At 48.9% G+C, this 115,343-nt stretch carries 110 protein-coding genes, 1 other RNA gene and 1 riboswitch; of the genes, 34 read left to right on the top strand and 77 right to left on the bottom strand.

Annotated elements, in window-relative coordinates; translation table 11 throughout:
- Positions 1-10: 10 nt before the first annotated feature.
- Genes ispG through rlmN form a run of 4 tightly spaced genes read right to left on the bottom strand, consistent with a single transcriptional unit; the run spans position 11 to position 4,104 of the window.
- Positions 11-1,123: a flavodoxin-dependent (E)-4-hydroxy-3-methylbut-2-enyl-diphosphate synthase gene (gene ispG, locus L9G74_RS03115; protein WP_238894823.1), complete on the bottom strand. Its 1,113-nt coding sequence runs from the start codon at positions 1,121-1,123 to the stop codon at positions 11-13.
- Positions 1,124-1,177: 54 nt separating this feature from the next.
- Positions 1,178-2,167: a RodZ domain-containing protein gene (locus L9G74_RS03110; protein WP_238894822.1), complete on the bottom strand. Its 990-nt coding sequence runs from the start codon at positions 2,165-2,167 to the stop codon at positions 1,178-1,180.
- On the bottom strand, positions 2,167-2,952 hold the full coding sequence (gene pilW, locus L9G74_RS03105; RefSeq protein WP_238894821.1) for a type IV pilus biogenesis/stability protein PilW: 786 nt from the start codon (positions 2,950-2,952) through the stop codon (positions 2,167-2,169). Before pilW ends, L9G74_RS03110 begins: the two co-directional genes overlap by 1 nt.
- Before the next feature lie 30 nt (positions 2,953-2,982).
- The gene (gene rlmN / locus L9G74_RS03100; protein WP_238894820.1) at positions 2,983-4,104 is read right to left on the bottom strand and encodes a dual-specificity RNA methyltransferase RlmN; all 1,122 of its coding nucleotides are present in this window, start codon (positions 4,102-4,104) and stop codon (positions 2,983-2,985) included.
- A 223-nt stretch (positions 4,105-4,327) separates the two neighbouring features.
- Here rlmN and L9G74_RS03095 point away from each other — a divergent pair, with 223 nt between their 5' ends.
- On the top strand, positions 4,328-5,401 hold the full coding sequence (locus L9G74_RS03095) for a CNNM domain-containing protein (protein ID WP_238894819.1): 1,074 nt from the start codon (positions 4,328-4,330) through the stop codon (positions 5,399-5,401).
- 83 nt (positions 5,402-5,484) lie between these two features.
- Positions 5,485-7,215 (top strand): bifunctional metallophosphatase/5'-nucleotidase, encoded by a 1,731-nt coding sequence (locus L9G74_RS03090; protein WP_238894818.1) that lies wholly within the window; start codon positions 5,485-5,487, stop codon positions 7,213-7,215.
- Between the two features lie 104 nt (positions 7,216-7,319).
- Here the strand turns inward: L9G74_RS03090 and L9G74_RS03085 are convergent, their stop codons facing one another.
- From L9G74_RS03085 to L9G74_RS03040, 10 genes are all read right to left on the bottom strand, one after another.
- A complete protein-coding gene (locus L9G74_RS03085; RefSeq protein ID WP_238894817.1) occupies positions 7,320-7,859 on the bottom strand; it encodes a hydrolase in 540 nt (179 codons plus the stop codon).
- Positions 7,860-8,064: 205 nt separating this feature from the next.
- Positions 8,065-8,544, bottom strand: coding sequence for a hypothetical protein (locus L9G74_RS03080; protein ID WP_238894816.1), 480 nt, complete (start codon positions 8,542-8,544; stop codon positions 8,065-8,067).
- A 590-nt stretch (positions 8,545-9,134) separates the two neighbouring features.
- Positions 9,135-9,452: a hypothetical protein gene (locus L9G74_RS03075; RefSeq protein WP_238894815.1), complete on the bottom strand. Its 318-nt coding sequence runs from the start codon at positions 9,450-9,452 to the stop codon at positions 9,135-9,137.
- A 187-nt stretch (positions 9,453-9,639) separates the two neighbouring features.
- Positions 9,640-10,020 (bottom strand): hypothetical protein, encoded by a 381-nt coding sequence (locus tag L9G74_RS03070; RefSeq protein WP_238894814.1) that lies wholly within the window; start codon positions 10,018-10,020, stop codon positions 9,640-9,642.
- A gap of 73 nt (positions 10,021-10,093) precedes the next feature.
- A complete protein-coding gene (locus tag L9G74_RS03065) occupies positions 10,094-10,555 on the bottom strand; it encodes a hypothetical protein (RefSeq protein WP_238894813.1) in 462 nt (153 codons plus the stop codon).
- Between the two features lie 242 nt (positions 10,556-10,797).
- The gene (locus L9G74_RS03060) at positions 10,798-11,262 is read right to left on the bottom strand and encodes a hypothetical protein (protein ID WP_238894812.1); all 465 of its coding nucleotides are present in this window, start codon (positions 11,260-11,262) and stop codon (positions 10,798-10,800) included.
- 85 nt (positions 11,263-11,347) lie between these two features.
- Positions 11,348-11,965: a hypothetical protein gene (locus tag L9G74_RS03055; protein WP_238894811.1), complete on the bottom strand. Its 618-nt coding sequence runs from the start codon at positions 11,963-11,965 to the stop codon at positions 11,348-11,350.
- Positions 11,966-12,076: 111 nt separating this feature from the next.
- Positions 12,077-12,463: a hypothetical protein gene (locus L9G74_RS03050; RefSeq protein WP_238894810.1), complete on the bottom strand. Its 387-nt coding sequence runs from the start codon at positions 12,461-12,463 to the stop codon at positions 12,077-12,079.
- An 80-nt stretch (positions 12,464-12,543) separates the two neighbouring features.
- Positions 12,544-12,930, bottom strand: a complete 387-nt coding sequence (locus tag L9G74_RS03045; RefSeq protein ID WP_238894809.1) for a hypothetical protein — start codon at positions 12,928-12,930, stop codon at positions 12,544-12,546.
- Positions 12,931-13,241: 311 nt separating this feature from the next.
- Positions 13,242-14,171 (bottom strand): LysR family transcriptional regulator, encoded by a 930-nt coding sequence (locus L9G74_RS03040; RefSeq protein WP_238894808.1) that lies wholly within the window; start codon positions 14,169-14,171, stop codon positions 13,242-13,244.
- A gap of 148 nt (positions 14,172-14,319) precedes the next feature.
- Here L9G74_RS03040 and L9G74_RS03035 point away from each other — a divergent pair, with 148 nt between their 5' ends.
- Together L9G74_RS03035 and L9G74_RS03030 are read left to right on the top strand one after the other, a co-directional pair.
- On the top strand, positions 14,320-14,760 hold the full coding sequence (locus tag L9G74_RS03035; RefSeq protein ID WP_238894807.1) for a DoxX family protein: 441 nt from the start codon (positions 14,320-14,322) through the stop codon (positions 14,758-14,760).
- Positions 14,761-14,771: 11 nt separating this feature from the next.
- Positions 14,772-15,461, top strand: coding sequence for a pirin family protein (locus L9G74_RS03030; RefSeq protein ID WP_238894806.1), 690 nt, complete (start codon positions 14,772-14,774; stop codon positions 15,459-15,461).
- Between the two features lie 45 nt (positions 15,462-15,506).
- Here the strand turns inward: L9G74_RS03030 and L9G74_RS03025 are convergent, their stop codons facing one another.
- The 6 genes from L9G74_RS03025 to L9G74_RS03000 form a co-directional block, all read right to left on the bottom strand.
- Positions 15,507-16,034 carry a GNAT family N-acetyltransferase gene (locus tag L9G74_RS03025; protein WP_238894805.1) on the bottom strand — a complete coding sequence of 176 codons (528 nt, stop codon included), beginning with the start codon at positions 16,032-16,034 and terminating at the stop codon, positions 15,507-15,509.
- Between the two features lie 174 nt (positions 16,035-16,208).
- Positions 16,209-17,504: a c-type cytochrome gene (locus tag L9G74_RS03020; protein ID WP_238894804.1), complete on the bottom strand. Its 1,296-nt coding sequence runs from the start codon at positions 17,502-17,504 to the stop codon at positions 16,209-16,211.
- Between the two features lie 10 nt (positions 17,505-17,514).
- Positions 17,515-19,287, bottom strand: coding sequence for a GMC family oxidoreductase (locus L9G74_RS03015; RefSeq protein ID WP_238894803.1), 1,773 nt, complete (start codon positions 19,285-19,287; stop codon positions 17,515-17,517).
- A gap of 3 nt (positions 19,288-19,290) precedes the next feature.
- Positions 19,291-19,992, bottom strand: coding sequence for a gluconate 2-dehydrogenase subunit 3 family protein (locus L9G74_RS03010; protein WP_238894802.1), 702 nt, complete (start codon positions 19,990-19,992; stop codon positions 19,291-19,293).
- Positions 19,993-20,590: 598 nt separating this feature from the next.
- Positions 20,591-20,890, bottom strand: coding sequence for an NrfJ (locus L9G74_RS03005; RefSeq protein ID WP_238894801.1), 300 nt, complete (start codon positions 20,888-20,890; stop codon positions 20,591-20,593).
- A 72-nt stretch (positions 20,891-20,962) separates the two neighbouring features.
- A complete protein-coding gene (locus tag L9G74_RS03000; protein ID WP_238894800.1) occupies positions 20,963-21,187 on the bottom strand; it encodes a DUF3820 family protein in 225 nt (74 codons plus the stop codon).
- Positions 21,188-21,804: 617 nt separating this feature from the next.
- Here L9G74_RS03000 and L9G74_RS02995 point away from each other — a divergent pair.
- The 3 genes from L9G74_RS02995 (at position 21,805) to L9G74_RS02985 (ending at position 23,545) form a co-directional block, all read left to right on the top strand.
- A complete protein-coding gene (locus tag L9G74_RS02995; RefSeq protein ID WP_238894799.1) occupies positions 21,805-22,548 on the top strand; it encodes an AAA family ATPase in 744 nt (247 codons plus the stop codon).
- Positions 22,508-22,873 carry a ribbon-helix-helix domain-containing protein gene (locus L9G74_RS02990; RefSeq protein ID WP_238894798.1) on the top strand — a complete coding sequence of 122 codons (366 nt, stop codon included), beginning with the start codon at positions 22,508-22,510 and terminating at the stop codon, positions 22,871-22,873. Before L9G74_RS02995 ends, L9G74_RS02990 begins: the two co-directional genes overlap by 41 nt.
- Before the next feature lie 147 nt (positions 22,874-23,020).
- Positions 23,021-23,545 (top strand): nuclear transport factor 2 family protein, encoded by a 525-nt coding sequence (locus tag L9G74_RS02985; protein WP_238894797.1) that lies wholly within the window; start codon positions 23,021-23,023, stop codon positions 23,543-23,545.
- Between the two features lie 76 nt (positions 23,546-23,621).
- On the opposite strand, the gene L9G74_RS02980 is transcribed toward L9G74_RS02985, so the two are convergent.
- The 4 genes from L9G74_RS02980 to L9G74_RS02965 form a co-directional block, all read right to left on the bottom strand.
- Positions 23,622-25,091 carry an HDOD domain-containing protein gene (locus tag L9G74_RS02980; RefSeq protein WP_238894796.1) on the bottom strand — a complete coding sequence of 490 codons (1,470 nt, stop codon included), beginning with the start codon at positions 25,089-25,091 and terminating at the stop codon, positions 23,622-23,624.
- Positions 25,092-25,348: 257 nt separating this feature from the next.
- The gene (gene aceA / locus L9G74_RS02975) at positions 25,349-26,671 is read right to left on the bottom strand and encodes an isocitrate lyase (protein ID WP_238894795.1); all 1,323 of its coding nucleotides are present in this window, start codon (positions 26,669-26,671) and stop codon (positions 25,349-25,351) included.
- A gap of 68 nt (positions 26,672-26,739) precedes the next feature.
- Positions 26,740-28,365, bottom strand: coding sequence for a malate synthase A (gene aceB / locus L9G74_RS02970; protein ID WP_238894794.1), 1,626 nt, complete (start codon positions 28,363-28,365; stop codon positions 26,740-26,742).
- A gap of 928 nt (positions 28,366-29,293) precedes the next feature.
- Positions 29,294-31,069, bottom strand: coding sequence for a monovalent cation:proton antiporter-2 (CPA2) family protein (locus L9G74_RS02965; protein WP_238894793.1), 1,776 nt, complete (start codon positions 31,067-31,069; stop codon positions 29,294-29,296).
- A gap of 488 nt (positions 31,070-31,557) precedes the next feature.
- Between L9G74_RS02965 and L9G74_RS02960 the strand changes: the two genes are divergently transcribed.
- Positions 31,558-32,082, top strand: coding sequence for an outer membrane protein assembly factor BamE (locus L9G74_RS02960; RefSeq protein WP_238895162.1), 525 nt, complete (start codon positions 31,558-31,560; stop codon positions 32,080-32,082).
- A 58-nt stretch (positions 32,083-32,140) separates the two neighbouring features.
- Here L9G74_RS02960 and L9G74_RS02955 read toward each other — a convergent pair whose 3' ends face one another.
- Both L9G74_RS02955 and L9G74_RS02950 read right to left on the bottom strand, forming a co-directional pair.
- Positions 32,141-32,455 (bottom strand): RnfH family protein, encoded by a 315-nt coding sequence (locus tag L9G74_RS02955; RefSeq protein ID WP_238895161.1) that lies wholly within the window; start codon positions 32,453-32,455, stop codon positions 32,141-32,143.
- Between the two features lie 7 nt (positions 32,456-32,462).
- Complete coding sequence (locus L9G74_RS02950) at positions 32,463-32,897, bottom strand: SRPBCC family protein (protein ID WP_238894792.1); 435 nt, start codon at positions 32,895-32,897, stop codon at positions 32,463-32,465.
- Between the two features lie 184 nt (positions 32,898-33,081).
- Here L9G74_RS02950 and smpB point away from each other — a divergent pair, with 184 nt between their 5' ends.
- From smpB to L9G74_RS02925, 5 genes are all read left to right on the top strand, one after another.
- Positions 33,082-33,564 (top strand): SsrA-binding protein SmpB, encoded by a 483-nt coding sequence (gene smpB / locus L9G74_RS02945; protein ID WP_238894791.1) that lies wholly within the window; start codon positions 33,082-33,084, stop codon positions 33,562-33,564.
- Positions 33,565-33,668: 104 nt separating this feature from the next.
- Positions 33,669-34,023, top strand: a transfer-messenger RNA (tmRNA) gene (ssrA, locus tag L9G74_RS02940).
- 598 nt (positions 34,024-34,621) lie between these two features.
- Positions 34,622-35,173 (top strand): sugar O-acetyltransferase, encoded by a 552-nt coding sequence (locus tag L9G74_RS02935; protein WP_238894790.1) that lies wholly within the window; start codon positions 34,622-34,624, stop codon positions 35,171-35,173.
- 551 nt (positions 35,174-35,724) lie between these two features.
- The gene (locus L9G74_RS02930; RefSeq protein WP_238894789.1) at positions 35,725-37,698 is read left to right on the top strand and encodes an alpha-L-arabinofuranosidase family protein; all 1,974 of its coding nucleotides are present in this window, start codon (positions 35,725-35,727) and stop codon (positions 37,696-37,698) included.
- A gap of 664 nt (positions 37,699-38,362) precedes the next feature.
- On the top strand, positions 38,363-38,887 hold the full coding sequence (locus L9G74_RS02925) for a nucleoside 2-deoxyribosyltransferase domain-containing protein (RefSeq protein ID WP_238894788.1): 525 nt from the start codon (positions 38,363-38,365) through the stop codon (positions 38,885-38,887).
- Between the two features lie 236 nt (positions 38,888-39,123).
- Here the strand turns inward: L9G74_RS02925 and L9G74_RS02920 are convergent, their stop codons facing one another.
- The 38 genes from L9G74_RS02920 to flgB form a co-directional block, all read right to left on the bottom strand.
- Positions 39,124-40,248, bottom strand: a complete 1,125-nt coding sequence (locus L9G74_RS02920; protein WP_238894787.1) for a DUF4124 domain-containing protein — start codon at positions 40,246-40,248, stop codon at positions 39,124-39,126.
- Between the two features lie 416 nt (positions 40,249-40,664).
- On the bottom strand, positions 40,665-41,081 hold the full coding sequence (locus L9G74_RS02915) for a hypothetical protein (RefSeq protein ID WP_238894786.1): 417 nt from the start codon (positions 41,079-41,081) through the stop codon (positions 40,665-40,667).
- Positions 41,065-42,396 (bottom strand): FliI/YscN family ATPase, encoded by a 1,332-nt coding sequence (locus L9G74_RS02910; protein WP_238894785.1) that lies wholly within the window; start codon positions 42,394-42,396, stop codon positions 41,065-41,067. The genes L9G74_RS02915 and L9G74_RS02910 overlap by 17 nt, the downstream gene beginning before the upstream one ends.
- The gene (locus L9G74_RS02905) at positions 42,386-43,015 is read right to left on the bottom strand and encodes a FliH/SctL family protein (protein WP_238894784.1); all 630 of its coding nucleotides are present in this window, start codon (positions 43,013-43,015) and stop codon (positions 42,386-42,388) included. Before L9G74_RS02905 ends, L9G74_RS02910 begins: the two co-directional genes overlap by 11 nt.
- 3 nt (positions 43,016-43,018) lie before the next feature.
- On the bottom strand, positions 43,019-44,041 hold the full coding sequence (locus tag L9G74_RS02900; RefSeq protein ID WP_238894783.1) for a FliG C-terminal domain-containing protein: 1,023 nt from the start codon (positions 44,039-44,041) through the stop codon (positions 43,019-43,021).
- On the bottom strand, positions 44,022-45,818 hold the full coding sequence (gene fliF / locus L9G74_RS02895) for a flagellar basal-body MS-ring/collar protein FliF (protein ID WP_238894782.1): 1,797 nt from the start codon (positions 45,816-45,818) through the stop codon (positions 44,022-44,024). The genes L9G74_RS02900 and fliF overlap by 20 nt, the downstream gene beginning before the upstream one ends.
- Before the next feature lie 9 nt (positions 45,819-45,827).
- Positions 45,828-46,139, bottom strand: a complete 312-nt coding sequence (gene fliE, locus L9G74_RS22275) for a flagellar hook-basal body complex protein FliE (protein ID WP_275297232.1) — start codon at positions 46,137-46,139, stop codon at positions 45,828-45,830.
- Positions 46,140-46,152: 13 nt separating this feature from the next.
- On the bottom strand, positions 46,153-47,271 hold the full coding sequence (locus L9G74_RS02885; RefSeq protein WP_326521501.1) for a sigma-54 dependent transcriptional regulator: 1,119 nt from the start codon (positions 47,269-47,271) through the stop codon (positions 46,153-46,155).
- Positions 47,272-47,467: 196 nt separating this feature from the next.
- Positions 47,468-48,337 (bottom strand): OmpA family protein, encoded by an 870-nt coding sequence (locus L9G74_RS02880; protein WP_238894781.1) that lies wholly within the window; start codon positions 48,335-48,337, stop codon positions 47,468-47,470.
- Positions 48,338-48,434: 97 nt separating this feature from the next.
- Positions 48,435-48,524: riboswitch (cyclic di-GMP riboswitch) on the bottom strand.
- Between the two features lie 144 nt (positions 48,525-48,668).
- Entirely contained in the window at positions 48,669-50,738 is a 2,070-nt protein-coding gene (locus L9G74_RS02875; protein WP_238894780.1) for a flagellar biosynthesis protein FlhA, read from the bottom strand.
- Positions 50,739-50,755: 17 nt separating this feature from the next.
- Entirely contained in the window at positions 50,756-51,886 is a 1,131-nt protein-coding gene (flhB, locus tag L9G74_RS02870) for a flagellar biosynthesis protein FlhB (RefSeq protein WP_238894779.1), read from the bottom strand.
- A complete protein-coding gene (gene fliR, locus L9G74_RS02865) occupies positions 51,886-52,671 on the bottom strand; it encodes a flagellar biosynthetic protein FliR (RefSeq protein ID WP_238894778.1) in 786 nt (261 codons plus the stop codon). The genes flhB and fliR overlap by 1 nt, the downstream gene beginning before the upstream one ends.
- The gene (locus L9G74_RS02860; protein ID WP_238894777.1) at positions 52,668-52,937 is read right to left on the bottom strand and encodes a flagellar biosynthetic protein FliQ; all 270 of its coding nucleotides are present in this window, start codon (positions 52,935-52,937) and stop codon (positions 52,668-52,670) included. The genes fliR and L9G74_RS02860 overlap by 4 nt, the downstream gene beginning before the upstream one ends.
- Positions 52,934-53,653, bottom strand: coding sequence for a flagellar type III secretion system pore protein FliP (gene fliP / locus L9G74_RS02855; RefSeq protein ID WP_238895159.1), 720 nt, complete (start codon positions 53,651-53,653; stop codon positions 52,934-52,936). Before fliP ends, L9G74_RS02860 begins: the two co-directional genes overlap by 4 nt.
- A gap of 19 nt (positions 53,654-53,672) precedes the next feature.
- Positions 53,673-54,023: a FliM/FliN family flagellar motor switch protein gene (locus tag L9G74_RS02850; RefSeq protein WP_238894776.1), complete on the bottom strand. Its 351-nt coding sequence runs from the start codon at positions 54,021-54,023 to the stop codon at positions 53,673-53,675.
- A gap of 12 nt (positions 54,024-54,035) precedes the next feature.
- Positions 54,036-54,902 carry a FliM/FliN family flagellar motor switch protein gene (locus L9G74_RS02845; RefSeq protein ID WP_238894775.1) on the bottom strand — a complete coding sequence of 289 codons (867 nt, stop codon included), beginning with the start codon at positions 54,900-54,902 and terminating at the stop codon, positions 54,036-54,038.
- Positions 54,895-55,323, bottom strand: a complete 429-nt coding sequence (locus tag L9G74_RS02840) for a PilZ domain-containing protein (protein WP_238894774.1) — start codon at positions 55,321-55,323, stop codon at positions 54,895-54,897. Before L9G74_RS02840 ends, L9G74_RS02845 begins: the two co-directional genes overlap by 8 nt.
- Positions 55,324-55,325: 2 nt before the next feature.
- Positions 55,326-56,324: a flagellar motor protein MotB gene (locus L9G74_RS02835; RefSeq protein WP_238894773.1), complete on the bottom strand. Its 999-nt coding sequence runs from the start codon at positions 56,322-56,324 to the stop codon at positions 55,326-55,328.
- The gene (gene motA, locus L9G74_RS02830) at positions 56,324-57,181 is read right to left on the bottom strand and encodes a flagellar motor stator protein MotA (RefSeq protein ID WP_238894772.1); all 858 of its coding nucleotides are present in this window, start codon (positions 57,179-57,181) and stop codon (positions 56,324-56,326) included. The genes L9G74_RS02835 and motA overlap by 1 nt, the downstream gene beginning before the upstream one ends.
- A 14-nt stretch (positions 57,182-57,195) precedes the next feature.
- Positions 57,196-57,909 (bottom strand): RNA polymerase sigma factor FliA, encoded by a 714-nt coding sequence (gene fliA, locus L9G74_RS02825; protein WP_238894771.1) that lies wholly within the window; start codon positions 57,907-57,909, stop codon positions 57,196-57,198.
- A gap of 12 nt (positions 57,910-57,921) precedes the next feature.
- Positions 57,922-58,371: a flagellar basal body-associated FliL family protein gene (locus tag L9G74_RS02820; protein ID WP_238894770.1), complete on the bottom strand. Its 450-nt coding sequence runs from the start codon at positions 58,369-58,371 to the stop codon at positions 57,922-57,924.
- 23 nt (positions 58,372-58,394) lie between these two features.
- Entirely contained in the window at positions 58,395-59,777 is a 1,383-nt protein-coding gene (locus L9G74_RS02815) for a flagellar hook-length control protein FliK (protein ID WP_238894769.1), read from the bottom strand.
- Entirely contained in the window at positions 59,777-60,097 is a 321-nt protein-coding gene (locus tag L9G74_RS02810; RefSeq protein ID WP_238894768.1) for a hypothetical protein, read from the bottom strand. The genes L9G74_RS02815 and L9G74_RS02810 overlap by 1 nt, the downstream gene beginning before the upstream one ends.
- A gap of 258 nt (positions 60,098-60,355) precedes the next feature.
- The gene (gene fliS / locus L9G74_RS02805; RefSeq protein WP_238894767.1) at positions 60,356-60,739 is read right to left on the bottom strand and encodes a flagellar export chaperone FliS; all 384 of its coding nucleotides are present in this window, start codon (positions 60,737-60,739) and stop codon (positions 60,356-60,358) included.
- A gap of 27 nt (positions 60,740-60,766) precedes the next feature.
- On the bottom strand, positions 60,767-62,074 hold the full coding sequence (fliD, locus tag L9G74_RS02800) for a flagellar filament capping protein FliD (RefSeq protein WP_238894766.1): 1,308 nt from the start codon (positions 62,072-62,074) through the stop codon (positions 60,767-60,769).
- Positions 62,075-62,188: 114 nt separating this feature from the next.
- On the bottom strand, positions 62,189-63,070 hold the full coding sequence (locus L9G74_RS02795) for a flagellin N-terminal helical domain-containing protein (protein WP_238894765.1): 882 nt from the start codon (positions 63,068-63,070) through the stop codon (positions 62,189-62,191).
- Positions 63,071-63,456: 386 nt separating this feature from the next.
- Positions 63,457-64,491 carry a hypothetical protein gene (locus tag L9G74_RS02790; protein ID WP_238894764.1) on the bottom strand — a complete coding sequence of 345 codons (1,035 nt, stop codon included), beginning with the start codon at positions 64,489-64,491 and terminating at the stop codon, positions 63,457-63,459.
- A 24-nt stretch (positions 64,492-64,515) separates the two neighbouring features.
- Positions 64,516-65,415, bottom strand: coding sequence for a flagellar hook-associated protein FlgL (gene flgL, locus L9G74_RS02785; RefSeq protein WP_238894763.1), 900 nt, complete (start codon positions 65,413-65,415; stop codon positions 64,516-64,518).
- A 9-nt stretch (positions 65,416-65,424) separates the two neighbouring features.
- Positions 65,425-66,750, bottom strand: a complete 1,326-nt coding sequence (flgK, locus tag L9G74_RS02780) for a flagellar hook-associated protein FlgK (protein ID WP_238895158.1) — start codon at positions 66,748-66,750, stop codon at positions 65,425-65,427.
- An 11-nt stretch (positions 66,751-66,761) separates the two neighbouring features.
- Complete coding sequence (locus L9G74_RS02775) at positions 66,762-67,196, bottom strand: rod-binding protein (protein ID WP_238894762.1); 435 nt, start codon at positions 67,194-67,196, stop codon at positions 66,762-66,764.
- Positions 67,197-67,210: 14 nt separating this feature from the next.
- On the bottom strand, positions 67,211-68,320 hold the full coding sequence (locus L9G74_RS02770) for a flagellar basal body P-ring protein FlgI (RefSeq protein WP_275297230.1): 1,110 nt from the start codon (positions 68,318-68,320) through the stop codon (positions 67,211-67,213).
- Between the two features lie 9 nt (positions 68,321-68,329).
- A complete protein-coding gene (locus tag L9G74_RS02765; RefSeq protein ID WP_238894761.1) occupies positions 68,330-69,004 on the bottom strand; it encodes a flagellar basal body L-ring protein FlgH in 675 nt (224 codons plus the stop codon).
- 5 nt (positions 69,005-69,009) lie between these two features.
- Positions 69,010-69,801 (bottom strand): flagellar basal-body rod protein FlgG, encoded by a 792-nt coding sequence (flgG, locus tag L9G74_RS02760; RefSeq protein WP_238894760.1) that lies wholly within the window; start codon positions 69,799-69,801, stop codon positions 69,010-69,012.
- Positions 69,802-69,819: 18 nt separating this feature from the next.
- Entirely contained in the window at positions 69,820-70,551 is a 732-nt protein-coding gene (locus tag L9G74_RS02755; protein ID WP_238894759.1) for a flagellar basal body rod protein FlgF, read from the bottom strand.
- A gap of 14 nt (positions 70,552-70,565) precedes the next feature.
- A complete protein-coding gene (locus tag L9G74_RS02750; RefSeq protein WP_238894758.1) occupies positions 70,566-71,924 on the bottom strand; it encodes a flagellar hook-basal body complex protein in 1,359 nt (452 codons plus the stop codon).
- Positions 71,925-71,944: 20 nt separating this feature from the next.
- The gene (locus L9G74_RS02745) at positions 71,945-72,604 is read right to left on the bottom strand and encodes a flagellar hook assembly protein FlgD (protein WP_238894757.1); all 660 of its coding nucleotides are present in this window, start codon (positions 72,602-72,604) and stop codon (positions 71,945-71,947) included.
- A gap of 9 nt (positions 72,605-72,613) precedes the next feature.
- Positions 72,614-73,045, bottom strand: coding sequence for a flagellar basal body rod protein FlgC (gene flgC, locus L9G74_RS02740; protein ID WP_238894756.1), 432 nt, complete (start codon positions 73,043-73,045; stop codon positions 72,614-72,616).
- A gap of 2 nt (positions 73,046-73,047) precedes the next feature.
- Positions 73,048-73,413 (bottom strand): flagellar basal body rod protein FlgB, encoded by a 366-nt coding sequence (flgB, locus tag L9G74_RS02735; RefSeq protein WP_326521500.1) that lies wholly within the window; start codon positions 73,411-73,413, stop codon positions 73,048-73,050.
- Positions 73,414-73,502: 89 nt separating this feature from the next.
- On the opposite strand from flgB, the gene flgA reads away from it, so the two are divergent.
- The 6 genes from flgA to gss all read left to right on the top strand — a co-directional run bounded on the left by flgA (position 73,503) and on the right by gss (position 79,996).
- On the top strand, positions 73,503-74,261 hold the full coding sequence (flgA, locus tag L9G74_RS02730; RefSeq protein WP_238894755.1) for a flagellar basal body P-ring formation chaperone FlgA: 759 nt from the start codon (positions 73,503-73,505) through the stop codon (positions 74,259-74,261).
- A 66-nt stretch (positions 74,262-74,327) separates the two neighbouring features.
- Entirely contained in the window at positions 74,328-74,612 is a 285-nt protein-coding gene (locus tag L9G74_RS02725) for a flagellar biosynthesis anti-sigma factor FlgM (RefSeq protein WP_238894754.1), read from the top strand.
- Positions 74,609-75,046 (top strand): flagellar export chaperone FlgN, encoded by a 438-nt coding sequence (flgN, locus tag L9G74_RS02720; protein WP_238894753.1) that lies wholly within the window; start codon positions 74,609-74,611, stop codon positions 75,044-75,046. The genes L9G74_RS02725 and flgN overlap by 4 nt, the downstream gene beginning before the upstream one ends.
- Positions 75,047-75,633: 587 nt before the next feature.
- Positions 75,634-77,172, top strand: coding sequence for a sensor domain-containing diguanylate cyclase (locus tag L9G74_RS02715; RefSeq protein ID WP_238894752.1), 1,539 nt, complete (start codon positions 75,634-75,636; stop codon positions 77,170-77,172).
- Positions 77,173-77,396: 224 nt separating this feature from the next.
- Positions 77,397-77,975, top strand: a complete 579-nt coding sequence (locus tag L9G74_RS02710) for a YceI family protein (RefSeq protein WP_238894751.1) — start codon at positions 77,397-77,399, stop codon at positions 77,973-77,975.
- 143 nt (positions 77,976-78,118) lie between these two features.
- On the top strand, positions 78,119-79,996 hold the full coding sequence (gene gss / locus L9G74_RS02705; protein WP_238894750.1) for a bifunctional glutathionylspermidine amidase/synthase: 1,878 nt from the start codon (positions 78,119-78,121) through the stop codon (positions 79,994-79,996).
- 68 nt (positions 79,997-80,064) lie between these two features.
- On the opposite strand, the gene L9G74_RS02700 is transcribed toward gss, so the two are convergent.
- Together L9G74_RS02700 and L9G74_RS02695 are read right to left on the bottom strand one after the other, a co-directional pair.
- Positions 80,065-80,577, bottom strand: coding sequence for a TIGR00645 family protein (locus tag L9G74_RS02700; RefSeq protein WP_238894749.1), 513 nt, complete (start codon positions 80,575-80,577; stop codon positions 80,065-80,067).
- A 346-nt stretch (positions 80,578-80,923) separates the two neighbouring features.
- Entirely contained in the window at positions 80,924-81,796 is an 873-nt protein-coding gene (locus L9G74_RS02695) for a LysR family transcriptional regulator (RefSeq protein ID WP_238894748.1), read from the bottom strand.
- 145 nt (positions 81,797-81,941) lie between these two features.
- Here L9G74_RS02695 and L9G74_RS02690 point away from each other — a divergent pair, with 145 nt between their 5' ends.
- The 4 genes from L9G74_RS02690 to L9G74_RS02675 all read left to right on the top strand — a co-directional run bounded on the left by L9G74_RS02690 (position 81,942) and on the right by L9G74_RS02675 (position 85,690).
- Positions 81,942-83,093, top strand: coding sequence for an iron-containing alcohol dehydrogenase (locus L9G74_RS02690; protein ID WP_238894747.1), 1,152 nt, complete (start codon positions 81,942-81,944; stop codon positions 83,091-83,093).
- A 169-nt stretch (positions 83,094-83,262) separates the two neighbouring features.
- Positions 83,263-83,829, top strand: a complete 567-nt coding sequence (gene gfa / locus L9G74_RS02685) for an S-(hydroxymethyl)glutathione synthase (protein WP_238894746.1) — start codon at positions 83,263-83,265, stop codon at positions 83,827-83,829.
- Positions 83,830-84,100: 271 nt separating this feature from the next.
- Positions 84,101-85,249: an S-(hydroxymethyl)glutathione dehydrogenase/class III alcohol dehydrogenase gene (locus L9G74_RS02680; protein WP_238894745.1), complete on the top strand. Its 1,149-nt coding sequence runs from the start codon at positions 84,101-84,103 to the stop codon at positions 85,247-85,249.
- 108 nt (positions 85,250-85,357) lie between these two features.
- A complete protein-coding gene (locus L9G74_RS02675) occupies positions 85,358-85,690 on the top strand; it encodes a DMT family transporter (protein WP_238894744.1) in 333 nt (110 codons plus the stop codon).
- Positions 85,691-85,862: 172 nt separating this feature from the next.
- On the opposite strand, the gene L9G74_RS02670 is transcribed toward L9G74_RS02675, so the two are convergent.
- Positions 85,863-87,077: an EAL domain-containing protein gene (locus tag L9G74_RS02670; protein ID WP_238894743.1), complete on the bottom strand. Its 1,215-nt coding sequence runs from the start codon at positions 87,075-87,077 to the stop codon at positions 85,863-85,865.
- A 328-nt stretch (positions 87,078-87,405) separates the two neighbouring features.
- On the opposite strand from L9G74_RS02670, the gene L9G74_RS02665 reads away from it, so the two are divergent.
- Positions 87,406-87,807, top strand: a complete 402-nt coding sequence (locus tag L9G74_RS02665; RefSeq protein ID WP_238894742.1) for a helix-turn-helix domain-containing protein — start codon at positions 87,406-87,408, stop codon at positions 87,805-87,807.
- A gap of 91 nt (positions 87,808-87,898) precedes the next feature.
- On the opposite strand, the gene L9G74_RS02660 is transcribed toward L9G74_RS02665, so the two are convergent.
- Positions 87,899-88,852 carry an SDR family oxidoreductase gene (locus L9G74_RS02660; RefSeq protein ID WP_275297228.1) on the bottom strand — a complete coding sequence of 318 codons (954 nt, stop codon included), beginning with the start codon at positions 88,850-88,852 and terminating at the stop codon, positions 87,899-87,901.
- Between the two features lie 69 nt (positions 88,853-88,921).
- Between L9G74_RS02660 and L9G74_RS02655 the strand changes: the two genes are divergently transcribed.
- The 3 genes from L9G74_RS02655 (at position 88,922) to L9G74_RS02645 (ending at position 92,748) form a co-directional block, all read left to right on the top strand.
- Complete coding sequence (locus L9G74_RS02655; RefSeq protein WP_238894741.1) at positions 88,922-89,350, top strand: winged helix-turn-helix transcriptional regulator; 429 nt, start codon at positions 88,922-88,924, stop codon at positions 89,348-89,350.
- A gap of 144 nt (positions 89,351-89,494) precedes the next feature.
- Positions 89,495-91,882 (top strand): Lon protease family protein, encoded by a 2,388-nt coding sequence (locus tag L9G74_RS02650; protein WP_238894740.1) that lies wholly within the window; start codon positions 89,495-89,497, stop codon positions 91,880-91,882.
- A 2-nt stretch (positions 91,883-91,884) separates the two neighbouring features.
- Positions 91,885-92,748 (top strand): substrate-binding periplasmic protein, encoded by an 864-nt coding sequence (locus L9G74_RS02645; RefSeq protein ID WP_238894739.1) that lies wholly within the window; start codon positions 91,885-91,887, stop codon positions 92,746-92,748.
- Here L9G74_RS02645 and L9G74_RS02640 read toward each other — a convergent pair whose 3' ends face one another.
- The 3 genes from L9G74_RS02640 to L9G74_RS02630 form a co-directional block, all read right to left on the bottom strand.
- Positions 92,749-94,329 carry a methyl-accepting chemotaxis protein gene (locus L9G74_RS02640; RefSeq protein WP_238894738.1) on the bottom strand — a complete coding sequence of 527 codons (1,581 nt, stop codon included), beginning with the start codon at positions 94,327-94,329 and terminating at the stop codon, positions 92,749-92,751. It abuts the gene before it with no gap.
- A 176-nt stretch (positions 94,330-94,505) separates the two neighbouring features.
- Positions 94,506-94,865, bottom strand: a complete 360-nt coding sequence (gene hpf, locus L9G74_RS02635; protein WP_238894737.1) for a ribosome hibernation-promoting factor, HPF/YfiA family — start codon at positions 94,863-94,865, stop codon at positions 94,506-94,508.
- 129 nt (positions 94,866-94,994) lie between these two features.
- Positions 94,995-96,566, bottom strand: coding sequence for a methyl-accepting chemotaxis protein (locus L9G74_RS02630; RefSeq protein ID WP_238894736.1), 1,572 nt, complete (start codon positions 96,564-96,566; stop codon positions 94,995-94,997).
- Between the two features lie 447 nt (positions 96,567-97,013).
- Between L9G74_RS02630 and L9G74_RS02625 the strand changes: the two genes are divergently transcribed.
- Positions 97,014-97,457, top strand: coding sequence for an OsmC family protein (locus tag L9G74_RS02625; protein ID WP_238894735.1), 444 nt, complete (start codon positions 97,014-97,016; stop codon positions 97,455-97,457).
- Between the two features lie 75 nt (positions 97,458-97,532).
- Here the strand turns inward: L9G74_RS02625 and L9G74_RS02620 are convergent, their stop codons facing one another.
- A complete protein-coding gene (locus L9G74_RS02620) occupies positions 97,533-100,787 on the bottom strand; it encodes a S41 family peptidase (protein WP_238894734.1) in 3,255 nt (1,084 codons plus the stop codon).
- A 268-nt stretch (positions 100,788-101,055) separates the two neighbouring features.
- On the opposite strand from L9G74_RS02620, the gene dauA reads away from it, so the two are divergent.
- A complete protein-coding gene (gene dauA / locus L9G74_RS02615; protein WP_238894733.1) occupies positions 101,056-102,813 on the top strand; it encodes a C4-dicarboxylic acid transporter DauA in 1,758 nt (585 codons plus the stop codon).
- Between the two features lie 42 nt (positions 102,814-102,855).
- Here dauA and L9G74_RS02610 read toward each other — a convergent pair whose 3' ends face one another.
- Positions 102,856-103,938, bottom strand: coding sequence for an alpha/beta hydrolase (locus tag L9G74_RS02610; RefSeq protein WP_238894732.1), 1,083 nt, complete (start codon positions 103,936-103,938; stop codon positions 102,856-102,858).
- Between the two features lie 315 nt (positions 103,939-104,253).
- On the opposite strand from L9G74_RS02610, the gene purE reads away from it, so the two are divergent.
- Genes purE through L9G74_RS02595 form a run of 3 tightly spaced genes read left to right on the top strand, consistent with a single transcriptional unit; the run spans position 104,254 to position 107,048 of the window.
- On the top strand, positions 104,254-104,745 hold the full coding sequence (gene purE, locus L9G74_RS02605) for a 5-(carboxyamino)imidazole ribonucleotide mutase (RefSeq protein ID WP_238894731.1): 492 nt from the start codon (positions 104,254-104,256) through the stop codon (positions 104,743-104,745).
- Positions 104,745-105,824: a 5-(carboxyamino)imidazole ribonucleotide synthase gene (gene purK, locus L9G74_RS02600; RefSeq protein WP_238894730.1), complete on the top strand. Its 1,080-nt coding sequence runs from the start codon at positions 104,745-104,747 to the stop codon at positions 105,822-105,824. Before purE ends, purK begins: the two co-directional genes overlap by 1 nt.
- A gap of 21 nt (positions 105,825-105,845) precedes the next feature.
- On the top strand, positions 105,846-107,048 hold the full coding sequence (locus tag L9G74_RS02595) for a sensor domain-containing diguanylate cyclase (protein ID WP_238894729.1): 1,203 nt from the start codon (positions 105,846-105,848) through the stop codon (positions 107,046-107,048).
- Here the strand turns inward: L9G74_RS02595 and L9G74_RS02590 are convergent.
- The 4 genes from L9G74_RS02590 to L9G74_RS02575 all read right to left on the bottom strand — a co-directional run bounded on the left by L9G74_RS02590 (position 107,025) and on the right by L9G74_RS02575 (position 112,833).
- On the bottom strand, positions 107,025-107,621 hold the full coding sequence (locus tag L9G74_RS02590) for a transglycosylase SLT domain-containing protein (RefSeq protein WP_275297243.1): 597 nt from the start codon (positions 107,619-107,621) through the stop codon (positions 107,025-107,027). The genes L9G74_RS02595 and L9G74_RS02590 overlap by 24 nt on opposite strands.
- A gap of 135 nt (positions 107,622-107,756) precedes the next feature.
- On the bottom strand, positions 107,757-108,176 hold the full coding sequence (locus tag L9G74_RS02585; protein ID WP_238894728.1) for a hypothetical protein: 420 nt from the start codon (positions 108,174-108,176) through the stop codon (positions 107,757-107,759).
- Positions 108,173-109,762, bottom strand: a complete 1,590-nt coding sequence (gshA, locus tag L9G74_RS02580) for a glutamate--cysteine ligase (RefSeq protein WP_238894727.1) — start codon at positions 109,760-109,762, stop codon at positions 108,173-108,175. The genes L9G74_RS02585 and gshA overlap by 4 nt, the downstream gene beginning before the upstream one ends.
- A gap of 194 nt (positions 109,763-109,956) precedes the next feature.
- The gene (locus L9G74_RS02575; RefSeq protein WP_238894726.1) at positions 109,957-112,833 is read right to left on the bottom strand and encodes a M16 family metallopeptidase; all 2,877 of its coding nucleotides are present in this window, start codon (positions 112,831-112,833) and stop codon (positions 109,957-109,959) included.
- Between the two features lie 724 nt (positions 112,834-113,557).
- Here L9G74_RS02575 and L9G74_RS02570 point away from each other — a divergent pair.
- Both L9G74_RS02570 and L9G74_RS02565 read left to right on the top strand, forming a co-directional pair.
- Positions 113,558-114,829, top strand: coding sequence for a dicarboxylate/amino acid:cation symporter (locus tag L9G74_RS02570; RefSeq protein ID WP_238894725.1), 1,272 nt, complete (start codon positions 113,558-113,560; stop codon positions 114,827-114,829).
- Positions 114,830-115,084: 255 nt separating this feature from the next.
- A complete protein-coding gene (locus tag L9G74_RS02565) occupies positions 115,085-115,252 on the top strand; it encodes a hypothetical protein (protein WP_238894724.1) in 168 nt (55 codons plus the stop codon).
- Positions 115,253-115,343: the final 91 nt, after the last annotated feature.

Below are 115,343 nucleotides of genomic sequence, written 5' to 3'. Positions count from 1 at the left end.
CTTTTGATATTTATTCGCCCTGCTGCACGTCAATACGTTGAGATAAGGTCGCGGCTTTAGCGCGGATCTTAGCTTCTAATGCATCGATCAGGTCGTTGTTATTTAGGCGTTCTTTTTGGCGAACGCCATCTTCGTAAAGACCACTTTTATTGTTGCCGCCTGTTAAGCCGAGGTTAGATACCAACGCTTCACCGGGACCATTCACCACACAGCCAATAATCGATACATCCATTGGGGTGATAATGTCTTCAAGGCGTTGCTCCAGCGCGTTAACGGTACCTATCACATCAAACTCTTGGCGCGAGCATGATGGGCAAGCAATAAAGTTAATACCGCGAGAACGGATACGCAGTGACTTGAGAATATCGAAGCCGACTTTAATCTCTTCAACCGGATCAGCCGCCAATGAGATACGGATAGTGTCACCGATACCTTCAGCCAGCAACATGCCCAGCCCCACGGCAGATTTCACTGAACCTGCACGTGCGCCGCCCGCTTCGGTAATACCTAAGTGCAGCGGTTGTTTGATCTGTTTTGCCAGCAGACGATAAGCGTCTACTGCGAGGAATACGTCCGACGCCTTTACTGACACTTTAAACTGGTCGAAGTTAAGGCGATCAAGAATATCCACATGGCGCATGGCCGATTCCAGCAGTGCTTCCGGCGTTGGCTCTTTGTATTTGTCCATCAAGTCTTTTTCAAGACTGCCGCCGTTCACACCAATGCGGATGGGAATATTGTGCTCGCGCGCTGAGTCCACCACCTGGCGGATACGTTCTTCGTTACCGATATTACCCGGGTTGATGCGCAAGCAATCGGCGCCGTATTCCGCTACTTTTAAGGCGATACGGTAATCAAAATGGATATCGGCCACTAACGGCAAATTGGCTTGCTGCTTAATCAGCTTAAATGCTTCGGCTGCATCCATTGTTGGTACAGATACACGCACGATATCGGCGCCAACACGCTCTAACGCGTGGATCTGTTTCAGGGTCGCTTCAACATCGGTCGTACGGGTGTTGGTCATCGACTGCACGGCAATCGGTGCACCATCACCAATGGGAACATTGCCTACATAAATCCGGCTGGAAGGACGACGTTTGATAGGAGATTCACTGTACATCGTAATAACTCTGGTTCGTGACCGGTCAATGCCGGCGTAGAATTGGGTTGATGATTAGGCTTGCGGCAAGGTCAGACGCGCAACGCGGCCTGCTTTATAGCCATCAAGGCTCACATTGGCGCCATTGTACTTCAAAGTAACCACTTGCGGAGCACCTAATATAATACTGATAGGCGGAATACCTGCGACTTGTATTTGTTGGCCCGCCGTTTTCAGGCCATCGATCATCACATGACCGTTGGCATCAGTGGCTTTAATCCAACAATCACCTGACAACACGAGATCGATAGTGCTTTGGGAAATATCGGCGGTCGCCCCTACTGCGCTGTTGTCTGATGCGGTCGCAGTTGTCACCGCTGGAGCGGCGTCAACCGCTGTAGCATTGGCAGTTTCAAGGTCGGTGTTAGCTGGTGCAACTGGTGCTGCGGTGCTAGTTACGTCGCTTGCGGTTGCTGGGGTATCAATGGCAGCAGTAGCCGAAGTTTCATCGGCACTGCTGTTGTCAGAAATGATGTCACGTCTGGTGGGTTGAATCGTCGTGTTGTCATTCGCGTCATTGGGCGCTTGTAACTCTTCGATGGTGGGTTTTGACAGGCTTTCGTCCACAGACGCTGGCTTTTGCACCCACCACCACACAGCGAGAGCAATAGACACAATAACGATGAAATAGGTTAACCACATCCAGTGAGTATCACGCTTTTCTAAGGTTGTTTTGCGTGAAAAGCTCTGCATGTGAGGTGAGGCAACGGTGGGTACTTGCCGTGCTAGGCATTCTTCAATAAGACGGATATCGGCTTCTACCAATCGTGCATAGTTACGCACGTAACCGCGTACATAAGTCGCTGAGGAGATGTTACTAAAATCATCTCTCTCAATTTCTTCCACCACTACATTACGCAAATGAAGCCGAGTAGCGACTTCTGCGGTAGTAAATTTTTTGGCTTCACGTGCTTGTTGCAGCACTGCGCCGAGCATGTCCTTGTGCTCATGTGTTGCTTCTGACTTTTGTTCTTCCTTGTCGCTGTTATTTTGAAATTCAGTCATCAGTGCATCTGGGTCCGATATGCTTTGGCTTGTGGTGAACTAGGAAACTTCGCCAGTAACAACACTCCGTTGCGTTTGGCGGCTTCAACATCACCGAGTCCATTTTCTATTTTAATGGCAGTGGCTAAACTCTCCGCAGACATGGTAGCCACCTTATTGTATTGCTGCAACACCAGCTTGGCGGCAGTGAAATTTCTACTCTCAACTTCCAATTGTGCCATTTCTAACAACGCGACACGTCGATGTGGCTCATATTTAAGCGCCATCGAAAAATAGCGTTTGGCTTTGTCGTTATCACCCGCTTTACGCATGCAGATGCCGAGGTTTTCATAACTGGAAGCGGTACGAGTATATTTGTTATTGCTGATAGCGCGTAGAAACATTCGCTCAGATTTCTCGTATTTACCTTGTTTGCACAAAAATACGCCGAAATTATTGGCAGCATCACCCGTCGTATCTAGGGTGTCGATGGCGCGGTCATAGGTGTCTTCCGCTTTTTGGGTTTCACCGACGCTTTCGTAGTAGTAAGCCATGGCAACGTTCACTTGTTCCATTTCTGGAGCGTATTGCATCGCTTTATCGAGGTTGATTTTCGCTTGTTCGCTATCGCCTTTGCGTAGGTATGCCAACCCAAGCTGGCTACGTTCTAATGCCGCAGAGGTACGGTCAAATTTGCGTTCAGCAACAGGCGTATCAGTTCCGGCATACGTGCGTTCAGTGACACATCCGCCAAGCTGCGAACATGCCACTGCTAGCAAGAGAATACCGGGCAATCCATGCTTCATCGGTAAACCTATGAATTTGAGTAACAAAAGTTATTTCATTGTGACCGATATTTGGTTCTGTTGCATTTGTTTTTTTGCTAAACGCTTAGTACGGTCACGAATGTCACCCGCCAACTGTCCGCACGCCGCATCGATATCGTCGCCACGGGTCTTACGCACAATCACAGTTAAGCCGTAATCCATCAGCACTTTGCAGAAACGGTCAATACGCGAATTCGATGAACGACCGTAAGGAGACCCCGGATAAGGGTTAAACGGGATCAGGTTAACTTTACACGGCGTGTCTTTCATTAACTGGGCTAACTCATGGGCTTGATCGGTACTGTCGTTGATGTGATCGAGCATCACATACTCCAGTGTTACGCGGCCACGGTTAGCGTTGGTCTTGGCGATATATCGTTGAATCGCCGCCAAAAACTCTTTTAATGGGTACTTTTTGTTGATGGGAACTAACACATCACGCAATTCATCATTTGGCGCGTGGATACTGACCGCCAACGCGATATCCAATGATTCACCCAATTTGTCGAGCGCTGGAACCACACCTGAAGTAGAAATGGTGACGCGGCGTTTTGATAATGCAAACGCGTAATCATCCAACATGATCTCAATTGCGGGGATCACGTTCGCCAAGTTCAGCAAGGGTTCGCCCATGCCCATCATCACCACGTTGGTGATAGGACGGTCGCCAGTGTCTTTCTGGAAACCCAAAAATTGCGATACACGCCAGATCTGGCCGATGATTTCCGACACTTTCAAGTTACGGTTAAAGCCTTGCTGAGCGGTAGAGCAGAAGGTACATTCCAGCGCACAACCCACTTGTGAAGACACACACAAGGTGGCGCGGTCTTCTTCAGGAATATACACCGTTTCTACTTCTTGGCCGTCGCCAACGTTGATAGCAAACTTGATGGTACCGTCGGTAGATTTTTGATACTGAGAAATCTCTGGCGCGACAATTTCACAATTGGCCGCCAGTTTTTCACGCAGTTTTTTATTGATGTTGGTCATCTGCTCGAAGTCACTTACACCAAAGTGATAGATCCACTTCATTAGCTGATCGGCGCGAAACGGCTTTTCACCCCATTCGGCAAATAGCTCACGTAACGCTTTACGATCATAATCGAGCAAATTGAGTTTATTGTCGCTCATTACTGTTCCTCAACATCAAAACCTGCAACAGGGCGGCGAATTATACAGATTGCCCCCCTGTTGTGCCAGTAATATCCCAGTGTGCACCTCAGTCTTTTGCTGGGCAAGGTTTGACCATACACACCTCATCAACGGGACAAATTAAGCTTCGAATCATGACTGCCGTGTTACCCTGCGGCTGGGCCAATGTTAGCCTGATTTTGGAGGTGTAATTCTCCCCCTCATGTTTACCCTTATTGTGATTGTGTTAGTGGCACTGAGCTTCTCGTTTTTATGTAGCGTATTTGAAGCGGTGCTGCTGTCAGTAACCCCGAGTTATATTGCGACCTTACGCCAGCAAAATCCGGCAGCCGCCGACCGACTGGCACAACAAAAAGACAACGTTGAATCGCCTTTAGTTGCCATTCTTACCATCAATACGATTTCTCATACTGTCGGTGCCGCCGTCGCTGGTGCTCAAGCAGCCAAAGTGTTTGGTGATGAGATGCTCGGGGTGTTCTCCGGTGTGCTGACCTTTTTGATCCTGTTTTTTTCCGAAATCATTCCTAAAACCATCGGAGCCAACTACTGGCGTAGCTTAGCGCCGATGGTGTCACTGTTATTATTGTGGATGGAACGCCTGACGCGACCATTGATTTGGATGTCAAACAAGGTCACCCGTTTAATTGGTAAAGGCGACTCGGGCCAGTATGTACGGCAAGAGATCAGCGCCATGGCGGCAATCGGCTTAGAATCTGGCGAGTTAAACAAACAAGAAAGCAAGATTTTAACGCAGATGCTAAAAGCGCGGGACATCTCGGCCCAAGCCATCATGACACCGCGCACCGTGGTATTTTCGCTGCCCGTCGAAATGACGTTGAGCGAATTTGCCGAGCAACATCGCCAACAACCGTTTGCCCGTATTCCAGTCTATGAAGGTGAACATGACAATGTGATCGGCTACGTGAATCGCACCGACATTTTGTTAGAAGCGCCGCAGCAACCGCAGCTAACCATTGGCGAACTGAAGCACAGCTTATTAGTGGTGCCAGAAAGTGCCAAACTGCTGCCGCTGTTTGAAATGATGATCAAACGAAACACGCAGATTGCGATAGTGGTTGATGAATACGGCAGCGGCCTCGGTGTCGTCACGCTAGAAGACATTATCGAATCTCTGCTCGGCCTAGAGATTGTTGACATCAACGACCCCGCCACCGACATGCAGCAACTAGCCCGTAACTTGTGGAAACGCCGCATGAAAGACAAAGGCATTCGCTTGTCTGAAGATGCTGACAACGCTGAGTTACCGCAGCAATAATCCAACACATCATTAAGGGAAGTCACTCGGCTTCCCTTGTTCTCTTGCTGTGCGAGTGTACAATCACTGCTCTAGCGAAGAGGATGTCCATGAATTACCGTTTAACACTCGCCCATATCAACGATACCCATTCCCACTTTGATGCCAGTCTCGTCAGACTCAAAGTCCAACTCGGTCAACATCAGTTTTCCCTTGCTGCACACACGGGAGGCTATTGCCGTATCGCCACGCAAGTGCAACGACTGCGTGAACAAGCTAAGCAACAAGCGCGGGAGATGTTGTTTCTACATGGCGGCGATTGTTTCCACGGCACGCTGTTTTACAGCCATTTTAAAGGCCAAGCCAACGCCCGCGTGCTGGAATATCTGCAACCTGATGCCATGGTGATTGGTAACCATGATGTCGATGATGGTAACGCCACCTTAGCCAACTTTATTAGCAAAGTGAGCTTCCCTGTCATGGCCGCCAATATGGATTTATCCGCCGAAGCAGCAGATAAGGAAGATGCGCTAGCGCCACTGCCTAACCTGCTGCATTTTGATAATGCCAGCGGATTGGGCCAATGCCTGATTAAACCATTTTATGATCGGCAGATAGCGATTATCGGCATCACGCTAGATCAAATGCGCCGCGTGGCACGCCCTGATCCCGACACCGAATTCCAACCCGCATTCGCCACCGTGGCCAACACCATCCAACATCTCAAGCAGCAAGGCATCGATCATATCGTGGTGCTGAGCCACCTCGGCTACGACATGGATCAACGTTTGGCCGAAGAAGTGGCAGGCATCAGCGTGATTGTTGGCGGCCACACCCACACCTTGATGGGCGACTTTAACCAATTTGGCCTGCCGTGCGTGCCCTATGGCGAACGCATTAACGGCGTGCCAGTGCTGCAAGCGGGCAAACACAGTGAAGCTTTGGGCATTGCCGAACTCAGTTTTGATGAACATGGCAAGGTCACCGAACTCAACGGCAGCAGCTGTTTGCTGCTTGACCGTCACTTTATGTTGAGTGGCGATACGCCAGCGACGGAGCAAGATTATCGCGATGCCACCGAGCTGCTGCATCAACACCCCGGCATTTTGTGGGATGAACAAGACGAACAGCTTAAAGCGATTATCGATACCGAATTCCGCCCCGCGCTGAGTTCGATGGAGCAGCAAGTGTTAGCCATGGTGCCACGCACACTGGCACACACTCGCCTGCCCAGCCAACGTTTGCCGCACGGCAGCGAGATTGCGCCCTTGGTCAGCCAAAGCATGTTTTTAGCGGCGCGTGAACAGCTGCAAAAGTTGGATTTTGCTCTGCACAACGCAGGCGGCGTGCGCCAATCGCTCGAACAAGGCCAAGTCACCCTCGGCGATATTATGGGGCGATTGCTGCCATTTGATCTGCCGTTAGTGTGTTATCAAATTCGCGGCGATTATCTGCAACAAGTGCTGGAATCCGCCATCAACGAAGCCACCAATAACAGTGTGATTGGCACTGGCGCGGGCAGTTTTCCGTACACGCACCGCTTGCGTTATTTCTACGACGGCCGTCAGCCACTGGGCGAACGCATCGTCAAACTGGAATTGCTCAAAGATAATGGCCTGTGGCAGTTGGTTGAGTCGAGCGAGCTTTATGTTGGCGTGTCCACTAGCTACACCACCAGCGGTAAAGAGGGATACGACGCGTTGCTATTGGCGGACTGGCAGCAATCTTTGGAACATGTCACCCTGCCCGGCGCATTTATTCGCATGCTGAGCCACGATATTCCGTTAGAACCCGCCATGCCGATGGTCAATTACATCAGCCATCGTAATAGCTAATGGGCAGTAAAATGATGAAAAGCCGCTTTCTTTGTTGAGAAGCGGCTTTTTGCATGAGCGCGTTGGCCGATGACTCAAGAGCCCTACTCAACCACGCTTTTATGCTATTTGATTAAATTAAGGATTGCTTTGAACTCTGGCGCTCGACAATCTTTCACCAATTCATAAAGGCACATCTCTAGACTGGTTAACTCAACCCCAGCGGCTGCCAATTTGCGAATGGCGAGTTCTTTATTTGCTTGCTCTCGGGACGACACACAATCAACCAGCAGATGCAGCTCATAGCCCAGTTGTTGCAACTGGCTCGCGGTTTGATAAACGCAGATATGCGTTTCAATGCCACAAATCAGCCAAGAGGTTTTGCCGGTCGCTTGTATCGCCGCCGTAAAAGCAGGCTCACCGCAACCATCAAAGGTGAACTTGGTGATGGGCTGTTGCTGGCCGAGCAGTGAGCGCAACTCATCGACCGTTCGCCCTAATTTATCTGGATTTTGCTCCAGCCAAACTATCGGTAAGCCCAGCGCTTGCACACCTTTCACTAATTTTGCGCAGTTTGAGATCACCGCATCACTGTGCGATACCAAGCGGGCTAACTTGCCTTGAACATCGATGATAATCAGGCCCGTTGTTTCCTTAGTCAGCATACAGCCTCCCTTGTTAACCTCGTGATGACGCTTTGCTAGCGGCAAAGTTGATTGGCTGTTGGATGATGAAAAGCCGCGTTCTATGTTGAGAAGCGGCTTTTTCATCGTAGCAGTGAACAACGCAATATCAGTTCCAGTACCTTAACCACAATACCTAACGTATCGTCTGCTCACGTTGTAACTCACAGTTAAACAGTTAGTCGTATTACGGTATCTGGTAATTAAAGTCTTCACGTTCCACATTTTCGGGCAACAGACTGGAGTTGACACCAAGTACACCATCTGCGAAACCAGTACAGTCATTATTAACAATAACTTTATCGCTATTGAGCACGATTAACCCTGCATAATCTGTTTTGCTCCACTGGCCCTCACCAATGCTCTCTGCGTTACACATAACATCGTAAACAATGTAACTGTAGTTGCCATTTTGAAACCGTAGTCGACTTATGCCACCGCCAGAACACGCTGCTGAGCTAAAAACTGGAGAATTTAAGCTAAGTTCAACTTTATCTTTAGTGCCATATAAATAGTTGACCGATGCGTTTGGAGTCAGGCAAGCAGACACATTTTTATGGCCAATTTCACAAGAGAAAACTACCTTGTCTTCCACGCCACAAAGCGCCTGCCCAAAGACTGGGAAGCAAGCAGCCAATAAACCTGTTAAACACAATATCGATTTCACCTAAGCCTCTCCGTTATGTTAATGCCGCCTTCCAAGAATTGACGGCGCTGCAATGTGCGGCGCTCGTCCGCGAATCCACTGGCACGGCCGTAATGCAGCAATGCCTTGTTGCGTGTGTTCACGACCAGTGTGCCCCAACCAAACTTAGAAACTCATTATTAGTCACAGGCATACCAGAGGCTGAACCAACGACCACGTTGCCCATGTCGCACCTTGGACAACAGGCCGTTTGATCGTTATCAGTCCAGCGGTGTATCTCGCTCGGAGGAAAGTTTTCTTGGCACATGAAACAACCGCAAACGTCACTATTTAGGACTTCTTCCCGATGACGAGCCGCCCGATCAGATACTTGATACTGATCGAAGCCAAATTCTGCAACTAGGTGCTCTTCTATGCTTTGGTATTTCATATCTCAACTTACACTTAATGCCGTGGTTTGGGGCCGTAACGGACCGCCAGCGGACTCTCAAAATAATTTTTCATTTAATTTCACATCAAATCTAGGGTGATATCGTTGTCTAACGCCAACATAAGTGACAAATATGCGTAGGCTACAGGTCTTGTTGCATGTTTTTGTTATGTGCCTGCGCTCATATATCGCCTTGACCATTAAACATGCCTTCAACTTTCAGTACCAAATCATTACCAAACAACTTTTGTAGGTGAGACTGAATAGCGTTGACCATATCAATAAATTTCGACAATTCAAGAGAACCCTCTTCAAATTGGAGGTAATAATTGTATTCAGAATTTAGATAAAAACCCCATACCGTATCCAAAATTTTTACTTGCCCTTCCCCCTGACCATAATTTAAGCCTACTCCGCTGTAACAATTTGGAACTAACCTAGTCAATTCCTCTAGAGAACTTATATTGATTGCTTGCCCATTCAAGATTTCAGCTTTCACTACCAGATCTCCTTATCATTTACTAACACATAACATTTCACTAGGATTTGAGTAACGAATTTGTTCGATATAGTCGTCACGTACTTTAAGTGTTTCAACCATGCTGCCTAATACCCAATCAATGACCAGCTACACGTAGATTGCCTTATTATGTGATTAACTTGTTTATACATCAGAGTTAATAGAATTACCTTAATAGCACTTCAAGGCGCTGTATGACCCGTTCTACGACTCCGTTCTTGAGCATCATAGAGAATAAACCTTGATGCGTCTTTTCGTGAACTAAGATATCAGTAATAAAGAATGCCAACTGCTTTATATTTAGATTATCTGTTCCGCCAAGCTCCTGAGCCTTTTTTATGTCAGTCTCTTCTTTATCCTGAGAAAAGCGGAACAGATTAGAAAATAGCTCTCTAAGCTCTTCAACACTATCGAGATAACCGTCCCACATAACCGCATCTTCATTCAGATAAATCTGAGAGTTTTTAGTCGGCGGCTCAGGAAATACCTTCCAATATAAGGCCACAATGTTACGAACTTCCTTTTTATCATATGGTTTAACCGACATTTATATTCCTCTGTTCATTCTCTTTTCTCATATAACGCCGCAAACAGCGAAGCGAATCCGCTGCTTCGCCTTGTTAAGCGTAATTTTCCGCGATCATGATTGCCAATGATTGACTCCCTGGCTCTTCGCCCCATTCTTTGAGAAGAAAATCATTGCACGAATCCCAATCAGTTTGAACAAGAGAGACTGAATACTCTTGCTCTTGATAAGTAGCCACACCATTAAATTTTGCGATTACCTGACTAATAAGGTTTAACGCTTTTTGTTGGTCTGAGCTGGGCCGAACAGCAAAAGGAAAAGCTAACGAAATACCATTAAAGTTGTCTTGGGCATCGACCTCTTTGCCATTGCAAAATAAGGTAACGTGAAGCAATGATTCAGATTGCCAGCTCTCGTAGCTAGCTGCGGGGAAATCATAAACATCATAGTGCAGCTCAGCCCCTAGCTCGCGAAACAATCGGTTGGCCTTCCCGGCTTCCATGGTTTTGCACAGGGAAATTATTATTTCTTTTTCTTCATGAAGTTCTCCCCACATAGGGTGCACTCTCCTTGATGCTTAACGCCTTGCTCAGCGGAAAATTTGCCCTTGCTTGAGTGCCTTGTTAGGCATTGACTGCCTCCAGAAGTAAACCTCTAAGTTTGTTTTGAACAGTAGGTTTGTACCTACCTTCATTTTGCTCGAACAAACTTAGCGCCTATTCTGATTTCCCAGCTCTTGCTAACACAAAAGATAATGCAAGCTCGTGAGGAGTATACATTCGATACTTTGATCGCCCATCAGGGATGGCCTTTATCGTAGTAATGCTTCAGTTTATCGAAAGCCGCCAAAAGCTGATTTTCTGCTGAACATGTAGCCCAAAACTCTTTTGCCTTCACTATAGCATGAGGTATTACTTGTGGAGCTTTATCTTTGATAGTGGCTGCTCCTTGATGGTAAGAAAACTCAAGAGTTCGGTCATAAATATCGTAAATAAGATCAGGTTGTGCTGACTTGTTTGTTCTGTGCCATTTTACTGAGCTGCCAGATACATGAGGAACAAAATCAAGAGAAATTGAAATACGTGGAGCTACCATCCCACCTTTCCATAGAAACAACTCAAATATCAATCGAATTGGTTCGTTATGGCACTTAACCCACTTTAAGTTTGAATGGCTTTCAAAACCTTGGTTTTGGAGACACGATTCGACAATCGGAGCAACGATGCTGTGTATTTCTGAATTACTAACTTGCTCAAAGTTCATTTTAAATGCCTAATGACCACAGTTGCGGCTGGTTTGGAGCGCCGCGGAACACTAGTCCGACAACATGCGCTGGTTAAATGGTGGACTAGATAAGTACATATTTACTCTTTATACCCGCCAAAGAATCACTGGCTATTTCAGCCAAGCCAGACCATGACGAATCTGCGCATTTTTTTAGAAAGCTAGTTGTTAATTCAGCAGGCCAAGAATAGCAAGCTGCAGCTATATAGCACCTAGACGTTATCACTTGACCTTCATTCTGATCTCGGTCTACAACTGATTCGACAATTTTCACAATGTCGTCAGAACTAGGGGTATAGCCTGAGAACAGAATTGCGGCACAAGCCCCTGCAAGCAATAGGTCATTCGAGGTATCTAGGATGCTAGTCGTATAATTGAGCTGACCTTCAGACATATCTTCGAGGAGGCATATAGAAAACGCTAAATCCCGATACAACACCGTTGACTTGAACTCTTGTTTCGAAAGCTCTTTCAGGTACGGTAGCGACTTTTTAGTACCTGTTATACCTATCGCTTTTATGACTTCTGATTGTGCCTGCCAAGATTTTGGTTTCTGAATCAACAATGTTAGAGAAGAAAGCAAAAGCGATTCATATCCTTCAATCTTCCCTTTGGAAATTTTAGCAGCAGCTTTCTTGATTTTTGGTGCAGACTTTGATTCTAAATCTTCTTTAAATTCCATAGTTTCCTTGGACCGCTATCGCCGCATTAAGGCGTGACGTCATATGTGCAAAAATTAAGCAAATCGAAACCGGCACGCGTTGCGCGCTCTTAAACGCTTTGTAATGCATCGTTAACGTAAGCCTTTTGACCACCTTGTTTTAACTACACCCCAAAACTCTTTGTGAAACTCACGATAAACATGAGAATTGAGTGTCGCCGTAAATTTTATCCAGCAAGCTGAATTATCATAAGCAAAAGGAACATCCTTAACCGTTAAATGAAACTCAAGAACATTTCCGTTTAATGCGCTTTCGAGCAATGAAGACCCACTAATTGCACAATCAAACATATGATTTCCGAATACATCAGATTTTATCTCCCAACGTACATTCTCTAGATAACCCGACGGAAACTTCCAGCAGCCTTCGAAATTAACCATGGGGTTAAAATGAAGGTTCATTTTATTGTTTCGATTTTCATAAGCGAAAACTGTTGCTGTACTGATATGAACGGTCATTTTTCCTCTTTAACACATAACGCCTTGCTCATCGCTAAATTAGGAGCACAGCGAGTAGTTTATCCGTATACTGCAACTTGTTATATGGCATTTTCCTTTATGCCTGCGTCACGTTCTTTGTTTAGGTAGATGAAGTAACTGAAACCTTGTTTAAATTCATGGGAAATAGTGTATTCGCCATGAATTATCAGCATTTCCATTTCTTCACACACACCTTTTTGTAATTCTTCATAGGTTGGGTAATAAGTAATTTCCCAGTTACCGGGAGATACATAAAATATCTCGTTATCTAGCAAATAACGTTTGTTAGAGCTTTTAGCCGAATATGCACGAATGCCTTTACCACTGCAATTTTCTGTATTTACTAATTTCTGAACCTCTATTTTTACGAGCCCCTCTTCAGGCTGGTATTTAAGGTCGGCACAACCAGCTAGAAATATGAGTGAAATTGTGACAATTAATCGCATAGCTTCCTGCCATCTAACATTCTATTCGTGCGCATACGCATTTATCAGATAAAACCAGTAAAAACGCACAGTTAACTCCTTGTATTGCTAAGAAGTTATCAGCTTTTCGGCCGATATACCACCAACAAAAATGAGCATGCGTGTTTCCCAAAGCTATTATCTCGACCGCAAAATCCTAGTTGTATGATTTTAAAACATTTTCATTCGGTATCACTGGAGAAATGCGCACGAATATCGGCGAAATACCAACCGATGTGGTGATATTTTCAATATTCCTACATGGGAGCCAGTTTTGCTATCGCGATAGATCGCTATGCACCTAAGCCCCAATCCGCATTTTTCAGCCGCTCAACAAACCACGCTAGCGCTTTGCCCTGTTCGCCTTTGCGCCACGCCATATAGAGTGGTAGCTTGCCGCGGGGCTTTTCTACCTGTCGCATGACTAATTCGCCGCTGGCTAACTCATCAGTGATCAGGTGTTTCGGTAAAAAGCCGATACCGATGCCACGCTGTTGCATGCTGATTTTATCGGGCATCGACGATACGCGGATTACCTGCCGACTGGCGAACAAGCCGCTGGAGCGCTGACTTAACGACACCGAACTGTCGGCCACAACGACAGCGGGATAGGCCAATAACGCCGACATGGGGATCACGCCCGCGTCATTTGCTGATAAATCTGTTGCAAACCTTTGTTGTGCCAATGGGTGTTGTGCTGCTACGGCAAAGACAAATTCCACCTGCCCTAGCTCGGCAATCTCATATTGGCCGCGCGGCAGTTCACCAGACACACCAATGGCAATATCTGCCCGTTTGGAATACAGCGCATCCCAGCCACCACCTAATGCCTCTTTACTTACATTGATGGTGACTTGCTTACCCAGATTGGAAAACTCGGCAATAGCGCCAAACAGCGGTGAGTCAGCCAATACCGTATCCAGCGCCAGCGAAATGCTGGTTTCCCAGCCGGTTTCCAACTGGCGCACCGCATCTTCTAACCGCATTGCGGCGGCGAGGATTTCCCTTCCCTCTTGCAGCACCAATTGGCCTGCGGGCGTCAGCGCCGAGCGGGTACCGCGTCGTTCAAATAGTTTGCTGCCGAGATCTTGTTCCAGCTTTTGCACTGTGTAGGTGAGCGCCGAAGGTACCCGATAAAGCGACTCCGCCGCCGCGGCAAAGCTGCCCTTTTTATCTATAGCATCCAGTACCTTAAGTGCATCTAGGTTCAAAATGGCGGACATAAAATCCTCATATTCAAATTATTTGAATTTCAAGTTCAAAATGTTCCGATTTTCAAGCAACAACGTCAAGCCTAAACTTGCTTTCAACGAACGGGATAAAGCATCCCACAGCGAATTAAGTATTATCAAAATCATTGAGGAAAGCATCATGAAAAAGTTCATCCACACCTTAGTTCAAAACAACGCAGGTTACGCCCCACTGTTGCTACGTGTGCCTGTCGGCCTGATTTTAATGGCGCACGGTAGCCAAAAATTGTTTGGTCTGTTCGGCGGCTATGGCTTGGCAGCCACAGGACAGTGGATGGAATCCATCGGTATTACTCCGGGGGAATTGATGGCGTTCCTCGCTGGCTCGGGTGAGTTCTTTGGCGGTCTGTTCTTAGTATTAGGCTTGCTGATCCGCCCTGCCGCCTTAGTCGTCGCCTTTACGATGTTGGTCGCGCTGTTTACCGTGCATATCAATAACGGTTTGTTTATGGCCAACAACGGTTACGAGTACGCGCTGAGCTTAGCGGTAATCGCGGGGTCGCTGATTATCTCTGGCGCAGGCAAAGTTTCACTAGACAACTGGTTAGCCGGTAAATTTTAAGGAGTCACATCATGATCACTATTCGAGCAGCAAATGACCGCGGCCACGCTAACTTTGGTTGGTTGCAAAGCAAACACACTTTCTCTTTCGGACGTTATTATGATCCAGCATTTATGGGCGTATCAGCGCTACGAGTGATTAACGACGATACCGTTGCCCCGAGTGCCGGCTTTGATACCCACGGCCACCGAGACATGGAGATCATCAGTTACGTAACGGAAGGTGTGATCCAACATAAAGACAGTTACGGCCATGAGATGACCCTGCCAGCAGGCGAGTTTCAGCTGATGTCAGCCGGTACAGGCATCATGCACAGTGAGTTTAATGGCTCAGCCAGTGCACCGTTGAAGTTCCTACAGATTTGGATTGAGCCAAACCAAGTGGGCACCAAACCCGGCTATCAACAACGCGAATTTGCGCAAAAAGCCTGGTTAACGGAAGTGGTAACACCGGATGGTCGTGATGACACATTGCAGATCAAACAAGATGCGGTGTTAGCCCGCATGGTACTGGCTAGCGGTGAGCAACAATCACAAACGTTAGATACTGGCCGCACCTACTATGTGCATGTCATCAAAGGTGAGTTGCAGTTGGACGATACCACCTTGACTGCCGGTGATGGTGCCACGGTGGTAGCACAAACACAGGCAAGCTTTAGCGCCAACAGCGATGTAGAAGCATTGTGGTTTGATCTGCCATAAGCCGTTAAATAATGTCACTTTATCTAAAACGCATAGTGCCTCGGCCTATGCGTTTTCTTTTAGCGTCGCCGTTGTTGGCATTAAGTTGTACTGCATCAACATGCCCGGAAACTGCACGCCGCATTTTTCTTGATAGCTGTTATAGCGTTTGATGAAACCACAGCGGCAAAAGATGGTATGAGATTGCAGCGAGGCATCGGTCGTGAGCCGTGGCCATTGCTGCGCCCGCGCCCACTGTATTGCCTGCTCGATTAACGCGGCGGCGATACCGCGCCGTTGGTATTTAGGTGCAACATATAAACAGCTGACGTAGCCGCGATCTTTAAAGCGGGTTTCCACTTGGATAAAACCGATACATTGGCCGGCGTTATCGAGTACCAACCACACAGCAGCAGCTTTGAGGCGCAGTTGCCAAAACTTGGTCGAACGCGGTGCCCGTGACCAAGCATCACATTGCTGTTGACTATAAAAGCCACCTGCTTGCGCCTGAACCGCTTGGTGATAAATCTTGGCTATCTGCGCGGCGTAGTGCCGATGTTGTGTATGTGAATAGTGAATGTAACTGAGCGGCATGGCTCTGCCCTGTAATCAAACCGCAGTAATATTCAAAGTAAAGTCGATGAAAATCAAGCAAAAATAGCGGTGTAAAACGTCTGGTTGTCACTTGATAAACCGCGCTTAACAAGCGCGCATAAAAAAGCAGCCGTTAACCTAAGCCAATGGCTGCTTTTATCAAAACGCGACGCCCTAATTCAGAGTAGGTTTAGTCGCGTTCAATTCCGCTGCGGAGATGGTTGCCCGTACGTCAGCCACTTGTTTAGCGGTCACGACACTAGCGTGGTTGTTCCATGCTTGACGGACAAAGGTAGCAAGCTTGGCAACTTCGTCATCATTCAAACGCCAACCGAATGCCGGCATCGCCAAGGCTTCAGGTGCACCTTTAGTCGACGGCAAACGTGCCCCCGCTAAAATCACATGGATTAAACCACTTGGGTCTTTGGCATTGATCAACGAGTTGCCATCAAGTTGCGGGAACACGCGTGGCGCACCTTCACCATGGGTAAAGTGGCAAGCGCCACAGTTATCCAAGTACATCCGCGCACCGGAGTTAATATCCACCTTAGCGCTATTGAGTTCGGTAGCGGTTTTCTCGGTCGCATCGACGGATAACATGATCGCTTGGCCTTCTCCCGGCAGTGACTTCAGATAATCGGCAATGGCTTCTAAGTCTGATTTAGTGAGATAACTTAAGCTGTGTTCAATCACTGATGTCATCTCACCGCCAACGGCGGTGCGGTCATTACGGCCATTGGCAAGGTAGTCAACAATTTCGGCCTTATCCCAACTCACCAACGGGCCTGTGCCACTACCGGCACGTAAGCTTGGCGCTTCCCAAATGCCAACTTTGCCGCCAGTAAGAAACTCATCATCGGTATCATCATAGGCCTTTTCTTGGTACGCAACGCCACGAGGACTGTGGCAACTGCCGCAGTGTCCCAAGCCTTGCACTAAGTAAGCGCCACGATTGATAAATGGATTTTCAGAATGCGCTTCAAAGCTATCGTCATGGCCGAACACTAAGTCCCACATACCTAACCCCCAGCGCTGGTTAAACGGAAAACTTAAATCGGTTTCTGGCGCCTTTTTATCAACCGCTTTCACCCCTTGCATAAAGTAGGCATACAACGCTTTCACATCGGCATCACTCAACACTGAGTAATCAGGATATGGCATTGCGGGATAAAGATTACTGCCATCGGCACGTTCACCATGCCGCACCGCATCGTCAAACTGTTCCAGCGTGTAGTTACCAATCCCCGCGGTTTTACTTGGGGTAATGTTGGTGGAATAGATAGTGCCAAATGGGCTTTCAATTGGCAGGCCACCGGCAAAAGGTTGACCACCTTTAACGGTATGGCAGGCGATACAGTCACCCGCCCGTGAGAGGTATTCACCTTTGGCGACAGTAGCGTCATCGGCAGCTTGTGCTTGCGCAGCTACCAGCAGCAGCGCTGGCAGCAATAAAGATAGTTTACTGTTCATCAACAACTCCTTACGCCTGAACCAGTGGGCCTGGTTTTTTCAGGTACTGTTCGCGAATAGCCTTGGCAGACCAGTACGCCAACGCGCCCACCAGCATGGTTGGGTTGTACTGTAGGTTTTGTGGGAAGGCACTTGAGCCCAGCACAAACACGTTGTGTACATCCCAGCTTTGCAGGTAACGGTTCAGCACACTGGTTTTGGGATCAGTGCCCATAATCGCCCCGCCCACGTTGTGGGTGGTTTGATAAGGTCGAACATCATATTTGGCACCAAAGTCTTTAAAGGAGGTGTTCAGATGATCGGGCGCCAAGCCTTTTGCCAACGCTTCCACTTTGCCTTTCATAAACTGGGTCATGCGGATGTCGTTGTCTTTCCAATCAAACGTTAACCGCAGCAGTGGTAAGCCGTGATCATCTTTGTAGTTAGGGTCAAGGCTCAGATAACAGTCGCGATAGGACATATTAGAGCCATGCGAGCTGATGCTCATGGAGTGGCCATAATATTCCTTAGTGGCCTTTTTCCAACCTGCACCCCAACTAGGAGAGCCAGTTGGTAATGGCATACTGCGGATAGGTTGACCATTGGTTTGTGCCGCCAGCAGGTAAGAACCGCCAATAAAACCCTCTTTGGCAAAGTCGATCTGGTTGATGGCGTAGTCATCAACTGTGGTGGCATTACTGCCCGCGCCAATAAACGGATTAAAGAATTTATCTTTAAAGAACAGCGTTGCCCCGCCCATAGTTTGGTAAGCATAGTTGCGGCCAACAGTACCGGTGTTGGACACAGGATCATAAGGCTGACCAATGCCGGATAGTAGCAACAACCGCACGTTGTTATAGGCAAAGGTACCTACGATCACTAACTTGGCTGGCTGGAATACCTCTTCGCCTTGTTCGTCAATGTAAGTCACGCCTTTGGCGGTTTTCTTATCATCAGCCAATTCAACTTTCAGCACTTCACTATTCGCACGGTAAGAGAAGTTTTTATGTTGTTTCAACGCCCCCAAAATACAGGTTTGTGGCGAGGCTTTAGAGAAGTTCAAACAACCGAAACGTTCACAAAACCCACAGAAGTTACATGGGCCTAACTGCATACCATATGGATTGGTATAAGCAGCAGAGGCATTAGATGAAGGCAGTGGAAATGGATGTAACCCGTTGGCTTTGGCTATTTGGGTAAACAGATCATCATTTAAGGTACGTTTGAGCGGTGGCAATGGATATTCATTACTGCGAGGCCCCTCAAATGGGTTGCCACCTTCGTGGATTTTGCCATTCACATTGCCCGCTTGACCAGATACGCCCAACACTTTATCGAAGAAATCAAAGTGAGGTTCTAACTCAGCGTAGGACACACCATAATCTTGGATAGTCATATCCTTAGGAATAATGTCTTTGCCGAAGGTGTTTTCCACGTAACTACGCAGCTCTAACTCTTCTGGCATTGGTCGCCAAGTGTGACCGTTCCAGTGCGTGCCTGCACCGCCGACACCATCCCCCGGTAAGAATGAGCCGAGGTGACGATAAGGCACCGCCGTTTCTACTAAGCTATGACGCACAGTGATGGTGCTTTTGGCAGGTTTTGCCATCAATTTGTAGCGCACACCATAAGTCAGCTCATCGGCCATCTTAGGGTAAGCAAAATCGGGCACAGTATCGCGGTCTTCACCACGTTCTAACGCCAATACACTTAAACCTTCTTGTGCTAACTCCATACCCATGATGGAGTTGGTCCAGCCGAGGCCGACAAGTACGACGTCTACTGGTTTCTCTTGTCTAGCCATGACTTATCCCCTATCTCCATTCAAACTTACGGGTCCCATTGGATATTTAACGTTGTGCAGATCCACCCACTCTAAATAGGAGGCGCGCGCACCTGGGAAGCCAATCATTTTCCACGGTTCCATATTTTTGTTACCGCCGTGGATTGGGTCAGCAAAGTAACCCTCTTTAGTGTTTTGCAGCAGAAAATCAAAGAACTGTTTGGCGCTAACACCATCGAATTTAAGTGCATCTTTTTGGAGCAGTGTTAGCAGTTGGTCTTGCTGTTCGGCGCTTAGCTCAGCGAATGATTTGCTAAAGGTTTGGCGACAATAGGTGTTAGTGGCGGCTATGCCTTTTTGATAGGTCTGCGCTGGTGTTAATGGTGATTGATAACCCAGCTCGGCAGGCGCTTCAAAAAATGGGCCTTTCATATACCAGTCGCGGGCTTGACCAAAATCGCCCTGCATTTGCAGATCGATAAAAATAGGTACATTGGCCTCTAACGCACTTGGGCCTGTGTCATCAGCGGGGATCAAGCGATCACAGGCTGCCAATACAAATGCCCACTCGTCTGGGGTAAAAAACACGGGTTTATAATCTTGCAAGCTGGATGCAGCGCTTGCAGTCGGTGACAACATCACTCCGGTACCCAGAGTGGTTGCCGAGATCATCCACAACGCCCCTTTCATAAAGCGGCGGCGGGAATCATCTGGACGCGATTCCATACTTATCTCCATATTGTGTATCGACATTTGCTTGCTCAGAAATTAACGCCCCCAGCGACGATTTTTGGGTAGCCGTCATCGATAAAGTGCCGAGACACTTTATTGCGGGGATTATTTCTGTGTTGTTATTGACGCGCGTGTTTTATGACGCTGAGAAACTGGTTTCGAAAAACACGTCTGTTTTGGGAAGCTTTGAAGGGAAACTCAGTCACAACCGCTATGATGCATCACGAGCAAAAGTTTGCTCAAACCTCCATAACCTGTTGTATAACCCAATAAAGTTTTTCAGTGCGGCGTTATTATCAACCCGCTAGAAAAGTGTGACAAGGCTAACACAATGAATTGTTGTTATAGCTTTATAGCCTTTTGTGAATGAACCAAACTAAAGTCACTTTAGTTAAAAAACCTAGTGTTTAGGGATAAAACCGACGTATTTAGTCCAGAGAACGGCGAAAAAGTGGGGAATAAAATTTTGCTGTTAATAACCAAGGAAATGCCCATTGGTGGGAGTTTATCGGCCATAACTGCTTTACCAGCCAAAGTAAGCGGCAATCCGTCGATAGCCGCCATAACGGGCTATCGACAGCGCCAAAAACCATTATTTCTTGGTGATTTCACCAACAAACATGATTTTGTCAAAAGTGCGGTTTAAGGTTTTGCTGGTGAATTTGCTCATCCACATCTGTTCAGCCATTTGCACCTTGTCACCTTTAGCAACAGTTACTTGTGGACCAGCAGCCCAGTAAGTAGTGTCACCTTCTTTCACTTGAACATAGGTGTAACCACCGCTGTCCATCGTATCCAGCACAACAGCTTCATGAACTTTGCCCTGTGCCCAAGCAGAAGACATTCCAACGACCATTGCCGCTGCTGCTAACAGTTTTGCAAGTTTAGCCATTTCTTCAAAATCCTTTAGTTAATACAGACGCGCCATTTAACCACGTGATACTTTCAATTTCACTAATACGCGTCACAATTTGGGCCGTAGCAAGGGTCGTAACATCGACTCCAAGCCGTTTAGTTTTACTTCGTAAATCAACGCAAGCTGTTCCCCAAGTTTACCTTCAGGAAACCCCTGCTTATGAAACCAGACAAGATAAGGCTCTGGGAGTTCCAATAATCGTCGCCCGGCGTACTTACCAAACGGCATTGTTTGATTAATGGCTTCCAGCAAAGCCTGCTGCTCAAAGGCCATGCTTTATCCTCAAGATGGACTGTTTGCCGATATTAACGCAACTAATGCGCCGCAGTGAAATTGGATTCGAGATTCGAGATTCGAGATTCGAGATTCGAGATTCGAACAAACGTTACCGCGCCAAACTCGGCTGCCGCCACCGCCTCTTTCACTTTAAGCTTGTCTTTAGCCCTCGCGACCAAAACTCGCTACCATCTACTTACCGCTAATCGCTACTTACAACTATCCTTACACGCAACTCGCAACTCGTTTTTATACCCTTTAACTCTTAAAACCAAATCCTTTAGCTTTAATCGCATATATAAAATAACGTTGTTAACAAGCGTGAGGCCGGGTGGTTTCACTCGGCCGATTTTTAGCCAGCAATTTGGCGGCGTCAAAGATAATTTCTGTATGTGAATGAATAAGTTAAACCAATATTCGCAAAATCTACCAAGTTGACAATTTTTTGCCACGCCAAACAACCCTGCCAAATAAATGTCACTTATAAATCTATTTTAATGTTTAAAAACAACACGTTGAAAGTAGCCGAAAAACAAGTAACAATGTGTTTACTTTTTTGATCATCAACATTGTTTTGTCATTAGTAACAACCTTTGAATAAAAGGGAGCAGACCATGATTATTCTAGTTGGTGGAGAAAAAGGCGGCAGTGGCAAGAGCTGTTTGGCACAAAACATTGCTGTCTATCTGGCGAAGGAATGCCAAGCATCGGTGATGATGGTTGATTGCGATCCGCAACGTACCACCTCAGATTGGATTCAGGCCCGTAACCAAGATAGTTCGTTAGCCGCCATCAACTGTGTGCAGCTGTACGGCAAGATCCGTAACGACTTGCTCAGCTTAGAACAACACTATGACGTGGTCATTGTCGATTGTGGTGGTCAAGACAACTTAGCCTTGCGCGCTAGCATGTCCGTCGCGGCTTATACCTTAATGCCACTGCGACCGAAACGGCGTGATTTAAAAACCGTCAGCCACATGGATGACGTAGTTACTACCTGCATGATGATTAACCCGAAAATGCGTGCCTCGTTTGTTATTACTCAATGCCCTAACCTGCCAAGCCAAGTTTCACGCATTGAAGAAGCCAAAGAGGTTTGCCGTACATACGATATTCACGTGCTCGACGCTGTCACATACAGCCGTAATAGTTATGACGACAGTGAAGAGTCTGGCCGCAGCGTGATTGAGATTGAACCAGACGGTAAAGCCGCTGGCGAAATCCGCGCCATAGCTTGTGAATTGTTACAGCAACAAGATGCTGCCGCGATCAGTGCCATGCTGCAACAACACCGACCAATGACGATGGGAGCGAACTATGGGTCTCGCCGATCTGAAGAAGTGCGCTACGCCGTCTGAGATACATGCGACAACATCGCCCTCAGTAAATGTAGATGACTTTATTAATGATGCTTTACGCTATGCCATGGGGCAAACGCCGCAGAGTGATAACGTTGTTAATTTTCATCGAGTTGAGCAAAAGTTGGCGGAACATCGCACAACATTACATCCGCTGAAACGTGGCACTTTTACCTTAGGTGACGACACGGTAGATAAGTTGCGTCACTTGGCGCAAGAGAGTGAAATCTCACGTTCGCGCATGGTGCGCTTTTTAGTGAATTACTTTGAGCAACTCAACCCACAACAACGTAAGTTGCTCTATCGCCAATTTATGATTGATTAATCTTCCGACCCTTGCAGTACCGATGAGGGGGATTACCCCCTCAGTTTGGGCTAACAGTCACCCGCCTTGTGTGCCTGTTAGCTTTTTTTTTGAGAAAAATGTGCCATCCTTTGCCTACCATTTATTTGCTAATCAAGTGAGTAAGTTATGCATTCATCTATTAGCAAAACGCTGCGCCTTTGGCTGACCACTCTGAGTTTGCTGCTAGTGGTTAATATCAATTTGGCGGTGGCTGAACCGACCGATGAAGATGGCTCGGTGGATGCCGTGCTCGATCAACTGCATCAAAATGCGGCCAATGCCGATTGGGATAGCTACTTTACGCTGTTTACCGACAACGCCAGCTTCCTTGGCACCGATAAAACCGAACACTGGTCGATACAAAGTTTTGAACAATACGCCCGAGCCACCAAAGGTTGGAGCTATGAGCGCTTATCACGCACAGTGACGGAAACGGGCAATGTGGCCGTATTTGATGAAATTCTGGAACATCAAAAATATGGGCTTTGCCGTGGCACTGGCACGCTAATCTATACCGAGCAAGGCTGGAAAATTCTGCAGTATCACCTCAGTTTTCCAGTACCTAACGATATGGCGATTCGTGTCACCGAGCAGATCAAGCTCTTTCGTCAGCAGCAAAAGCGCAAAGCGGATAATGCCAACAAGGAGTAACGCTTTATATCGCGCGGTTATGGGTAACGCTGCTTTGCCACTGACTATCGAGATGCGCCGTGGCAAAGCCGCAATATTAATGCCGATAGGCCATCGACAGACACAGATTGGTCAACTGCACAAAGTGGGCAAAACTATCAAAGTCTTGCTGCTCAATATCCCGGCCTGAGCTGGCGCGATCGGCATAAAATACCCCAATCACTTTGCTTTCAACTTTCAGTGGCGCAAACATGCAGCCATTTTCAGGTAGCAGCCGCTGAAACCGCTCCGGCAACCTCAACTTGTGCTGCTGATTAAACCAAAAACCTTGCCCACGTTCGATACAGGCGTTGAGTTCGCTAAAGCGTTGATCAAGCTCTAAAATCAGTTGCTGTTTTAATGTTTCTTCGCCATCGCCCATCGCCACACGCGGTTGCAACATTTTGCGATTAGGTGACAACAGCAATACGGCGGTGCGATCCAAACCAATTCCGTCGAGCATACCGCTCATCGCCACCGACACCACCTGATTAAAATCCGCTTTGATCATCGTCAGATTAGTGAGTTCCCGCAGTTTATCGAGTTGAATGTTGAGATTGGTTGGCCGCGCAATCCATGTCGGCGGTGCTTGCAGCGTGGTCGTTGCATCGGCGGCATTAGGCAGATAAGGCACTAACTCTTTAGAGCCGTAATCTTCGGCTAACTTGGCAGTGGCCTCAATCGTCTCAAACAAGCGTTGTTGAAAAACTTCCACTGGCTGTTGCAGCATTTCAGCCGCTTGTTGTACCCGCTTTTGCAACTGTTCGGGGTCGCTGCTGGCAAGTACTAGCGCCTCGGCCAACTTATTGCCCAAGTAGATGCTACGCACTTCAGGCGTGCGTTCATTAGGGCTATTAAGCGACTTGAGTAACATCTCGCCAAGGCCCCAACTACGGGCGATGTTGAGCGTTAACTGATTAAACGACGTGCCTAAATGTTCACGCACCAAGCTGAGTTTTACCACATTGTCGTCGGTCTGCTGCAAGGCTTGGTCGAGCTGCTGCGCCACTTCACCGCCCGCGCTCCAAAATGCACTTTCCCCCAAGTGATATAACAATGCGGCGATAAACGCCTCTTCCTGAAACTCTTCCCCATGATCGGCCAACATCATTTTGGTAAGCATTGCCGCTTGAAAAGCTCGCGCCATCAAACGGATAAGCCGTTGAAACACACTTTCGCTGAGGTTTTTATTTTCTAGCAGGCTGGTAAGCAACTTAGCGGTAATGCACACGTTGCGGATCACATCAAACCCCAGCACCACCGCCGCTCGGCTGACGGTGGTTACTTGGCTGATGCCTTTGTTGTAGATGGCGCTGTTAGCCACCCGCAACACTTTCGAGGTTAAGGCATTGTCGTACATCACGCTACGGCCGAGTACCGCCATGGACGACACATCATCTTTGGCGAGCTGTTCGAGAGTGCGGATCATCGAACACAGTGCTGGCATCTCCTGCTCACTAATCTTATTCGTCCAGAATTCAACACCTTTATTGTTTTTAGTTAAGTCTGGCTTCAAGGCGATACTCATCAGATTCTCAATCAAACATAAAGATAACTAGATAAAAACATTAAATTAACAATAGTCTATTCTGTTCGATGAATAAAACCTTGCAAATCTATTTGATAAAAAAAGGCGCCGAAGCGCCTTGTTGAGTGGGGACTGTCAATCTTTGCAGGTTGTTTTTACAGCAGTCAGAGGGTGTTCTAGGCAAAGCAGGCGATGTGCTAACTATGCTCCAGCAGCCGCTAACGCCAAAGAACAACAGCCCGAAGCCAGTACGTCGATTAGAACTGTGCTTCTTCGGTAGACCCCGTCAACGCCGTGACCGACGAGGTGCCGCCCTGAATAATATTGGTCACTTTATCAAAGTAGCCGGTGCCCACTTCTTGCTGATGCGCCACAAAGGTGTAACCCCGTTCGGCTGCGGCAAACTCAGGTTGCTGCACTTTTTCAACATAGTGCTTCATGCCCTCGCCCTGCGCATAGGCATGCGCCAAGTCAAACATGTGATACCACATGTTATGAATGCCCGCCAAGGTGATGAACTGGTACTTATAGCCCATATCCGACAGCGCTTGCTGGAAGCGCGCGATGGTGGCATCGTCCAAGTTTTTCTTCCAGTTAAACGATGGAGAGCAGTTATAGGCCAGCAGTTGGTCGGGGAATTTGGCGTGAATAGCCTCGGCAAAGCGGCGTGCTTCATCTAAGTCGGGTTTCGCGGTTTCACACCAAACTAAATCGGCATATGGGCAGTAAGCTAAACCACGAGCAATCGCTTGATCTAAGCCAGCATTAACACGATAAAAACCTTCGGCCGTACGTTCACCGGAGATAAAGTCGCGGTCATACGGATCACAATCAGAGGTCAGCAAGTCCGCGGCGTTAGCATCGGTGCGAGCAATCACTAACGTGGGTACGCCCATCACATCGGCCGCCAACCGCGCAGCCACCAGCTTTTGAATCGCTTCTTGAGTCGGTACTAACACCTTGCCGCCCATGTGGCCGCATTTTTTCACCGAGGCGAGCTGATCTTCAAAATGCACCCCGGCAGCGCCCGCTTCAATCATCGATTTCATCAGTTCATAAGCGTTGAGCACGCCGCCAAAGCCCGCTTCCGCGTCAGCAATAATCGGTAAGAAGTAATCGGTCGCGCCGTCATCATCACGGGTTTTACCGCTGCTCCACTGAATTTGATCGGCACGGCGAAACGAGTTGTTGATGCGGCTCACCACTGCCGGTACTGAGTTGGCGGGATACAGCGATTGGTCTGGGTACATAGTGCCTGCTAAGTTGGCATCTGCCGCCACTTGCCAGCCCGACAGATAAATCGCTTCAATCCCGGCCTTAGCTTGCTGCACCGCTTGGCCGCCAGTGAGTGCGCCCAATGAGTTCACATAACCTTTTTTGGCACTGCCGTTAACCAACTGCCACAACTTGTTGGCGCCCATAGTGGCTAAGGTATTTTCTGGCGTAATGGAACCACGCAGCGATACCACCTCTTCGGCGCTATATGGCCGTTTAATCCCTTTCCAACGTGGGTTTTCAGCCCAATCTTGTTTTAACGCTTGGATCTGCTGCTCGCGGCTCATCTGATTGATATTGCTCATGGTTAACTCTCCTCGGTGCAAATGGTGTGGGTGGCGCCCCAACTGCGCCACCGTGTGTTATTAAGTGATTACTCGGTCAGCAGGCGGTAGCCTGGCAACGTCAGAAAGTCGACCAATTCATCGGCGGTAGTGATCTCCTCTAACAGCGATGCGGCGCGGATAAACTGCCCTTGGCTAAAGCGACTAGCGCCCACCTCTTGTTTCACTTTGCTTAATTCTTCGGTAAGCATTTCGCGGAACAAGGCTTTGGTGACCAACTTGCCATTGGACAGATGTTGTTGATGGCGAATCCATTGCCAGATTGAGGTGCGGCTGATCTCGGCGGTGGCAGCATCTTCCATCAAGCCGTAAATCGGCACACAGCCATTGCCAGAGATCCACGCTTCGGTGTATTGCAGCGCGATGCGGATATTCAGTCGCATGCCCTCTTCGGTACGTTCTCCCTCACAAGGCGCGAGCAACTCAGCGGCTAAAATCGGTGCATCAACATCGCGGGTAATATGTAGTTGGTTTGGCCCTTGGCCGATAAAACCATCGAACACCGCCAGCGCGGTTGCGGCTAAGCCCGGATGCGCAATCCATGTGCCGTCGTGGCCGTTACGCGCTTCTAGGGTTTTATCGTGAGTCACTTTTTCCAGCACAGCGGCATTGGCTTCTGGATCTTTGCTGGGGATAAACGCCGCCATACCACCCATCGCCAACGCACCGCGTTTATGGCAGGTCTTAATCAACAAACGTGAATAAGCACTGAGAAACGGCTGCTCCATATTGACCCGCTGCCGATCGGGCAAAATCCTGTCAGGATGGTTACGCAAGGTTTTGATATAGCTGAAGATGTAGTCCCAACGGCCACAGTTAAGCGCCACAATGTTAGAGCGCAGTTCATAGAGGATCTCATCCATCACGAACACCGCTGGCAAGGTTTCAATCAAGCAGGTGCATTTGATGGTGCCGGGCTGCAAGCAAAAGCGCTCCTCAGCATAAGCGAACACTTTAGCCCACCAGCGAGCTTCAACATGGCTTTCCAACTTGGGAATATAGAAGTAAGGGCCGCTGCCTTTGGCAAGCAACTGGCGGTAGTTGTGGTAGAAGTACATGGCAAAGTCGAACAAGGCACCGGGGATGGTTTTGCCATGATGCTGCACATGGTTTTCGGGTAGGTGTAAACCACGTACACGCGCCACCAGCACGGTGGCATCGTCGTTAACCTGATAGTGTTTGCCGGTATCTGGTGCGGTGTATTCAATCTCGCCGCGTACCGCATCTTGCAAATTCAATTGGCCTTCGAGCAATTTTTGCCAGCTTGGCGCCAGTGAATCCTCAAAGTCAGCCATAAACACTTTTACGCCCGCATTGAGTGCGTTAATCACCATCTTGCGATCTACTGGGCCGGTGATTTCTACGCGGCGGTCTTGCAAGTCACTGGGGATATTACGGATGCGCCAATCGCCACTGCGGATATTGGCGGTTTCATCGAGAAAGTCTGGCAACTGCCCGGCATCAATCTGTTGCTGGCGTTGGCGACGCTTGTCTAATAGTTGTGGCACCTCGGCAGCGAACTCGTCGCAGAGTGCTTGCAGAAAGCTAACGGCGCCTTCGGTAAGCACTCGATCATCTGCGGCAGTTTGTGGGCCAGTAATCGTTAGGCTGCGCGAGCCGGTAGTATGAGGCGTTTGTCTTGCGGTCTGCTGCATGGGAGTTCTCCTTTGAATTTAGCGGCACACTTTCATATGTGCCTTTTCAACGAAAAACCTAGCGAACTCCTTTTGTAAAAACAATCGTGTAAAAAAACGGCAAAACTCACCAGTGGTGCCATCAAAATTGGTTATACCAAATTTAAGTTTTAACTTAATTTATTGATTATTTTTGATTTAATACAGCTGTGAAATTTCACAGCTTTTTAAAGGTAAAGTTGTCAGATCTTTTGACCAATAAAAAATCATAAAAGCTAATTACGTTAATTAATTACCACTGTAATGATTAATAAACGCTCTAACACACATGATTAAAACCCGCGTTAAGCCGCCGCTGTTTTAGTCTTACCTAAAGGGAAATGTGTTAACTCAATTAAAAGCCACAAGTTTTGTCAAATTTCACAACCTCAGATTAGTGTAGTGACACTAATAACTTTACCTACACGTCAACTTTGCAGGTTCTCTGTAAAATTTCACAAAACAAAACGTGATAAAAGGCACGCAAAAGCGGAATTTATTTTGGTCAATCGCCAAAAAATTTTAAAAATCTGCAATTTTTATGGTTTTTCTGCGGTTTTATCGCTGACACACACCGAAAACAGCGCAATTAAGCTGAATTGGCGGGCTACGGGTGGGCATCAAAATCACAGCCAGAATCCTCATTTCAGCGGTGTGTAGCGAGATAAAATTCTTCCCGTTAGGCGAAAACACACACCTGAAATCAGCCAAGCTGACGCGATGGACGGCTGAATTGGGGAGTTGCACGACGTCGTGGGCATGCTGTGCATGCGACAACGTTAACACGAGACAGTAAAAAGACGTGGTAAGCGCAACCAAGGTCAACCACCTTCGGACATGTACAAACGCTTGCGGTTTATATTGGCAGAGGCGCGAAGACGTGTTCGCGCCTCTGCTAGATTCAATCGCCTTACAAACCTTTATCGTGGTCGTGCTGCATCAAACTCGCCAATTCCGAACGGCCTTGGTTTGAGATGCGGATCAGCGCTTTTAAGTCATCACGATGCTGCACACTGGCGTCCACTTGAGCTTTATCGTGCGCGGCAAAAATCTTCACTCGCTCGATGGCTTGCAGTTGCGGCATACCCAAGGCTTGCAACACTTGTTCGCTGGCGCTCAAGGCTGAGCCTAAGGTTTCGCGGAATACGTTAGTCACTCCGAGGGCAATAAGTCGATAAGCATGGTTACGGTCACGCGCGCGCGCAATAATATTCACTTGCGGGAAATGCGCCTTCACCTGCCCCACAATCTGCAGCGAGTCCTCTACCGAATCGACAGCGATCAATAACACCCGCGCCTTATTTAGCCCTGCGGATAGCAACATATCTAACCGTCTGGCGTCGCCGTAATACACTTCGCCACCAAACTGCCGCACCACATCAACATGCTCAGCATCTTTATCTAGCGCCACAAACGGAATGCCAGACGAGGCCAAAATACGGCCGGTGATCTGCCCCATGCGGCCAAAACCCGCTATGACCACTTCGCAGTCTGATGGCGGTTTAATCGCATCTGCGGGCCGATTAGCATCTTCGCTCTTACGCTTATCGGTGCGTAACAGCTTGAGCAAAAATGGCGTGAGCACCATCGACAGACCAATCACTAACACTAAGGCTTGTGACAAGGTCGATGACATTAACCCCGACAATTGCGCCTGCGATAACAGCACGAAGGCAAATTCACCACCTTCCGCCAGCACGATACCGAGCGTAATAGCAGCGCGCCAACTGTGTTTGTGCAGCTTGCCGACAATGGTGAGGATCAAGGCTTTAATCAGCAACATCGCCACCAACACACCGAGCAGTAACAACGGTTGTTTAAAGATCAGGCTTAAATCCATGGTCATGCCGACAGCCATAAAAAACAGCCCCAGCAACAACCCTTTAAATGGTTCGATATCGGTTTCTAACTGATGGCGATAGCTAGAGTTGGCCAACATCACCCCCGCCAAAAAAGCGCCCATACCGGCAGACAACCCTAACCATGCCATGAGCGACGCACTGCCCATCACCAACAACAGTGACAGGGCAGTGACCACTTCGCGCACACCACTTGAGGCCACCAAGAACAACACTTTTGGCAACACGTAACGGCCGACCACTACAAAACCGGCAAACGCGACCAAGGTGAGATACCACGGCACCGCTTGTTTGCTTTCATCCGCCATATCTGGCGCCAAGTAAGTGGTGAGCAGTAACATCGGGATCACCGCTAAGTCCTGCATCAACAGCACGCCGAACGCATCACGCCCAACGGGCGTTGCCAGCAACCGCTGCTCAGTCATCAACTGCACCGAAAACGCGGTGGATGACAAACTCAGCGCGGCACCGATGACCACCGCTGGTGCTAAAGCCACATCAAACTGCATGGCTAGCAGTGTGATCAACAACCAAGACACCAGCACTTGGGCACTCCCCAGCCCCAAAATGGCACTACGCAGTTCCCACAATTTACTCGGGCTAAGTTGCAACCCCATGATAAACAGCATCAACACTACGCCAAACTCGGCAAAGTGCAGTACTTCGGCAGGCTCGGACACAATCGCCACGCCGCCAGGCCCTAACAATACGCCTGCGGCCAAATAAGAGAGAATTGGCCCAATTCCCACGCGTTTTCCTAACGGTACGATCACCACGGCCGCGGTTAAGAAAAGCAAAATAGAAATAAATAAGCCATCCTGGTCCATCAGGGTTCCTCATGAGTAGTGTGGTAGATATGTGATGCTGAACAGCAGACGCAAAAACGCCCCACCGAGAAGGTGGAAAACATACAAAACGGTTGTAGAAACTGAACCGACACGGTGTTGTGCGTCCAGAAGCAGTAGGGGCTTTAGTATAATATTCGTAACCGCTGGATTAAACGGCCTCAATAAAAAAATCTCAGTTTTTTCTTCACAACAACCGCCGCTCAACACCGGATGAGACCGATATAACAGCTAAGTTACCACGCTGATGCCACACGATAACAATAGCAGTCATCTTCACCGACAATGGCGTTGCGTATAACTTGAGCAAGCAAGATTATTTTTTAAGAAGTAATAGAACTAGTTAGCAATATTCAGGTCGAATCAACCAGCACCCAACCAACAGAAGGTGCGAACAACGCTTCCCTCCCCTTGTCACCAACTGGGGGCTTGGTTATTATGGCCGACAATTTTTGGAACTAGTGCTGTCAATGTTGATGAAAAAGCAAAGTCTTGCCCTGATGGGCGCAATAACGCTGAGTCTCTCCCTAAGTGCATGTAGCGTAATGGACTGGCTGGTCTATAAACCAGATATTCCACAAGGTAACTACATGGAGACACAACAGGTTGAAAAGCTCCGTATCGACATGACCAAGGCCCAGGTGGAGTTTATTCTCGGCCGTCCAGTACTGCGTGACAGCTTTGCTGATGACACTTGGTACTACGTCTACCACTACAAAAGTGGCCGCGATGCATCCATTATCCACAAAGAACTGATTGCCCGTTTTAATGGCGACAAGCTGACATCGGTCACCGGTGACTACGAACTCAGCCCTGAATTCAACACGCCATTGGAACAAAGTGCCTTGTTAGCCGCACCGACGAACACCAATAATTCAGCAGAAGCGCCACAAATTCCGGATGACCGCGCCGAACTGAAACCGTTAGTGGAAGAAGACAATCCTGCTGACGCGAATGACGCCAAGCCAGCAGATAGAGATGCGAGCGACAAATAAGCCGCCGTTTCGATAATAAAAAAGCGCCTCGAAGGCGCTTTTTTAATGTCTGAGAGTTTTACAGCTTGGCACCGGTCGTCTTATTGATGCGGCCTTCCTCTTTGGCTTTATCCGCACGGCGACGACGCACCTCTTTCGGATCGGCAATCAACGGGCGATAAATCTCAATCCGCTGCCCCGGTTGCACAACATCATCAGGCTTCATCTGATGACTAAAACTGCCCAGTTTGAGGTTATCCACATCAATCTCGGGGAAAAACGCCGCAATTCCGCTCTGCTTCACCGCCTCCACAAAGGTGGTGCCCTGAGTCACCGTCACAGTGATAACTTTCTGCTGCTCAGGCTTAGCGTAAATTACATCTACCGGAAACATCTGTTCATCAGCCACCGTAAACCTCCTTGGCTCTCGCCGTAAACGCCGACACCATTGAGTTCACCAACTCTTTAAATACACGGCCAAACGCCATGCCGACAATACTGTTGGAAAACTCAAAATCTAACTCAAACTCAACTTTGCAAGCATCTTCTGTCAACTCGATAAACTTCCAACTGCCATTCAAATGACGAAACGGCCCGTTCTCCAGCTTCAGTTCAATACTCTTGCCATCAACTACCTGATTGCGGGTAGTAAAGGTTTTGCTGATCCCAGCCTTGCTGATATCCACCGACGCCACCATAGTGCGGCCATCAAACTCCAGTACTTTACCGCCCACACAGCCCGGCAAAAACTCTTTGTATGATTCCACATCATTAACCAGATCGTACATCTGCTGTGCACTGTATCGCACCAGAATATTACGGGAGATATGAGGCATTCGTGTCCAACAACCTTTGCTGAAAATAATAAGTGCGCGATTGTAACACGCAGACAGAAAAACGCACCTTTAGCCATAAAAACGAACAAAAACCCAGCAGACAAATCGGCACTAATCCGCTTAACAACAAAAACTTAGCTTAGCCAATTCCAAAAGCCAAAAGCCTGCGTATAATAGCGGGCCTATGGCTAAGAAGAATGCAACCAAAAAAGGCGCTACTCCGGCATCAATTGCGCGGAACAAACGTGCCACCTTTGAATACCGCTTTGACGAAAAAATCGAAGCGGGGCTTTCGCTTATGGGTTGGGAAGTGAAGTCAATTCGTGCAGGTAAAGTCAACCTGTCCGATACCTTCGTCCAAATCAAAAACGGCGAAGCTTACATGTACAACTGCACTATTGTGCCGCTGAACACCGCATCAACCCACGTGGTTTGTGACCCTACTCGCCCGCGTAAACTGCTGCTAAACCGCCGCGAACTCGACCGCTTAGCGGGGCAAGTTGAACGCCAAGGTTATGCACTGGTCGCCATCTCTATGTACTGGCGTAAAGGCGCGTGGGTGAAAGTCGAGATCGGCCTTGGTAAAGGTAAAAAAGATCACGACAAACGCGCGGATATTAAAGAGCGTGAATGGGCGATTGAAAAAGCCCGTGCAATGAAAAAATAATCGGTCATTCGCGTAAATTGCGCGGATAACCAGCAAACAGTTGTAACTTGCACTTGAAAACTTGGTGTAACGCCATATAACAGGTTACAATTGAAAACAATTTCGGGGGCGATTCTGGATTCGACGGGATTCGCGAAACTCCGGGAGCATGCCGAGGGGCGGTTGGCCTCGTAAAAAGCCGCAAAGTTATAGTTGCAAACGACGATAACTACGCTCTAGCAGCTTAATGCCGCTAGCCATCTACCACACGTCTCGCACATGGGCAGTGGATTTGATGGTCATCCTACATCGTGCTAGCGAGGGAACCTTGTTCGGGGGTGAACCGCGAAACAGTACCGGACTCACCGTTTGAAATCCTGTCTTTCGGAGTTCAACCGGTTAAACAAAAGAGAGACTAAGCATGTAGCGCCTTGAGCGTAGGTTTTTCGGACGCGGGTTCAAGTCCCGCCGCCTCCACCAATAAAAACAACGGGTTAGCATTCATTGCTAACCCGTTTTTCTTTTAAGTGGCGATGAAGTGGCGATGAAAAAATAAAAAGTGGCGATGATTCGTTGCTCTCCCCCTAACATCAGCCTCCCCTCCAATTTTTTTCGTCTATCTATTGCCACTCAATCGCACCGCTCTCTTACCAGACCGTTGTTGCGTAGTTTTGCGTAATATCTTTGCTTAGCGATCTTTACATCGCCTAAGCAGCCAGCCTTTGTTTATGGCGTTACGTTGTTGCGTTATTTCCATTCTATAAAGCGCGCAGGCGCGGGGTCGGGCGCAGGGCTAACATTAGATTAGCATATGCTTTCATTGAAGAAGTTTAGGATATCACTCCACCTGTTTTTTTAAGAAAGAAGAACCTCTGTTGCAGAGAGCGGTAATAAGCTCCAATTGTTAAGCTAAGAAAACATGAGTAGAATTTTATGATTAATTTTTGGTTTAAACCGCAGAGAAACTGATATAGTCTTGTTTATTAAATACAGCACGCTGCTTTAATAAATTATCTTACGCAAGACCAAAATTCACATGAGTAAGTCTTAGTCACAAATTTAACAAGTGAGCATATACATGACCGAAAGAGAAAAGATGATTCTAGGAAAATATTATGATCCAAATGACGCAGAACTAAAGAAATTACGTACAGAAGCAAGATTATTGACTGAACGTTTAAATAAAACAAGTATAGAATCGTTGGCCGAAAGAGTAGAAATTTCCAAGTTATTGTTCGGCTCAGCAGGAAAAATTATCCAGATTGAACCGACATTTAACTGCGATTATGGTTTCAATATACATGTAGGAGAGAATTTCTTCGCTAATTTTGGCTGTGTCATTTTGGATGTGGCAGAGGTGATAATTGGAGATAACTGTTTTATAGCACCACAGGTAGGAATATATACAGCCAGTCATCCAATAGATCCTCTTAGTAGAAATAGCGGCTTAGAATATGGAAAACCGATTATAATTGGAAACAACTGTTGGATTGGCGGTCACGCGACCATCAATCCCGGAGTGACCTTAGGTGATAATGTCGTAGTTGCATCAGGATCTGTTGTGACAAAAAGCTTTGAGAGTGATGTTGTGATAGCAGGCAATCCAGCAAAAGTATTAAAGAAAATATAGTAAGTCTATCTGATATTTAAGGTGTCTTATCTAAGATACCTTAACATTGCCCAACCAAACAATTGACACAAACCTAAAGCATCACCCATTTAACAATTCCTATTGTTTAACATGAATGCATATCAAACGATAGAAACAACAACCAAATCAAAATAAATAATAATCAATAAATAACAAACAAGACATTTATCCAAAACAAATAATCAATAAAACCACCAGCTAACACATCAATTAAAAACCAGAATTCTAATCTTATATTTAAAAACAAACATCCTTAAAGTAGATGAATATCTCAGAATTTACAAGAAAAGGAAGAAGGTAAAAATTAAATATACTAAAGTCCCTTATGGGAACTACATATCTTCACTTGATGACAAATTATTAATTCAACCTTAAATTACACTTAATATTTAAATTTAATTCGCGCGTCATCGTAATGACTTTATTCTATTTTAGAATTATAAACTTTAGTTTTTATTTATAGTTCCTTAATAGCCAGATGCATTTCACGCTGGTTGTTTTTGATTAACACGGTACAGGAGTAACACAACGTGGCAGTAAAGAAGCAGATTCAATATTCAGTAGGATGGATAAGCATCGCTTTATCTTTAACAACGAGTACAGTTTTAGCTCAAACACCTATAGACATAACAGCAAGCCTGAACAAGGCATACCCAATAAGTAATGAACTTGTGGGCGTTTTTTTTGAAGACATTAACTTTGCTGCCGATGGCGGATTATACGCAGAGTTGATTCAAAATCGCTCTTTTGATTATACGTCAATGGACAGAGAGGATTGGGGGCCACTTACCGCATGGTCACAAGTCACAAATTCCCAGAGAAAAGCTGTATTGAATTGGGATATGTCAGATCCTCTTAATGGAAACAATCCAACCTACGCAATGATGTTAATCGGTGAAGGCAATGGATACGCAGGCATTGAGAATACAGGCTTCAATGGTATTTATGTCGAAAAGGGGAAAAAATATAACTTTTCTTTGTTCGCTCGAATGTTATCAAATGAGCCTGGCCCATTATTGATTCAGTTAGTTGAAGATGATGTTGTTATTGCAGATGCTACAACTGATTCACTTACCCAAAACTGGGGAAAATACGAAGTTGTCCTAAGTGCTAAGAAAACTGTTGCTAACGCTAAGTTACGCATTTTATCAAATCACTCTGGCTATCATGCCATAGATATGGTTTCTCTTTTCCCTCAAGACACGTATAAAAAAAGACCAAATGGTTTACGTAAAGACCTAGTAGAAGCTATTCATGCAATCAATCCTAAGTTTATTCGTTTCCCAGGGGGATGTCTCGTGCATGGAGACGGAATTGATAACATGTATCAATGGAAGCGTACCATAGGCCCAATTGAACAGCGTAAGGCCCAAAGAAATATTTGGAGTTACCATCAAACAAATGGACTTGGTTATTACGAATATTTTCAACTCGCTGAAGATTTAGGAGCAACCCCAATACCAATTTTACCTGCGGCTGTTACTTGCCAGAACTCAGGTGCTCGTATAAATGGCTTTAACGGAAAAGGTCAAATGTGCGTCATGGTGGATAACATGCCTGAATTCATTCAGGATGTTCTCGACCTAATTGAGTGGGCAAATGGTCCTGCGACTTCTGAATGGGGTAAACAGCGAGCAGAGGCTGGTCATCCAGAACCCTTCAATTTAAAATATATTGGAATTGGTAACGAAGATGTCATTAGTGAAGAATTTAAAGTCAGGTTCCAAGCTATTTACAATGCAGTTAAGCGTAAGCATCCAGAAATTACCGTGATAGGTACATCAGGCCCTTTCCCTCAAGGAGTTGATTACGAAGCTGGTTGGAGTTTTGCAACTGAATTGAATGTTCCTGTTATCGATGAGCACATGTATAGCCCACCAGAATGGTTCTGGAATAACTTATCGCGCTATGATAGCTATGACCGCAATAAATCCGCCGTTTATGTTGGAGAGTGGGCAGCACATGCTGATGATAGGAGTTCCAATGTTGAAGTTGCACTTGCGGAAGCTGCCTATCTAACGTCACTAGAACGAAATGGCGATATCGTTAAGCTCTCTTCTTATGCCCCACTTCTTGCCAATGTAAAAAACACTATGTGGGCTCCAGACTTAATATATTTCGACACCCAAAGTGTCAAGTTATCACCTAGTTACCATGTACAGAAAATATTTGGACAGCATCCAATTTCTGAATTTATTCCATATCACAGCAACAATTCAAACCTTAAAGTTGCATACTCATTTGGTAAGGCAGATAAACAAGTGATTGTGAGATTTGTCAATGGAGAAGCATCCAGTGTTCCAGTTGCGCTTCATTTTGACGGTATCGAAGGAGAACAAACAGCTTCTGTGGTCACTCTTCAAGGAAAGGCATTAAAACAGTTATCGTTTGAGCACAGCTCAGAGAAAATTGAAAAATTTAACATGTCTAATCAACATATTGATTTACCGGCCTATTCTGTCACCAAGATAACTATTAAATTAGACTCAAAAATCAAACTGTAATCGTTTAGTGACTAGCTTTAGTTGCGCTACATACAAGGCCTAGGTATTTAGCTAGGCCTTGTATTTATGACTGAATTCTCATATTACCTTACCCATTAGCCACTCAGGGCAGGAGCATACCTCATTCATTTCTTGAATAAGAGCTTAAAAATAAGTCAATTTCCACAAAATTTGTCGAGTGAATGCCAATCATTTAGTTCAATGAACAAACTAATTACTTATTTATTGAGCGATTAGATTAGTGTGCTCTCACCCTGATCAGCCACTCGTCAAACTACGATGATCTGCTCGCCGGCCCAATCATTGATGGCCCCTGTCAGTCGCCATGACAGCCGATGAGCGCAAATTCCATTCAGCGCCAAGTTCGATATTTTCCAGTATCTAGCTCGTCGCCTACGCAGCTCATCCGTTTGGTTGACCCGAATAAATCTACAGCCCCTCGCTACAAACCACCGGCTTAAAAACAGCGCTCCAAAAACACACTGGATTATAAAATGAGCATAGTGTGCAAATTCGGTGTTACGACATATTAGCTAACCAAAATATAGTGGTTAAATAGCGGCGCTGATGACTGAAAACGGTATAGTGTCCGGCAATGTGATTTATCTAATGTAGAGAATTAACAATGATGTGTTTTACGCTAGCTCCGCGGTTAAATAATCTGATGTCACTGCCGCGATGGTTGTTGACCGCCGCGCTGCTTTCGCCACTCGCTAAGGCTGAGGTGATTGTGTCACCCGCGCCATTGCCTGAAAGCAATCAGTTAAAGGTTTTCCTTGGTGGCAGTATCGAAATGGGTAAAGCGCGCAATTGGCAACTGGATGTGGTGAATGCGTTTAAAGATGCGCCCATTCAACTGTTCAATCCACGAAGAGCAGACTGGGATCCGACTTGGCAACCAGTACTCAGTAATCCGCATTTTAAACAGCAGGTAGAGTGGGAACTCAATGCGTTGGAGCACAGCGACATCATTATTATGTATCTGGCGCCTGGCACGCAGAGTCCGGTAAGTTTGATGGAGTTGGGCCTCTACGCCGCATCTGGCAAATTAATCGTGATCTGCCCTGAGGGATTTTGGCGTAAGGGCAATGTGGATGCGGTGACGCAGCGCTATAACATTAACACCGTCGATAACATAGAAGACGCCATAGCGCTGATCAAATCTAAAATGGCAGCGGCACAACACTAGCCACTATGGATGACATATAACAATACAGCGCGGCATCTTGTCTGCTTGCGCTGTCAGTCGTCATCGAGTTCAGCGACCACCAGACTCACCAAGCGTACGCAGCATTCGCTTGGTGTTTTTCTTTTTATGAAAAGCCACATGGCGATTAGTTGTGGGCTCGCAAATTGCGCTGAAAAAGCTCAGCTTGAGCAATCTGTTTATTCAAATGAATCCCACGCTGGGCCCTGAGCTAGGCTTTAACTCACTACCACAGCTTTGGTTGGACGTTTCAACCATCTATGCCAATCTCGTTCTAATTGGCTGAGGCCGCCTGGATAACTGCTGTTAAGGGTATGCACCACATCAATCGGCTGACAGCGAAAATGCACGATGGCGGCGAACAAGTCTTTCAACGCTATTTTGCCGGTGGCGTCAGACATCAGAAAATAGATCAGCGCGTGGCTATTAGCGTACAGCCGCGCTTGATTGTTGGCCCAATCTTGGTTGGTGGCACTGAAAAGTTGGCTTAACTGGATTGGCGCGCGGCGCACACTTTGCCATTCAATGGGATGAATGAGTACGTTAAAACCATCCAGCTCCATGTTTTCGAAATATTCGGCCATGCCCTCGTTAAACCAACGCGGTGTGCTACCAAATTGGGCGGCGTTCATGACGTGTACGGCTTCGTGCACTGCGGTGGCAAAACCTTGGTCATCATTGCGATACCACACAAAAGCTAAATTATCGCGGTGGCTATAAAAACCTTGGGTTGGTGAGGTGATCGAGTGATAACGACGATAAAAGCTGTCATAAGTGGCTTTGCTGCTGGTGAGGCTGACATTGACCCGTACTGGTCGCAATGCTTCGGCGGGCAATAAGGTACGGTAGATATCATCAATTTGCCGCAACGATGCTGATAAACGATCTTTAAAGAACGGCTTAATACCGCTGGAAAGCGTGCGAATGCTGAGGTCAAAGTTATAACTGGGAGATTGGTACTGAGTGCGTTGTGCCGACGCGGATGCTGGATGATCGGCAAAATGGACGGTGCCGTTGTTATCGGTCCACTGGTAAATGGCCTGTGGAGGTTGTGGCCTCACATTGGTGGCGGCTGCGGAACAGATACCGCTATGGAACTCTAGCCGAGAATCGATGCCACTGGCTGGTGCCGCATTTGCCACTATCGGCTGTGCTTGTTTGAGTGTAACGGCACACGTTTGCCACTGCTGTTCATAACAAAAATATTGCAGTTGCACCTCTAAGCGGGCGATATATCCTGCGAGCGACCGATTAAACCAGCGGTTATCTAGCTGCCACACCAATAAGCTAATCACACCGCAACAGGCAAAAAAGAGTAACCAACGCCAGAGGCGACGTTCCATGTTGTTGTCCTTCCATGACACTGCAATTCATCAATGAGGGTTAGTGTGGCCCCAACATCAATGGTTGTCGCTGCACGCTAAAATCGGTATTTTCCCAAGATTCAGGCGGCAGATAACACGGTCAACGACCTAAACATGCAGTTTAGGATCAACAGCGTTATCTGCTCACAGCGTGTCTGATTATTTACCAAACATATCCTCAAAATCAAAACCTTCAGCTTGCAGGCTAGCCATGATGGATGCAGCAGTAATCGTTAACTTGGACATAGTAAGGACAAGGGTTTTATCATCGAAAATGTCGCTGATACTAGCACAGGCGAGCGCAGTATTCTCATCTGCCGAGTAATCATCACGCCGTCATTTGCTGGTTGAGCGTGACCAATTTACCTGCGATGTTGCATAGCTAGCCAAGCTGTTTAAGGACGGAGTTGGTGAAATCTTAGGGTGATCAGCTCATCGAGTTGATGTTGCTCTTTTTTGGCTTGGCGCAGTTGTTCGGCCATTTCGCGCTGCTGCAATAGCTTTTGCAGCCCCAAATTAAAGCCGACTTGTTTGCTGCATGCCTGCTGTTGTCGGCCAGCGTCTTGGCTGACTTCGGCGACACGTTGGTGTTGCTGCTGCCGCAGCCCTTGCATCTGGTGCTTCATCTGCGCCATGTTTTGCAGCAGCAAAGCGTTGCAACCCGGTTGCACCGCCAGTGAGTCGATGTGTTCGGTCAATTGCGATAAGCGGGTTTCTTCCAGTTGTTGCTGTTGTAGCAACTCTTGGCGCCGCTGCTGCATATGCTCCAGCTTGCGCTGTTGCAACTCCATGTACTTATTGAGCGACTTCATTAATCAACTCCATCAACTGCTGTTGACTCTGCTGGAAACTGACTTGCTCATACAGCCCTTGGCACAGGAAGGCTTCCATCTTCGGATAGAGTTTGACGGCTAAATCGAGCTCTGGGTCTTCACCAGCTTGATAGGCGCCAAGCGGGATCAACTCCTGCACTTCTAAGTAACGGCTGTAGAGTTTTTTCAAGCGATAACAAGCTTGTAGCTGCTTATCATCGACAATCTGTGGCATGACGCGGCTGATAGATGCGCCAATATCAATCGCCGGATAGTGGCCTTTTTCGGCCAAGGCGCGCACCAGCACGATGTGACCATCGAGAATGGCGCGAGCGCTATCAACAATCGGATCTTGCGAGTCATCACCTTCGGCCAAGACGGTGTAAATGGCGGTCATAGTGCCGCGGCTGTGCGCGCTGTTACCGGAACTTTCTACCAAGCTGGTTAACTTGCTAAATACCGATGGCGGATAACCTTTGGTGGCAGGCGGCTCGCCCAGCGATAAACCGATTTCCCGCTGCGCTTGGGCATAACGCGTCAGGCTGTCCATCAGCAGTAATACGTTTTTACCTTGGTCGCGGAAATGGCTCGCTAGCTGATGGCTCAGTTCGGCGGAGCGCATACGCAGCAACGGTGAATGATCCGCCGGAGCCGCCACCACAATGGCCTTTTTCAGCCCCTGCTCGCCCAAAGCGTTTTCGATAAAGTCTCGCACTTCCCAGCCGCGTTCGCCCACTAGACCAACAATCACCACATCGGCGTTGGTGTAACGGGTCAACATACCGAGCAATTTACTTTTACCGACACCCGAGCCCGCAAATAAGCCGAGGCGCTGCCCTTTACCGACCGTAAATAGCCCGTTGAGCGCGCGAATGCCCACATCCAGCGGCTCGGTAACGCCACGGCGTTGCATTGGCCCTAGGTGCGGTGCTTGCAAGCGTTGTTTAGGGGCTGTGAGTGGACCAAGGTCATCTAATGGCCGCATCAGGCCATCGACAACTCGTCCCATCAAACATTCACCCACCGGAATGGCGGCGGAGTTATCAATCTGCCGTACCCGCGCACCAGCATACAAACCGGAAACCGAGGCTAATGGCATCAAAAAGGCTTTGTCTTCATCAAAGCCGATCACTTCAGCGTCAAACCATTGGTCGCGCCCTTCCACTTGGCAGCGCTGCCCCAATGACAAACGGCCACCAGTCACCGTCAATGTCAGTCCATTGATGCTGAGTAAGCGGCCGTAGCTGTAATAGGATTTGGGCGAATGTAACTGGGCGGTCGCCTGTGCTAGGCGTTGGCTAAAATCAATCTGCATTGCCGACCAGCATAGGTTTGATTTGGGCTAGCACTTCGTCAAGGCGCTGTTGGAACGACAGTTGGTGCAACTGATTGTCACCGTCAAACTGGACTTGACCACGTGGCAAATTGTCGTCCACCCGCACCTCAACGCCCGCTATCTGGCTGATATTCTGTGTTTGTAACCACTCACCATCGGCGGTCGCCACATGAATAGTGCTGATGGCTTCGCGCCCTTGCAGGCAAGTTAATACTTTTTGAATCGCCGCTAAGTAGCTTTCCGGCTGTAGTGCCAGTTCCGCTTCAATCACCAACTGCGCGACCGCCGATAAAGTGTCAAACAGCTGTTCTGATAGTTGCTGCTGTTGCAGTGACAGTTGCTGTTTTACACCGTTAAGCAACGCATCAAGTTGTTGTTGATGCTGTTGCTGTAGCTCGTTAACGCGTTGTTCGGTTTGCTGTTGGCAGCGGGTTTCCATCTCTTGGGTGAGCTGCTGCCGTGCTGTTTGCTGGCCTTGTTTATCGCCCTCGGCGCGGCCTTCGGCCAAACCACGTTGGTAGGCCAACTGTAGCCGCTGCTCAGTATTCAGCAGCAGCTCTTGGCGATCTAAAGTGGGGAACGGAGAGTTTGCGCTCATTAACTAGCCCATCACCTCTTCTGGATAGAGGCGATAATCCACCCGACCTTCGGCCATCATGCGGCGAATCACCTGCATGATTTCCAAGCGTGCGGCTTCCACTTTACGTACCGGCTGCGGGCCTAGGCCATCCAGCTGTTGTTGGTACACTTGCGCCAGACGTTTTGGCAATGAGGCCAGCATAGCGGTAACAAACTCGGGTTTGGCGCCTTTGAGTGCCACAATCCACAGTTCGTCGGAGATCTCGTTCATCAACTCGGCACGCACCTCTTCGGTTTGGTGCTCCAGCGTGTCAAAGTCGAACATGCGTTCTTCAATGGCATTGGCCGTTTCTTGGTCGTGCTGCTTCAACAAGGTGATGATTTCGGCCTTGTTACCGTTATAACGGTTAACAATTTCCGCGACTTTTTCCACACCGTTGAGACGCGCGCCAGCTTGGTTGCCAACAAACTCGATACAACGTTCGAGGGTATAACGCAGGTCATCAATCACGTGTTCGCTGACTTCACGCAGGCCAGCGACGCGGAATAACAGATCTTCATGGCGTTCTTTCGGCAGCAAGCTGATCACCGCCGAACTTTGCTCGGCTGGCAAAAAGGCCAACATCAACGCCTGCATCTGCACATGTTCTTGCTCGAGGAAACGGGCAATCAATTCTGCAGGGATCCACTCTAAGCGGCGCAGATCATCAACCAATTCGTTGCCGTAGATATCATCCAACATGCCACGCGCCAGTTTACGGCCGACGGCTTTGTCGAGTGCTTTCTCTAGATAGCGGCGCGAGGCACCGCTGACGCCACTTTCTACGCGATAACTATCAAAGAAGTGACTCAGAGTTTGGGTCATATCTTCTTGCGATACATGGGCAATCTTCGCCATCCGCTCTGACAGCGCTTTCACTTCAGTGCGGCCAAGACGGCGGATCACGTTTGCGGCGTTATCTTCACCCATGCTCAGCAGCAAAATGGCGGCTTGATCTAGCTCAGACAACTGCTGTTTGTTGAGTTCAGGACTTTCTAGTTTCAATTTCGATTCCCCGTTCTACCCAAGTTTTAATAACAGCGGTAACACGCTCTGATTCTTTATTAGCTAAGTACTGCATGTGGGCCACTTGCTCTTCAAACAGCGCGCCAGCTTCTGGTAGCGCCATCGCTTGTATTGGCTCTTCACGCATCAATTCGGTTTTGGTAACACTTTTACTGCCGGTGCCGTTATCACGCTCGCCATCGCTGTTTGCTTGACCGTTGCCATTGTTGGCAGCAAATTGCTGGTCGTGAATGGTGTCAGGCAACTGCGGCGCATGGTTGTCACGTTTGCCTTTGACCAGATGGTTAACCAACGGACGCACGCCGAAGAAGATCAGTGCTAAGGCAATCAAGGTACCGAACAGGTAACGAGCATATTCACCTACCATTGGCAACTGCCACCACGGGGTTTCATCAGCTACGGCGGTAACGTCTTGAGTCACAAATGGGAAGGTGGAAATATTGAATTTGTCGCCACGCGCTTCGTCATAACCGGCGGCGGTTTTCACCACATTGCCGAGTGATGCTAACTGCGCGTCAGTCCAACCGGAGCTTTGCGTTTCGCCCTCGCCGTTAACACTTTTCACCGCTTCGTTCACCAACACTGAGATGCTGATGGACTTCAAGCGCCCTACTTCATACTGGGTGTGCGTAACTGAGCGACCGCTATCAAACTTGCGTTGCGCTTCTTGGCGTTGGTTGGTGCGGCCACCATCGTTATTTTGTTGCTGGCCGTTTTGATTTTGGTTCTGCGCATTGGCCGCCACTGGCGGCTGGTTGGCTAATGAGCCAGGAATGCCCATCGCTAATTGATCTTCACTGCTACCTGATTTGGTGTTTTCAGAGATCACCACAGTGTTTGGATCTAGCGTTTGCTTGGTCTCTTCTACTACGCTGAAATCCACATCAGCAGACACTTGGATGCGGTAGTTACCCTCGCCCACAATTGGCAGCAACATAATCGCCGCACGTTGCTCGATGTTGCGTTCGAGCTTGTCGATAAACTGCAGTTTTTTGCTGGATTCTTTACCTACAGGCGAAGTATCAAACAGTTCGGCCGTCAGCAGTTCACCTTTTTGATCAACTACGGAGACCGCACGTTGATCCATGCCCGGCACACTGCCAACCACTAAGCTGACAATCGCCTCAACTTGCGGTTGTTTCAGCTCATAACCCGGTGCCAAATCCACCATCACCGAGGCAGAGGCGGTTTCCTCTTTGCGGCCGATAAACAGGCTACGTTTAGGAATCGCCAAATGCACACGCGCATTTTGAATACCGGCCATATTCATAATGGTGCGCGCCAGCTCGCCTTCTAAGGCGTGCTGGTATTGTTTGGTTTCCATAAACTGACTGGCGCCCATTTTGACTTTGTCAGTCAAACTGTTGAGGCCATCTGGCAACGCAGCTTTAATACCGCGGGCAGCCAAGGTAATACGCGCATCAGCCAACTTATCAGACGGCACCATAATGTTGCCGGTGTCAGTGTCGATACGGAACGGCACTTGGTCTTTGTCGAGGATCTCCAGAATACTGGCTTTGTCGTAATGCTCTTGGTTACCGTACAGCGGCACATAGTTCTTTGCTGAGGTCCACAAAATAATAACAATGGCTGCGGCCACTAATGTGGCTAACAGGGCGATGGAAGCTAAGCTGCGATCGCCATTTTGCGGCCAGCCGAAACGGCCAGACAGGTTCACTACTTTTTCACGTAAACCGGCACTGTTGGCACGGCTTGGAAAATTAGCGCCGTCTTTCGTCGCTACTACGTCTTTCATTCAAATTTCCTACAGCGACAGACGCATAACGTCGTCAAAGCCATCCATCAATTTATTACGCACTTCCATCAGCATGTTGAAGCTCAAGCTCGCTTTTTGGCTGGTGACCATGGTGCCAATCACATCTTGTGACTCGCCAGTATCGACCGCGCGCATCATGTCAGCCGCCAGATTCTGCTGAGCGTTGATATCGTGGATTACGTGCATAAAATCCTGCTGAAAACCGCCATTTTGTGCAGGAGCAATCTCGTTAGAGGAAGCGATCTGTTCCATGCTGTTCATGCGGCTAAGTAACAGATTTTGTGTTTCAATCGAGTTCATTTGGTGTTCCTAATCAAGATGCGATTGCGTCGATATCTATGCCTACTTCACGCATTGCGGCCAACTTATAGCGCAATGCACGCGTACTCATGCCCAAGGCCTCCGCGGTGCGGCTGCGATGGCCATTAAAGCGTTGCAGTAAATCGTAAATGTAATCAAATTCGGCTTGTTTTTTGGTGTGACGTAAGCGCACGCCACAATCCTCGTTAGCCGCAACTGGCACCGCCAGCGGCAGACCTAAATCTTCGGCTTGTAACTCCATGCCGCGCGCCATCACCAGCGCCCGCTGCATAACGTTTTCCAGTTCGCGCACATTGCCCGGCCACTCGTACGCCAGTAGGGTTTCTCTGGCTGCGCTACTGAGCAGATATTTGTCTTGGCCGTACTTTTTAATGAAGTGCTGCGCTAACGGCAACACATCTTCCATACGTTCACGCAGTGCTGGCCAGCGCAGTGGTAATACATCTAAGCGATAAAATAAGTCTTCGCGAAACAAGCCTTGCGCCACCAACTCACGTAAGTCTTTGTTACAACACACGATGATGCGTAAATTCAGTTGAATCTTCTGATGGCTACCGATGCGCTCCACTTCACGCTCTTGCAGCACGCGCAGCAGTTTGCTTTGTAAGCTCAGCGGCAACTCAGTGATTTCATCAAGCAATAAGGTGCCACCGTTCGCCAGTTCAAACTTACCGGCTACCGCATTGACGGCACCGGTAAACGCACCTTTGGTATGGCCGAACAGCATGGCTTCCAGCATGTTTTCAGGAATGGCAGCGCAGTTAACCGCAACAAACGGCTGGTCGCGACGTGGCGATGACTGATGAATAAATTGGGCCAGTTTCTCTTTGCCGGTGCCAGATTCGCCTTGAATACAGATGGTGGTGCCGTTAGTTTGCGCGGCGCGATTGGCGAGACGCAGCACCTGTTGACTCACAGGGGAAACGGCAACCATGTCGCCAATATGCTGCTGCATAAAGTGCGCTTCACGGATCGAGGTCAACAGCTGTGATTGACTGTAAGGGTACAACAGATAGTCTATAGCCCCACCAGCGAGCGCATGCGAAGCCAAGGCACTTTGGCCTGATTCGACAATCACAATGGTCGGCGTAGCTGGAAATTTAGCGCGCACAGCCCCCAACCACGAGTCAACCTGCGTAGCGGAGTTTACAAAGTCGATAAAAATAATATCAGGGGTTCTGGAGACATTATGTAATTGATCACTTTTAGTATAAATAAGTGATAGCGACTCCTGATTAAAACTTTCTAGTAACGTTGTTTTTGGCCGTTTGTCGGCGAGCCATAATACGGTCTTACTATTCATTTATTCACCCATTATTTTTGCGAATGAGCCTGACTGTTACCCGTCGATTTAACCCTTGTTCTAGGGTTTTATTATTAATAACGGGATAACGACTTCCGTGTGCTCTCACTTCTAATAATGACGAGTCCATTCCATATTCAACTAAACGTGAAGCAACATCATCAGCACGCTGCTGCGACAAAACTCTATTTGCCGTATTGTTGCCCACGTTATCCGTGTAGCCATCAATCAACACTTTGGTGACATTTCTATCCAAAGAAATATATCGAACAATATTTTGTAATAGCGCTAAATCTTGCGCAGAACTAATCGTGCTTTTACCCGTCGAAAAATAAAATTCACTCTCTCTCGCGGTAGTCCAAGAAATAGGCGCCATTGCGGAAAGACATTGACGGAACTGGATCACCGCATCGGCACCACGAGTATTGGTAAACACCACATTTTTGTGTTGCTCATGCTGTAAATACGCAAAAGACAACCAATCACCCGCGGCGATAGCGTCTAACACTTCGCTACCAATGTCGAAAAATTCTACTTTTGAATCAACAAATTGCCCTGACGCCAATGTGGGATTAACCCGATCGACATCTTTTTTCCAGTCGGCATTTTGAATACGAACCGCGGCTTGCGTTGCCGCAGCATCAGGGTGCTCTAGCGCCAAAATCAGCTTAGTTGCATGCTCTGGCTCACGTTGCAAAGACACTTCTGCAACGCCAACTAAACGCTGACTCAGACGGCACTCAAAGTTGCTCTGCTTAATATTCCACGCGCCATTTTCATAAGCTTGTTTCCACTGTTCAGCTGCCTGAAGCGGTGAAACCAACGCAAACGACACGAGAAAGCAGCCAACACAACTTAATTTGGCAACTAACATCAAAATTCCATGAAGTTATTACAAGCCTACCTGGCTCAAATTTATTAATAAGCAGAGGGGAAACGGGAAGAATCCGGATGACCACTTGCCACTAAGTAAATGCAACCCCGCTATCATATCCACAGCTATTGGACTTAGACCGGTAGCTTTGCGTCCTGACTTTTCAATCAGTTTGCCAGTTAATTTCCTTAGCAACCATCTTACAGAGAGGGTTACGAACAGATATTACTGCGGCTAAAGTAGTATATTTACAGCTTTCATTCAACATTGTTACGAACTTTATTTAGAGTTTTTGTTCAGATTGGTTTTTAGTTAAGCAAAAGCGTGATCATTATCCCAAATTACCCAAAATATCGACACGAACATTGTCTGGTACTTCATTGTATGATAGGACCGCCAAGTTATTTTGGGTAAAAGTGCGCGCATAACGTGCTAAAAGTGGTCGTAATTGCGGCGCCACCACCAACACAGGATTAACCCCTTGCTGCTGCATCTGCTGTTGGATCAGTGGCATCATCCGCTGGAACTGCTGCAACAGGTTTGGTGCCACCGGAAAACTATCCAACGCCACTTTGCCACCTTGCATCGCTTGGCTTAACGCATTCTGCAAGGTCTGCTCCAGTTTGCTATCCAAACTAAAGGCCGCCAGCTCATCACGTTCGCCCATCAATTGGCGGGTAATGGCCCGTTGTAAAGCACAGCGCACATCGGCCGCTAGCAGGATCGGATCTTTAGTGACATCGGCGCTATCCACTAGCGTGTTCGCCACCGTAACCGCATCTTTAATCGATACCAATTCCCGCAGCAGATAACGGAACACTTTCAGTTGCACGTTTTCGTTGAGGGCTTTTTCTAAGGCACCGGCCAGATCTGGCGCTACCTCCTTTACCCGCGAGTTGAAGTGTTTTATATCGTCAAAAGAGAACAGTTCATCTAACGCCCCTTTGATCACTTTTCCCGCGTGGGTGGCAATCACCGTTGGCAAATCAACCACCGAATAACCCATATTCAGCGCCCGTGATTTATTTTCCTCTTTGATCCACACGGCGCTGAGGCCGTAAGCGGGATCTTTGGTCACCTCACCATCGAGCTTGCCGTAAACTTCACCAGTATCCAGCGCCAGCAATTGATGCGGCTTGAGAATGCCGCTAGCGATAGGAATGCCCGACAGCAAAATGCGATACTCCTGCGGATTGAGTTTGAGGTTGTCTTTAATGCGCACTTCGGGCAGCAAAAATCCCAACTGCTCACACAAGTTTTTGCGTATGCCGCGCAGGGTGCCGATCAACTCTTCACCTTTCTCTTTTTCCGCCATGTATACCAGCATAAAGCCGAGTTCGATGGAGATTCGATCCACGTGTGGAATGTCGTTCCAGCGCAGTGATTGGCTCTCGCTTAACGATTCGGTGAGCTTTTCGACCTCTTCAAACGTGTCCGCTGGCTGGCGTTTATGTAGACGCCATGCCACGTAAAATAGAATGGCGGCAAAAGTGAGGAACGCCAGTGTTGGCATACCGGGCACAATGCCCAATGCCACCATGATCACACCGGCCGTGGCGACGATACGCGGCGAGGCCAACAGCTGAGCACCGATGGCTTCCGACATGTCCTCGTCATCGTTCATACGAGTAACGATGATGGCCGCAGCTACCGCTAACAGCAGTGATGGAATTTGCGCGACTAAGCCGTCACCGATGGTCAACAGAGCGAAACGTTGGAACGCTTCGCCCATGCTCAAATCATGCTGGAATACGCCAATGCTGACACCACCGAGCAGGTTGATCACCAAAATGATCAGACCGGCAATCGCGTCACCACGCACGTATTTGGACGCACCGTCCATCGAGCCGTAGAAGTCTGCTTCACGCGCCACTTCGGCGCGGCGTGCTTTGGCCTGCTCGGGGCCGATGAGACCTGAGTTAAGGTCGGCGTCAATCGCCATCTGCTTGCCGGGCAAGGCATCCAGCGTAAAGCGTGCGGCCACTTCGGAGATACGTTCACCACCTTTGGTGATCACCACGAAGTTCATCACCATCAAAATGGCGAATACCACGATACCGACCGCATAGTTACCGCCGATCACCACTTCACCGAAGGCTTGAATCACCTTACCGGCGACATCGGCACCTTCATGACCGTGCAGCAACACCACACGGGTAGAGGCGACGTTGAGCGTCAAACGCATCAAGGTGGCAACCAACAATATGGTCGGAAATACCGAGAAATCCAGCGGTTTACGGCTCGACACCGCCACCAACAACACCATGATTGACAGCACAATGTTGAAGGTAAATAACGTATCAAGCGCCCAAGCTGGCAGCGGTAAGATGACCATCGCCAAGATGGCCAGCAGCAGCACAGGGATTGCGGTATACGGTCTGGTGAGGTTACGCCAGTTCAATGAGAATCTCCCACATACTAATGTTTAATAAACTTCTTCGGAATTTGTAGCTCAGGCAACGGCGCAGGTTTGCCACCCGTGCCTGCTTTATACGCTTTGAGCTGCACCACGTAAGTGAGCACATACGCTACGGCGGCATACAAGCCAGCGGGCACTTCTTGATCTACTCGAGTAGACCAGTAAATTGCCCGCGCCAGCATTGGAATTTCCAACACTTCTTTGTTGTGTTCGCGGCCGATAGCACGAATACGCAGTGCCATTTCATCCATGCCTTTGGCGAGCACGTAGGGCGCTTTGGCGTCTTTTTCGGAATAACGCAGCGCCACGGCAAAGTGAGTCGGGTTGGTAATAATCACGTCCGCTTTAGGCACCCGTTCTTCGATACGGCGGCGAGAAAACTGATATTGAATTTGGCGAATACGGTTTTTGATTTGCGGGTTACCGTCGGTCGACTTGCGCTCTTCTTTGACCTCTTGCCGGGTCATCTTCACCTTATCCATCACCGATTTAATCTGGAACGGCACATCAATCGCCGCCACGAGGATCAGCAAGCTCGCCATGATCATTAGCGTGAGAAACAGCAGTTGCAGCCCTTCTGACAGCGATATTTGTAAGTCTTGCCGCTGCAAGTCGATCAGTCGGCCGGTCAGTTGGCGCAAAAACAGCAGCAAACAACCGAGTAACAACGTGATCTTGATTATCGACTTCAACAGTTCCATCAAACTATTTTTGCTAAAAATTTTAGCTAGGCCAGAGATGGGATTCAGCCGTTTGCCTTTAAAGGCGATCAAACTGCTTTGAAATATTGCGCCACCGGGTAAGGAACCACTTACCCACATGGCGATAAACAACACCGTCAGCATGGGGAGCAATGTCATCATCATGTCATGCACCGCATCGCTGAGGTTAATCACCATCATGCTCTTATCAAACACCACCGTGTGATTGAGCTGCATACTGCGTTGCATCACGGTGGTGAACAGTGTGGTAAACAGCTCGGCGAACCACAGCATCGCAGCGACACCAACAATGATTAGAATGGCGGTATTGAGTTCGCGCGAACGGGCGACCTGCCCCTCCTTGCGCGTTTCGCGTAATCGTCGCTCGGTGGGCTGTTCGGTACGTTCTTGACTGGTATTCTCGGCCATCAGTCACCCACCATAAAACGACGCATGGTATCGAGCGTGTCAAACAACAGTTGTGAAAATAAGCTGCCCGCTTGGGCAAAGGTCAGGTACACAATCACAAATCCGAGCATCAAGGTGACCGGAAAACCAAATGAAAACAGGTTAAGCGATGGCGCTGAGCGGCTAGCAATACCAAACGTCATATTCACTAATAACATGGCGATAACCGCGGGCAATGCCACTAACAAAGAGGAGGCGAAAATCCACCCAAACATGGTCAATAGCGCATCAAAATTAAGCACTTCTAAGCTGTGCCCCACCGGCCATAACTGAAAACTATCAACCATCATCTGCAAACCGAGCAGATGACCGTTAAAGGCGAAAAACAGCAACACCATCATCAACCACAGCAAGTTACCGAGAATCGACACTTGGTCACCCGACGCTGGGTCCATCACCATCGCCATCGACAAACCCATCTGCATCGACAGCACCAGCCCCGCTTGCACAAACACCTCAAACAACATGCGAAAAGCCAGCGCCATACATAAGCCAAATACCACTTGCTCAAAGGTGAAGGCCACCATCGTCAGTGAGAAGGGATCAACCTCAGGCATTGTTGGCAGTTGTGATGACAAAGCAAAGGCAAGGAAAAAGGCCAGTAGAATACGGCTGCGTGCCGGTACGGCAGGATTGTCCATCACTGGCATGGCCCAGAAAAAACTCGCCAGACGCACAAACGGCCACCAAACGGCGCCCATCAAGTGCATCAAATCTGTTCCCAATACCGGCACCAGCGAACTCATCCAAACACTCCGGGGATCATCTGTCCGAGGCGGGTAAACCAGTCCGTTAACGTTTCTACAATCCAGTGACCAGCAAAAATCAGCATCATCAAGGTCATCAACATACGCGGTAGAAACGTCAGCGTTTGCTCTTGTACTGAGGTAGCGGTTTGGATAATGGCAACAATCAAGCCCACCACCAAGCTCGGCGCAATCATCACCAGTAGAATTTTGATGATGGTGATGACCGCATCACCCACCAATTGTATGGCTAACTCGGGACTCACCAGGAGCCTCCGAAGGTTGCGGCGAGCGTCCCGGCCACCATTGACCAGCCGTCTGCCAACACAAACACCATTAACTTAAACGGCAAACTGATAATGAGCGGCGACAGCATCATCATCCCCATCGACATCAATACGCTGGCAACCACCAAGTCGATGATCAGAAACGGAATAAACAGCATAAAGCCAATCTGAAACGCGGTGGTTAACTCACTCAATACAAAGGCTGGCACTAACACATCCAGCGGAATATCTTCTGGCTGCATGGTCGGCGCTTCATTGGCGATGCGCAACACTTGCTGCAATTCGTTCTCGCGGGTTTGCGCGAGCATAAACTTACGCAGCGGCGCCTCTGCCCGCTCCAATGCCTGCTCAGTGGTGATCTGTTCCGCCTGCAACGGCTTAACGGCGTTATCGTAGATGTCATGCCACACTGGCCGCATTATCAGTAACGTCAACATCAAGGCGATGCCAACTAACACGCGGTTAGGCGGGCTCTGCTGCAACCCCATCGCTTGACGCAAAATCGCCAGCACGATGACGATACGGGTAAACGATGTTGCTACCATTAAAATGGCAGGCAACAAGCTCAGCACCGTCATCATTAACAAGATCTGCAACTTGATGTTGTAGTCTTGTCCATCGGGCGTGTCATGGGTAGAAAATAGCGTCACATCCTGGGCGTTGGCGAGCAGTGGCAAGCACCACAGCACCAACATTAAGGCGAAGCGCCAGCGTTTACTCTGCAGCACGGTTTTTATCCGCAACGTCTTTCGCTAAAAAGCGAATGCCATAGTGACCATCAACCATTACCACTTCCGCTTTAGCAAACGGCACACCGTTTACCATCACGTCCAGCGGTTCACCAGCCATTTTGTCCAGTGGCAACACATCGCCTTCTTGCACTTTGCTCAGTTCGCCTAAGGTGAGTTCGGCGCTGGCAACTTCTAAGGTAACGGTTAACGGCACATCGCTAAAAAATGCCATATCTGGCCCTTTAGCTTTGGCGCCAACACCGGCGTCATCGTTGATATCATCCAGCTCAAACGCATCCAATTCTGCTAGCGCTGCATCCAAATTATCAGTCATATTGTTGTGCTCTTACTTTTCGGTTACCTGAAATACTAACTTGCCATCTTCTTGCGCCACTTTGCCGGTAAACAGCTGCTGCTTACCGATACGAAAATGGGCGTTATCTTGCAGCGATAGCGGCATAAATTGCCCACCCAATAGCTGCTGTAGTTGGCGAACATTAATCTGTTTTTCTAACAACACCGCGCGGCCTTTGACCGGATAGGTTTGCCAAGCATCGGCCGCCATGACTGGCTGACTATCACCTTCGACGCAGGCAAGCAGTGTCGGTTGAATAATCATCGCCACCGGTAGCCAGATAAACCAGCTGATCACTTCGCCCTCAAGCACCATGCGGATTTTGTACACCACGGCGGTATGGGTTTCTGGTAGCGATGGTGATTTCATCACTTCCGCCACGCCACCGCTGCGATTACCACGCAGCAAATACTCCAACCCACGTAACAAACGGGAGAAAATCCGCAAGGCGATGCGGCTTTCGGTGATGGTTAACTCGTTGTCGGTGCTGCTCGCTTTGGCGTTAACACGGCCACCAAGGCATAGGTTGGCGAGCTGCTGAATCGCCAGATAATCCATCGCCATGTACGCATCGCTGTCGATGTCGTCGAGATCCATGCGCATCATCAGCGGCGTACCTTCGGCCAGCCACGCGCCCATGGCGGAACCTTGGCAGCGGGTGATCTCAATCTCGAAGCTCAGGCCGTTAATCAGCTGTTGCAGTTCCGTCAGCAACATCTCTTTGATTTCTGGCCGAAGTTTATCGGCTTCAAAAGCGGCATGCTGCTGCTCGCGCTGCTCATGGGTTAATGGATAACGCGCGGCTAATGCAGCACGTTCACCGCGCAGTAACTGCGGGTATTTTTTTTTCTTACTCAAGCAAGGACTCCTGTTGCACACCTTGGTTGCGTTTATTGGTATTGGATTGCACGTGCGGATTGAGCAGCGCCACCAGTTTCAACATGCGACGACGTTTGCTGTCGGGTTCGCGACGCCAATCTACGCCAAGAAACATCAACTTTTCGCTGATCTGGCGCCGATGCACCACTTTGCCTTTGAGGCTTACCGTTTCGTCAATTTCAACCACGATGCGGCTCGGCACCTTTTTATCGACAGGCACCAACAAACCGGTGCCACCCAAGCCAACGTCTTTCATGATGGCGTTACAACCGAACCATTTAATAATCAGCGGCCAATGGAGGCGCACGGCGATGCCGTCATGCTGTAACTCCTCTGGCACTAACTCGCGGCTCAGAGCATGACGCTTATAGATGCGGGCGTTGTCTTGATTGGCGCTCATGATTACATCTCACTTAAACGCGTGACGGGCTGATTAGCTTTGGCTTCTACAGCGGCTTGTTTGACGGCAGGCGCGGTGTCTTCCACCGTTTTGGTCGCAAACAATGCGTTAAGTCGACGTTCGGCTTCTGCGGTCAAAATCAGCAACTCTACCCGGCGGTTTTCGCTGCTGTTTTTGTCTTGGGTATTCAGTAAGCGAGTTGAACCAAAGCCGTTAACTTGCTCAACACGGTCGGCAGGCATACCGCCAGCCACCAACATCTGCCGCGCTTTGAGCGCGCGTGAGGATGATAACTCCCAGTTGCTGTAGCCGCCGCGGCTGTAGGGAGTCACGTCGGTATGGCCGGAGATCACCACCGAGTTTTTAATCTGTTTAAATACGCTGCCAAGGCTGAAGAGCAGATCTTCAAAAAACGGCGTCATCTCTTCTTGACCGCGCGGGAACATCTGGTGCTCTTTGTTATCTTTGATGATCACTCGCAGCCCCGATGGCACCGCCTCGACTTGCAGATTGCCTTCTGCCAGTTGCTGTTTGGCAATCTCTTGAAAGTTTTGTAACAGTGCAGACAACTCCGCTGGCGTGGCTTCTTCGCCCTCAATCATTGAAGTCAGTTTTTTACCTTGACCAGCAAACGGGTCTTGTTCGCCTTTGGGAATATTGAGGTATTCGCTCATGCCCGGCACCGGATTTTCCGGTGGCAAACGGTTCGGCGCTTCGTGGTCAATAATTGAGGGGGTACCGCCGAGATCAATCGGATACGGACTATTCTGCGGTTCAAAAAACGAGGGGCTACCATCGAAAATGGAATGGGTACGCATATAGTGTGCGGTTTTGGCGCGTTCCTCTTTGCTGGACACCTGCATCAACCACATCACCATAAAAAATGCCATCATCGCCAAGGTAAAGTCGGCGAAGGCAACTTTCCAAGCACCACCGTGCTTCTGCCCACCACCGCGCCGACTTTGGCGCCGAATAATAACGCTCTCGTTATTGGTACTCATCAAGCAGCCCTGTTGTTAATCCATTCTTCCATCATGTTGAAGCTAGGTTTCAGCTCCTCGCGGATAAGTTTGCGGCCAGCATCGGTCGCCACAATCGCCACATGTCCCTTGGCATGCGCCACTAACATGGCGCGCACACATTCAAATACCGCCACGTTTTTCTTCACATACTGTTCCATGGAGGAGGCAATCGGCCCCATCAAGCAGTAACAACCAAAAATACCGATGAAAGTCCCCACCAGTGCAGCCGCCACGTGCATACCGATACCACTTAGCGGGCCATCAAGATGCTGCATGGTGATGATGATACCGCCCACCGCTGCCAGAATACCGAAGCCCGGCATCGCTTCCGCCACAGATGCCAGCGAGTGAGACGGTTTCAGTTTTTCATCTTCAATCGTGGCGATCTCCTGCTCCAACATGGCGTCGTAGTCATGGGAAGAAATTTTACCCATACTGAACAGACGTAAGTTATCGCAGATAAAGGTCACCAACTGTGGAAATTCCGAGACCGATGGGTAGGCGAGGAAAATCGAGCTAGTTTCGGGGTTTTCCACGTGTTCGTCTAAGTCTTTCAGGCCACGAGTGCGCGCTAGATCCAGCAAGGCGTACATCAATAACAGCAGTTCCTGATACAGCACATCTTGTTTTTTAGCCGTTTTAAATTGGTATTTGAGTTGGCTGATCATCTCTTTGAGCACGTAGGGCGAGTTACCAACCACTAACGCGCCGATTGCTGCGCCAAAAATAATGATCATCTCGGCCGGTTGCCATAATGCGGCCACGTTGCCACCGGCAAACACGAAACCACCGACCACGGCACCTAATACGATGATCAATCCAATAAATTTTTGCATGGCGTTTCCTGCCTCTAGCCTTTTAATTTTTCAGTCAATAACTGCAACGATTGTTTATGCAGTTGGCACACCCGCGATTCCGTTAATCCCAACGTCAGGGCAATCTCTTTCATGTTGAGTTCATGGGTGTAATACAGTTGCAGCAAGATACGATGCCGCTCTGGCAACATTGCCAAGGTTTGCTTCATCAGTTGGCGCACTTCCAACTGTTCAATATCTTCGTTGCTGTCAGCAAAATGGGTTTGCTGCTCTAGCAAAACTTCAAAGCTCTCGACCACTTCAGCTTGCTCTAAATAGCGCATGTTGAGCAGTTGCCGTTCACTGATCTTCAGCGCGATACAGATTTCACTGTCACGCGGCTCGCGACCTAGCTTGCGGCGTAACTCGCGCACCGCATCGCGAAAATCATGTGCTTCTTTGCGCGATTGCCGTGGCCGCCAATCGAGCCGCCGAAATTCATCGAGCATGGCGCCACGAATCGACTTAAACGCGTACGCTTCAAACTGTTCATCAAAACTACGGCCATAACGGCGAATGGCTTTCAGCAGCGCCATCATGCCGATCTGCTGTAAATCGTCGCGGTCTGCCACCACACCAATCTGCGAGCGCATATGGGCCACCACCCGCCGAACGAGGTGGGCGTAGCGATTCAACGCTTCGTTCTCACCTGCCACGGGTTGGTTTTCTAATTGCTCCCCCGCGGCTTTCCATTCGTGCTGCGCCAACATGGTTATGGCGCCTTATTGCAGATACACATTGGTGACTAATACCTGCTCCAGTTGGCTGTCGATATCTTGCGCCTTGAGTGCCTCGTTAAACTGGGTCAGTAACTGTTGTTGCACGTCGGCCACATTTTCAAACGCCAATTTGGCTTGCTCGTGGGTGGTGTTAGCAAAGTGCTTCACCAAGACATTGCGTAATACTGGTGCTTGCTGTTGTAGCAGATCGAGGAACTGTTGATTCTTGGTCGCTAGCGACAATTCCAGCACTAGGTAGCGTGAGTAGCTGGCGTCACTGACACTGACGACAAAACGTTGCATCGGAAAAAACAGCAGTGGCTGGGCTGGCGCTTTAACGGCTTCAGCTTGTGCACTGACGGCATCAGTTTTCTGATTGGCATAGTAGATCCCTCCCGCAACACCGGCGCCAGCCAAAATCAGTGCGAGAATAATGCCGATAACTACTTTCATGTACTTCTCCTAAAAACAATCCATTATGCGAGACGGTTAATCCAACCTTGCTGTTGATGAGCCTGTGTAAGCGGCTCGTCGTCTAGCGCCAGTGAATTGCTGTCTATCTGATCTGCTAAATACTGTGGTGCTTGCTGCGATGATTGACCGTTGCTATCGCTGCTGGTTAACACCGTGACATCGCTGCCTAATTTGTTCATTAAGGTGGTGCGCAGTTGCTCGGCGGTAGTGGCCATCGCCTCACGTACCGATGACTGGCTGGCGTTGAGATGCACTATGGTGCGGTCGCCCTCGACACTGATACGAACTTCGATACTGCCAAGCCGTGGTGGATCGAGACGGATCTGCGCCACTTGCTGCTGATTGTCCAGTTGCAACTGCACTCGGTCTTTGAGCACATTGAGCAACTGCTGGCCTATCGCCGCGTCTGCCGCGAGGGGGAAACGTTGCACGCCATTATTGGCATTACTATCTAACGCTGGAGTCAACTGCGCGTTAGCCATATGTAGCGCTGGCAGTTCCACCCGTACCGCGTTGAGCGGCGTATCTGCGCTTGATTGGCTGTTAAGTTGTTGCTGCAACGCCATGGATAGCGCCATCACATTGGCTGCCAAGCCATTACTATTGGCGGAGACAGTGGCAGCGGTGGCGCTGACCGTTGACTCGGCAGCAGTGGTGCTGGCGGCGAGCAGGCTATTACTTGTCTGTAACGTGGCAGAGTTCTGCTTAACTGCATCCGCTGACAACGGTGAACTCTGCTTGATGTCAGTGTTAGTGGCGGTATCTGTAACCGTCAGCGGCACCATAATCGGCTGTTCAGCGGTTGCGGGCGGAGTAGCGTTCGCTAGCAGTGGCGATAAGTCAGCTACGGGCTGAGTGGCGCTAACATCGGCGGCATTAACGCTGTTCGCACCATTGCGGCCAGATACCAATGGAGCGGCAATAGCGGAAGCAATCGCCGCAACCTCAGCGGCAGGCAGCGGAGCCGCGTCTGTATTCGCCGCATCGACTAACGGCGGTGGTAGTTGTGCCGTTGTCACGTCAACTTGCGCCATATCGCCAACAACGCTACTTGGCTGAGCGTCAGGCGCTGTCGTGGCCGTTGGTAAAATAAATAGCGATGACAGCCAGCTGCTCGGTAGGCTATCGCTTACTGCTGCGGTTGTTTCTTTATCTGTTGACTGTTGATCAATTTCTGATGTGGTGTCATTGCTGCTGGACGACTCAACCACCAAGGCTTGTTCGTCACCTTGAGATGATTGAGGCAACTGCTCTCCCACGGCGGGGAAAACACTGGTGCTGCTATCTAACGTGTCATCGCTGCGGCTAACTTTGCCTTGGCTACTGCCCGCGCCAGCGCTATTCACGTTGGTTAAATTTATGGTGTTAAGCACATTCATTGCCATTAATTGCCATCCAAAGACGTTTGGTACGCCTTTATTCCCTCTTGATCGCGCAGATGCTGATCCATTTTCTGTTTGATATGTGCTTGTTCTTGCTCGAGTTGCGTCAGCAGTTTTTGATAATGTCCAATCAACAACGGCTTCAAGCGTGGTGCTAAGTCACGGAACTGCGCCAACTCCAATCGCTGTAACAAGACCACAAGTTCACTGTCGAGGCTGCGCAACTGATGCCATTGCTGCTGAGCGGCTGCTTGTTGCATGGCCTTAATGAACCCCTGCACCTCGCGTGCAAACATTAGTTGCTGATTGTCTTCGCTGCTCATGCCGGTCTCAATGTTGTCATTTAAGATGCGCTAATGCGCTGCGGTTCTATGGGGACCATCACCGCCAATCTCACTACTGAAACACAATATACAAAAATCATGCCACCAAACAACACACTGTTTAACAGGGATTTTTACATATTATCGACCACCAAGCGGAAGTTGCACTTCCGCACTACAAGGAAGTGGCAAGTCATCGATTCCGCTCAGATCAAAAAGGGCCACCAACGTGGCAGCCCTTTAGGGAAGGTATGCAACTTACGCTTGCGAACCTATGCCCTTCCACCCCTCTTGCAGGTTGGTCATCACGGTACGGACATTATCCAAAGGTTCGGTGGTGTTACGCAGGCTAGCTTGCAGCACTTGCTGACCACAGTGGTCATACAAGCGCGCCATATTGGCGGCCAGTTCACCACCTTTGTCCAAATCGAGCGATGCTTCTAGGCCACCAAGAATACGCAACATTTTTTCCACGCTATTGGCTTTACGCTCAAAACGGCGACCATTGATATGACCAACAGTACGTTCTAATTCTTCGAGAAAGCCATCAAACAACATCAATACCAGTTGCTGTACATCAGCGCCGGCGGCCTTACCTTCAACAGCAGTGTTTTGGTAAGCAGAATACCCGGTATCAAACATAAAATTACCTCTGGGTGGAGTACGACATTAACTAACGGAAAATGATGACATACTAGATTGCAGCTGGGAAATAGTGATCTGCATTTGTGTAAACTGATTTAAATAACGGGTGTACACATTTTGCATCTTAGTATCGAAGTCATCCTGCTTCTTCTGCACTTTAGACAGTTGATTAGTCAAGGTATCAACTTTGGTTTTGAGGAAACCGAAACGCTCACTGTAAGGGGCCAACGAATCATTCAATTTGTTGAGGACTCCGTTGTCACCGGTCAGCATGGCTGACACTTGGCTCGAATTGTTTTCCAGCGCCTCTTTCAGCTTACCGGTGTCCAGTTCCATCTTACCGTCGCGGTTAAACTCGATGCCTATGGAATACAGCGTGCTACCTTCAAACAACCCTTGAAAACTGCTGCGCATCAAACCTTTGATGCTGCGTGATGAACTGTCTCTGGCGATGCTTGAACCGCCGAGTTCAGTCATCAAATCATTATATTTTTTTACGATATTTTGCAGGTTCTCTGCGGTTTTATCGGTATCTTCGCCAACCGTGATCCGCAGCGGGCTATCATCACTGGTTTGGGCTTTTTTCAAATCGATCGTCACACCGTCGATGATGCCGTCCAACGAGTTAGTGCTTGAGGTCAAGGTAATGGAAGAGCTTGAGCCAAGACGCACTGAAGCATCTTGCGCGGCGGTAAGCTCTTGTTGGTTAGTTAGCGCGCTAGCAAAGGTGTTACCCGCGGCACTACCGTCACTGCTGTAACTTAACGAGACGTTATTGGCCGCACCGGTTTCATTACTGGTAAATACCAGATAGTCACCACCGCCACTACGCATAACGCTAGCAGTTACACCAGTATTATCGGCGCTGTTGTTGACTAGGCGCGCCACATCGGACAACCCCGCCCCGGCGCTGAGCGATGACAGATCCACCACAAACTCTTGGTCACCCACGCTAATGCCTAAATCACCGCTGGTTGGCACAGTAACACCACTATCGAAGCTCATGGCGATTTGATGTGCTTGGGCTAATTTGTCTACATGTAATTCATAGATGCCTGCCGCAGCATCGCTGTCGGCGGTCACTGTGGCGATATCTTCGTTCGATGCGGTGGCAGAATGCGCTAACACACTATCGTCTTTCAGTAACGCCTTTAACGAGTCGGCAAATTCTGACAGATGGGATTTTAACGCAGTAAAGGCTTTCAACTCAGCATTGGTGTTGTTGTATTGCTTCGCCAAAAGTTGATCTTTTTTTGCACGATCCAACTGAGTGTATTGCTCAGCCAGATAAGCGGGATCTGTACTGCTAACTGATGAAGTGCTGGTAGCCATCACGCTGCTCCTGAAATGTCGAGACTCGATAACACAAAGACGCTAAAGACAAATGGGTGGCGCTGGGCCACCCATAATATGTATCAATGTAAGCTGATACTTAGCTGCGGCTTATTAGCCACGCAGCAGAGAAGCGATCATCTGGTTAGTGCTGTTTGATACGCTCAGTACTGAAACACCAGAGTTCATCAGCAGTTGCTGTTTGCTCATGTTTGAAGTTTCTACCGCGTAGTCAGCATCCAACAGGTTAGAAGCCGCAGAATCTGTCGCCTCCTTCATGTTGGTCACGTTGTTGATGGTGTGGTCCAGACGGTTCATGCTAGCACCCAGTGCTGAGCGAGCTGAACCGATGTTATTGATCAAAGTATCAATAGTATCGATTGCAGTAGAGCCGTTTGCTTGAGAGCTTAAGTTACCCAAGGTACCAGCTGTATAAGTACCGTCAGCAGCAACACTACCTACTGCAGTATTTACAGCGCCTACTTGAGTAGAAACATCCACGTTAAGAGTTTCAGCAGTAGAAGAACCGACCTGAAAATCGACACCGTCAGCTGTAGAGAACTTACTGTCGGTACCCGCCAGCAGTTTAGTACCCGCACCAAAGGAGGTGTTGCTCATGATGCTAGCCATTTCTTCTGCCAATGCTTGATATTCGCTGTCCATTGCAGTGAATTCATCGCCACTGTTGGTACCGTTAGCTGCTTGGGTCGCTAGCTCTTTCATACGGTCGGCAATGTTAGTCATTTCGTCAAACGCGCTATCAGCAGTTTGCATCATAGTCATGGCGTTGTTGGAGTTATACAGCGCAGCTTTTTGACCGGTAGACTGCGCAGTCAGACGGTTAGCAATCTGCAGACCGGCGGCGTCATCTTTAGCTGAGTTAATACGCAGACCACTGCCCAGACGTTCCAGCGCGGTACCCAATGCACCGTTAGTACGGTTCAGTTGGTTCTGGATAGACAGTGATGAAGAGTTGTTCATGATAGATAAGGCCATCGTTTATCTCCTTTGAATTCGATGTACCCCATCTATAAGCGGCGCTATTTTGGTAAAACTAAAATTTATTTCTAGAAAAAAGCACGATTATTAGAGGTTTAATCTCAATACACTGAATTTATTATAGTTTTATTTACAAATCATTTCCCCAAATACCGCAAATATTCAATGGCATCTAACAAATGGCGACGCATCGAACGCGAACTCGTTACGGGGCACAGTTTTAAAAACTAGGGCTATGACGATAGCGATGGCATCGCTACCCTTGCCAATCACAGATAATAGATAAAAAAATAGCGCTCGGTGGTTGAGACACCAGAGCACTATGGGTCGGAAACTTAGCATGGGAAGCCTTGTGTGCCATCCCTTGTGCTAACTGGCTGGGCTTAACGCGAAGACAAACTAAAAGACACCAGGTTGCGGGTAATATTGGCCTGCGCAATGATGATTGGCACCGCATGATGGGTTGGCTGCTGCATCAGCTTTTGTACTTCGCCATCAATCTCGGTCAAATGCTCTTCACTCAAAGGCGGTCGCTGCACTTGTTGCAGGCGCATTAAAATCTGCTGACGCCGCTGTTCAATACCCTCTAACGCCGATTTGATGCTACGTTGCAATTTGGCAATCTCTTGCGAGTAGGCTTCGTAACGGGTGTCCGATTGTTGCGATAACTGCTGTAAGTCATCGAGTGCATGGGGCTCATCGTTAAGTGAAATGGCGACGGGATTACCTGCCGCTACCCGTACGCCAGTCCCCATCATCAGCCAAGGCTCTTTTAAGGCGGCACTGCTGTCACCATTGGCATGAAATAACAGTTCACTGCGGTCTGACACACTGACATCAATATTTTGCCCGGCAAATGCTTGGCTGATGGTCTGCAAGTTGTCGCGGCGGCTGGCTCCGGCGGGTAATGCCAAGGAAACGGCCTTACCGCTGCGGCCCATCACAATACTCACCGTTTCATCCATCGCTTTCGGTGACAGTAGATCCACTTTATTGGTCAATGCCTTGGTCAACTTAGTTGACGTTGGTTGCTCTTGGCTCTGCAAGCGATTATTCACGCCGCCTTGTTGCAGTTGACGCTTCATCGCCGCCACCAGTTGGTTCACCTTTTTGCCGCTATCGGGGCTACTGCCTGTTTGCTCAATCTGAGTGTCGAGGGATTTTAACTGACGCGACAGTTGCTGCAATGTGCGAGTGGAATGCTCGCTTTGGCTCATTGATTTAGCGATAGATGCCAATGATACCCAGCGCGACAACACTGCATGTTGTGACGAGCTAGCCTGTTTAGTGACTCGAACGCTGGTACTGCCGCTGTCTCGCTCGGCAACTTGCGACGCCGCCGAGGGGGCAGACATCACCACACGGCCGTCGCTTTTACGTTGAGATTCAATAACCGCAGGAGAGGTATCTATCTGCATGATGTAGCATTATTCCATTAATATCTAAATGAGCGAAAACAGCGAGATGGCGCTGACGCGATTGTACACTTTTAAGGTGGATTCGTAGGACGTTACCGTTTCATTCAACTTTATATAGGTTTCGGCAAAATTCACCTGGCTGATGTCGTCCTTTAACCCTTGGGTATAGACACCAATATCTTGGTTACCAATCTGGATCTGTTCAAGTGATGCGCGCGTGGCACCGACTTGAGTCAACTGATTGGTCAAGGATTGCAAAAATCCGTTGATACCGTCAATCATTGCCCGCGACTGGTCACCTACCGTAGCATCGCCCGGTGTTGAGGTCAGCAGGTTTAAATAGTCGTTCATCTGATTAAGAAAGTCTGCATTCGGGTCGATGGCATCGCCAGTGACATTGCTGGTGACTTTCGAATCTTCCGATACGGCGACTTGGCGAATATTACTATCACCCATGTACTGATAACGGCCAGCAGCATCTTGCTGAAATGGCATCACGTCGGTTTGACTACCAGAGAAATAGTAGCGACCGTCACCATCTTTGGCATTGAGTAAATCCACGACTGCGGGGAATAACACGCTCATCTGCTGCGCTAGCGCACCAATTTCTTCGTCGCCCATGGAGGCATCAGCAGCTGTGGTGGTTAGGTCAACCAAGTTATACAGAATGTTGGTCATGCTAGAGAGCTGAGTCTCTTGTTGGCCCAAGGTGTATTCCACTTGGTTCATATTGGACTGATATTGATCCAAGGTGCTCAACTGGCTGTTCAACGTCAGCAACATCACCGCGCCCAACGGATCATCGGAGGGCTTTTGAATACGTTGGTTCGTCGCCAACTGCACGGAATAGTCGTTGTAAGCTTGTGTGCCGTTGCTGATGTTTCGAAGAATATTTTGCTGATATAGATGCGAACTGACTCTCATGTTCACTCCTTAAAACATGTTCAACAACGTTTGAAACGTTTGATCGGCAATAGAAATCACTTTGGCATTGGCTTGGTACATCTGCTGATAATACAGAATGTTAGCCGCCTCTTCATCACGGTTAACGCCGGACAAATTGTCACGCGCGGCAACCGCGTTATCGCTCAGTGCTTGGGTGGTAGCCACGTTGCTTTGGTTTTCTGAACTGTTCGACGCCAAGGCACCGACTAACAATGAATAGCCATTCGACTGTGACTTAAGCGCATCAATGACACCTTGAATGTTGCTGTTATCACCAACACCACCGACAGCCACCCAGTTACCACCAGCATCATTTCCGCCACCGATGAACGCCAGCTTGTCGGTGGTGATATCTGGATTGACCGCAAACGTGCCCAATGGGTCATTGGCATCGTAGCTAAACAGTGGAATACCGGCATCGCCATTCAGATCAAAACCTTGGGACAATGCGTTGTTCACGTCATCGGCCAGTTGACTGAGGATGGTGCTCATCGAGTCGACCGTTGGTGTTAACACTTCAGTGTCGGCACTGATTAAACCACCGAGCGAACCGCCCACATTGGCAGTCAACCCAAATTGCTGCCGACCAAAGGTGATCGATACGTCGGTACGGTCCACCGTCATGCTGGCCGCTTGGCTACCCACTAACAGCGGTGAACCGTTGTTGGTGGAGATATTGATAGAGCCATCGCGCTGTTCGCTGACAGAGATACCGACAAAAGATGCCAACGACGTCACCAGTTGCTCACGGCTGTCTTTCAACGCCGCTGTCGCGTCGCCTTTGGCGGTGGCGACCGTGATTTTTTTGTTGTAGTCGGCCAGTTTCTGCAAGGTACTATCAACGCTGCTCGCCGTTTGACTAAGCTGTAAACCGAGTTGATCACGCTGATCGCTGATGGCGCCATTAATCTGTGCCATTTTGTTAACCAACGATGATGCCGAAGACAACACTTCTTGCCGATAAGCGGGTGATTCTGGCGCAGTCAGCGCTGAACTCAAGGCATCGGCAATGGTGCTGATCGCATCGTTAAAGTTGAGCGAATCGGTGCCCATCAACTCTTCTGCGTAACCAAGGTAGCTTTGTTTGCTGTTGTAGTACGAGGCATCTGACTGAGTGCGCCAAATATCTTGGTTATAGAAACCGTTTACCACGCGGTCAACATTGTTGACCACTACCCCGTTAAGGTTGCCGGAGGTAGCAAACTGCACCGCTTGACGGCTATAACCTACCGTAGCGGAGTTTGCCACGTTATTTCCGCTTACGGTCAGCGCCACATTAGCGGCGTTAAGGCCCGAAAGCGCATTAGACAACATACCCGGCATAACTACCTCTCTTCAGGGAAATCGATACCGCTAGCCATTAATGGCTGGGAAAAAGCGGCTCCTTCTATAGCTAAGGCGACCGTTTGTTGCGGTTCCTTTAATTTATTTTCTAATTGATGCAAATGCCCGCTCAGTTGCTGGTACATCTGCTCAGCCAGTCCCACCTGTCCAGACGACGCCATATACTGCGAAATCTGACTGTTATAGATGTCTTGATACATACGCTGCTCACGGCTGGCAAACATGCCATCTTCACCGCTGACCGCTTCGGTGGCACTGTTCATGTTTTTCAGTACCAGTTGCAGGAACATCGCTTCAAACTGTTCGGACGCTTGTTTGAGGCCTTCCGCCTCAGTCAAATTACCGTAAATCTGTTCAACTTGTTTCGGATCAATTGCCAGCATGCGCGTCAGTGCTGGCGAGATTTCATTGGCCATGGCGCAAAAATTCCTTATATCACGATCAGGTCGGCTTCCAGCGAGCCAGCTTTATCAAGCGCAATGAGGATGGACATCAACTCTGCCGGAGTCGCGCCTAGACTATTAATCGCCTGTACGATGGTCTCCAGCGAGGTGCCATCGGGGAATACCATCATGTTGTTGCGTTGCTGATCAACGGCCACATCACTGTTGTTCACTGGCATGGTGGTGCCGTTGGAGAATGGGCCAGGTTGGCTGACGCCTTGGCGCTCAGCGACGGTAATCGTCAGGCTGCCGTGGGTCACAGCGGCCTTATGCACCCGAACCAGTTCGTTGATCACCACAGTGCCAGATCGGCTGTTAAAGATCACTTTTGGCCGTTGGCTGCCCTGCTCGACTTGCACGTCTTGCAGCATTGACATAAAGGTGTTGAAGTCGTTCGGATCTCGTGGTGCGCTCACCACTAACTTGCTCCAACTCTCGGCATTGGCAACCCCCGCACCAAACATCTTATTGATGGCATTAACCACATTACGGGCGGTTTTATAGTTAGGAGATTTGAGATTCAATACCACCTGCCCTGCTTGAGCGGTGCGAGACAGAATTTCGCGCTCAACGGTAGCGCCATTGGGGATGGTCCCAGCGGTAGGCACGTTAACTGTCACCGATGACCCAGTACTGCCAGAAGCGTTAACGCCCCCGACAACCAAGTTACCTTGCGCCAAGGCATAAACTTTACCATCGACACCCCGCAGCGGTGTCAACACTAAGCTGCCGCCGAGCAAACTTTTAGCATCGCCTAACGAACTAATGGTGACGTCAATGGTTTGGCCGGGCGCGGCATTGGGAGGTAAGGTCGCTTGCACGGTGACGGCGGCAATGTTTTTGGTGCGCGGTAGATCGCCTTCATCCATCTTCACACCAAACTGCTTCAACATGTTGTTAAGCGATTGTCCGGCAAACTTGATCTGCGATTTATCGCCAGTGCCCGCTAAACCAACCACCAAACCATAACCAACCAGTTGGTTCTCACGAGTGCCCTGCACATCCACTAAGTCCAACAGCGCACGACTACTTGCTTGAGCCATTGGAGCTATCATGCCAGCGGCTAATGCCATCACCACAAGGATTCTTGAAAACATAACTCTGCCTTAGAACGGATTGAGGTAGCGGGTAAACAATTTAGTTAACCAACCAGGTTCTTGAGAATCGGCCAAATCGCCACTGCCTTCGTAGCTGATTTTGGCGTCAGCAATACGCTGCGACGATATTTGGTTTGACACATCAATATCTTCGGGACGCACCACGCCTTCCAATTCCAAATACTCATCGCCTTGATTTAAGCGGATCTGTTTGCGACCTTTGACTCGCAACGAACCATTGGGCAATACCTCAATCACTCGTACCGAGAGGAAACCCGTCAGCGAGTTTTGCTGGTTTGCGGAGCTTTGGCCGTTAAATGCGGTTGAGGAGTTGGCTTTAATCGCCAAGTCATTGGTATTGAGTGTGCCCACTAACGGCACGCCCACATCCCAACTGCTGTCTTTGCCGGCACTGCTATCAGCGCTCTTGCTCGACATGGTGCGTTCATTTAGCAACACTGTCAGCACGTCACCTACGGTGTAAGCGCGAGTATCAGCAAATAAGGCAAACATGTATGAATCGCTGTACAGCCCACCGTCTTGTGGTGCGGCGACGTGCGCAGACGCGGCATAAATATCATCATCGGTACTGCTGGTTGTCGCCGCGGTATCGGACTCTGGCGTGCTACTACAGCCAGCGAGTAGCGATAGTAACAACCAGCCAGTTAGCTTATAAGCGCTCATTGTCATCACATATTTTGGTTAACGAAGCGCAGCATCTCATCCGCAGCAGAAACGACTTTGGCATTCATTTCATACGCGCGCTGCACGGCGATCATGTCGACCATTTCATCAACCACACTCACGTTAGAGCCTTCGACGGTAAACTGTTGCAGTTCCCCCAGCGCATCTTGACCGGGAATACCTTCAATCGGCGCACCTGATGCCGCCGTTTCGCGATACAAGTTACCGCCAAGCGCTTCCAAACCTGCGGGATTGGTAAAGTTAACCGTTTGGATCTGACCAATGTTTTGCGGTGCGGCATTGTTACCGGCAACCACCGCGCTGACAGTACCATCTTTGCCGATAGTCACTTTGGTGGTGTTATCTGGGATGGTAATGTTTTGCGCCAATGGCAGACCATCGCTATTCACCAACATCGACTCAGCATTGAGCTGGAATTGGCCGTTGCGACTGTAGAGAACATCGCCGTTAGGACTTTCAATTTGGAAAAAACCTTGACCGGTAATCGCCACATCTAACGGGTTTTTAGTGGTTTCAAACGAACCTTCAGTAAACTGCTTCTGGGTCCCGTTGATGCGCACCCCGGTGCCCATTTGCAAACCAGATGGCACTTGGTTCAACTCGTCGGCTTGAGTGCCGGGTTGACGCTGAACTTGATAAAACAGATCTTGGAACATCGCGCGGTCTTTTTTAAAGCCGACCGTACTGACGTTCGCTAAGTTGTTAGAGATGGTGGTCATACGCAAGTCTTGCGCTTCTAACCCGGTCTTACTGACCCATAATGCTGAGCTACTCATCTACGACTATTCCTTACCTTATGACTGACCACGAACCAAACGGTCGCCTGATTCGGCCAGTTCATTGGCCATCTTCATCATCTTGATATTCATTTCAAACTGACGGCTGATATTCATGGTTCTTACCATTTCGGCCACAGCGTTAACGTTGGAACCTTCCAACTTGCCGGTAGCCACACTGACGGTCGGGTCAGCAACCAACTGCTCGCCATCAGCGGCGCGTAACAGACCATCTTGGCCTTTGACTAAGTTATTGTCAGTGCTGACCAACTTCAGCTGCGCATCTTGCGCAATCAGACCGCCGCCAACGGGCGTTAAGTTGATAGTGCCGTCAGGGCTAATATCGATATCGCCATATTGCTGCAACTGGATTGGCCCTTCGTTGCCAATGACCTGTAAACCGTTAACGGTCAAACGGCCTTGACCATCCACCATCAGGTTACCAGCACGGGTATACGCCTCTTCGCCGTTGGCATCTTCCACTGCCAGATAACCGTTATCACTCATGGCGATATCTAGCTTGCGGCCGGTTTCCATCATCGGCCCCGATGCCAAACTGGTGCTCACCGGCATCAACTGCGCTTGATAGCGAGTACGGAAACCGTCGCCAGCGACCAACATCGATTGCGCTTGTTCGAGGTCAGCACGAAAACCGTTAGTGCTCACGTTGGCTAAGTTGTTGGCGACAACTTGCAATGCTTTGTTATTCAGCTCCGCGCCGGAAACGGCGGTATAAATTAAACGTTCCATTTATCCGCTAATCCTTATACCGCGTTGAACAACACTTGCATCATCTGATCGGCACTGCTGATGGTTTTGGCGTTGGCTTGATAGTTTTGTTGGAATGAAATGAGATCAACCAGCTGTTTGCTGATATCAACGTTTGAACTCATATAACGACCAGTTAATAGTTGTCCTACCGTGTCTGATGCAGCGGTTGCATACAGTGGCGTACCAGAATCGGCAGTGCTGACCCACATGGTGTCATTCACTTGCTCAAGACCGTTAACGTTAGCAAAGGTTGCCATCACCAATTGGCCTTGCAATTTGCTTTCTCCGTTAGAAAATGTCGCAAACAGTTTGCCATCGTCATCGACGTTGACACCGGTATATTCCCCCGAGGTGTAACCGTCAGCATCATTGGTATACATAGAAAAACCTGAGCCGTACTGGGTACTGCGGGTTAAGTCTAAGGTCAGCGCCATATCGCCAGCACCACTCGGGTTACCAGCGCTATCCAATGGCGTGAAAGCTAGACCAACTTTACGTTGAGAGTAAGGATCTGTGACGTTGTCATCAGCGACACCGCCTGCGGGAATAGTTGGAGTGCCTAACGCCTGCATCTGCCCATCGCTGCCAGAAAACGTCATGGTAACAACGGCGGCCGAAAATTCGACGCCACCAACGCTAACACTTTGGCTTCCGACAGTGGCGCCAGTAGGTGCAGTTACGCCTGCGGTTAATGGCTGACCATCAACAAAATACATAGCCTGCCACTGGTTATTACCGGTGTGATTGAAGTACTGGGTCAATACATGGCTGTTACCTAATGAGTCAAACATCTCTGTCGATTGAGAGAAGTTGTAGGAAGAACCATCTGTCGGATCAAAGGTTTCTGGCGCAGTTGGATACGGAATAACATCGCTGGCAGAACTGAAGTTTGCCGCAAAATCGATGCTTTCGGTCGCTTTCGCGGCAATGTTTTGACCTTCGATACTCAAATCGGTCATCACCCCTGGGACAATATTGCCATTGTCATCAACACCATAGCCGCGTAGGTTAGCACCAGCCGCATTGACGATCTTTAAATCATCATCCAGACCAAACTGGCCCGCTTGGGTGTAGGCTTCTTTGCCGCCGTTATTCATCACAAAAAAACCGCTGCCAACAATTGCTAAATCAAGGTCTTTATCGGTACGAACTAGGTCGCCTGATGTGGCAAAATCTTCTTTAATATCTGAAACTTTCACACCACCTCGTTGCCCGCCGTTATACACCGCAGCAAATTCAGTGCTGCCCGCTTTATAACCTGCCGTCGCCGAGTTGGCGATGTTGTTACTGGTCACTTCCAGTGCCGATTGAGTACTTTGCAACCCACTCAAGCCGATTTGAAAAATAGACATACTCTCGATTCCCTATACTGTTATGACTTAGTGACCAACTGATTGATATCAGTGAGATTAAAGTTACCTAGCCCATTAACTTGCAACAAAATATCATCGGCGCCAGTGCCAACAGACACGCGCTCGACGGCGCCATTCAACCAAGCGGTTAATCCGGTTGATAGACCATTAGCTTGCGTGGCCTGTACTCGCACGCTGTACTGACCGGCATCCTGATCTGCGAATTTGAAACTCAAGGTGCCAACACCGCTATAAGGCAGTTTTTGCTCTGCAACCAAGTCCCCGTCGGCATCGTAGAGCTGCGCCGTCACCGATTCGGCCGCCGCAGACAGATTGACGCTACCGCTAATATCACCGTCCTGCTCTAGAACCACACTACTGGCGGGAACACTGACTTCTCGGCCAACCAATTGCGTCGTTTCTAGCACTTTCATTACATCGAGCGAACTTTGGTTTGCCGCCGTGTTTTCACGAATGCCTTGTAATGATTCGAGGCTGCTAAACTGCGCTAACTGAGTGACGTATTCAGTGCCATCGGAAGGATCGAGCGGGTTTTGATGGCTAATCTGTGCCACCAGCAACTCCAAAAACATGTTGGAGAGATCTTCACCATTGCTCGCAATGCTATTGGCGGCGGCAAAGTTACCGGCAGTGCTGCCTTGTGAAACGCTGTCAACCATAACAACTCCTTATGATTGGCCTAGGCGCAGGATGCTCTGCTGCATGCTGTTAACCTTGCCCAGAATCTCAACCGAGGTCTGGTAGCTGCGCGAGGCAGACATCATATCGGCCATCTCTTCCAGTGAATTAACGTTGGAATAGAACACGTAACCATCGGCGTTGGCGATAGGGTTATTGGGCTCGTAACGCTGCTCGACAGCGCGATCGGATTGCACAATACCCATCATTTTTACGCTGGCAGACAGATTATTGCCCGTATCAGTATCACCCGAGGCGGTTTGATACATGGCGGAGAACACTGGTTTCAGTGCGCGGTAGGCGTCTTGTTCGCTACCAGCGACGGTATCGGCGTTCGCCAAATTAGATGCGATGGTATCCAACCGCATCACCTGTGCGTTCATTGCGCTGCCGCTAATGTCATAGATGTTGTTGAAAGACATGGTTATTTACCTTTAATCGCTGAGTAGATACCGTTAATTTTCATATTCATAAAGGTCATACTGGTCTGAAAATCCATGTTGTTTTGCGCAAACTTGGCTTGTTCAACGTTCAGCTCAACGCTGTTGCCGTCGGCCGAAGGTTGATACGGAATGCGATACATCAGCGGATGCTCTGCCGTCACCACGCCACCGTCGTTGTGATTCATGCTCGATTGCACATCTTGCATCACGCTCTGGTAGTCCAAATCGCGTGCTTTAAATCCTGGAGTATCGACATTCGCTAGATTGCTAGCGATAATTTCCGCACGCTCTAACCGCAATGCCATTGAATAAGGATGTACTCCAAAGGCTTTATCAAATGGTCCCACGTCAGTGCCCTTTTGAATAACAGGTATGAATATTGAACAGTGGTAAACAAATTTTATGCCAACATACAAAAGCCTTTAATATCAGTGTTATGACTATTACCGATGAAAACTTACGTGCAATAAAGGAAGCGCTACTTCCGCAGCGGAAACACTTTGTGCTGTTACTTCCGCTACTGCTGACTGGCCTCCCCGCTCATGCCGATAATGGCATCAGCGCCGCCTTGAAGCAGCATGTGGAACAGGAACTCAGCAGTTACCAACAACGGCAGAATTTTCAGGCAACTAAGCAGAAAATCGAGTTGCGTATTGCCGATGCCACCGTTACGCAACCGTGTGATAGTTGGCAGTTTTCTCGGCCTAACGCTGATCGGGCGCCACTGGGGCGCGTTGGTTATCGCATCCAATGTCTGCAACCCAATGCGTGGACCAGCCGCGCCATTGCCGAAGTACATCTGTGGGCCAAGGTGGTAATTGCCACCAAAACCTTAGAGCGCGACACCCAAATTCGGGCGGGCGATATCAAACTGGCCCCCTTTGATTTAGCCAAGCTCAACGATGCGGCACTGTTTCACGCAACGGATGTACTCAATAAGATAGTCCGACGTAGGATTCAGGCGGGCCAGTCAATTTTGTCCTTTCAGCTAGAATCACCTGAATTGGTCAAGCGCGGCGATATGGTGACTTTGCTGGTAAAAATAGCGGGATTTAGTGCCTCAACCCGTGGTACCGCGCTAGAAGATGGCAAGCTCAATGAGCGCGTTAAGGTAAGAAATAACAGCTCAGATAAAGTGCTTGAAGGTACGGTATTAGCCGATGGTCAAGTGCTGGTCGATTTTATTGGTCAATAATTTAAGTTTTGCGTGCAAGTGGTCGCCTAAGATAATTAGTCAGGGTTTAGTTCAAGAGTATTTAGCATGAAAATTCGCAACCAAGGTGTGGTTCCTATTGAGCAGCTTAAAGCTGACACTCAAAAAACAGCCGCTGAAACCCCCAAGCCAAACGCAACTGTAGCCACTGACAACAGTGCCAAAATCAGCAACGCCAGTCTGGCTGCCGGCGCCTCGTTGCAGCATCTAAGTGCTAAAGACGAAGTTGACATGGATAAAGTCAATGCCATGCGCAGCGCGATTGAAAAAGGTGAACTATCACTGGATGCCGATGCATTAATCTCCGCCGTGTTGGAGCTGCATCGTCGATGAGTGATTCAATCAAAGATCTGAAAAGCTTTTTTGCCAGTATTCGCAGTGATATCAAACAATTGGACACCTTAATTGTTCAGTTTGAGCGCCAATACGAACTACTGAGTAACCGCGATGGTCAACATCTGCCCGATCTCAACAGCACCATGTTAAGTTTGCTCGACGAACTGCGGGTCTCGAACCGAAGTCGAGAACAATACCTAAAGCAACTCGGCCTCCCCGGCGATAAACAGGGCCTAGAAATGTTACAGAGCAAACTGCCGGAACCCACGCGTCATATGGTGGCAGAGCTGCTGCAGGAGATCAGTTTAAAAGTACAGACCTGCAACATGATGAATGAACGCGCGGGAAAACTGCTCGCCTGTCAACGCAGCATCATGACCCAACTCGGCAATATCAAGAATCAACAGGCTTACCCCGACTTTCGTGCCTAGTGCTGTTTATCTTTGGCGTTCAATTTTGGTTCAAATTAAACACGTTATGAACGAGGCTCGGCCTGCGACGCTTAGTCAACTAAGCAAGCTAGACGCTACAAAGTTCTGTAGGCGTTTAAATGAGCCCTTCCGCCAACGACAGCATTACGCGAAATAACGTCACCCTACTTTGGTCAACAGTACTTGTTAACCATCAGATTCCCGATTCATTTTCCCTTTCTGTCGCATCAGCCCCTCACTTGCACCACAAACCTAGAGGCGATTGCTCCTTGGCGTTTAATTTTGTTCAAATTAAACGCGCTAGGAACGAGACGCGGACAGTGATGCTTAGTCAACTAAACAAGCTGGGCGCAACAAAGTTCAAGAGCGTTTAAATCTCTTTTAGGCAAACATGCACAAGAATGCCAAACCTCATGCTTAGCTACACAGCAAAACCACATGCAGCTTCTATACTTATCAGCGCAAAGATGACCAGCAGCAATTACCCCATGAGCAAAGGTCAATAGTCCTTAGTCAAGCAGGAGGTGCCCATGTTGTCACATTCGACACTTCGTAGACGATTGCTCTTGGGGTTGACGGTGGCTTGCTTGGCAACTTTGGCGGTGCAAGCGATAATTCGCTACTACTGGGTATTACCGCAGTTAGATGCGCTGGCACAGTACAATGACCGTTTGGAAGTATTACGCGTTAAGAACCAGATTTACCAACGCTTAAAATTACACAGCAATTTCGCCTACGATAACGCCGTGTGGGACGAGGCTTATCACGCTACGCTTAAGCGTGATGCCACTTGGTTTCAAACCAACTATTTCATCAAACAAACCTTCGCCAAACAGAAGTTCAACGGCATCTTTTTTTATGACAACAGCGGTAAGTTGATCACTGGGTTAAGCGTTGATAAACAATTTAATGCATTAACAACGCCCGAATTTACTGAGCAACAACGATATCAACCACTACTGATCAGCGCAGCGGACATTGCCAATAACCAATCGACACCGCTGTTACGGCTGCAATTTGCAGCCGTATTAGATCAACCCGCTGCCATATTTAGCCACAGCATTGCCCCAACCAATGAAACCGGTCCAACAGCGGGTACCTTGGTGATTTGGCAGTTTATCGATGATGATTTTGTGGAACGTTTGAGCTTAGAAGACAGCAATCCAATCGCCATCCACACCGGTGAGATTCTCGATGAGTTGTTTCAGCATCTCTCAGCGGAGTTGTTAGTCAAAGGCGTTAATGCGCAGATTTATCAGCAACATTTACTGATAGGCGTGCGAGATATTCAAGGGCGACCATTACTGGCATTTTCGTTTAATCCCAGCCCAAGACTGTACGATCAATCCTATCTGGCCTCTTCAACCATGGTCGGCTTATTGCTGATAGGATCGATCCTCATCGTCTCTTTTGCCATCATCAGCATCAGGTTAGTACGTCCTATCATTCGGTTATTACACACTGTGAATCATGCCTCTCTCAACAACGATTACAGCGTCAGGACCCACCTCAAAGGCCGCAGCGAACTGTTCCTGTTAGCGGAAAAAATTGACTATCTACTTGAGGTGGTTGAACAACAGCAACACAAACTCACCGAGCAAAATCAACAGCTAGCGCAACTGAGCAATACCGATGCACTGACTGGCCTCGCCAATCGACGTTCGCTGGACAATTATCTCGCGGGTTTAGCTTCCCAAGCTGCCAATAGTGAGTTAGCGTTATCTTTATTAGTTATTGATGTTGATAATTTCAAAGCCTATAACGACACCTTTGGACACGCCAAAGGCGATAAGGTGTTAAAACAGGTTGCCGAGGCGCTAGAACAACTTACCCACGGCGCGACCGATTTAGTGGCGCGTTATGGCGGTGAGGAGTTTGTAATAGCGCTGGAAGCCACCGATGCTGAAAACGCTGCACATGTTGCTGCCAATCTGTGTCGAGGAATTGCCGCACTAGCCATCCCACAGACAGCCGCCAGCGAGCATAGTGTTGTCACTATCTCTATTGGAATTGCGAGCAAAGCAGCGGAGCAACCGTTACACCCACGTGAACTGTTTGATATGGCCGACGCCGCGCTTTATCAAGCCAAACAACAGGGGCGTAACCAGTATGTGGTTGCCAACTAACTCACCGCACACGGTGTGCTGAAAGTAAGGATGCACTAAAAAATCGAATGTTTTCTCCAATATTTAGCTGTTGTGTAAAATTTTATCGAACTTATTATATTTGCAAATCGACGTTGGTATCCGGTTACCTTCTCTCCAGAATGCAATACTGGCTACCAACGTCACCCACTTTAAGCAACGGCCGATGTTCAATAATAGGCCACAAGGAAAGAGAGAGGCTTCACATGACATCTTGGAAAAAAATGACCTTAGGTTTGGCACTGGTAAGCGTATCTAGTTTGAGCAGCGTTGCCATGGCAGCGACTTATAACTTAGACCCAACCCACACCAGCGTAGTGGTATCTTGGAACCACTTCGGTTTCTCTAACCCAACTGCAGATTTCCGCGATGTTACCGGTAAACTGGTATTCGATGATAAATCACCAGAAAAATCATCTGTCACCGTAACTATCCCAGTAAAAACGATTGATACTGGCGTGAAAGCACTGACCGATGAATTCATGGAAAAAGCCTTCTTCAACGTTGCTGAACATCCACAAGCCACGTTCGTGAGCGATAAAGTGACCAAAACTGGTGACAAAACTTATGACGTGACCGGTAAGTTGACCATCAAAGGCATCACCAAAGAAGAAACCCTGAAAGTGACCCTGAACGGCCAAGGCGAACACCCAATGAAGAAAGTGCCAGCAGTCGGTTTTGACGCCACTACCACCATCAAACGTTCTGATTTCGATATGGCGCAATATGTGCCATACGTGAGCGATGAAGTCACCATCCGTATCACCACTGAAGCGACTGAGTAATCATCACCGCTGAGTGATGTATCAATGCCCGCTTTTGCGGGCATTGTTGTTTTTTGCGCTAAATAAATTCGGCGTAGTACTTTAGTTGCTCATATAACAGCGCTATGCTGCCGCCATCGAGTCAAAGTGCATGGAGAGTGGCTTTGCATAAACTACAGTTCCCCGCCGAACCGTTCGGCACCCTGCTAGGGCACGCACCGGGTGGTGTTGCCATCTATTCCAGTGATTACGATTCTGTTGATCGTAGTCAGTACATCAACCACAGTGATTTTCGCAGCTACATCAACAACGAATACATGGGCTATAAATGGCAGTGCGTTGAGTTTGCGCGCCGCTGGTTATATCTCAATCGTGGTTTGGTGTTTACAGATGTGCCGATGGCGTACGACATTTTTGCGATCCGCCATTATCGCCGCGTTGAAGATGATGCGCTGCTGCCGTTACAAGCCTTTGCTAACGGCGGTTTGCGCGCGCCAGAAGCCGGTGCATTACTGATTTGGGCAGCAGGAGGAGAGTTCGACGTCACGGGTCACGTGGCCGTGATCACCGAAGTGCTCGCCGACAAAGTACGCATTGCCGAGCAAAACGTTGAGCACAACAAACTGCCGCTAGGCCAGCAGTGGTGTCGCGAACTCAAGCTAGAACGCACGCTGACCGACGGTTATCGCATCATTGAAGGTTATCCAGACACGCAGATTTTGGGCTGGATGATTCAAACGGAAGACACCACGCACGCCGAACCAGCACAGTGGGTCAACCCTACCCTGTTCGATATCAACAGCCGCGAAATGCCACAACCAATAGCCAATGCCCATTGGCTCAATGAGCAAGCGCCCGTGCAAGCTGCATTTGTGCACGCGATGAACGGCCATTGCTTGACCAACAATGAAGCGGAACAGCGGCGTTATTTTAGAATGTCAGCCAGCGCCGAACGCGAGCTGATCCGCGCCACCAATGAACTGCACTTGATGTATCTGCATGCCACCGAAGTGGTGCTGCGCGACGATACACTACTGGAACATTTCAATATTCCTAAAGTGCTGTGGCCGCGGCTGAAACGCTCATGGCAAACCCGTCGACATCAGATGATCAGCGGCCGCTTTGACTTTTGCATGACGGCCAAAGGCCTCAAAGTCTATGAGTACAATGCGGACTCCGCCTCGTGCCATACCGAAGCTGGCTTAATTCAAGGCTTGTGGGCAGAAGCCATCGGCTGCCGTGATGGTGAAGACGCTGGTGCGGATCTGTTAAGTTCCATGACAGAAACCTGGCGCCACTCAGGCGTGACAGGCCGGGTTCATATTTTACAAGATGATGATAAAGAAGAAGATTATCACGCCCAATTTATGCAACTGGCGATGCACAATGCCGGTATTGAAACGCGCATTATTCGTGGCTTAGGTGGCTTACATTGGAATGCCAACGGCGAAGTGGTGGATGCGGAAGGCGATGTGATTAGCTGTGTCTGGAAAACATGGGCGTGGGAAACGGCGCTCGACCATATCCGTGACGAATGTGAAAACGAACTCAACGCCCCACCGATCCGCACCGGTGCCGCTGATGAACCAGTGCGCCTCATTGACGTGTTACTGCGGCCTGAAGTGCAAGTGTATGAGCCGCTTTGGACGCTCATCCCAAGCAACAAAGCGATATTACCTGTGTTGTGGTCACTGTTCCCTAACCACCGCTACCTGCTTAACTCCAGCTTCGAACTCAGCGATGAATTAATCGCTCACGGTTATGTGCGTAAACCGATTGCTGGCCGCTGCGGTGATAACGTCAGTTTGGTGGATAAACATGACAGCGTGCTGGGGGAAACGTCAGGGCGATTTGCGGAGCAGAACGTGATTTATCAGGAACTATGGCGCTTACCACAAATTGGCAGCTACCGTGTGCAGATGTGTACTTTCGCACTCGGTGGCAGTTACGGCGGTAGCTGCGTACGGATTGATGATTCACTGATCATCACCACTGACAGTGACTTACTGCCTCTGCGTGTGGTTGACGACGATAAGCTCTAACCTGTTAAAAAGCCCCAGCGTACTGATACGCTGGGGCTTTTTTTGCAAACGCTAATCGCTGTTTAACCTTAGTGTTTACCAGTGCGATCAGAAATGGCATCGGTTAACGCAAATAGCACGCCAGACACCACAAAGGTTAAGTGAATACCCACTTTCCAACCTAGTGCGGTATTACTCATGTTATCTGATTCAACAAATGCCTTAAGTAGCTCCACCGCAGAGATTGCCACAATTGCGCCAATCAACTTCAATTTAAGATCCGAAAAGCCCACCTTACCCATCCAACCTGGGCGATCTTCATGGTCTTCAATTGTCGCCATCTTAGAGACAAAGTTTTCGTAACCACTGAAAGCAATGATCAACAATAGACTTGCCAGCAGTGCGCTATCGACCATCGTCAAAATACTGATGATCGGATTTTCCAGCGTTCCTAAAATCACCCCTGACATCAGCGAGTAAAGTTCTTTAACGAACTTAATCAGCAAGGCGATGACGGCAATCATCAAGCCGAAGAAAAATGGCGCTAGCATCCAGCGAGCGCTAAAAAATAAGCGTTCTAACGTCGTTTCCAGTTTCGACATACTCACATCACCTTTTTAAGAAGACATTAATGTAAAGACGACGTCATCATCTCCGATCTCGCTGAGTTCAGCAAGCAAAGACTGTCAAATGACAGCGAGCATTAAGTTAGCAAACTGTATGATTTTAATACTTAAACTGGATTAGCCGTTGGCTAAGATATGCCAAGAATCTGTGTGAGTTTGTTGCGCTAGCTCGGTGGCGTAGGCAAACATATTCAGAGCGGAATGTTGCCACCGCATTATCTTTTACGGCGTGCTGCCAGTACTTCCTCAAATATTTTTGTTTGCCAGATGTCCAGCCAGTAGCCCACACTGCCCGCCTCATCGCCGAAAAACTAACTAGGGGCTAGTTGTCATTTAAATGCTCTGCGAGATAATCCACCAGTAAGCGAATCCGCGGCGATAGCTGGCGATTATAGGGATAGAGCGCCCAAATCCCTTCATCATCCAACCGGTACTCTTCAAGTAATTCGATCAGTGTTCCATCATCTAAATGCTGCTGCACATAATAATCGGGCAGTTGTACTATCCCTTGCGATTTCAATGCGGCATCCGCCAATGCAAAACCACTGTTGTAGTGCAGCCGACCAGATACCCGATAGTGCTTCAGCACACCATGATCATTAAAATGCCAGTTGTCGACCGTCCCCACCAAGCAATTGTGCGCAGTTAAATCGGCAATCACATTGGGCTTGCCATGTTTTGCTATATAGGCTGGCGATGCACAGACGTAAAGCGAACGACTCGACAGCTTCTTAGCAATTAAACTCGAATCGCTGAGGGACCCCAAGCGAATGGCGAGATCATACCCCTCTTCAACCAGATTCACTTGTTGATTGGTGACATAAGCCGAGATCTCAATTTCTGGATAGAGGCAAACAAAATCATTAATGAGTGGCAGCACCTTATGCTCGCCATAGGTCACCGGGGCCGTTAACTTGATTTTTCCTTTCGGATCACTTTGGCGGTTGGTGATTAACAGCTCCGCTTCTTCAAGGTGGTTCAAAATATTGCGGCAGTGTTGATAGTAGATATTTCCCTCCTCGGTCAACGATACTTTGCGCGTCGTTCGATAGAGCAATTTTACATTCAACCTTTCCTCTAACAACGTTACTTGGCGACTAACTTGTGCTGTAGACACCTGCATTTTCTTCGCCGCTTGCGTAAAGCTCATCGCCTCAGCAACATGCACAAATTCATCAAGCCCTTGCCACTTCATCTATTTCTCTCGTTAGACGGCGCTGCCGTCTGCCATCGATTATTACCGTTTAAGTAATAGTTTTTTAATAATCTACGCAATTATCAACCATGAGTAAACAACTTAACATATGCGCCATTGAGTTAATACTTATTAAGGAAACACGATGAGCAGTACATTTTATATGCCACCTATCTCGTTAATGGGCAAAGGGGCAATCAAAGGTTTGGGCGCGGAGATTAAGTCTCGTCACTTCAACAAAGCCCTCATTGTCACCGACAAAGTTCTAGTCAAGCTTAACCTGATTAAGCACCTGACCGATGAACTGGCTCTCAATGGCATTGATTACGTCATTTTTGATGAAGTGAAACCTAATCCGACAGAGCAGAACATGGAAGATGGTCTTGCTCAACTTAAAGCACAAGCATGTGATTTGGTGATTTCATTCGGCGGCGGCTCTGCTCATGATTGTGCTAAAGGCATCGCTTTGGTGGCATCAAACGGTGGCCATATCCGTGATTATTCAAGCGGTGTCCACACAGCAGCTAAGCCACAACTGCCACTGATTACCGTAAACACAACTGCTGGTACCGCCTCGGAGATGACGGTATTTGCCATTGTCACTAATGAAAAAGATGAAACCAAATACCCAGTGGTAGACAAACACCTGCTGCCCATCATTGCGGTAAATGATTCAGAGCTTATGGTGGCTATGCCGGCATTTCTGACTGCGGCCACCGGTATGGATGCGTTAACCCATGCCGTCGAAGCTTACGTTTCAACAGCGGCAACTCCCGTGACTGACGCGGTCGCAATCAAAGCTATCGAGCTTATTGCTCGCCATTTAGATACGGCAGTGTTGGACGGAACCAACATTGAAGCTCGCGATGCGATGCAATATGCCGAGTACCTTGCGGGGATGGCATTTTCTAATGCGTCACTCGGTTACGTGCACGCCATGGCGCATCAGCTTGGTGGGGTGTACGACCTCGCGCATGGTTTGTGCAATGCCATCTTGCTGCCGGAAGTTTCACGCTTCAATGCTCAAGTAAAAAGCGCGCGTTTTGCCGATATCGCCAAAGCCATGGGCGTCAACACCTACAACTTGAGTGTAGAAGACGCCGCAAACGCAGGCATTAACGCGATTGAAGCACTGTCACAACGGATTGGTACGGCGCAGAAACTTTCAGACCTTGGTGTGGAACAACATCGCTTAGCCTTCATGGCAAATAACGCGCTAAAAGATGCTTGTTCGCTCACCAATCCGCGGCAAGCCACCACGGAAGAGATCGTCAATCTTTATCGCAAGGTGATGTAGCCCTGCCAATCTAGCGCGGACTTATGGATGCGGAGGAATGATTGCAACAAGCGTTAAGTGTTTGCGCTCAACCTCCGCCATCCATCTGATATAAAAGGAAATCTCCCTGAAGATTTTTAACCTGTTCGTAACCATATTTGGCGCAATTGCCAAACAGCCTCAAGAGAAAATGCATATGATCAAATTACACCCAGCGATTGATAATGGCTTTCCTGCAACACAAGAGAATTTCGATGGTGGGTTATTACACTGTCAATGTACAACAGATAAAGTGACGGTAAAGCTGTCAGCCCAAACCGCACACAATCATGCTTGCGGATGTTCTAAGTGTTGGAAACCGCAAGGGGCACTATTTTCTCAAGTCGCCGTTGTGCCGCGTACCCATTTGGCAGTGATCAGCAACCAAGACAAATTAGCCATTGTCGACGAGTCGGCGGCGATCCAACGTCATGCTTGTCAGGTATGTGGCACACATATGTATGGCCGCATCGAGAACGAATCACATCCGTTTTATGGGCTGGATTTTGTGCACACGGAACTATCGGACGATAAAGGCTGGTCTGCACCACAATTTGCCGCATTTGTTTCTTCAATTATTGAAACAGGCACAGATCCACAAACTATGGATGCCGTACGAGCGCGTTTTGTTCAGCTAGGTTTGCCCACTTACGACTGCCTATCGCCGGCGCTAATGGACGCGATTGCAACCCATATCGCCGCCCAAAACAACGCCTAGAAACTAAGGGCCGTTGACCTTAAGCGTTTATTTTATTTCATATTAAACGCGTTACTAACAAGGCGCGACCAGCGACACACCGTCAATTGCGCCAGCGAGAGGCAACAAGCCAACGGCGCTTAGGCATTTCCCGAATAGTGGATTATTCCAATATCGCGAAACAGCTATCTCAATTCCAACACGGAAAGAACGCCATAACTGCGTTCGCTGTTGGAATCTATTCATCTTATAAGAGCGGCTTACTTGCTGTGAGCCGCCAAAGGAAACACTAATGACACTTGAAATAAAACCAGGTCAAACTCACATCAAGTCAAAAGCCATGGTGGCTTGGGCAGCCGGTGAGCCACTGAAAATGGAACAAGTAGATGTACAACTGCCCAAAGCGGGTGAAGTGCTTGTTCGTATCGTTGCCACCGGGGTGTGCCACACTGATGCATTTACGCTATCAGGTGACGACCCAGAAGGTATCTTTCCTGCCATTCTTGGGCACGAAGGCGGCGGCATTGTAGAAATGGTTGGCGCAGGCGTAACCAGCGTTGCCGTTGGTGATCACGTTATCCCACTTTATACCGCCGAATGCGGCGAGTGTAAGTTCTGTAAATCTGGCAAAACTAACCTATGTCAGGCAGTTCGCGAAACTCAGGGTAAAGGCCTAATGCCTGATGGCACCAGCCGATTCTCGCTAAACGGTGAGACCATCTTCCATTACATGGGGTGTTCGACTTTCTCTGAATACACGGTGTTACCAGAAATCTCACTGGCAAAAGTCAACAAAGAAGCCCCTCTTGAAGAGGTGTGTCTACTCGGCTGCGGTGTGACAACAGGCATGGGCGCAGTGTTAAACACGGCTAAAGTACAACAAGGCGACACCGTTGCGGTATTCGGTCTAGGCGGTATCGGGCTATCTGCAATCATTGGTGCACGCATGGCTGGTGCGAGCCGCATCATAGGTGTAGACATCAACGAAAGTAAATTCGAACTCGCCAAACAGCTTGGGGCGACGGATTGCATCAACCCGATGAAGTTCGACCAGCCAATCCAAGACGTGATCGTGGCAATGACTGATGGCGGCGTTGACTACTCATTCGAATGTATTGGTAACGTTAACGTGATGCGCCAAGCGCTTGAGTGTTGTCACAAAGGCTGGGGCGAGTCGGTCATCATTGGTGTTGCTGGTGCAGGTCAAGAGATCTCAACGCGTCCATTCCAACTCGTCACTGGCCGAGTATGGCGTGGTAGCGCATTCGGTGGCGTTAAAGGCCGCTCTGAACTTCCAGAAATCGTCAACCGTTACATGGCTGGCGAGTTCGGGCTGCAAGAGTTCATCACGCACACGATGGGCTTGCAAGACGTTAATCACGCATTTGAATTGATGCACAAAGGTGAGTCTATCCGTACTGTGCTACATATGGATAAGTAGTCACCAGTTAGCCTGAGGCTAATTTCCACTAAAAACACAGGCTGAGGTTGGTCCGTCAGCCTGTGTTTTCCCATCATATTTTTATTTCTAATCGATAGGAGCCTGTTGATGAGCTGGCTGTTCATTATGTTGGCAGTGTTGTCTGAAGCATTTTCGCACGTTGCACTTAAAGCCACCGACGGTTTTAGTCTATCTAAACCGCTGCCAGCAGCCGTTGTAGTTGTTGGCCATTTAGCGGCGTTTTTGTTCTTGAGCTTAGCAATGAAGGGAATGCCTGTTGCGATAGCGCATTCTTTATGGGCCGGTTTAGCCATTGTTACTGTGAGTTTGATGTCAACCTTGCTGTATCAGCAACATCTTGACCCTATGGTGTGGTTCGGCATTTTATTGGTCGTTGTGGGGGTGATGATCATTAACGTTTCACAAGGCCACACCCACTAAATGCAATTTTGGGGGCAGATTAAAAACCGATGTGACCGAGCGCCCGAGCAGGTATTTTTTATCCACATCAACCGAGGACAAGCGAGGCGTAACATCGCCTCTTACAAGCGTACGCCAAGTGTGGCTAACTGAGAGACAACAAGCTAAGCAATGACGGTCACGCTCTGGTTCATTATTGTTTTGCTAGCCACTGTTCTAACTGTTCCACACTGAGCGGTGCGGCGAAAAAATATCCCTGAATCACATGGAAGCCTAAGTCCTCCAATATTTCACACTGGGCGGCCGATTCAACCCCTTCAGCAACCACTTGCAGTTGCATACTCTTGCCAATTAACAATGCCGCCTCGCTGACAGATTTGGCGACGGGGTTGGTATCGATATGTTCAATCAAACTGCGATCAAGCTTGAGTTGCATCGCGGGCAGATGCTGTAACCGACTAAGATTAGAATAACCAACGCCAAAATCGTCCACTGAAAGTTTTATGCCGCAAGCAAATAGGCGATTGATGACGCTTTTAACCGCAAAATCCTTCTCAACAAAACCACTTTCCGTAACTTCCACCACGATGTCATCAGTCGAAAGACCATTTTCGTGCAACACCTCAAGGATCAACTCCGGTAGCTTCTCAATGGTGAGATTGACCGATGACAAGTTAATCGCCACCGCCGGTACGTTAACTCCTTGGCTACGCCACTGCGCCAGTTGTTGGCAAGCGCGCCGCAACACCCAAAAATCCAGCTCAGTGATTATGCCAACCGATTCCGCCAGCGCAATAAACTTATCCGGGGCGATCATGCCATAATCATTGTGAAACCAACGACATAAAGCCTCAACACCACAAATTTTTCCGGTGCTTACGCTCACTTGCGGTTGATAATAGAGTTGCAGTTGATGCTGCTGAATCGCACAACACAAATCCGCGGCTAACGGTAATTCGGCCACATCAGGCGGACAACTCTTGTGTTGCAGCACATCCAAGGTGCCGCAATCGAGTAACTTGCGATGATAAGGAGAAATAACAGAGTCAGTGGGTAACTCTGTGGGATAACAATACTTCACCGCCAACAGGTACTGGCACAATCCATCGACCACCAGCTTAGATACCGACATCACCACTTTACGGCTGATGCCATTGCCTTGTCGTATCTGCAAATGCACGGTCCGCCCAACCCATTGCCGCACGGCAAACTCTGTGCGAGATTCAGGGTAGTTAACCAAAGAGCTAATAGATTTGCCCACTAATTGATCAAGCTGATAACACCACTTAGATAACGCCGCTTTGTTAACTAAAAGAATGTTACTATCGACATCGACAACCAATATGCTGTCAGTAAGCTGCTCCAGCACTGCATATTCCCGCGGGAGAGTACGACTATTACCAAGCACATTGACTTCCTTTTTCAAATGTTACCGATGAGAAACGATAAACAATCCCTAAGGACTGCTGACCTTTCGTGTTTGATTTTTATCCGAATTGCACGTGTTATGGATCAGGTGCTATCGGTACTGCTTAATCGACCAAGCAAGTTGAATGCAATAATATCCGGCACACATTTACCTGCGCCGTTCGGGCAGAGGTTCGTTGCTTTAACAGCATTAAACGCTCGCTATTATCACCTTTACCTTAATTTTTTGCTAAACAATCAAACAAACGGCATTATATTGCCCTATAGGCAAAATGTGTCAAGCAATTTGCCCGCGCGGTTTTGCCTATATGGCAAGCGCCACGGATAATCGCGCCATGCATATAGGACACGCTATTCGAGTCTTGCGCATCCAGCGCAAACTTACCCAAGAGCAACTCGCACTGGATGCGGATATCGCCACCAGTAACGTTTCTCGTATTGAGAATGGTTTACGACAACCATCGCAAAAGCTATTGCGTAAAATTGCATACGCTTTAGAAACAACACCTTCTAGTCTATATGCGGCATGTGAGAATGGAATTGTGATTGATACAAGCCTTAAGGACGAACGGATTAATCACGACCATGTGATCGCCTCTGCGGAAACGCAAATCCTATTGAAACTCTTTAGTGAGCTGACGCCAGACAATAAAAAATTATTGGTGGAACAAACGCGTTTATTACATCGCTGGCAGCAAGGAAAGGTGTAACAGTTTGTGAATCTGGCTGAATGGGTAAATTAGCCAAGTAAAAAAGACGAATCGTGAATAACACGATTCGTCTGTTTATAAGCGGGCTGGGTTACAACACGGCTTTAATGCTATCAACAATCGGCGTAGTGGCACGCCCAATCAATGCAGATAGCTGATGACCATCATCAAACAAAGCCCCTTTAGCGGCTCCCGTTTCTGAGTTACCTAGCACTGCCGCAAATGGACCGGGCACGCCAACTTTTTCTAGCAACGCCACATAGTCAGCTTCGCTCAAGTTTTGATAAACCACTTTCTTGCCTGACAGTTGGCTAATGCTGTGAGCAAACTCCGTCAAAGTAAACGCTGTATCACCGGCTAATTCATAAACTTTGCCCGCTTGATGTTCGCTGGTGAGCACTTTGGCCGCTGCTTCAGCATAATCTTGACGAGTAGCCGTCGCTAAGCGCGCATCGTTAGCACAACCAGCAACCGCACCATGTTCAATCGCCGCCGCAACCCCCATAGTGTAGTTTTCGCTGTACCAACCATTGCGTAGCAATACCGCTGGCACACCACGTTGTTTGATATAGGCTTCCGTTGCACGGTGTTCTTCTGCCAATAGCAGCGGCGATGTATCGGCGTGCAAAATACTGGTGTATGCCAGCAGTTTAACGCCTGCAGCTTTGGCGGCATCAATCACAGCCTGATGCTGTGGTGCACGTTGGCCTACTTCGCTGGATGAAATCAGCAGCAGTTTATCAATGCCAGTAAATGCTGATGCCAACGTGGCAGGCTTGCTGTAGTCCGCTTGACGCACTAATACGCCTTTGGCTGCTAAATCTGCGGCTTTGTCGACGTTACGCACCGCCGCCACGATTTGGTTGGCCGGCACAGTTTTCAATAACGCTTCAATCACTAAACGACCAAGTTGTCCGGTAGCACCAGTTACAGCAATCATGATGATCTCCTCAATAGCAATGAAATAAATTGGCGCGATGACTAACGCGACAATCGAGATGCTCGGCTTCATGCCATAAGGCAAACTCGCAATCCCGCTAGCCAAACGCCGTTGCAAGCTATACTATGCCCAACACAAACTTTTAGTAAGTACCAACAAAAAGGTAAGTATTAAATGAGCCAAGAGTTAACCTCACAAACGCTCGCTGAGTTAATGCAACGCGGTAATGTGTTTTCTGATAAATGCCCTTCGCGTGATGTGCTGAAACATGTCACCAGCCGTTGGGGCGTGTTGGTGTTGTTGGCGCTAATGGATGGCGAACAGCATCGTTTTAGCGCGTTAAAACGCAAAATTCTGGGGGTCAGTGAAAAGATGTTAGCGCAGACGCTGCAACAACTGGAAAGTGACGGTTTTGTTATTCGTACAGTGTTTCCGGTAGTGCCACCGCACGTCGAATATGGTCTCACTGAGCTGGGGCGTCAGATTGCCAAGCAAGTGGTCGGTTTGGCAGATTGGATTGAAAATAATTTGCTACAAATTATTGAAGCACAACAACAATATCAGTCACAGCAAACCAGCAGCTTACAGCATTGGCAGTCTTAAACACACATAGCGCCAAGGTGAAGGATCACGTTTTATCGCTACTAACGCCTAAAAAACCACCATACCAATCCAAGGAGATTTGCTTTGCAGCGCGCGGCCATTTATTGTCAAACAACTTAGCTATTTTTTAACAAGGACGCTTACATGGCCATCACTGAGCTTGATGCCAGCCTTACCTATCGTCAGGCAGAATTGCTGCAACTGCCGGACACCATCACCTCCACTAAAGAACTCGAACCGCTAGATGAAATCATCGGCCAAGAACGTGCCCAAAAAGCGGTGGAGTTTGCCATGTCGATTCGCGACAAAGGCTATAACATCTATGCGGTGGGGCGTAATGGGCTGGGCAAGCGCACCATGATGTTGCGCTATTTGAAGCGTCATGAATTTCTTGATTCATCACTTTATGACTGGTGTTATGTCGCCAATTTTGATGAACCACGCTCGCCATCGATTCTTAAATTGCCAGCGGGCAGCGGCGCCCCATTTAAGAAAGAACTCGAAAAAGTGGTGCTGCGTTTAGTCAAAGCACTGCCGTTGGCGTTTGACAACGAAGTCTACTATCGTCGCGCCGATAAACTCAAAGCACAGCTCTCACAACGCCAAGAAGCCACCTTAGGTGAACTCGCGGCCGAAGCGCATGAAATGCATATTCGCTTGGTGGTCAGCCCCGACGGTGACTATCAACTAATGGCCCTTAACGATGAAGAAGAACCACACACCGATGACAGTTACGCGGCGTTGTCAGATACAGAGCGTAATCAGTTCGATGATAATATTCGCCATTTAGAGATCCGCCTGCGCGGCATCGTGCGCCAATTGACTGAGTGGGAAGAGGAGTTCAGCACCAAGCAGCAACAACACGATGAACAAGTGGCGCGCGAAGTGCTGACGCACTTTTTTAAGCCGTTGAAAGACGACTATCGCCACATCAGCGAAGTGCGCAGTTTCCTCAGTAATATGCAGAAAGATATGCTCAGCAATCTGGATATCTTTTTGGAGCAAAGTGAAGATCAGCTTGGGCTGGCCTACGCCTCGCTAGAGAAGAAAATGCCGCGCCGGTACCAAGTCAACCTGTTAGTGGGCCAAGAGTGTGAACGCTTTCCGGTGGTGGTAGAAGAAAACCCCACCTATCACGGCCTGTTCGGCTATGTCGAAAGCGCGACCTATCGCGGCACGGTATTTACCGACTTTTCACTGATCCGCCCCGGCAGCTTGCACCGCGCCAATGGCGGCGTGCTGTTGATGGATGCCATCAAAGTGCTAGAACGCCCGTATGTGTGGGATGGCCTGAAACGCGCGCTACGCTCGCGCACACTGGATTTGAACTCGCTGGAGCGGGAAGTCAGCTTATCGGGCACGGTATCATTGTCGCCGGAACCGGTGGCGCTCGATGTCAAAATCGTGCTGTTTGGCGACTACGAAACCTACCAGTTGCTGCAACAATACGACCCTGATTTTAGTGAGCTTTTCCGCGTCACCGCCGACTTTGAAGACGTGATGCCACGTAACGATGAGTCTGAAGCCTTCTACGTGCGCTTTATTAGCTCGATTGTGCACGACAACCAGTTATTGCAATGTGACCGATCTGCCCTCGCCCGTATCATCGAGTACAGTAGCCGCCAAGCAGATGACCAAACCATGTTGTCACTGCATTCGGCCAATATCGCCAACTTGCTGCGCGAAACGCACTTCTGTGCCAAGTCGGCCAATGCACGCCGTATTCGTGCTACCCATGTTGAGCAAGCGCTACAACAACAGGAGCAGCGGGTTAGCCGGCTGCGCGATCAAATGATGCTTGGTTTTGTACAAGGCACTAACCTGATTGAAGTACAAGGCAAAGCGGTGGGGCAAATCAACGCGTTGTCGGTGTTAGCCACCACAGATCACCAATTTGGTATGCCAAATCGCATCACCGCCACCACCGCTCACGGCCGTGGTGAGGTGCTCGATATTGAACATAAAGTGCGCCTCGGTGGCCGTATTCACAGCAAAGGCGTGTGGATTTTAAGTGCCTATATTAACGGTCTGTTAGGCAAAGACGCCGCAGTACCGCTAACCACTTCGCTGACGTTCGAGCAATCCTACTCGGGTGTGGACGGCGATAGTGCTTCGATGGCCGAATGCTGTGCCATTATGTCGGCCATTAGTGGTATCGCCATTCGACAAGATATTGCCATCACTGGCTCGATGAACCAATTTGGCGAAGCGCAACCGATTGGCGGACTCAATGAAAAAATTGAAGGCTTTTTCGATGTCTGCGCCATCAAAGGGCGGAAAAACAGCCAAGGGGTGATCATTCCCAAACGCAACGCGCACAACTTAATGTTGAAAAAAGAGGTGGTTGATGCAGTCAGCAAGGGGCGCTTCCATATTTGGACCGTTGAGCATGTCACCGAAGCGATGGCGCTGTTGACCGACACCGACGTCGCTAAAGCCAATCGTTACGGGCGTTACCAAGCGGATTCCATTATCGGTGTTGCGCAGCAGCAAGTAGAGAAACTGCGCAAACTGCTCACGGCAAAATCCTAAACATGCAGAGCCTAACGCGCCATCTCGCCATCAGTCTGCTGCTGCTTCATAGCTGGAGTAGCCAAGCCGCAACGGCGGTCACGCTGGGGAATGATGTGTGGTCGCCCTATGTGGAAGCGGATGGACAACATGGCTTAGCCATTGAGATTGTGCGCGCCGCGTTACAGCAACAGCAGCGCATGCTGACGGTGCAGATCAAACCGTGGGCGCGCGCCTACCGCGATGTGCAAAGCTGTAATAACGACCTGACATTGGTGTGGTATGAGGCCAGTCGTTTGCATGAAATCCGCTACTCCGCGCCGTTTCTGACCAATCGACTGCGCTTTATCAAACGACTAGATGATAGTTTTGAATATCAAGATCTCGCACGTCTCGCGGGGAAGTCCATTGGCGTGATTCGTGGCTATAACTATCAGAATGAGTTTATCAATAATCCCAGTTATCATCTGAGCGCCAACCACAGCCTAAGCGCTAATTTGCAGATGCTGGCGTTAAAACGCATCGATTTGGTGGTGGAAGATGAATTAGTTGCCGCGACGACAATTTTTCAGCAACGTATGGAGGGCCAATTTATTTTCACTGGCCCCGCGTTAGACGAGCGCAAACTGTATGTGGCGACCGGTACGTGTAACGCTGAAGGTGAGGCGCTCATCGATAGCTTTAATCAGGGACTGACGGCAATCAGAGCGAACGGCGAGTATCAACAGTTAGTTGATAAATATCGGGCGATATTACAAAGCAGAAAGTCGCCGGTTGACATCAACACCATATTTCCTGCGCTACGCAATCCACCGTTTAAAGCCCCGCTGATACCGCAGCAACTTGCGTGGTGGCAAGCAACGCCAGCCTCACCCTACTTGCGCTAATCAGGCTTTAAAGCCGACGCGAAATCCACCCCAGTGGCGACCATTAACATAAATCGGCACCGACAAGTCGTGCATCACCTCGCCAGTGTCGCGCTTATAAGTTTGTAGCAACATGGTTTCCGTGTGTTGGCCGCAGCGAATCCCAGTCACATCATTAAACAACCGCTTGGTGCGATTGTGCAAAATATCCTGTTGCGGGTTGCCAGTGAGTGGCTGGCTAAAGCGGCGATTGTGTGTCGGAAAGTAGCCTTGTTTATCGACCGCACCAGCGTAAACAATATTTTGATGTCGCTGTAAAATCGGCTCTTGAATATCGGGGAATACCTGATCGGTGAAGCCGTCAAACGCGGTGCTATATTTCGCTGGCTCACTGCTGCCGATACGCTGATACTGCGGATTAAACAGTTGCTGCTCGGTAAACTTACCGCTTTGTAATGCTTGCGTCAGTTGCTGACCACAGGCCGCGGCGGCCGCTTGCGCCTCCTGCAACACTTGTTGTTCAAAGGTATCGGTGTCCCACAGGGTCAGCGCACGGAAAATTCCTTCAGTCTTGCGGGAAAACTCAAATGCCCGTTTGGAAATCAACTGCGCCCGGCCATCGGTATCTTGCAATAATTCACTGATTTGCTCGATTGTCTGGGCAATGTCACTGGTGGTATCACGGTAATCTCGCAACGAGCTATCAATCTGCGATAACGCATCGGCCGAATGCTCGACACCGCTGGCAATGCTGTCAAAACGTTGCTCCAGCGCAGACATCGCTTGTACAGCCTCCGCAGTGCGTTCAACCACCCGCGCCATCAAAGTAGAGGTGGCATCGGTTTGCTGGCGAATATTACCCAACATCGCGGCAATATCTTGGGTCGATTGCGCCGTTTTAGCGGCTAAAGCACGCACTTCGTCCGCCACCACAGCAAAACCACGGCCAGCGTCTCCCGCTCGCGCCGCTTCAATGGCGGCATTTAGCGCCAGTAGATTGGTTTGCTCGGCCACCGCATCAATCACCTCAGTGACCTTTTTGATCGCATCCGCTTGAGATTTTAGTTGCTGCACATGCTCTGCAGCACCCGCCACGTCACCACTAAGCTGCTGAATAGCGGCAAAGCCCACCACGGCAAACTCTCGGCCTTCTACCGATAACTGTTTCGATTGCTGCGCCTGTGACAATACCGCTTGTGCATGTTCGCTTAAGGCAATGGTCGACTCAGATAATGCCGATGATGACAGATTTATCCGCTGGGCGGTGCTGCCACTAAACTCAATGGTTTTGGTTAGTTCATCAACAAAATGTGACACTTCGGCACCGCCGATGGCTAAGGTGCTGGTGTCTTTGGCTATCTGTCTAATCGCTAGGGGCTGTTGTTGCTCCGCCGCTGTGGCAGTGGTGGATTCGGGGATGGAAGGTGGGCGTTGGCATAACCGCCAGATTAATAACAACATGGGTAAACACAGCAGCAACACTGGCGCGTAGTCCAACGGCGTTTGCGCCGTCATAACGCTTTGCCCTGCCAGTAGCAATGCCGCGCCGCTGACCACGCCCGCTAGGCTCCACTGCCACCGCGCTTTCGACGCTAACGTCATTGAGGTTCCTTGTTCGATTTATCGCATGAGATAAGCGAAAGCAGCGCTCAATGCCGTCATCAGTCTTGTTGCCGTTTCGCCGTTTAATTAAGCGTAAACCATGAATCACTTATTTGCTGGCGCTAACAACAAACAAGGGACCCTAAGGTCCCTTGATGAGCGTGTGTGGCCGCGGCTTATTTAGTCAGGTCCATTTCCTGAATAATTTCATGCGCGATTGGCGGCGTAGTACACTCTGGCTTCTCATGCAGATCAGCCTTTAACTGGCCTTTGCGGTGTTTGAGCGCGGCTTCGAGTTTTTTCACCGCAGTGGCGATTGCCGGATACATCACCGCATCGCTGCCGGTTGCAGCAACCGGAACACCTTCATAGTTAGTACGAATATCTGCTTGATAGTCACCGTGCTCCTTAGCCACGATAACATCGAATCCGATAAGTCCTGGGAAATGTTTGATGATTTTAGCGAGTTTTTCCTCAACGTGAGTACGAACTGAGGGAGTGACTTCAACATGGTGACCTGAAACTTGGATTTTCATAGGCTTTCCCTTTTCTTTGTTGACTTACTACTGAGCTTGGGGCTTTTCCTGTAAAACTCAAGCCCCATTTGCCGATTAAACCATCTATTCGACCTTTTTTGTAATCAACCGCTGATATTTCCAGCAGAACTACAGCTTGCGGCAAATACTTTGCAACCAAAACTGCTCAGAAAGGTGCTGACTCTTAACAGATAAGCGGCTGACCTGCTCACTGCGCGTCTCGGCCGAGCGGATTTGATGCGTGCTGTCCGCCGCCAACCCTTTAATGGTAACCAAGGCTTGATTTATCTCACTCGCCACTAGCGCTTGTTGCTGCACAGCGGCGGCGTTAGCCTCGGTCATGCTATCAACACGATTGATAGAATGGCGTAGCGCCTCAAACGCCTGACTGGCCTCTTCCGCCATCGCGACCGAGTGTTCTGCATCACTGCGCCCGGCCTGCATGGTAGCCGCAGCGTTACGGGTCGTTTGCTGGAACTTAGCAATAATCTGTTCGATATGAGTGGTCGACTCGCTGGTGCGACTAGACAGCGTGCGCACTTCGTCAGCCACCACTGCAAAACCGCGGCCCGCTTCGCCGGCGCGCGCCGCCTCAATCGCGGCATTTAATGCCAGCAGATTAGTTTGCTCAGCAATGGTTTGAATCACTTCCAACACTTCCGTGATCGCGTGGCTATCTTGTTCGATAGCGTCAACCACACCAGCAAAATCGCGAATACGCACATTCAATGCGTCAATCGCTTGCACCACTTTTTGTAAGCGCTCATCGCCCATGGAGGTAGCCGCTAAGCTGGATTTCATCTCATCTGCCGCCAGTTGCAAGTTATCGTTCACCTCGGCAAAACTGGCGGTCATCTGCGCCATGGCCGTTCCCGCTTGGCCCGTCTGTTCACTTTGCAACTCAGCACGCTCAGCATTGTCTTTAAGCGTAGACATCAAATTAACCGACTCTTCACTGATGGAAGTGGCAGAATCCGCCATCCGCCCAATCACACCGCCGGTTTCCGCTGAGAGATAACTTAAGGTGAGTGATAACTGCCCCACTTCGTCCTGACGACCGCTATATACCGCACGGGCGAGCGGATCATCGATGATGTTTTTGGAGGAAGCCACCAGCGCGTACAAAGGTTGTAACTGCCATTGACTGCCCACCAGCCACAGCAACACCGTCAGCAACGACCACCATGGCGATAGGAACGCTAACCCCACGGCAAGCAACAACATCAAACTACCAAACAGTTGCAAACGGCCACCAAAACCTAGCCACGGTTTACGAATAGCTGCGGGCGTTTGCTGCTGTTGCAGCGCTTGATAAAGCGGTTCGGCAACGGCAATTTGCTCGGGCGTTGCACCGTGACGCACCGATTGCACCTCGTGCAACTTGCCATTTTCCATCACTGGGGCAACGTAGGCATTAACCCAGTAGTGATCACCATTTTTGCAGCGATTCTTAACAATCCCCATCCAAGATTTGCCTTGGTTAATTTGCTGCCATAGCGTTTTAAACGCCGCTGGCGGCATATCGGGATGGCGCACAATATTGTGGGGTTGTCCGCTTAATTCGGCGCGGGAAAAACCGCTGACAGAGACAAATGCATCATTAACGTATTTCAGGTTGCCGCGAGTGTCAGTGGTGGAGAGCAGAATGTCGGTATCTGACAGAGATTTTTCGCGCTGGGTGACAGGTTGATTATTTCGCATGGAGTCCTCAATACACCGTGGGCCAATCCAATGGCGGGCAAAGCGATAAAATGCAAAAAACAAACAATATTAGTTAGTTATAATACTCAGCAACCAATTGTTATCAACTGTTAATTCGACGTTTAATCACTAATTACCCAATTAACACTGTTTTCACTCAATCGCGGCATGATGACAGGCTAATGCAAGCAAGATGTAGCATCGTAATGTCGGTATGTCATCTCGACTAAAGTGATGGCTGTAACACTTTACTTCGGTTGGCATCAGCCTAAGCTGAGAGTATGGTTTCATCCGCTAAATTAGCGGGATCAGCAACACTTTTGATGATTAACGTTTGCTAATCGTTACTGCACGCGTTAGAAACGTAGATTAATGCAATGATCTTATGGACAAAAATATATTCTATCGTCCACCACAATGACAGTATCCTAGCACTGGAGCAGTATTATGAGTTTTCAAGTCACCGTTACGTGGCAAGGCTCCCCAGCCCCCGAAGGCGAGTTTAATCGCGATCACCAGATCCAGTTTGGTAGCGGCCAGCACGTCGCCGCATCATCGGCACCGGAATACAAAGGCAACAGCGAGTTAGTCAATCCTGAAGAAAGCCTCTTAGCAGCCATCTCGTCATGTCATATGCTGACCTTTCTGACCATCGCTCACTTGAAGCGCTTAACCGTGGCGCAATACGTGGATAATCCCGTTGCGGAAATAGGCAAGAAAGAATCAGGCAAAATTGCCATTACTCATATTAAGCTCAAACCCACAGTGACTTTCGCCGAAGGTATTGACGTTGACCGTGAAACCTTGGAGAAAATCCATGAAAAGGCACACGCCAACTGCTTTATTGCCAACTCGTTGGCAGATGACACCGAAGTTGAAATCGAGTTTTAAGCTTGTGTGAATGTCGCGTAGAAAAAAGCTCTGGCATGCCAGAGCTTTTTTGTTTTGTCTTTATTCCGTCCTGAATTACGGACGAATATCTTGTGCTTCACCGGTTGGCGGCATCGGCTGCGCTTTCAGCGGTGCCACGGGTTGCTGTTGCAGCTGTTCTTTGAGATAGCTAATCGCCCGTGTTAACTGGGCATCTTTGCCTTCAAAGGTCGCTAACGGCAGGTTGTCGACTTCGATATCAGGGCTAATACCACGGCCTTCCACCACCCAACGTCCATCTATCGCATACTGCGGATATTCAGCCACGCGTGACATGCCGCGGTCAGTCAAACTGTTGCGGCCAGTGAGCCATACGCCCGCGCCAGCCGTGCGCTTACCAATCAATGGCGCAATCCCAAGCGCCTTAATCCCGGCGGAGAAGGTTTCGCCATCGGAGTAGGTCAGCTCGTCGGTCAATACCACTAAGTGACCACGGAAACTTTGCTGCATGTTGCTGTATGGCGCGCCATAAGTTGGTTGCCAGAACATCCACGCTTTGCGCAGCAGTTTTTCGATAATCCAGCTGTCAATGTTGCCACCGCGATTACGGCGTACATCGATGATCAGCCCCTCTTTCTCAAAGTTAGCGTAGAACTCGCGGGCAAAATTGCTGATGTCACTTGAACCCATGGCATACAAGTGCAGATAACCGATTTTACCGTCACTCGCTTGCGCAACTTTGTTGGAGTTGTTGTTAACCCAATCGAGATAACGCAGTTGGTTGTTCTCACCTAATGAAACAGGCATAACCACCGTTTTTAGCAACTTGCCACTGCGTTTCAGGGTCAGTAACACCTGCTTGTCGGCTTGGTTGCTCAACTGTTCGGTCACGTCGGCAATACTGCTGACGCTGCGGCCATTGATGCCAACAATGATGTCGCCATCGGCAGCATCGACACCCGGTTTGTCCAGTGGTGCCGCGCGTTGCGGTAGTTCAGGATCATTACGATAGATATGGCTGATCACCACACCGGCAGCAGTTTGCGTTAACTTAGCGCCCAAAGCCGATGGTGATGGTTGCTCGCTGTCTTGACCAAAATCGCCACCACGCACTTGCGAGTGCAATGCATCCAGCTCGCCCATCATCTGCGTGAAAATATCTGACAATTCATGACGATCAGTCACGCGTTCCAGCAACGGCAGATACTTTTTCTTGGTCGCTTGCCAATCAAGACCGCGCATTTTTTTATCGAAGAAGGATTCGCGGTGCATTAACCACGCATCTTCAAACATCTGGCGCCACTCTTGCTGCGGTTGAATGGCTAGCTTCCAACCATCGAAACGCACCGCCGCATCACTGGTGTCTTTCGGCGCGCTATCACCCGCTTTAACAATCAGCATCTGCCCCGGCTTAACGCCTTTGAACAGGAAAATCTGTTTGCCGTCTTGTGAGACTTGGAACCCGCGTACATCGCTAGCAAAAGTTGCCACTTCGGCCTTGCGGTTATCGTAGGCGATATATTTCACCTCGTTTTCTTGTGACAGATACAAGCCGCTTTCGTTTAATTGCAGGCGGCTATAGTTGTCAGCGCTGACCGGCACTTGCCACAAGCGCTGCGCTAATCCGCTCCAATCAATCTTGAGTTGCAGTTCCTTTTTATCGTCGCTGTCCGCTTTGTCTGTGTCATCAACGGTTAACTCGGTCGGCTGCTGAAACGGAAACTTGGCGTCTTTGTTCAGCGCTACGGCATAAATGCCGGTGCGTTTATCAAACACTGGCCCTAAGTTACGATCGCCCCAAGGTGAGCTTGGATTGCTGTTAAAGGTACGGTTAGATAAGAAATACAACCAGTTGCCATCGGTGCTAAAGGCCGGTGAGAACGACTCATATTTGTCAGAGGTCAGCACTTCACTGCGGCCGCCGTCAAAAGTCATCAATACAATTTGCGGCCGTGGCGAGCCAATTTCAGTCTTGGTCAATGCCAAGAAGCGGCTATCTGGCGACCAAACAATATCTTGATACGGCGCGAGGCCTTCATTGTTGCTGGCAATTTTGCGGTTACTGCCTTTTTGCAGATCCAGCAGCCACAGGTTGCCTTGGTAATCATCACTGGCAAGATAACGGCCGTTCGGCGACAACACCAAGCTCATGCGCATGCTTTGACCATCATGAGTCAGTTGCTTGGCACCTGCTGAACCATCAGCCGGATACTGCCAGATCTCCTGCTCGCCCGATTTATCAGAGATCAGGTAAACCCATTTACCGTCCTGTGACATCACCGCGTTGCGCATGCGGAAACTGCCATCAGATGGCAACTCCACCATACGGCTGTTGTCTGTACCGGCAATGGCAACGTGGCTACGCGCCGTCAACACCACTTTGTCGCCATTGGGCGCGAGGTTGAAGTCGTTGGCGTATTGCAGCGGGTCGTTAAGCCAGTGTTGATGCTTTTCAGGGAAATCTGAGGTCAGCTCAATGGCGGCAACTTGGTCTTTACCACTGGCAATATCCAGCAGGTGAATATCGGCCCCCAGTTGGAACACGATACGGCCCTTATCCAGCGAGGGTGAACGCACTTCGTAATCTTTGTAGTGCGTCAGTTGTTGTGGGTCTTTCCCCGCTAAACTCATTGACCAGATGTTAGCATTGCCGTCTTGGTCCGATACAAAATAGATGCGGTTTTGCCACAACATTGGTGAACGAACGGAGCCTTGGTGCTCAGCCGTTAACCGCTCTGCTTCTTTGTCTTGCCCCAATTGATAACGCCATAGTTCGCCTTTGGCACCGCCACGGTACACTCGCGCGTTATCGCCAGTGACTTGCAAACCAAAGCGCACAAAGTAGATATATTCGCCCGCATCATCCACCACACCTTGCACGGCATCAGCCAGCGGAATGTCATGCGTCACCAGAGTTTTGGGTTCAACCGTTTTTAGCACCCAAAAGTTGGCTGGGCCATCAGCGCTGTCGGTGGCATAGAGAATTTCGCCTTTGGCAGTCCAGCCTTGAATGCGTACGCGGCTGTTTTCAAAGCTAACGCGTTTAGCGCTGCCGCCGCTGAGCGGAATAGTGTAAATCTCGTCAGTGCCTTCGTAATCCGCCACGAAGGCCAAGGTTTTGCCATCGGGCGAGATCTTACCGTTGAGTTCTTCTGCGGGCAGGCTAGTCAAACGCGCGGCGGATGTTTGCCCCAACTGCTGCGTCCACAAATCGCCCTCGGCGGTAAACACTAAGGTATTATCGTGCAAATCGGGGGCACGGTAGTAACCTACGGCAGCTTGCGCGGCACAGGTGGTGACACCTAGCCCTAACGCTAACAAGCAACTGGTCACTGACTGACGAAGTTTCATGAGCTTATTTCCTGATCGATTGTTCGAATTGTTATTGATGGGACAAACTAGCAAAGTCGACGGCAAGATTCAGCAACGCGTATAATGAATAAGTTTTAGCAAATGTGTCGCCAAGGAAAACGGCGAGGATTGTTAGTTATCTTCCCTTGTCCAGTGTCAGTAATACCTTTACGTCACCAAGCCCAGATTTTCACGAGTTACATCACACTCTAGTCGCTAATAGCGCCCTAGAATATGCGCCCTTTGAAATATGTAGTAGGAGCCACAGGTGCCTAACAGTTCCGGTTTTCGTCAGCAGTTGTTTTCTCTCAAATTTGGTTACGCCCTGCGTGACGTGCTGTTTCGCCAAGGCTACCAGCGACAGCAACTACTACAAGATGTGATTGCCGGTGTTACCGTTGGGATCATCGCTATTCCGTTAGCAATGGCGCTAGCCATCGCCAGTGGCGTGCCACCACAATATGGCTTGTATACCTCGATTATCGGCGGTTTTGTCATCGCCTTATGCGGTGGTTCACGCTTTTCCATCTCCGGCCCAACTGCGGCCTTTGTGGTACTGCTTTATCCCATTGCCCAGCAGTATGGTTTAGCCGGTTTGCTGATGGCGACCTTGATGTCAGGGCTGATTTTAGTGGCTATGGCGCTGCTACGCTTAGGCCGGTTAATTCAATACATCCCACAGCCTGTCACGCTGGGCTTTACTGGCGGGATTGGTATTGTCATCGCGGTGCTGCAACTCAAAGATTTTTTCGGGTTGCAACTGGCAACGCTGCCAGAACATTTCATCGATAAAGTGCAACTGCTGTTCATCAACCTGCCGCAATTCGACGGAGCAAGTACCATAGTTGCACTCGCCACGCTGGCGACCATGTTGCTGTGGCCCAAATTGAAACTACCAATCCCGGCGCATCTGCCCGCACTCGTAATCGGCACGATATTAGCGCTGTTATTGGCGTACTTCGGTCATGATGTGGAAACCATTGGCAGCCGCTTTCATTATCTACTGCCCGACGGCAGCCAAGGCACAGGTATTCCGCCAGTGTTACCGCATTTTGACTGGCCTTGGCTACGCGAGGGCGTTGATGGTCAAACACTCACCTTAAGTTGGCAGACCATTCAAACGTTAGCACCGGCCGCATTTGCGATTGCCATGCTCGGGGCGATTGAGTCGCTGTTGTGCGCCGTGGTGCTCGATGGCATGACCAATACCCGCCACAGTGCCAACAGTGAACTGCTCGGCCAAGGTATCGGCAATATTGTCGCACCACTGTTTGGTGGTATCACCGCCACCGCGGCGATTGCCCGCAGCGCCGCCAACGTGCGTTCTGGTGGCCAAAGTCCGATTGCGGCGATGGTGCACAGCATCGTGGTACTGCTGGCACTGGTCGCGCTGGCAGGCGTGTTGTCCTATCTGCCAATGCCTGCCATGGCAGCCTTGTTGATGGTGGTAGCGTGGAATATGAGTGAAGCGCCTAAAGCAGTGGAACTCATCAAAAAGGCGCCGCGTAGTGATATCTGGGTATTTGCCAGTTGCCTGCTGCTGACGGTGGTGTTTGACATGGTGGTAGCGATCTCTTTCGGCATCATGTTGGCCGCCCTGCTGTTTGTCAAAGAGATTGCCGATATGACCAAGCTGCACGACATCAGCAGTAATCGCCGCTATGTCGATCGCGATATTCCAAACGATTGGGTGATTTTGAAAATCAACGGCCCGCTGTTTTTCGCCGCCGCAGAGCAAGCATTTGGCGATATCGCCACGCTAACCAACGACAAACAGGTGGTGGTGCTTGATTGGGATGGCGTGTCATTGCTCGATGCTGGTGGCTTGTCAGCACTGAACAAATTGGTCAAACAGTGCCAGCACAATCATAGCCGCTTGTTGATCAGCGATTTACAATTTCAGCCAATCCGTACCCTCGCCAAAGCGGGCATTCAACCGATTGAAGGGGTGTTGAAATTCTATCCCACACTCAAAGACTTGTTGAATGAGCAGTTGCCGCTAACAGTAGATACCAACAATAATTAACCGACAAAAAAGCCCCAATCGTTATGATTGGGGCTTTTGTTATTACAAGCCTAAAATTTGCTCGACATATTGCGGAAATTTTTGCTGCCAGTCGGCATCAAAAAAGTGACCACCGTCGTGGGTGTGCTGCTCAAATTGATTACCTTGGCTGAAATACCCAGCCAGCTTTTTATCTAAAGCTTGATTGCTCTGGTGCTCATCCATGCCATAAGACAACACCACCCGTTTACCTTGGGGGGCGGCTGCCGTCAGCTCAGTTTGCATACCACCGGCAGAGACGATTAACGCACCACAATAATCATCGGCATGTTCAGCTAGCAGATGAGCACTATGTAGCGCCCCTTGCGAAAAGCCCATCAGGGCAACGCGTTTTTTATCCAACTTGGCAGATTTAGCTGCCAATGCCAGCGCTTGTTGCACTGCTTTTTGGGTGGATTCAGTTTCTGTACGTGCCCAACGGAAGCGGTGTTCATCGAGCTTTTCGGTGCCATTAATACCGATAAAAATCGCTTTATCAGCCGTTAAGGTTTTTGCTAAGTGCTCGCTATCACTGCCCTCGGTGCCATATCCTGATAACCACACCAATACCGGCCAGCCATCAGCAGGCGCGGTGCCTTTAGGCAGATGAATGTAGGCTTTCCCCGCATCTTTTGCATGCTCTGGATAACGTAATTTAGCGTTAGTTAGCAGCGTATTGTAGGCGTCAGAGTCGGTGATCTCTGCCAGTTCATCATCCTCTTCCATGGTGATGTACTGCCAAAAACCACGTTGGTCGGCCAGTTGTAAATAGGTATCGGCTTGATCCGGCACGCGCAGATAAGCTAATGCGGCAGCGGCTTGATAAGGCGCCCAACTGCTATAGGGATCGCGTTCCGTCGCGATCAAATAATACGCTAACGCCCCAGCATAATTATTCCAGCGTGATTTTTCCTCATCCCCCTGCGCAATAAACTCGCTAGCTGGCGCATTATCTAAATACAAGTTAGCCACGGGGCTAAGCGCTTGCCAACGTACGTCGGCAGCTGATGGCGGCGCTGAAGTTTCGGTCTCGGCTAACGCCGCGGCGGAGAACGCCATAGTTATCGCCACTAGCAGTGGCTTAACTGACAGATGTCTTAAGTCCATTTATCGATCCAATTAACAGTAAGAGGTGAATCGCAGTTCACAAGAAACTCGCATCGTAACGGGCCGAGTTTCTATCGGCGAAGCTGTATTTTAGCAAGTCCTTGGTTGGCTACCAATGCGTTTTAATCAAGCTGCGCCAACAAATGTGAACACTGCGTTTTGCACAACGGACCGCCATCGCTCAGCTAAAAAGCAGCACATTCAAAGTGGACATGTTATGATCGCGCCACTTTTTTAGCAGCCCAGTTCTACTGTGGCTGCTGATAATAACTATCTACCCTACATTGATAAAAACATCCGTTTTAAGGAGTGATCATGCAAGCCCTCGTTGCCGTTGTTATGGGGTCAAAAAGCGATTGGCCGACAATGGAAGCCGCCGCTGAAATCATGGATACCCTCAAAGTGCCTTATCACGTTGAAGTGGTAAGTGCCCACCGCACCCCAGATAAACTGATTGAGTTTGCTGCCACGGCAGCCGACAAAGGTTATCAAGTGATTATTGGCGGTGCTGGCGGTGCAGCCCATCTGCCCGGCATGCTCGCCTCAAAAACCCGTTTGCCAGTGCTCGGTGTGCCAGTACAAAGCAAAGCATTGAACGGTATGGACAGCTTGCTCTCTATCGTGCAAATGCCCAAAGGGATTGCAGTAGGCACCTTGGCGATTGGTACTGCTGGGGCATATAACGCCGGTTTGCTGGCTTGCCAAATTCTTGCCACCCATGATGCTGAGTTAGCGAAACGCATTGATGCATTCCGTGAAGCACAGACGCGCTCTGTGTTAGAAAACCCAGATCCGCGGGAGGCATAATGGCAAACGCTATTTGGGTGTTAGGTAATGGTCAATTGGGCGCCATGTTGGCCCATGCAGGGAAACCGTTAGCCTTAGATGTTAAGCCCATCGATATTATGGCACCGCCTGCTGAACAGTTGCCGATGCAAGCCAGTGATATCGTCACCGCCGAGCGTGAGCAGTGGCCTGAATCTGCGCTCAGCTTGCAGTTATCGCAACATCCGCAGTTTATTAACAGTTCAGTATTTGGCCGTTTAGCCGACCGTTTTACCCAAAAAAGCCTGTTGGATGAACTCAAGGTAGCAACTGCTCCGTGGCAGCTAGTGGATGACAGCGTCAGCGAGCAAACTCTGCACCAAACTTACGGTGACCGTGTGCTGCTGAAACGCCGTACTGGTGGTTATGATGGCCGTGGTCAACATTGGTTGAAACAAGCCGAAGCCACCAGCATTCCGGCTGATTGGCGCAATGAAGCCATTGCCGAGCAAGCAATTAACTTTGATGAAGAGGTGTCGTTAGTCGGTGCACGTACCCATGATGGCCGTTGCGTGTTCTATCCATTGACACTGAACCTACATCAAGACGGCATTTTGATGGCATCAATCGCGCCGCTGCCACGCTTAGCCGCGTTTCAAGCGGAAGCGGAGCAAATGCTGTCTACCATCATGCACGGCTTAGAATATGTCGGTGTGATGGCGATGGAATGTTTCCGCGTGGGCGACAAACTATTGGTCAACGAGCTGGCACCGCGGGTGCACAACTCCGGCCACTGGACTCAAGCTGGCTGCCATATCGATCAATTTCAGCTGCATTTGCGCGCCTTGGCAGATTTGGCGGTGATGACGCCACAAGTGAACTTTCAATGTGTGATGGTTAACCTGATTGGCGTTGACTACGACGCCCGCTGGCTGTCGCTACAGAATGCCGAACTGTTCTGGTACGACAAAGAGGTGCGTCCGGGCCGCAAGGTGGGCCATCTGAACTTGTCAGTGACTGAGCCTCAGTTATTGGCCGACAGTATTGCTAAACTGCAACAATGGATGCCGAGCCAATATCAGGCGCCATTAGCATGGATTTTACAGCACTATCAAGGTTGATAATGCCAAAGGAGCAGTGAATTGGATTTTACTCACAGCAGCAAACTTAACGATGCCAAAGTAGCTACCAGCCAACATATTTTACTGTTGCTGGTCCCTATGCTGCTGTTTTCACTGCTCTGCTGGATGTTCAGCGGTCCGGGCAAATACCCGTGGCTGCTGCTGTGCGGCGTGGGCATCATCTACTACCTCGCCTACAGCTTAGGCTTTTTTCTGTATTTCAATGTACTCAGCCATCAACGCGATAAACTGCGTCAACTCACCAATATCAACGATGCTGCGATGGAGCTACTCAACCTGCATCGCTACTGTAGCAGCGAGCATGAATTTCTCAGTGCCCTGCTCTCGAAAGCAATGGGGTTAATTCCGGGAGCCGAATTTGGCTCGGTGATTAAAGTCGATCCATCAAGTAAAAAACTGCAATTTGAAGCTGCTGTTGGCTTAGATATTAAAAAGCTGCAAGGCCTGAGTATGCAGCTACACCAAACCTTTCAATACAAGATGACCGGTGGGCGGTGTGACCGTGCTGTGCTCCTCAACGAAACCGATGGTGGTTGTGCAGCCGATGCCCATGGTGCCGAACAGATTGCCGATAACCGCATTCACTCTACGTTATCTTGCCCGATCCACCTCGACGATAAGTTGTATGCGCTACTCAACCTTGATAGCGAGCAACCGGGCTGTTTTAGCGATTACGATGTGTCCATTGCCACCATTTTGTGTAATGCCGCTGCCAACGCGCTAATGCTGTATCACCAAGCACAGCTGATTGATGAGCTGCGTCACTATGATGCGCTGACTGGGTTAGCAAACCGTGAGTTTTTTGAAGAGCAAGCGGTGCAGTGGCCACTGCGCGATGAGATTGATACCAGCTTAATCCTGATAGATATCGATAATTTGAAAGAGATTAACCAGCAGCAAGGCCTTGAAGCTGGTGACGAAGCGCTACGTCAGCTGGGGTTAGCGTTGAAACAATGCTGGCCTGCCAAAGCATTATTGTGCCGTTTTCGCGGCGATAAATTTGCCATTTTAACCTATGGTGACAGCAGCCAAATCAATGCTTGGCTCGGCGACGTAAACTTGGAGCTAAGCCGTCACTTGCCGGGGATCCACTTCACCGTAGGTAATGCACTGTTCAATGGCAACCTGCCGGAAACCATTGAACTTGCCGAACATGCGGTAAGTGCGCGACAGCGCCTACTAGCCAAAAAAGAAACGCCATAACCAGGAAGAATCTAACTCCTCTTGGCATGAACGGTACTGCGCGGCATATTTACGTGAACGGGTATCCACTTTTTTGGCGACCTTAATTAACCACTTTTTCTTCCAATAGCTGCCGCGTTTGTAACCGCCCCAGCCTTCGTGATAATTCAGGTATTGGTTCTTCGCATCCCATTTAGACACACCGTTGATCTTATGGGTTTTCCAAATAAACCAGCCCATAAAGTCCATCGCATCATCAAAATCACTACGGCTGGACCAGCTGTTACCAGTTTCACGCACGTAGTCATCCCATGTCATGGTTTTGGCTTGAGCATAACCATAAGCATCACTGGCGCGGCCAATGGGAATAAAGCCGAGGAAATACTCCATCGGTGGCTGGGCGTTATGTTTGAATGAGCTTTCCTGATACATCATGGCAATCGGCACATGCACCGGCACGCCCCATTTATCGCGGGCATCAACGGCAGCCTCATACCAGTCACGGTTTTCACGGAAGATTTCACAAATATTGTCAGGATTTTTTGGCGGTGGCGTGGCACAGCCAGCAAGCATGATGGCGGTTAGCGCAACCAGCGCGCCATTGCGCGAGCTGCGTAACCATTGAGCAAGGTAACTTTTTGGGAAAGACTGCAAACCTAAGTACCGGAATTAGAGCAAATTATTACCATTGAGCCCGACTCGCTGGCAAATTTCAACCCACAATTGCAGTTAATCGTCTTGCAGCTCACATTCGTGATATTCCTGCGAGCGGATCACCGGCTGCCAAAAATTCTGATCATTACCGCGGTATTGCTTATCCACATTGAATTGCGCCATCAACTGATAGCGGGTATCTGCGGCAACATTGACGACAATCGTTTTCGGCACCCGCGCCGCTAACCGCACCTGTAACGTCTCATCATTGATCAGTTCAGACACGGTAAAACTATGCTCGCCTACCGGCAGCAGATAGTTCGGCTTGGAGATCACCGATTTGCCATCCACGCTGGTAACCACTAAAGGAAAATAGTGTTCATTCGGCGCAGCGGGCAGAAAGGTGCTGACTACACCGCAGCTTGCTTGCTCTTCCGGTGCCGAGGCACAGGCAGATAACAAGGCTGCGGCGATAACGACTAGCGAATATTTCAATGTACCGGTTCGTCCATCGATTGTTTGTTACCGAAATAAGCCGCGAGATACTCATCAAACGTGAGTGTATCGGCTTGTTCAATCTGCAACTGTTGCTCCAGCGATGCGGCCGCTTCTGCCTCAAACGAAGCCGTTACCGCATCTGACAACGGTTGCTGTTTCAATTGCTGATAGTATTGCTCTGACAGCTGGCGCATCCAAGTACCGTGGTCGAGGCCGGTATCGGTCAAGGTTTGCCAGATACGGCCAGACAGGGTCATCTCGGGATCAGCCACCGCTTGCTGCCAATAATCTAGCGCTTGCAGATATTCCTTGCCATCACCATCAATCAGCGCCGCAATACGACGCATACCATCAAAAATTTCACCAAGCCATTGTTGCAAGGTCACTGCTTGCTGGTTACGGCTCAACGTCAGTTGTGGTTTGCGGCCTTCCATCACCACGGCTTTTAAGTTCGCGGCCAGTTCTTTCTCGCCATCAGCATCAATGACAGGCGATGGCGTAAACAAACAATACAACAGGAATAGGTCGAGGAAGCGCACTTGGCAAGCATTGATACCAATCGGGCTGAATGGGTTAACGTCCAGCGCACGCACTTCAATATATTGCACTCCGGCACGACACAGCGCTTCCGATGGTTTTTCGCCACGTTTCACCACGCGTTTGGCGCGAATTGGTGCATAAAATTCGTTCTCAATCTGCAAAATATTGGCATTGAGTTGACGATATTCGCCATCCACTTTAACGCCAATATCGGCAAATTTTTTCGACGGCATATGAATAGCCGCTTTAATGCCACTGAGGTACTCATTGAGCGAGTTGTAGTTGATCGACAACGTTTCTTGCTCTTTGTTGGTGTAGCCCAAGTCACTCATGCGCAGCGACGTCGCATGCGGCAGATACAAGGTGCCTTTGCTGTGTTGCAGGAACTTCAGGTCGGTGCGTTGTTCTTTTAGGAACGAGCGACATAACGCTGGCGATGCGCCAAACAGATAAGGCAGCACCCACACGGTACGGCGGTAATTGCGGATCAGGTCAAAGTAACGCTCAGAGATAAAGTCCTTCAGCGGCAGTTGTTTATCGCTGTGCTGATACAGGTGTTGCCATACCGCATCATCTACTGAGAAATTAAAGTGCACCCCGGCAATAATCTGCATCAATGCGCCATAACGATAGGTCAGGCCTTTACGATAGGTGCGTTTGAGCGTGCCAGTATTGGACGTGCCATACCAAGAGATAGGAATATCGCGTTCATCACCGACATAACACGGCATACTGACCGGCCACAGTTTTTCACCATTAAGGTGTTGTACTGCATAGGCATGGGTTTCCGTCAATCCGGTGAGCAGTTGACCGATATCCTCATATACTGGGGTAATAAACTCCATCAAGGATTCGCTGTAATCGGTAGTAATGCGTGAATGGGTCAACGCGGCGCCCAGCGCCTGCGGATGAGGCGTCATTGCCAGCTTGCCATCTGGTGCGATACGCAGTGCTTCCCTTTCGATACCGCGGTGCATCGTACGCAATGCTTTACGGCTGTTTTCATCGGCAAATAGTGCCAACGTCTCATCAAATGACTTCAAGTTTAGATCTCTGTAATTTAGCTCAATTGTCGCCACCTTAACTCCTACCTAGCGGGTAGTGTCAAGTTTTACATAACGAATCAGAATGCAGGAGAAGGTGGTTAAACGTAATAAGGTGACGAAATCACTTTCGTCACCTTAGTCTGACTTGAGCTAAGTGGCTCGTCCCCTCATTATGGGGGCGATTTTAACTATTACAAGGTCATGTCGACGACTTTATAGCCAAGAGCTTCTAAGCCCGGTTGCACCGTTGCTTTATCGCCCACAACCAAAATCCCCATCGACTGTGGGTCGAGCCATTTCTGCGCCAATTGACTTAACTGTTCCACATTGGCATTCGCCAAGATTTTATCTTGTTGCTCGATGTAGTTCACCGGTAAGTCGTAGCGTTGGATGGTACGAATAAACCCTGCTTTATCGTACGGACTTTCGTAGTCCATCGCCTTACTTTGGCTGATAGAGTTTTGCGTGAATTTAAGCTCTGCCGCAGTCATGCCTTGTGCATGATAGCGAGAGATCTCTTTCATCACCTCCGCCAAGGCTTTATCGGTCACATCAGCACGCACATCGGCACCAACATAAAAGTAACCTTGTTCCTTGCCCCCAACAAACATGGAGCGAGCACCGTAGGTATAGCCTTTATCTTCGCGCAAGTTCAGGTTGATTCGGCTATTAAACGCACCACCTAACGGGTAGTTCATTAAGGTGGACTTGAAGTAATCACCATCCACATCAAAGGTCATCGCCAGTTTGCCCACGCGGATCACTGATTGCGCCGCACCCGGTTTATCAATCAGGTACACCGTATTGGCTTTAACCAGCGTGTTTGCTGGCTCAGTTGGCGCGCTGGCACCCGGACCAGTCAGCGCGGCGATTGGCGCCAGTTTTTGCATTAAGCTGGCTTGTGGTAAATCAGATACCGCCACAATTTGCGCATTACCTGCAGTGTACTGTTTTTGGTAAAACGCTTTAACATCGGCCAATGTAATGTTTGGCACCGTGGATAGCGTGCCGTTAGCACTGACACCAAGATACATGTCGTCACCGAAGAGCATCTTGCTAAAGCCCTTACTGGCTAAGGCACTGGGTGATGAACTCTCATGTTGCAGCATCTGCAGCATTTGCTGTTTATCACGTTCAAAATCTGCCGCTACGAAACCTGGCTCTAGCAGCTTTTCTTTGAGCAACGCGATAGTGGCATCAAGGTTTTCAGTCAATGCAGTAACACGAATGGAACTTTGATAATCATTGGCACTGAAGCTAATGCGCGCACCGAGCAAATCAAGCTGCTGAGCTAACTCTTCGGTGCTATGTTTCGCTGTTGAGTCATTTAACACATCGGCAGTTAAACTGGCTAAGCCCGCCTTACTCAACGCTTCCAGTTTATGACCGCCATCAAAGTAGATAACTAGGCTTGTGGTCGGCGTTTCAGTGCTTTGGGTGCCCATCACTTCGACGTTGTTGGCCAGTTTGCTGCGCCACAACTCAGGTACATGCAATGTCACTGGCTCACCGGCTGGCGGCTCGATATTGCGATCAAAGCTGCTCTGCGCCACCTGAGGTTTTTCCTCAGTTAAGCCTTCCACCGCTTTATCGGCAACTGGCGGGTTGGTTGGCGTAAAGTTATCAGCTGCTGCAATCAAGGCTTCACCGCCTTTTGGTACCACACTCAGCACTACACTCGGCTTACCTTTAATATATTGATTATAAACGCGCATCACGTCGGCTTTGGTGACCGCGCCATAGCGTTTCAGATCATATTCCACTTGGTTTGGCTCACCGGTGAAAGTTTCATTGCTCGCCAAGCTACTGACTTTGCCACTCACACTTTGTAAGCCATAAATGGTCTGCGAACGGATTTGCATTTTTACTTTGTCGATATCTTCATCGGTCACGCCACGCGCTTCAAATTCTTGAATCGACTCACGCACCTTGGCTTCAATCGGTGCCAGTGCACCGCCTTTGGCTGGATTTGCCAAAGCAATAAAGGCCATTCGGCAAGCAAGCTCAGAGCAACCATGACTGGCTTGGGCTTGCACTGCATAACCATCTTTAACGAGGTTTTTGTAGAGAATAGAGGTTTCACCGCCACCTAAAATAGACGCTAGCACATCAAGCGGTGCTTCATCTTCATGGCGCGCATAAACTGTAGGGAAACCGATTTGCAGCAAAGGCAGATGGACATTGTCTTCAAACGACACATAGCGAGTTTTATCTAACGTCACTAATGGCTTAGCCAGTGAGGTCACTTCTGGCCCACGCGGAATTTCACCAAAGTATTTATTGACCCACGCTAGCGTTTGCGCTTCATTCAAATCCCCACCAATGGTTAATGTGGCGTTGTTTGGGCCATACCAACGGCTAAAGAAGTCACGAACATCTTGGCTTGTAGCACGGTCCAAATCAGCAGGCCAACCGATGACGGGCCAAGAATATGGATGTCCCGCTGGGTAAAAGGCTTGATCAAACACTTCGCCAACACGTCCATAAGGTCGATTATCCACTCGTTGACCACGTTCGTTCTTCACTGTTGCACGTTGCACTTCAAACTTTTCATCGGTTAGCGCTGGCAGTAAAAAGCCCATACGATCAGACTCAAGCCAGAGCATCTTTTCGAGTTGGTTGCTCGGTACAGTTTCAAAATAATTGGTACGGTCAGTGTTAGTGGTACCGTTCATTGAACCACCGGCTTCGGTGACGGTTTTAATATGTTGCTCATCGGCCACATGTTCTGAACCTTGGAACATCATGTGTTCAAACAAGTGCGCAAAACCAGTGCGACCGTAGTATTCGCGATCAGAACCCACATGATAAGTCACATCCACATGCACCAAAGGATCGGAATGGTCTTGGTGCAAAATCACAGTGAGGCCGTTGGCGAGTTGATATTTGTTGAACGGAATGCCAATTTCCCCAGCTTTCGGAGCATATGACTCCACCAATGTAACGCCCGCTGGCAAACTAACACTGGCTTGGGTTTGCACCGCAGTACTAGCCGTATTGGCGACCTCCCCCGAACAACCTGATAGCGCCGCTGCGACAGCAACCGCGACTAGCCACCCTTTTCTCATCTGTAACTCCTTCACCTATTTGTCAATAATCGTGCCTAACACTAAGATTTAAATCGCTAAAACGCCATTACCACTTTGTGATCAAACATTTCTTTATCACGCTAAACAAAAAGTGACGCTACTTATCGCGTCACTTTCAAATATGTTCGTTCCCCCAAACCGACAGCGCCGACAGACTCATATCCACGATGTTGTGGCCGAGTGCCGCCAAGCTAGGTTTAATTTTGGCTTTGTCGCCCACAATCAAAATGCAATTGATTGAGGAGCTAACCGCTGCTTTGTCTGGAGTCTGGAGTCTGGAGTCTGGAGTCTGGAGTCTGGTAATCCATCGTCAACTAAGCAAACTGGGGGCAACAAAGTTCAGGATGCGTTTAAATGAACCTTTCGGACAGCGACAGAGCGTGATTTATTCAGCGGCAGGTACTGTAGGTGGAGAATAACGGCACGGCACATCACCTGCCTTGCCTACATCAGGCTCTGTCTGCTACAAAAACAACCAGCAAAGATAAACACCCTAGCAGCTTTTCAAGTCTAAAAAGCTGCGACAGCTAACAGTATGTTTTGTCCTAAAATCAGATAATGCTCTTTAATATGGCAATAAGTTATAAGAAAACGATTTATTAGCTCTAAAGCTGAACCATTACAATAGCCGTTAAGATTTACCGCCCCTTCACTGGGACATAACTATAATAATGCAGGCCGCTGGCACTGCTTTGGATGACACATGATTTGGCAGACTGTTACTAAGCTCCCCTTTTGGCAAAAAGTGGTCGCAGGCTTTTTACTTGGCGTACTCGTTGGCGTTATTTTTGGTGAAAAGGCCACGCTCGTAGCGCCTCTTGGCGATCTCTTCATCTATTCCATCAAAATGTTGGTCGCACCGTTGGTATTTTGTGCCATTGTGACTAGCGTTACCGCCATGTCTGGCGATGGCGTCAACCTTAAGCGCTTGAGTATAAAAACTCTGGGTATGTTTATGCTGACGGGCTTGCTCGCCTCGTTAATTGGTTTGGCGGTAGGGTCATCCATCGATATGGGTGGCAATATGCAACTCGCCACGACCGAAGTACGTGATCGTAATATCCCCGGTTTTGCACAAGTGCTATTGGACATGATCCCACAAAATCCATTTGCCTCATTAGCCAATGGTAATGTTCTGCAGATCATTGTTTTTGCTGCATTGATTGGTGTTGCTATCAATATGGCGGGTGAAAAAGCGACGCCATTGAAGAATGTCATCAATGCCGGTGCTGAAGTGATGTTCCAACTGACCCGCCTTGTGCTAAAACTGACGCCAATCGGTGTATTTGGCTTGATGGCAAGTGTCGTTGGTGAATATGGCGTTAGTACGCTGCAACACTTGGCTTGGTTTATTATTGCTATCTACATTGGTGTGGCGCTGCATATTCTGCTGGTATATGGCGGCATGATTAAATTGGTGGCACGTCTGCCACTGCTACAGTTCTTCCGTAAAGCGCTGCCAGCGCAGATTGTGGCGTTTACAACGTCGTCTAGCTACGGCACCCTGCCGGTGACAACCCGCTGCTCACTCAATATGGGCGTTTCTAAGCGTTACTCCGCGTTTGTGCTGCCGTTAGGCGCCACCATGAACATGGATGGCTGTGGCGGTATTTATCCTGCCATTGCGTCGATTTTTATTGCGCAAATTTATGGTATCCCCTTAGATTTTGCCGACTATGTGATGATTGTCGCCACCGCCACCGTTGCTTCGGTCGGTACGGCGGGCGTGCCAGGTAGCGCCATGGTGATGCTCACCGTAACCTTGAGCGCGGTTGGTTTGCCACTTGAAGGTATTGCGTTCATTGCCGCCATTGACCGCGTCATTGATATGGCACGAACTTGTACCAATATCACTGGCGATATGATGACTTCTGTGGTGGTGGGTAAATCTGAGGGTGAATTTAACGAAGCGCAATTCTACGCCGACACTACTGATGCGCCAGAGCAAGAGCAGGATCAAGCTCAAGCAAGCTAAACATGAACCGCCATCAGAAATCGTAAAGGTCGCAATTACTGCGGCCTTTTTTGTTTTATTACGGCAGACACTTATATACTAAGAACACAGCTAACGTCTTGAATAGTGTGCGCGATTGCAGTTGTCGCACACACGTTGCGGCAAGGCTGCATCGTCTTGTCATTCGTTGCACCTACGTCCCATCAGACTGACGTTACTCAACCACCGCAATATTGTTGGCTCTAACGCCAAAACGCCATGCACTTAGGAGTTACCATGGGCCGTATGTTGTTTGTACCAATTATTCTGTGTCTGTTATGGATTTTGTTTTTGCGCTTCTTTGGCATACCGCTGAAGAAAGGTAAACAAGGATTTATTTGGATTATTGGGGTAAGCAGCTTATTGATTGTGATGCTAACCATAGCACTGTGGTTGACCCGTTAGCGCGCACAGTCACGCAGTCACGCAGTCACGCAGTCACGCAGTCACGCAGTCACGCAGTCACGCAGTCACGCAGTCACGCAGTCACGCAGTC

Source organism: Shewanella electrica, from assembly GCF_022321485.1.
Taxonomy (GTDB): Bacteria; Pseudomonadota; Gammaproteobacteria; order Enterobacterales; family Shewanellaceae; genus Shewanella; species Shewanella electrica.
The sequence above is the reverse complement of the archived record's forward strand: the minus strand, read 5'-3'. Positions and strand labels throughout refer to the sequence as shown.

What these genes read in the sequence shown, in the direction of transcription:
- ispG (WP_238894823.1), bottom strand. Translation starts at nt 1,123, where the DNA reads ATGTACAGTGAATCTCCTATCAAACGTCGTCCTTCCAGCCGGATTTAT.
- L9G74_RS03110 (WP_238894822.1), bottom strand. Translation starts at nt 2,167, where the DNA reads ATGACTGAATTTCAAAATAACAGCGACAAGGAAGAACAAAAGTCAGAA.
- pilW (WP_238894821.1), bottom strand. Translation starts at nt 2,952, where the DNA reads ATGAAGCATGGATTGCCCGGTATTCTCTTGCTAGCAGTGGCATGTTCG.
- rlmN (WP_238894820.1), bottom strand. Translation starts at nt 4,104, where the DNA reads ATGAGCGACAATAAACTCAATTTGCTCGATTATGATCGTAAAGCGTTA.
- L9G74_RS03095 (WP_238894819.1), top strand. Translation starts at nt 4,328, where the DNA reads ATGTTTACCCTTATTGTGATTGTGTTAGTGGCACTGAGCTTCTCGTTT.
- L9G74_RS03090 (WP_238894818.1), top strand. Translation starts at nt 5,485, where the DNA reads ATGTCCATGAATTACCGTTTAACACTCGCCCATATCAACGATACCCAT.
- L9G74_RS03085 (WP_238894817.1), bottom strand. Translation starts at nt 7,859, where the DNA reads ATGCTGACTAAGGAAACAACGGGCCTGATTATCATCGATGTTCAAGGC.
- L9G74_RS03070 (WP_238894814.1), bottom strand. Translation starts at nt 10,020, where the DNA reads ATGTCGGTTAAACCATATGATAAAAAGGAAGTTCGTAACATTGTGGCC.
- L9G74_RS03065 (WP_238894813.1), bottom strand. Translation starts at nt 10,555, where the DNA reads ATGTGGGGAGAACTTCATGAAGAAAAAGAAATAATAATTTCCCTGTGC.
- L9G74_RS03060 (WP_238894812.1), bottom strand. Translation starts at nt 11,262, where the DNA reads ATGAACTTTGAGCAAGTTAGTAATTCAGAAATACACAGCATCGTTGCT.
- L9G74_RS03055 (WP_238894811.1), bottom strand. Translation starts at nt 11,965, where the DNA reads ATGGAATTTAAAGAAGATTTAGAATCAAAGTCTGCACCAAAAATCAAG.
- L9G74_RS03050 (WP_238894810.1), bottom strand. Translation starts at nt 12,463, where the DNA reads ATGACCGTTCATATCAGTACAGCAACAGTTTTCGCTTATGAAAATCGA.
- L9G74_RS03045 (WP_238894809.1), bottom strand. Translation starts at nt 12,930, where the DNA reads ATGCGATTAATTGTCACAATTTCACTCATATTTCTAGCTGGTTGTGCC.
- L9G74_RS03040 (WP_238894808.1), bottom strand. Translation starts at nt 14,171, where the DNA reads ATGTCCGCCATTTTGAACCTAGATGCACTTAAGGTACTGGATGCTATA.
- L9G74_RS03035 (WP_238894807.1), top strand. Translation starts at nt 14,320, where the DNA reads ATGAAAAAGTTCATCCACACCTTAGTTCAAAACAACGCAGGTTACGCC.
- L9G74_RS03030 (WP_238894806.1), top strand. Translation starts at nt 14,772, where the DNA reads ATGATCACTATTCGAGCAGCAAATGACCGCGGCCACGCTAACTTTGGT.
- L9G74_RS03025 (WP_238894805.1), bottom strand. Translation starts at nt 16,034, where the DNA reads ATGCCGCTCAGTTACATTCACTATTCACATACACAACATCGGCACTAC.
- L9G74_RS03020 (WP_238894804.1), bottom strand. Translation starts at nt 17,504, where the DNA reads ATGAACAGTAAACTATCTTTATTGCTGCCAGCGCTGCTGCTGGTAGCT.
- L9G74_RS03015 (WP_238894803.1), bottom strand. Translation starts at nt 19,287, where the DNA reads ATGGCTAGACAAGAGAAACCAGTAGACGTCGTACTTGTCGGCCTCGGC.
- L9G74_RS03010 (WP_238894802.1), bottom strand. Translation starts at nt 19,992, where the DNA reads ATGGAATCGCGTCCAGATGATTCCCGCCGCCGCTTTATGAAAGGGGCG.
- L9G74_RS03005 (WP_238894801.1), bottom strand. Translation starts at nt 20,890, where the DNA reads ATGGCTAAACTTGCAAAACTGTTAGCAGCAGCGGCAATGGTCGTTGGA.
- L9G74_RS03000 (WP_238894800.1), bottom strand. Translation starts at nt 21,187, where the DNA reads ATGGCCTTTGAGCAGCAGGCTTTGCTGGAAGCCATTAATCAAACAATG.
- L9G74_RS02995 (WP_238894799.1), top strand. Translation starts at nt 21,805, where the DNA reads ATGATTATTCTAGTTGGTGGAGAAAAAGGCGGCAGTGGCAAGAGCTGT.
- L9G74_RS02990 (WP_238894798.1), top strand. Translation starts at nt 22,508, where the DNA reads ATGGGTCTCGCCGATCTGAAGAAGTGCGCTACGCCGTCTGAGATACAT.
- L9G74_RS02985 (WP_238894797.1), top strand. Translation starts at nt 23,021, where the DNA reads ATGCATTCATCTATTAGCAAAACGCTGCGCCTTTGGCTGACCACTCTG.
- L9G74_RS02980 (WP_238894796.1), bottom strand. Translation starts at nt 25,091, where the DNA reads ATGAGTATCGCCTTGAAGCCAGACTTAACTAAAAACAATAAAGGTGTT.
- aceA (WP_238894795.1), bottom strand. Translation starts at nt 26,671, where the DNA reads ATGAGCAATATCAATCAGATGAGCCGCGAGCAGCAGATCCAAGCGTTA.
- aceB (WP_238894794.1), bottom strand. Translation starts at nt 28,365, where the DNA reads ATGCAGCAGACCGCAAGACAAACGCCTCATACTACCGGCTCGCGCAGC.
- L9G74_RS02965 (WP_238894793.1), bottom strand. Translation starts at nt 31,069, where the DNA reads ATGGACCAGGATGGCTTATTTATTTCTATTTTGCTTTTCTTAACCGCG.
- L9G74_RS02960 (WP_238895162.1), top strand. Translation starts at nt 31,558, where the DNA reads ATGTTGATGAAAAAGCAAAGTCTTGCCCTGATGGGCGCAATAACGCTG.
- L9G74_RS02955 (WP_238895161.1), bottom strand. Translation starts at nt 32,455, where the DNA reads ATGTTTCCGGTAGATGTAATTTACGCTAAGCCTGAGCAGCAGAAAGTT.
- L9G74_RS02950 (WP_238894792.1), bottom strand. Translation starts at nt 32,897, where the DNA reads ATGCCTCATATCTCCCGTAATATTCTGGTGCGATACAGTGCACAGCAG.
- smpB (WP_238894791.1), top strand. Translation starts at nt 33,082, where the DNA reads ATGGCTAAGAAGAATGCAACCAAAAAAGGCGCTACTCCGGCATCAATT.
- L9G74_RS02935 (WP_238894790.1), top strand. Translation starts at nt 34,622, where the DNA reads ATGACCGAAAGAGAAAAGATGATTCTAGGAAAATATTATGATCCAAAT.
- L9G74_RS02925 (WP_238894788.1), top strand. Translation starts at nt 38,363, where the DNA reads ATGTCACTGCCGCGATGGTTGTTGACCGCCGCGCTGCTTTCGCCACTC.
- L9G74_RS02920 (WP_238894787.1), bottom strand. Translation starts at nt 40,248, where the DNA reads ATGGAACGTCGCCTCTGGCGTTGGTTACTCTTTTTTGCCTGTTGCGGT.
- L9G74_RS02915 (WP_238894786.1), bottom strand. Translation starts at nt 41,081, where the DNA reads ATGAAGTCGCTCAATAAGTACATGGAGTTGCAACAGCGCAAGCTGGAG.
- L9G74_RS02910 (WP_238894785.1), bottom strand. Translation starts at nt 42,396, where the DNA reads ATGCAGATTGATTTTAGCCAACGCCTAGCACAGGCGACCGCCCAGTTA.
- L9G74_RS02905 (WP_238894784.1), bottom strand. Translation starts at nt 43,015, where the DNA reads ATGAGCGCAAACTCTCCGTTCCCCACTTTAGATCGCCAAGAGCTGCTG.
- fliF (WP_238894782.1), bottom strand. Translation starts at nt 45,818, where the DNA reads ATGAAAGACGTAGTAGCGACGAAAGACGGCGCTAATTTTCCAAGCCGT.
- fliE (WP_275297232.1), bottom strand. Translation starts at nt 46,139, where the DNA reads ATGAACTCGATTGAAACACAAAATCTGTTACTTAGCCGCATGAACAGC.
- L9G74_RS02880 (WP_238894781.1), bottom strand. Translation starts at nt 48,337, where the DNA reads ATGTTAGTTGCCAAATTAAGTTGTGTTGGCTGCTTTCTCGTGTCGTTT.
- flhB (WP_238894779.1), bottom strand. Translation starts at nt 51,886, where the DNA reads ATGGCCGAGAATACCAGTCAAGAACGTACCGAACAGCCCACCGAGCGA.
- fliR (WP_238894778.1), bottom strand. Translation starts at nt 52,671, where the DNA reads ATGAGTTCGCTGGTGCCGGTATTGGGAACAGATTTGATGCACTTGATG.
- fliP (WP_238895159.1), bottom strand. Translation starts at nt 53,653, where the DNA reads ATGTTGGTGCTGTGGTGCTTGCCACTGCTCGCCAACGCCCAGGATGTG.
- L9G74_RS02850 (WP_238894776.1), bottom strand. Translation starts at nt 54,023, where the DNA reads ATGACTGATAATTTGGATGCAGCGCTAGCAGAATTGGATGCGTTTGAG.
- L9G74_RS02840 (WP_238894774.1), bottom strand. Translation starts at nt 55,323, where the DNA reads ATGAGCGCCAATCAAGACAACGCCCGCATCTATAAGCGTCATGCTCTG.
- L9G74_RS02835 (WP_238894773.1), bottom strand. Translation starts at nt 56,324, where the DNA reads ATGAGTACCAATAACGAGAGCGTTATTATTCGGCGCCAAAGTCGGCGC.
- motA (WP_238894772.1), bottom strand. Translation starts at nt 57,181, where the DNA reads ATGCAAAAATTTATTGGATTGATCATCGTATTAGGTGCCGTGGTCGGT.
- fliA (WP_238894771.1), bottom strand. Translation starts at nt 57,909, where the DNA reads ATGTTGGCGCAGCACGAATGGAAAGCCGCGGGGGAGCAATTAGAAAAC.
- L9G74_RS02820 (WP_238894770.1), bottom strand. Translation starts at nt 58,371, where the DNA reads ATGAAAGTAGTTATCGGCATTATTCTCGCACTGATTTTGGCTGGCGCC.
- L9G74_RS02815 (WP_238894769.1), bottom strand. Translation starts at nt 59,777, where the DNA reads ATGGCAATGAATGTGCTTAACACCATAAATTTAACCAACGTGAATAGC.
- L9G74_RS02810 (WP_238894768.1), bottom strand. Translation starts at nt 60,097, where the DNA reads ATGAGCAGCGAAGACAATCAGCAACTAATGTTTGCACGCGAGGTGCAG.
- fliS (WP_238894767.1), bottom strand. Translation starts at nt 60,739, where the DNA reads ATGTTTGATACCGGGTATTCTGCTTACCAAAACACTGCTGTTGAAGGT.
- fliD (WP_238894766.1), bottom strand. Translation starts at nt 62,074, where the DNA reads ATGGCTACCAGCACTTCATCAGTTAGCAGTACAGATCCCGCTTATCTG.
- L9G74_RS02795 (WP_238894765.1), bottom strand. Translation starts at nt 63,070, where the DNA reads ATGGCCTTATCTATCATGAACAACTCTTCATCACTGTCTATCCAGAAC.
- L9G74_RS02790 (WP_238894764.1), bottom strand. Translation starts at nt 64,491, where the DNA reads ATGCAGATAGATACCTCTCCTGCGGTTATTGAATCTCAACGTAAAAGC.
- flgL (WP_238894763.1), bottom strand. Translation starts at nt 65,415, where the DNA reads ATGAGAGTCAGTTCGCATCTATATCAGCAAAATATTCTTCGAAACATC.
- flgK (WP_238895158.1), bottom strand. Translation starts at nt 66,750, where the DNA reads ATGTTGTCTAATGCGCTTTCGGGCCTTAACGCCGCTAATGTGGCGCTG.
- L9G74_RS02775 (WP_238894762.1), bottom strand. Translation starts at nt 67,196, where the DNA reads ATGGCCAATGAAATCTCGCCAGCACTGACGCGCATGCTGGCAATTGAT.
- L9G74_RS02770 (WP_275297230.1), bottom strand. Translation starts at nt 68,320, where the DNA reads ATGTTTTCAAGAATCCTTGTGGTGATGGCATTAGCCGCTGGCATGATA.
- L9G74_RS02765 (WP_238894761.1), bottom strand. Translation starts at nt 69,004, where the DNA reads ATGAGCGCTTATAAGCTAACTGGCTGGTTGTTACTATCGCTACTCGCT.
- flgG (WP_238894760.1), bottom strand. Translation starts at nt 69,801, where the DNA reads ATGAGTAGCTCAGCATTATGGGTCAGTAAGACCGGGTTAGAAGCGCAA.
- L9G74_RS02755 (WP_238894759.1), bottom strand. Translation starts at nt 70,551, where the DNA reads ATGGAACGTTTAATTTATACCGCCGTTTCCGGCGCGGAGCTGAATAAC.
- L9G74_RS02750 (WP_238894758.1), bottom strand. Translation starts at nt 71,924, where the DNA reads ATGTCTATTTTTCAAATCGGCTTGAGTGGGTTGCAAAGTACTCAATCG.
- L9G74_RS02745 (WP_238894757.1), bottom strand. Translation starts at nt 72,604, where the DNA reads ATGGTTGACAGCGTTTCACAAGGCAGCACTGCCGGTAACTTTGCCGCC.
- flgC (WP_238894756.1), bottom strand. Translation starts at nt 73,045, where the DNA reads ATGTCTTTCAACAACATCTATGACATTAGCGGCAGCGCAATGAACGCA.
- flgA (WP_238894755.1), top strand. Translation starts at nt 73,503, where the DNA reads ATGACTATTACCGATGAAAACTTACGTGCAATAAAGGAAGCGCTACTT.
- L9G74_RS02725 (WP_238894754.1), top strand. Translation starts at nt 74,328, where the DNA reads ATGAAAATTCGCAACCAAGGTGTGGTTCCTATTGAGCAGCTTAAAGCT.
- flgN (WP_238894753.1), top strand. Translation starts at nt 74,609, where the DNA reads ATGAGTGATTCAATCAAAGATCTGAAAAGCTTTTTTGCCAGTATTCGC.
- L9G74_RS02710 (WP_238894751.1), top strand. Translation starts at nt 77,397, where the DNA reads ATGACATCTTGGAAAAAAATGACCTTAGGTTTGGCACTGGTAAGCGTA.
- L9G74_RS02700 (WP_238894749.1), bottom strand. Translation starts at nt 80,577, where the DNA reads ATGTCGAAACTGGAAACGACGTTAGAACGCTTATTTTTTAGCGCTCGC.
- L9G74_RS02695 (WP_238894748.1), bottom strand. Translation starts at nt 81,796, where the DNA reads ATGAAGTGGCAAGGGCTTGATGAATTTGTGCATGTTGCTGAGGCGATG.
- L9G74_RS02690 (WP_238894747.1), top strand. Translation starts at nt 81,942, where the DNA reads ATGAGCAGTACATTTTATATGCCACCTATCTCGTTAATGGGCAAAGGG.
- gfa (WP_238894746.1), top strand. Translation starts at nt 83,263, where the DNA reads ATGCATATGATCAAATTACACCCAGCGATTGATAATGGCTTTCCTGCA.
- L9G74_RS02680 (WP_238894745.1), top strand. Translation starts at nt 84,101, where the DNA reads ATGACACTTGAAATAAAACCAGGTCAAACTCACATCAAGTCAAAAGCC.
- L9G74_RS02675 (WP_238894744.1), top strand. Translation starts at nt 85,358, where the DNA reads ATGAGCTGGCTGTTCATTATGTTGGCAGTGTTGTCTGAAGCATTTTCG.
- L9G74_RS02665 (WP_238894742.1), top strand. Translation starts at nt 87,406, where the DNA reads ATGGCAAGCGCCACGGATAATCGCGCCATGCATATAGGACACGCTATT.
- L9G74_RS02655 (WP_238894741.1), top strand. Translation starts at nt 88,922, where the DNA reads ATGAGCCAAGAGTTAACCTCACAAACGCTCGCTGAGTTAATGCAACGC.
- L9G74_RS02650 (WP_238894740.1), top strand. Translation starts at nt 89,495, where the DNA reads ATGGCCATCACTGAGCTTGATGCCAGCCTTACCTATCGTCAGGCAGAA.
- L9G74_RS02645 (WP_238894739.1), top strand. Translation starts at nt 91,885, where the DNA reads ATGCAGAGCCTAACGCGCCATCTCGCCATCAGTCTGCTGCTGCTTCAT.
- L9G74_RS02640 (WP_238894738.1), bottom strand. Translation starts at nt 94,329, where the DNA reads ATGACGTTAGCGTCGAAAGCGCGGTGGCAGTGGAGCCTAGCGGGCGTG.
- hpf (WP_238894737.1), bottom strand. Translation starts at nt 94,865, where the DNA reads ATGAAAATCCAAGTTTCAGGTCACCATGTTGAAGTCACTCCCTCAGTT.
- L9G74_RS02630 (WP_238894736.1), bottom strand. Translation starts at nt 96,566, where the DNA reads ATGCGAAATAATCAACCTGTCACCCAGCGCGAAAAATCTCTGTCAGAT.
- L9G74_RS02625 (WP_238894735.1), top strand. Translation starts at nt 97,014, where the DNA reads ATGAGTTTTCAAGTCACCGTTACGTGGCAAGGCTCCCCAGCCCCCGAA.
- L9G74_RS02620 (WP_238894734.1), bottom strand. Translation starts at nt 100,787, where the DNA reads ATGAAACTTCGTCAGTCAGTGACCAGTTGCTTGTTAGCGTTAGGGCTA.
- L9G74_RS02610 (WP_238894732.1), bottom strand. Translation starts at nt 103,938, where the DNA reads ATGGACTTAAGACATCTGTCAGTTAAGCCACTGCTAGTGGCGATAACT.
- purE (WP_238894731.1), top strand. Translation starts at nt 104,254, where the DNA reads ATGCAAGCCCTCGTTGCCGTTGTTATGGGGTCAAAAAGCGATTGGCCG.
- purK (WP_238894730.1), top strand. Translation starts at nt 104,745, where the DNA reads ATGGCAAACGCTATTTGGGTGTTAGGTAATGGTCAATTGGGCGCCATG.
- L9G74_RS02575 (WP_238894726.1), bottom strand. Translation starts at nt 112,833, where the DNA reads ATGAGAAAAGGGTGGCTAGTCGCGGTTGCTGTCGCAGCGGCGCTATCA.
- L9G74_RS02570 (WP_238894725.1), top strand. Translation starts at nt 113,558, where the DNA reads ATGATTTGGCAGACTGTTACTAAGCTCCCCTTTTGGCAAAAAGTGGTC.
- L9G74_RS02565 (WP_238894724.1), top strand. Translation starts at nt 115,085, where the DNA reads ATGGGCCGTATGTTGTTTGTACCAATTATTCTGTGTCTGTTATGGATT.